Genomic DNA, 99,928 nt, shown 5'->3' on the forward strand with positions numbered 1-99,928 from the left:
CGAACTGATCGGCCGCGAACTGATCGGCCGCGCTCATCCCTTCACCGCCCCGCTGACGAGGCCGCTCGTCATGCGGCCCTGCACGAACATGAAGAAGATGATCACCGGCACGGCGACGAGCGTCGAGGCGGCCATGACCTGGCCCCAGTCGATCGCGGTGCTCGCCGACTGCTGAATGAAACCGCGCAGCCAGAGCGGCAGCGTCTTGTTGTCGGCGTCGAGCAGCACGAGCGCAACGGTGAACTCGTTCCACGCCTGCAAGAAGGCGTAGATGCCGCTGGCGACGAGGCCGGGGGCAAGCAGCGGGAAGGTGATGCGCAGAAACGCCTGGGTGCGGCTCAGGCCGTCGACCATCGCCGCCTCTTCGAGGTCGGCGGGGATGCCGGCGACGAAGCCGCGCAGCATCCAGATAGTAAACGGCACGACGGCGGCAATGTAGATGATGCTCACGCCGATAATCGAGTTCAGCATGCCCAGCCCAGACATGAGCTTGTACTGCGCGATAAACATGCCCTCGGCTGGCAGCATCTGAATGAACAGCACCGCGAGCACGAAGCTGCGCCGGCCCTTGAAACGGAAGCGGCTGATCGCGAGCGCGGCGAGAAAGGCGAAGAGCAGGCACACGACGACGACGATGGCCGCGATCGAGAGGCTAATGCCGAGCGCCTTGAAGAACGAACCGTCGGCGATGACGGCCTGGAAGTTCTTGAACGACCCACCAAACGGCAGGAGCGTCGGGGTTGTCTTCTCGAGAATAACGTTCGGCAAAAGCGCCGAGTTCAGCATCCAGTAGACGGGAAAGGCCCAGATCAGGGCGAGCACGATCGCGACGACGTTCAGCGCGATCCGCCACGGCTTGCCGGTGCGGATCCGCCCGCGTGCGTTCACAATCTCGACGGGCGCGGTCATCGTGTCGGTGCGTGGCGGAGCCTTCGTGAAAGCGGTTTGGCTCATGACTCGTCGTCCTCCTTGATGAGATTGCGCACGTACGCCCAGCTGAGCGCGATGGTGAGCAGCAGCACGAAGATCGACATGGCGCTCGCCATCGCGAAGTCTGAGGATCCGACGCCGAGCTGGTAGATGTAGGTGCCGAGCACGTCGGTCTTTGACGCGATCGAGCCGCGGTCTTGCAGCAGCTTGATCTGCGTGAACACGCGCAGATCCCAAATGATCTGCAGCAGCATGACGATGCCGAGCACGGGCTTGATGATCGGCACGATGATGAGGCGCAGGCGCTGCCACGGGCTCGCGCCGTCCATCTGTGCGGCCTCGAGCACCTCGCCTGGCACCTGCGTGAGGCCGGCGTAGACGGAGAACGCCACGAACGGCACGCTCATCCACACGACGATGATGAGGGCGACGAGGAAGAAGCTCAGGGGCTCCTGCAGCCAGTTGTGGCCGTTGAAGGGGAGCCCGAGGTTGGTGAGCAGCCAGTTCACGAGGCCGCGGCGCCAGTCGAAGATCCAGTTCCAGATCGTCATCGCGGCGACGACGGGTGTTGCCCAGGCGAGCAGCATCGAGATCTGCAGGGTGAGGCGCACGGGCTTGCTCGTCGCCTGCATGAGCAGGGCGAAGCCGATGCCAATGGCCATGGTGACGGCCGCGGCCGCGAGGCAGAACAGCACGGAGCGCAGCACCACGAACCACGTCGTCGGGTTGCTGAACAGCGTCACGTAGTTGTCGAACCACACCCACTCGGGCGGGGCGCCGAACTGCTGGGCGAGGCCGAACTGCTGCATCGAGGTGATGAGCTGCCAAATCACCGGGTATGCCATCGCGAGCAGCACGATGACGGTCGCGGGAATCAACAGCATGTAGGGCGCGAGCCGCCGCGGTCGCCTGCGCGGGGCGGATCCGGTGCCGCGTGCGCCCCCGGCGCTGCCCGTGCCACCTGGTGCGGCGGGGCCGGCCGATGGCTCGGCGCCTCGGGGTGGTGCGGCTCCCACCGATGGAGCAGTGTTGACGCTCATCGCGGCTCTCCTTGAAGCGATTGCGGGTGTGGGTGGGGGCCCGCAGCTTTCGCGCGGGCCCCCGGTGACGACGCTACTTCTGGTTGAGCAGCGCGTCGAGCTCTGCGTTGGTGTCTTTCGCGAGCTGCGTCAGATCCTTCGCGTCGCGAATCTTGGAGAAGAACTCCTCCATGATGTTCTTCGACTCGATCGCTGCCCAGCCCGGGGCGGCGGGGGTGAGCTTCGAGTTCGAGGCAGACTCGATGAGCGCCTCGGCGAACTGGTCGTCGCCGAGCGAGCCCGCGTACTTCTCGTTCGCCGGGCCGAGGCCCTTCTCGCCGAGCATCGTCTGGTACTCCTCGGAGAAGATGATGCGCATGAGCTCCTTGGCGAGCTCGGGGTTCTCGGTCTTCGCCGAGATACCGATGTTCGAGCCGCCGGCGAAGACCGGGGCGGGCTTGCCGTCGTTGCCAGGGAGAACCAGGGTGCCGAAGGTCGCGTCGTTCCACTCGCGCACGGGGTCGCCGTCGTCGTTCGTGGTGAGGTCGCCGATCGACCAGTGCGCCCAGCCCGGGGCCATGATCGTGGCGGCTGCGAGCGAGAGATCTTCGGTGACGTTGCCGTCTTCGTCCTTGACCTGATCGGAGTCGTTGAGGTACTGGTACTGATTCGCATCCTTCATATCGTTCGGCGCGAACGACGCGTTCTGGTAGAGATCCTGCAACTGCTCGAGGCCCTTGAGCGACTCGGGCGAGTCGAGGGTCGCAACCCACTTGCCGTCCTTGAACTCGGCGATCTCGCCGCCGTTGGCGAAGATCCACGAGATGCCGTCGCGCCAGTCTTGGCCCCCGAGGAAGAAGCCCGAGAAGTTGTCGATGCCCTTCGGGTTCGCCTCGGCGATCGCCTTCACCGACGCGTTGAACTCGTCGAGCGAGGCGGGGTTCATGTTCTGGCCTGCTGCCTCCCACACGTCTTTGCGCAGGAAGGTGTAGCGCGAGCCGAAGTAGTAGGGAAGCGTGTAGTTCTTGCCCTCGACCGCACCGACCTCGACGAACGAGGCGAGCAGGTCGTCGCCGCCGAGCTCCTCGTACATGTCGCTGATGTCGAGGAACGCGCCGGCGTTGGTGAAGGCAGGCGACTGGGTGTTGCCGATCTCGGTGACGTCGGGGGTGTTCTTCGCGTCGGGGAGCTTCGTGGTGAGGTTCGTGATGATGTCGCCCCAGCCCTGCTCCTGAATCTTGAGCTCGGCACCGGTCTTCTCATTGAATTCGGTCGCGAGGTACTCGCGCAGCTCGGGCGGGGTGTCGCCGCCGATGACCCACATCGTGAGGGTCTTGTCGCTGTTGTCGCCGCCGCTGTCGCCGCCCGACGAAGCCGGGCTGCACCCGGCAAGGACGAGAGTCGAAGCCATCGCCGCTGCGGCGAGGCCTACGAGCTTTCTCTTCATGGTGGTGTTCCTTTCGGTGTGCGGCTCGGCGGTAGCCGAGTCGCGGGTTCGTGTCTTCTTCGATACGGGTTGGTGGTCGCGTGGGGTCTGGGTGGCGCGCCGCCGGTCTAGCTGACGCCGAGCCGCTCGCGCAGCACAACGGCGGCGGCGCCGCGGAGAATGAGGTCTTCGCCCTGGCCCGTCGTGCGAATCACGAGGGTGTCGTGCGAGTTGGGCATTGTGCGGCGGGTGAGAATCTCGTACGCGGCATCGGCGAGCGTGCCGTCGACGAGCTCGGGCGGGCCAGACAGCACGATCTCGGCGAGGTTGAGCATGCCGATGACGGGCGCGAGGGCGACGCCGAGCCGGTTGCCGGCCTCGCGGAGCACCTGCTCCCGCCCGGCGGGGCCCGCGGCCTCGAGCGCGCGTGTGAGTGTCGGAACCGAGAGCCAGTGCTCGAGCACCTGCTCGCGGTTGTAGGGCGCGTCGATGCCGAGATCGGTGCCGACCATGACCTGCCCGATCTCGCCAGAGGCGAACTGGCTGCCGGGAATGCTGCGGCCGCCGAGAATGATGCCGGCGCCGACGCCAAAGCCGATGCGCACGAGCGCGAAGTCTTCGCTCGTGTCGCCGAAGCTGTACTCCGCGAGCGCCGCGACGTTCGCGTCGTTCTCGATGGTGGTCGCGAGCCCGGTGCGCTCGGTGAGGATCTGGCGGAGGGGCAGAGCCTCCCAGCCGAGGTTCGGGGCGACGCGCACGACGCCGTCGGCGTCGACGACGCCGGGGGTGCCAACGCCGAGGCCGAGCACCGGGAGCTCGCTTGCGTCGCGCAGCGTGAGCGCGAGCTCGATCACGAGCTCGCATGCCGCATCGCCCGTAACCGCGATGCCCTGGGCATCGAGCCGCGCGGCCTCGGCGCGAGCGTGCGTGCGCCCGGCGAGGTCGATGACCGCGCCGCGCAGCAGCTTGTCGTCAGACAGGTCAAGCGCGACGATCGCGTGTGCGGATCGCGCGAGGTCGACGAGGGTTGCGGGCTTGCCCGGCCCCTGCGACTCGCGCTGGCCGAGCTCTTCGACGAGGCCCTCGGAGATGAGCTCGGCGACGAGACCCGAAACGGTGACCTTCGTGAGCTGGGTGGCCCTGGCAATGTCGGCGCGGCTGAGCGGCCCCGACACATACAGCGTCTGAAGCACGAGGGTGCGGTTGTGCTGCTTGGTGTCGCCGGGGGTGGCCTTCGCGGCGACGCGCAGGTCGCGCGCGCGACGCGGATTGATGGCCCAGGCGGTGTCGCCCGCTGAACGCGTCGTTACGTGCTTCATAATGGTTAGTAAAGCTAATGAACTAAATAAACGCAAGTCCGTGGCGGTATTTTTTCTCGTTCCCCGGTATCGGTTGCGTAACGGTGGGGCTGCCCAGGCAATGTGGCGGTTGGGTGGCGGTTGAGTGAACTGCCTAGAGCCGACCCCCGTCGCCTGCCTAAGCTGCGGGAGGGGTGTGCTGGGGCCGTGTGCGTCGCTCGCTCACCCCGGCCAACGAACGCAGTCACAACCGAGGAGCTCAGCACCATGAAGCCAGGCATAGGCAGCCACACCGGCGAGGCCTTCTTCCGCGGAAAACAACGCACGCCGGCAATTGCCATCACCGCACTCATTGCCCTGGGCATGTGCGCCGCGGGCACGGCGCCCGCGCTCGCCGCGCCAGACGGCAGCGGCGTCGTCATCAACGAGGCCTACCTCTCGGGCGGCAGCGCGGGGGCGAAATACACGAACAAGTTCGTCGAGCTGTTCAACCCGACCGCGGCACCCATCGTGCTCGACGGCACCTCGCTGCAGTACCGCTCCGCTACGGGCACCGGCACCTTCACCGGCGTCACGCCCCTTACCGGCACGATCCCTGCGGGCGGCCACTTCCTCGTGCAGGGCGGCTCGAACGGCGCGGCCGGCGGCGAGCTGCCGGCCCCCGACCAGGTTTCACGCCTGAACCCGAGCGGCAAGACTGGCACGCTCGCCCTCGTCGAGGGCACGGGCACCGTCACGCTCCCGACCGGGTCGATTGCCGGCGCCCCCGGCGTCATCGACGCCCTCGGCTACGGCGACTCGAACACCTTCGAGGGCGCGGTCGCGCAGGCTCCCGCGAACAACAACGACGTGCGTTCGTTTAACCGCGCGGCAGCCGCCGACAGCGACAACAACGCTGCAGACTTCACCCTCTCGGCCGAGATCACCCCGACGAACGCGGCGGGCCAGACCGCCCCAGACGGCGGCACCGACCCTGGCACCGATCCCGGCACCGACCCCGGGACTGACCCGGGCACCGATCCGGGCACCGACCCCGGCGCGGGCGGCACGCGCACGATCGCCGAGGTGCAGGGCACGACCGACGTCTCGCCGATGGTCGGCCAGACCGTCACCGTCGAGGGCGTCATCACCGCAGACCACCGCGTCGGCGGCTACGACGGCGTCGTCATCCAGAGCGCCGGTTCAGGCGGCGAGCAGGCCGAACCCCGCACCGCATCTGACGGCATCTTCGTCTATCTCAAGGGCAAAGAGGTGCCGGGCGAGATCGGCGACCTCATCAAGGTCACCGGTGCCGTGAGCGAATACTACGGCCAGACGCAGATCGCGCCGGCCCAGGTCGCAGACGTCGCCCTCGTGAAGCAGGAGGCCGGGCTCCCCGTGCCGACCCCGCTGCCCGCAACCGTCACGGGCAGCGACCGCGAGGCCTACGAGAACATGCTCGTCGCCCCCGCCGGCGACTACTTCGTCGCCTCGAGCCACGAGCTCTTCAACTACGGCGCGCTCTGGCTGAACCCAGGCCAGATGCAGGTCAAGAGCACCGAGACCGCGCGCCCCGGCGCCGAGGCCGACGCGATCGCCAAGGCGAACCGCGACAGCCGCATCCTGCTCGACGACGGCTACTCCATCAAGACCGATAACAACGCCCACCCTGGCGAGCAGCCCTACTTCACCGCAGATCGTGTTGTGCGAAACGGCGACACCGTCGATTTCTCGGGTCACAGCTTCGTGCTGCAGTACGGCTTCGACCAGTGGCGGCTGCAGCCGGTCACCCCGCTCGACAGCGGTTCGCCAGAGTCGCTTAAGGTGAAGTTCACCGCCAAGAACGAGCGCCCCGCGGTTCCGAGCGTCGGCGGCGACGCGAAGGTCGCGGCCTTCAACGTCTACAACTACTTCACGACGCTCAAGAGCGACAACAAAGACGCGCGCGGCGCGACGACGAAGCAGCAGTTCGACACGCAGAAGTCGAAGATCGTGTCTGCGATCAACAGCCTCGACGCCGACATCGTCGGCCTCATGGAGATCGAAAACTCGGTGAAGTTCGGCAAGCCCGTCGACACGGCGCTGAAAGATCTCGTCGACGGCCTGAACACCGCGGCCGGCAGCAAGGTCTGGGACTTCGTGCCCACGCCGAAGTCGCTGCACAACGCGAAGACCACCGACTTCATCACGAACGCGATCATCTTCAAGAAGGGCGCGGTCACCCCGAAGGGTGAGGCGAAGACCATCACCGACGAAAGCGTCTGGGGCAACGCACGCGAGCCGATCGCGCAGGCGTTCGACGTCGACGGCCGCACCGTCACCGTCGTCTCGAACCACTTCAAGTCGAAGTCGGGCAAGGGCGCAGAGCCCGCAGACGGCCAGGGCTTCTTCAACGCCGACCGCGTCGCGCAGGCGAAGTCGCTGCTCGCATTCACCACCGAGCTCGAAAAGTCGACTGGCAGCCCCGACATGTTCCTCGTCGGCGATTTCAACGCCTACGGCCAGGAAGACCCGATGTTCGAGTTCACCTCGAAGGGGTGGATCGACACGGTGCCTACGCTCGCCGCAGGCCAGCACAGCTACACCTTCAACGGTGAGCTCGGCTCCCTCGACCACGTGCTGGCGTCGCCGTCGCTCGCTGACTCGCTGAGCGGGGCCGCGATCTGGGCGACGAACTCGGCCGAGTGGGGCGACCGCGGCTACGCCTATGGCGCGGCCGAGCCCGGCACGCCGTTCCGAGCGAGCGATCACGACCCGATCCTCGTCGGGTTCACGACGACCCCCGCTCCCGTGAGCATCGACATCGCGACGATTAACGACTTCCACGGCCGCATCGAGGCCGACGGCAAGGCGGCAGGCGCCGCGGTCATCGCCGGGGCAGTCGCCGAGTTCGAACGCCAGAACCCGAACTTCATCTTCGCGGGAGCTGGCGACCTCATCGGTGCGTCGACGTTCACCTCGTTCATTCAAGATGACGAGCCGACGATCGACGCGCTCAACCTCGCGGGCCTCGACGTCAGCGCCGCAGGTAATCACGAGTTCGACGAGGGGTGGGAAGACCTCGAGGGCCGCGTGCAGGATCGCGCAGACTGGGAGTACATCTCGGCGAACGTGTTCGTCACCGAGACCGGTGAGCCCGCGCTCGCGCCGTCGTGGGTGAAGGAGATCGATGGCGTGAACGTCGGCTTCGTCGGCGCCGTCACCGAAGATCTCGACACCCTCGTGTCGCCCGAGGGCATCAAAGACCTCGAGGTGCGAAGCGTCGCCGACTCCGTGAACCAGGCCGCGAAGGCGCTGCGCGATGGCGACGAGAAGAACGGCGAAGCCGACGTCGTGATCCTCCTCGTGCACGAGGGCGCAGCGACCGCAGACGTCGCGAGCATCACCCCGGAGTCGCAGCTCGGCAAGATCGTGAACGGGGTCGGTGACGAGGTCGACGCGATCGTCTCGGCACACACTCACCTCGCCTACAACCACGTCATCGACGGCCGCCCGGTCGTTTCGGCCGGCCAGTACGGCGAGAACCTCGGCCTCATGAACCTCAAGGTCGACCGCCAGACGAAGGAGCTCATCTCGATCACCAACGAGATCAAACCCCTCGTCGTCGACGGCAAGCCGCAGTACGAGGCGAACCCCGAGGTGCAGGCGATCGTCGACGCCGCCAAGAAGAAGGCCGACGAGCTCGGCGGCCTCTCGGTCGGCAGCATCACCGCCGACTTCAACCGCGCCCGCCAGAGCGATGGCAAGACCGAGAACCGCGGCGGCGAGTCGACGATCGGCAACTTCGTCGCCGACGTGCACCAGTGGTCGACGGGAGCCGATATCGCGCTCATGAACCCCGGCGGCATTCGTGCGAACCTCGGCTACGCCTCAAGCGGTGAGGGCGACCCCGACGGCAACGTCACCTACCGCGAGGCCGCAACCGTGCAGCCCTTCGCGAACTCGCTCGTCACCCTGAAGCTCACGGGCGCGCAGGTGAAGAGCGTACTCGAGGAGCAGTGGCAGCCCGAGGGGGCCGCCCGACCGTTCCTCAAACTCGGGGTCTCCGAGGGCCTGAGCTACGAGTACGACCCGACGGCCGCGCGTGGGTCGCACATCACGCGGGTGACCCTCAACGGGAAGCCGCTCGATGAGGGCGCAACCTACACGGTCGCGGCGAACGCCTTCCTCGCCGGTGGCGGCGACAACTTCGTGTCGTTCCGCAAGGGAACCGACGTGAAAGACACCGGCCGCGCAGACCTGCAGTCGATGGTGGAGTGGTTCGCGATCAACAAGCAGGCGACACCCGACCTCGGCAAGCGCGCGGTTGGCGTGCAGCTCAGCGCGCCGCCGCGGGCTGCGGCAGTCGCTGAGGCTTCTGAGGGCGCGGTCGACACCGTCGCGCTCCGGGCGGCCGCCCCGGCAACCCGCGCCGACGCAAGCGAGTACCGGCCGGGCGACGCCGTCACCATCACGCTGAGCTCGCTCGCGTTCTCGGCGGGCGAGGCGGTGCCCGAGTCGGTGACTGCCACGCTCGGCGGCGCCCAGCTCGCAACCGCGAAGGTCGACCCGACCGTCACCGACGCCTGGGACGAGGCGGGGCGCGCGACGCTGAGCTTCAATGTTCCCAAGGGCATCACGGGCGCCCAGACCATCGAGATCGCCACGAGCGACGGGGCGACACAGCTGCAGCTGCCGATTCGCGTAGCGGGCGCCGACACAGGCAACCCAGACGGCAACGGCAACGGCAACGGCAGCGGCAGCGGCAATGGCAGCGGCAACGGAAACACGGCGGGCTCCGGCTCGGGTACGGGCGGGCGCCCCGGCGGCATCGCCCACACCGGTTCCGAGCTCGGCTGGGTCGCGGGCGCGACCGTGCTGCTGCTCGCGCTCGGTGGCGGGCTGCTGTTCGCGGCTAGGCGGCGCTCCGACGCACCCTCCGAGTAGCGCGTGGCAAGGAGCGCTCCCGTAGCGAACGTTTCTGCAGCGCGCGTTCCTTAGGCGCAGGGTGAGTCGCCCGCCCCTTCCGGTGTGGAGGGGGCGGGCGATTCGGCGTGCGCCATGCGCAGCGGATGCGCCACGGCCCCGTCATTCGCCACCGCCCGCGGATCCGCCATCGCCTCTCGGCCCTGCCAGTCGACCCACCCCGTCGCTGTGCTAGCCTGACGATGCCCAGCGACGGGCAGCGGCGGAGCATTTCGTCGTCATTCCACAACGGATCGTCCGGCACGTACCTGCCGGTGGAGGAACATCATGGCATCAGTCACGTTTGAAGGCATTACTCGTGTCTACCCTGGCACCGACCGACCGTCGGTAGACAAGCTCAGCCTCGACATCGAAGACGGCGAATTTCTCGTGCTCGTCGGCCCCTCGGGCTGCGGCAAGTCGACAACGCTGCGCATGCTCGCCGGCCTCGAAGAGGTGAACGAGGGCCGCATTCTCATCGGCGACTCCGACGTCACCGACGTCGCGCCGAAAGATCGCGATATCGCCATGGTCTTCCAGAACTACGCGCTCTACCCGCACATGACCGTCGCCGAGAACATGGGCTTCGCCCTGAAGATCGCCGGTGTTTCGAAGGAGGAGCGTGCCGCGCGCGTGCTCGAGGCCGCGAAGCTGCTCGACCTCGAAGACTACCTCGACCGCAAGCCTAAGGCGCTCTCGGGCGGGCAGCGCCAGCGCGTTGCGATGGGCCGCGCGATTGTGCGCCAGCCCCGCGTCTTCTTGATGGACGAGCCGCTTTCGAACCTCGACGCGAAGCTCCGCGTGCAGACACGCACCCAGATCGCTTCGCTCCAGCGCCGCCTCGGCGTCACGACCGTCTACGTCACCCACGACCAGACCGAGGCGCTCACCATGGGCGACCGCATCGCCGTGCTGAAAGACGGCCTGCTGCAGCAGGTCGGCACCCCGAGCGAGCTCTACGAAACCCCGGTGAACGTCTTTGTCGCCGGCTTCATCGGCTCGCCGGCGATGAACCTGTTCCCGACGACGCTCACCGACGCCGGCGTGATGTTCGGTTCGCTCGCGGTGCCCGTGAACGTTGGCCCGGGTGCAGGCAGCTCGGTGACCGTCGGAATTCGCCCCGAAGACCTGACGATCGCGGCGCCAGGCGAGCCTGGCATGTCGGTGCAGATCGACCTGGTCGAGGAGCTCGGTGCCGACGGCTACCTCTACGGCCACATGACCGAGGGCGAGGGGTCGCAGATTGTGGCGCGCGTCGACGGCCGCAACCACCCGCAGGCGGGCGAAACCGTCACGCTGGTGCCGAACCCGGAGCACCTGCACGTGTTCGACGCGGCGAGCGGCGGTCGCCTGTAGGTCGTCGGCCCGGCCGGCGCCGCGCGGTTGCGCGCGCGGTGCCGGGCCCGCAACCGCGCGGCCGCAACCGCCCGCCCGCCACCGCGGGCCCGCAACCGCCCGCCCGCCACCGCGGGCCCGCAACCGCGCGGCCGCCGCCATCTGCAGAAGGCAGGGTGATCTGCACAACATAGGCCAGAACCGCGGCTCGCGCTGCTGTGTTGGGCTGATCGCCCGCGGTTTCGCAGCGATCTGCCCCGGGAGAGCCCCCGGCGAAGCCGATATCTCGACGTCGAGATAAATTTGAGCGGGATCGGGTAGACTTACTCCCGGAAATTTGATCGTTGAAACAGGGAGTTACGTTGGCGAAGATCAAGGTTGAAGGCACCGTCGTTGAGCTCGACGGCGACGAGATGACTCGCATTATCTGGCAGTTCATCAAGGATCGGCTGATCCACCCGTATCTCGACGTGACGCTCGAGTACTACGACCTCGGCATGGAGCACCGCGACGCCACCGACGACCAGGTGACGATCGACGCAGCCCACGCTATTCAGAAGCACGGTGTTGGCGTCAAGTGCGCGACCATCACCCCCGACGAAGCACGCGTCGAAGAGTTCGGCCTGAAGAAGATGTGGAAGAGCCCCAACGGCACGATCCGCAACATTCTCGGCGGCGTCATCTTCCGCGAGCCCATCATCATCTCGAACATTCCGCGCCTCGTTCCGGGGTGGAACAAGCCGATCATCATCGGCCGCCACGCATTCGGCGACCAGTACCGCGCAACCGACTTCCGCTTCGCCGGCGAGGGCACCCTCACCGTCGAGTTCGCGCCGAAGGACGGCGGCGAACCCCAGAAGTTCGAGGTCTACCAGGCCCCGGGCGACGGCATCGCGCAGGTGCAGTACAACCTCGACGCGTCGATCGTCGACTTCGCGCGCGCCTCGCTGAACTACGGCCTCTCGCGCAACTACCCCGTCTACCTCTCGACGAAGAACACCATTCTTAAGGCGTACGACGGCCGCTTCAAGGACATCTTCCAGGAGATCTTCGACACCGAGTTCAAGGAGCAGTTCGAGGCTGCGGGCCTCACCTACGAGCACCGCCTCATCGACGACATGGTCGCATCGGCCATGAAGTGGGAGGGCGGCTACGTCTGGGCCTGCAAGAACTACGACGGCGACGTGCAGTCTGACACGGTTGCGCAGGGCTTCGGCTCGCTCGGCCTCATGACCTCCGTGCTCGCGACGCCAGACGGAAAGGTTGTCGAGGCTGAGGCAGCGCACGGCACCGTGACCCGCCACTACCGCCAGCACCAGCAGGGCAAGCCCACCTCGACGAACCCGATCGCGTCGATCTTCGCCTGGACGCGCGGCCTCGCGCACCGCGGCAAGCTCGACAACAACCAGGAGCTCATCGAGTTCTCGCACACCCTCGAAGACGTCGTCATCAAGACCGTCGAGTCGGGCAAGATGACGAAGGATCTCGCGCTCCTCGTCGGCCCCGAGCAGGGCTACCAGACGACCGAGGAGTTCCTCGCGTCGATCGACGAGAACCTGCAGGCCCGCCTGGGCTAGGCGGCAGCGCCGCGCGGCCTCACCCGTGAGGTGAGGCCAGGTGAAGCGGGGCTGGGGCGTAACGCGCCGCAGCCCCGCTTTTGCGTGCAAACGCCCGAGGCGATCGGGCCGTGCTGGTGGCCCGTGACTGACCGGGCGCCCTTCCTGATCAGCCCCCCAGCAGCTGCGGCGCACACGCACGATAGCTTTGGGAGGGCGCTGCGCGCCGGGAACGGCCCGGAGCACCGGCAGCAGCCGCACTCACGAAGGGGTCTCAGTTGGTTCTGTTCATCGGTAAAGATCAGGCGCACTCGGGGTTTTCGGCCGAAGACGAACCGGCGCTGCGCATCGATCCCGGCACCGGCGAGCACATTCAGTTCGAAACCTCAGACTGCTCCTACGCCGAAACCGCCGAGAAGGGCAGCAGCGACGACCTCACGTCGCTGCTCAACCCGATCACTGGGCCCGTGTACGTCAACGGTGCCGAGCCCGGCGACACCCTCATCGTCGATATCGTCGACATCGCGCTCGGCGACTACGGGTGGTCGGGCTATTTTCACGGTGCCGGTGCCCTCGCGGGGGTGATGGGCGACGAACCCTACATGCGCCGCGTGCCGATCGCTGGCGGCATGGTGCACCTCACCGACACGATCGCTGTGCCGGCGCGCCCGATGGTCGGCTGCTTCGGCACCGCGCCGGCGACGGGCCGCAACTCCTCGATGGCCCCCGTGTACTCCGAGGGCGGCAACCTCGACCTGACCTACGCGACAATTGGTGCGCGCCTGTACCTGCCGGTGAGGGTCGCGGGCGCCTACCTCGGCCTGGGCGACATTCACGCCGTCATGGCCGAGGGTGAGGCCTCGGACGTGGCGATCGAGGCCGCCGGTACGATCACGGCGACGGTGTCACTCACGAAGGAGTTCGCGGTCTCGGCGCCGGCGCTCGAGACCGAAACAGAGGTGATCTTCGTCGGCCTCGGCGACACGATTCAGCAGTCGCTGGCGCACGGCTACCAGCGCGCCTTCCGCTTCCTCACCACACAGCACGGGTTCAGCCGCGGCGACGCGTTCACGGTGATGAGCGCGGTGGTGAACTCGGCGCTCGGCGGCCCCGCGGGGTCGGCTGAGGTGCCTGCCGGTTCGCCGCTCGCGGCCGGTTCGATCACGACGCACCACGTGCCGAAGTGGATCCTCGAGCGCTGACACGATCGCGGGTCTGCCCGGCTGCGCGTAGGGTGGAGACATGCGCGCGATCATTGCAGAGCGGCCGGGTGGGCCCGAAGTCCTGTCTTTCACCGATGCGGGAGCGCTGACGCCCGCCCCGCGGGAGCTTGTGGTCGAGACGACCGCGGTCGGGGTGAACTTCATCGAGACCTACCAGCGATCGGGGCTCTACCCCGTGCAGTTCCCGTTTACCCCGGGGGCCGAGGCGACGGGTCGGGTGCTCGCCGTCGGCGGCGAGGTCGAGGGGTTTGCCGTCGGCGACCGCGTGGTTACCGCCGAGGCGCGGGCCAGCTACGCTGAGCAGTTCGTTGTGGCAGCCGAGGCCGCCGTGCGCGTGCCAGCTGCGCTCGCCGAGGTGCTCACCGACGAGCGGGCCGCAGCGCTCCCGCTGCAGGGGCTCACCGCGCACTACCTGTGCACCTCGGTGACGCGACCAGAGGCCGGCGAAACGGTGCTGCTGCACGCCGGGGCCGGCGGTGTCGGTCTGCTGCTCACGCAGCTGCTCGCGGCGCGCGGGGTGCGCGTGATCACGACAGCATCGAGCGAGGAAAAGCGCGACCTCAGTCGCGCCGCTGGGGCCACCGAGTCGATCGGCTACTCGGGGTTTGCCGAGGCTGTGCGCGAGCTCACGGGCGGCGAGGGCGTCGCCGCTGTGTACGACGGCGTCGGCAGAGACACGTTCGACGGCTCGCTCGACGCACTGCGCGTGCGCGGCGAGCTCGTGCTGTTCGGCGGCGCGAGCGGCCCGGTGCCGCCCTTCGACCTGCAGCGGCTGAACTCGGGCGGCTCGCTGTCGGTGACCAGGCCATCGCTCGGCTACTTTCTGCGCACAGCAGAGGAGCGCGCGTGGCGCTACGGCGAGCTGTTTGGTGCGATCGAGGCCGGCACGCTCGACCTCAGAGTTGGCGCGACGTTCCCGCTCGCCGAGGCGGCAGCTGCTCACCGCGCCCTCGAGGGGCGCGAGACGACTGGCAAGGTCGTGCTGCTGCCCTAGCTGCGGCTGAGGCTGCGGCTAGTGCGGGTCGCCGATGCAGAACTCGTTGCCAGCCGGGTCGGCGAAGGTATCCCAGTTGAACTCGGAGTCGCCGCGCTGGCCGAGGTGAATGGCACCAGCCGCGACCCACTCGGCGACCAGCGCGTCGCGGTCGACATCGGCGGTGCGATCGAAGTCGAGGTGCACCCGGTTCTTGCCGGGGGTCGGGTCGTCGACCCGCTGGAAGCCGAGTGCCACGGGCAGCTCGGGCGCGCGCACGACGCAGAACCAGCCGTCGAAGTCTTGTGCGATCTCGCCGCCGAGGCGATCCGCCCACCACCTGGCAAGCGGCCGCGGATCCGCAACATCAATCGTCACCATGCCGAGTCGAATCACTGTGAGCTCCCTTGCGTGTGTTGAAACGGGCGAACGCGCGGCTACGGCACGCGCCGCAGCCACTCCTCGCTGGTGAATTTCTGCTCGACGAGCCGCTCCGCCGCGTCCCACTCGCCCTCGGTGACCTCGCCCATCACGCCGCCGTGGCGGCGCTGAAACACCTCGATCATGCGCTCGACGATCTCCTCGCGCGTCTTGCCGGTCTGGCTCTTCAGCGGGTCGACCCGCTTCTGCGCGCTCGCCGTGCCCTTGTCAGACAGCTTCTCGCGGCCGATGCGCAGCACCGACGTCATCGCTGTCGGATCCATGTCGTACGCCATCGTGACGTGGTGCAGAATCGCGCCCGAGCCGAGCCGCTTCTGCGCGGCCCCGCCGATCTTGCCCTGCGGGCTCGTGATGTCGTTGAGCGGCTTGTAGACCGCGTCGATGCCGAGCGACTTCAGTGCCTCGAGCACCCAGTCGTCGAGGTACGCGTACGAGTCGGCGAACGACATGCCGCGCACGAGCTCGCCCGGAATGTACAGCGCGTAGGTGATGCTCGCCTCTGGCTCCATGTACATCGCGCCGCCGCCCGAGATGCGGCGTACGAGCGTCGCGCCGTGCTCGGCGGCCGCAGCCTCGTCGACCTCGTTCTTCACCGATTGGAACGAGCCGATGATCACGGCCGGCTCGTTCCACTCCCAGATGCGCAGCGTCGGGCCGCGCAGGCCCTCGCCGACCGCGGTCGTGAGCACCTCGTCGAGCGCGGCGTTGAGCATCGGGGTGATCGCGGGCTCGCGCACGATCTGCCAGTCGTAGTCGCGCCAGTGTGCGGCCCCCGTGACGCCGCGGCGGATCGCGATGCCGACGGAATCTGGCGTGAACCCGAGCAGGTGCACCTCGCTCGGCAGCGCCTTGCGGATCGCGTCAGCGAACTCCTCGATCGTCGAGTTCGGGCGCATGCCCTCGATGGCCCGGTTGATGTCGAGGAGCGCCTCGTCTGGTTCGAGGAAGAAGTCGCCCGAGAGCCGGAAGTCGGTGATCGCGTCGCCCTCGACCTCGAAGTCGACGACGACGAGCTTGCCGCCGGGAACCTTGTACTCGCCGTGCATGTCAGCCTCCTCTTGCCTTATACACAGGGTACTCCTCGGCGCGGCCCTCGGCTATGCGCTGAGGCAGACGTCGGCCACGCATATGGCGGCTCTTGTCGCATCGCGAGCCCGCAAGCGACAACTACTGCCATATGCGGAGGGTGCGGGGCGGGGCGGGTGCGGAGGGTGCGGGTGCGGGTGCGGGGCGGCGGGTCCCGGGGCACGGCGCGGCGCGGCGCCCGCGAGAGTAAGGTGAACAGAATGAACAGGAACGCTCGTGGCTGAACCGATCGCGAGATTCCTGTGGCGCCTCGCCCCGATGATTTATGGCCCGACGCTCTTGTTTGCGCTTGGGCAGGGCGCCATCATCCCGCTGATTCCGACGATGGCGACGGGGCTCGGGGCCGATCTCGCGACCTCCGGGCTCGTCGCCTCCGCCCTCGTCGTCGGTCAGCTCGGCGGAAACATTCCCGCTGGCTGGCTCGTCGCGCGGGTTGGCGAGCGCCTGGCGATGGTGATTTCGGGGGTGCTCGCCCTCATCGGCGCCGTCATGCTGCCGTTCGCCACGAGCATCACGGTGCTGACCCTCGCGGTCTTCATCAACGGGTTCTGCGCGGCGGCATTCGGGCTCGCGAGGCACTCGTTCATGGCGACGCACGTGCCGTTCCACTTCCGAGCAAGGGCGCTCGCGCTGCTCGGGGGCAGCTACCGCTTCGGCATGTTCCTCGGGCCGTTTGTCGGGGCGCTGCTGCTCGTCTCGAGCCTGCAGGCCGCCGCGGTGATCTGGTTTCTCATCGCCTGCCTGGCAGCGACGGTGCTGCTCGTGTGGCTCGGGCCCGACCCCGAGCGCGAGTTCGTTGCCGGCGAGCGCACCCCCGCGCCAAGGCAAGCAGCGGGGCCCGAGAACACCGCAGTAAACGGCCCCGCGACCGCCGGGATGAGCCTGCCAGACGGGGCCGGTGCACGCGAGGGGGTGTTTCGCACGATGGTGCGCTTCCGCGGTGTGCTCGCGAGGCTCGGGCTCGCGGCATCTACGCTGTCTGCGCTGCGGGCGGCCCGGCAGGTCGTGCTGCCGCTCTGGGGCGTCGCGATCGGGCTCGACGCGCAGACCATCTCGCTGGTTGTCGGCATCTCCGGGGCGCTCGATTTCGCGCTCTTCTACGCGAGCGGGCAGGTGATGGATCGCTTCGGCAGGCTGTGGGCGGTCGTGCCGTCGATGCTGATGATGAGCTCCGCCTTTCTGATGCTCGCGCTGACGCTCGACTGGCACAGCGCGACCGGCTGGTTCGTTGCGCTGTCGGCGGTGATCGGCGTCGCGAACGGGCTGTCGAGCGGCCTGCTGCTCACGCTCGGGGCGGATCTCGCGCCCAAGCAGAACCCGGCGCCGTTTCTCGGCTCGTGGCGCACGCTCACGAGCGCGGGCGCGGCGGCCGCGCCCCTGATCTTCTCGGCGATGGCCGCGGTCGCCCCGATCGGGGTGGCGACCGCGGCCATGGGGGTCATCGGGCTCTTCGGCACCTGGGGGTTTCTGCGGTGGATGCCGCGGCGGGGCGGCCGCGGCTAGTCCAGCCGAAACAACTACTTGCGCAGCGGCTGCGGTGCCCACCAGGTGACGGTGCGCCACACCCACTCGAGCGGGCCGTACCTGAAGTGCTTGAGCCACAGCACCGACCACGCCCACTGCACGGGAATGATCGCCAGCGCGACCAGGTAGCCGTACTCGGGCAGCCAGGTCATTTCGGGCGCGTTGATCGCCAGCGCGAGCGCCACGACGAGCAGGGTCGCGGTGAGGTAATTTGTGAAGGCCATGCGGCCGAGCGGCGCGAACACGGCGGTGAGCGCGCGCGCCAGCGGCCGCGAGCGCATGAGCAGCAGCACGCCGAGCGCGAGGGCGAACATGGTGAGCACGCCCGCGATGCGACCCGGTTTCGAGAAGGATCCGAGGGCGATTTCATCGAGCTGCAGCATCGTCACCCCTGCCGCGGCAACGGCCGCGATGGTGAAGGCGGTAACGTGCACCATCGGCCTGCGCTCGAGCGTGCCAAGCGCGTCGTACCGCACGATGGCGGCGCCGAGCAGAAACAGGCCGGGCAGCAGCATCGGCCCACCGAACGGCGCACCGGCGGCCGTGAGCGCAACGCCCGCGACGAGCGGAACCCAGCGCGGCAGAAAGCTCGCGGGGAGGAGGATCACGAGCCCGGCGACAGCGTAGAAGGCGAGCACCTCGCCCGGGTAGATGAGGTGGTGCAGCACACCGACGACGGCGAGGAAACCGAGCCTGCGTGCAAGTACGACGCGCGGTCGCGCCGTGCGGCTGCCGGCGGATGCGAGAAACAGCGCGAAGCCAATGCCGAAGAGGATCGCAAACAGCGGCATCATTCGCCCCTCGAAGACGAGGCCGGTCACGAAATCGATCGGCGCCGCCTCGCCCGTGAACGGGCGCACGGGGGCGTCGTAACCCCAGCTGGCGATGGCCTGCACGTTCACCGGGAGAATGCCTGCCAGTGCGATGCCGCGCAGCACGTCGAGCGACGCGATGCGCGGCGCTGAGCCGCTGGGAGTGCCAGCGGGCGGGTGGCCGGCAGACGAGACAGTAGCGTGGCGGCGATTCTGGTGATCGGTGACGGGGGTACTCGGGTGTTGCATGAGATCCAGTCTGCGCTGTGTCGGGCGCTGCCGGATCCTCCCGCGGTGCAGGGTCTTCGGTACCTGGGTGCCGTCGCCCGCCGGGAAGCCCGTAGGGGTACGACCCTAGGGGGGCGACGCGCTGGCGCGCGGGCCCCTCAGACGAGGTAGTTCGCGTCGGGCACGTCGGTCACGAACATGTAGCCGGGCGCGTGGGTGAGGGCGAAGGGCGGCTTCGACGCCATGATCGCGGCCTGCGGGGTCACGCCGCACGCCCAGAACACGGGCACGTCGCCCGCGCGGATCTCGGGGGCATCGCCGAACTCCGGCGCCTGGATGTCTTCGATGCCGAGCCCGGCGGGGTCGCCGATGTGCACCGGGGCGCCGTGCACCGCCGGGTAGCGACCCGAAATCTGCACTGCCTCGGCCACCCGATCGCCGGGGATGGGGCGCATCGAGACGACGAGCTCGCCGCTGAGCCTGCCCGCCGGCGCACACGCGCGGTTGGTGCGGTACATCGGCACGTTGCGACCGAGCGTCTGGTGGCGGATCTCAATGCCGGCGTCGACGAGCCCGGCCTCGAACGTGAAACTGCAGCCGATGAGAAACGAGACGAGGTCGGGGTGCTCCTGCCATGCGGCGGAGGCGTCTGTCGGCTCGCCCACGAGCACGCCGTCGCGCCACACGCGGTACTGCGGAATGTCGAAGCGCAGGTCTGACCCCGGCGCGAGCAGCGACTCGGTCGCGCCCGCGTCGAGCACCTCGAGCACCGGGCACGCCTGGGGGTTGCGCTGCGCATAGAGCAGCACGTCGTAGGCCCAGTCGGCAGGCACCGCGATGAGGTTGGCCTGCACGAGGCCGTGGGCGACGCCGCTCGTCGGCGTGACGAGGCCTGCCCGGTACACGGAGCGCGCCTCGCGCGCCTCGCGGAGCTGCACTGGGGTTGCCTGAATGCGTGTCACGGTTGTGCTCCTTCTTCGTTGAACGGTGCTGGGTGTGGGTGCTGGGTGCGCCGGCTGCCCCCGCTACGGCTCGATCGAGCCGAGCGTGGCGCCTGCGGCCAGTGCCGTGCCCGCTGCGGCGCCGTGCCGCAGCGTGCCCGAGGCGGCGGCCTTGACCGGCACCTCCATCTTCATCGCCTCGAGCAGCGCGATGGTGTCGCCAGCCGCGACGAGCGCGCCGTCGTCTGCCTTCCAAGAGGCGAGGGTGCCTGCGAACGGGGCGACGAGCGCGCCTGCGCCCGATCCGCTGCCACCCGCACCGCTGCTGCCCAAGCCAAAACCGCTGCCGCCGAGGTCGCCGGTTCCGCCGGCACCGGCACCGTCAGCACCGCCGGCACCAGCACCGCCCCCGACTCGCCCGCCGAGCGCGGCCGCGCCGGCCTCGAGCCGCGCGAGAAAGCTCTCGGGCAGCCCGAGCTCGAGAATCCGCCCATCGACCTCGATTGGCATGCGTGCGAACCTCGGTGCCCCAGGGGGCGCGACGGCAGCCGCGGGTTCGAACTCGGCGGTGCACTCCTCCTCGATCCACCTGGTGTGCACGCCGAATGCGCCGTCAGCGGCGACGAACGCCGGGTCGGTCACGACGTGGCGGTCGAACGAAAGCACTGTCGCGACGCCGTCGATATGAAACTCCGCCAGGGCTCGCCGCGAGCGCCTGAGCGCCTCGTCACGATCCTTGCCCCACACGATGAGCTTCGCGAGCATCGAATCGAAGCTGCCGGGCACGGTGTAGCCGGCGTACACCCCGGTGTCGACGCGCACGCCGGGGCCGCCGGGCGCGTCGAAGCGCTCGACGGTGCCGGGGGTCGGCAGGTACCCGAGCCCGGGGTCTTCGGCGTTGATGCGAAACTCGATCGCGTGCCCGAACGTCGGAATCTCCTCGGGCACCGTCATGGGCAGCCCTGCGGCGATGACGAACTGCTGCTGCACGAGGTCGACCCCCGTCACCATCTCGGTGACGGGGTGCTCGACCTGCAGCCGCGTGTTCACCTCGAGGAACGTGAGGGTGCCGTCTTCGCCGAGCAGAAACTCGACGGTGCCGGCGCCGACGTAGCCCGCGGCGCGGCACACCGCGGCGGCCGCGTCGTGGATGCGCTCGCGAAGCTCGTCTGAGATGAAGGGAGCGGGCGCCTCCTCGACGAGCTTCTGGTTGCGGCGCTGCAGCGAGCAATCGCGGGTGCCGAGCACGGCGATGCGGCCATGCCGGTCGCCGAGCACCTGCGCCTCGATGTGGCGCGGGCGGTCGAGAAAGCGCTCGACGAGGCAGTCGCCCTGGCCGAACGCGGCGGTCGCCTCGCGCACGGCAGACTCGAACGCCTCGGCGATCTCGGCGCGCTCGCGCACGACGCGCATGCCGCGCCCGCCGCCGCCAAACACGGCCTTGATCGCGATCGGCAGGCCGTGCTCGTCTGCGAACGCGACGACCTCGGCCGCGTCGCCCACGACGCCAGCGCTGCCGGGAACGAGCGGCGCGCCGACCTCGGCCGCCAGCGCGCGGGCCCGTGCCTTGTCGCCGAGCACCTCGATGGTCTCGGGGTCTGGCCCGACCCAGGTGAGCCCGGCGGCGATCACCGCGGCCGCGAAGTCGGCGCGCTCAGAGAGAAACCCGTAGCCGGGGTGAATAGCGTCGGCCCCTGAGCGCTCCGCCGCGGCGAGCAGCTTCGCGATGTCGAGGTAGGTGTCTGCCGGGCTCGCGCCACCGAGCGCGTAGGCCTCGTCTGCGAGGCGCACGTGCAGCGCGTCGGCGTCGTCGTCGGCGTAGACGGCGACGCTCGCGATGCCTGCTTCGCGGGCGGCGCGGATGATGCGGACGGCGATCTCGCCGCGATTGGCGATCAGAATCTTGGTGAGGGTCACGGGTGGGTCTCCACATCTTCGGGGTGGGCTGCTGGGTGGGCTGCTGGGTGGGCTGCTGGGTGGGCGGCTGGGTGGGCGGCGGCCGGTGCGGCCGCTTGCGAGGCCGGCTTTGCGGCCGCCCCCACGAGTGCGAAGCGCACGCGGGCGCCGGGCGCGAGCTGCGCGGCCAGGTCGATGTCGTCGTGGTGGATCACCGCGATGACCGGATACCCGCCCGTGAGCGGGCGATCCGCAAGAAACAGCACCGGCTGCCCGTCTGGGGGCACCTGCAGGGAGCCGAGCGCGACGCCCTCGCTCGGCAATTCGCGCGAGGCGTGCTCGTCGTTCCGCGCAAGCGGCTCGCCGGCAAGGCGCACGCCGACGCGGTTGCTCTGCGGGCTCACCGCCCACTCCTGGCCGGTGAGCTTGGCGCTCGCCGCGGCATCGAACCAGTCGTCGCGCGGGCCCTTCACGATGCGGAGCGTTGCTACCTCGCCCGGCGCAGGCAGGGGCGGCGCTGGCAGGGCCGGCGCTGGCAGGGCCGGTGCCGGCGCCGCGACAGCCGATACCGCGGCATTGCCGGCGCGAATCTCGTCGCCCTCGGCAAGCGCGGCCGGGCCGAGACCCGCGAGTGTGTCACGCGACAGACTGCCGAGAAACTGCTGCCCGGCGACGCCGCCCCGCAGTGCGAGCACGGTGCGCAGGCCGCGAACGGGGTGGTCAACTGTCAGGCATTCGCCCGCGCTCAGGCGGAACGGGGCGCCGTGCGGGGTGGGCCGCTCGCCAAAGGGCCCGGAGATGTGCGCGGAGCGCGGCGCGCCGGTGAGTGCGAGCACCGCCGTGTCGATCGCCACAACCGCAAACCCGCCGTGGCTGAGTTCGAGGGCAGCAGCGTCGGGGCGGTTACCCACGAGCGCATTCGCGGAGCGGAGCGCGCCGCGGTCTGCCGCGCCGGATTCGCCGACGCCCATGCCCGCCGCGTGCTTGCGGCCGGCGTCTTGCACGAGCGTCTGTAGGCCGGCGTCGAGCACGCGGAGCGCGGGGGTGCCTGCGCCTCGGGTGCTGGGGTGCTGGTCGGCTGGAACGGTACCGGCTGGCGGTTCGGTGCCGGGCGAAGGTGCGGTGTCGGGTGAAGCCGCGGTGTCGGGTGAAGCCGCGGTGCGAGCTGCGGTGCGCCCCGCGGATGTGGCTGCGGTCGCTGCCGCGGGGGCGGTTTCTCGCAGCACCTGCTCCGCACCAGTGCCCAGCGTGCCGAGCGCAGACCCGGTCTGCGGCGAGAGCGTGGCAGCAGCTCGCTCGACGACGAAGCGCACGCGGCCGCCTGCGAGCAGCACGGCGGGCTGCTCGCGCGACTCGTCCCACATGCGGTGGCTCGTCGCGCCGATGATCTGCCACCCCCCGGGGCTCTCCCGCGGGTAGACGCCGGAGAACGGGCCGGCGAGGCCGACTGAACCGGGGAGGATCCGCGGCCGCGGAGTTGCCCTGCGTGGCACGGAGAGCGCCGTGTCTCCGCCAGAAAGATACGCGAAGCCGGGGGCAAACCCCGTGAACGCGACCGTGTAGTTCGCGGCCGTGTGGCGTGCAACGACGGCTGCGACGCTCAGCCCGGTGAGCCGCGCGACCTCGGCGAGATCTTCGCCGTCGTAGCGCACCGGGATGGTGACCTCGGGGGAGGTGGCCGCCGCGACCGCTCCGGCGCTCGCCGCCGAGATGAGCCGGCGGAGCTTCTGCGCCGTCGTGCCCGCGCTGCTTTCCGTGCTGCTTGCCGCCGAACCCGCCGCGCCGCGCGCCGTCCAGCCCGCATCGCTGCTTGCCGCCGAACCCGCCGCGCCGCGCGCCGCCCAGCCCGCATCGCTGCTTGCCGCCCAGGCGACCTCGCCGCCCGTGACGAGCACGGTCTCGGCCGCCGGCACGAGCTCGTCGACCTCGAGCTCGCCGCGCTCGCGGGCGGCGCTGAGCGCGCCGAACACGGCGAGCGCGCTGCTCAGCGAACCGCAGTCGATGAGCAGCGCCCGCGACCCGGCTGGCCGGAAGCGCAGCTCGCCGCCCGGCGCGAGGTCGCCTGTCGCGGGCTCGCCGCCTGCCGCCTGGTCGCCTGTCACGGCCTGGCCGCCCCGCTGAAGTTCGCGAGCTCGACGCCGGCCGCGAGCAGCCGCTCCCGCACGGCCTGCGCCATGCGCACCGCGTCGGGGCTGTCGCCGTGCACGCAGATCGACTCTGCCGCGACGCTCACGGTGCTGCCGTCGCGCGCGGTGACGGTGCCGTGCTCCACGAGCTGCAGCATGCGCTCGGAGACGAGCTCTGGGTCGTGCAGCACCGCGCCGGGCTCGCTGCGCGAGACGAGCGCGCCCGTTGGCTCGTATGCGCGATCCGCAAACGCCTCGGGCACCGCCCGCAACCCGGCGGCGCGAGCCTGCTCGACGAGCGGCGACCCGGCGAGGCACACGAGCGCGAGACCCGGGTTCACTCGCTTGATCGCCTGGATCACGACCGCAGCCTCGGCCTCGTTGAACGCGATGGAGTTGTAGAGCGCGCCGTGCGGTTTCACGTATCGCACCTCGGTTCCGGCCGCGAGGGCGAGCGCCTGAAGCGCGCCGATCTGGTAGATCACGTCGGCCTCGAGCTCGTCGGCCGGCAGCACCATGGGGCGCCTGCCGAAGCCCGCGAGGTCGGGGTAGGCGACGTGGGCGCCGACGGCGACGCCGCGGGCCTGGGCCCCGAGCAGCGTCGCGAACGCGGTCTTCGGGTCGCCGGCGTGAAACCCGCAGGCGATATTCGCGCTCGTGACGGTCGCGAGCATGCTCTCGTCGTCACCCATGCGCCACGAACCGTAGTGCTCGCCAAGGTCGCTGTTGAGATCGATCTGCATTATCGATTTCCCTTCTCAGAGTGGGCGCGGTGGTGCTGGTGCTGGTGCTGGTGCGGTCTATGCGCCGAGGAACTTGAAGATCGTGCCGAACGAGACGGCTCCCATGTACCAGGTGAGTATGGTCATGAGCGTACCGAGCCACAACAGCCACGGCTGGATCCGATGGCCGTTGAGCAGGTCGCGCCTGAACCATGCGATGTACATGAACACCGTGAAACCGATTGGCAAGATGAGACCGTTGAACCCGCCGGCAAAGACGAGCAGCGCGACGGGGGTTGTGCCCATGAGCAGGTAGGCGATCAGGCCGACCGCGATGAAGGCAACCGTCGCCCAGCCGCGCCTGCGCAGGTCGAGCTTTGCGCTGAACACCGTCATGAACGAGACGGAGGTGAAGGCGGCGCCGATGACGCTCGAGAGCGCCGCCGCCCACAGCACGAGGCCGAAGGCACGCATGCCCCACTCGCCGGCTGCGGCCTCGAAGGCCTGCGCCGCCGGGTTCTTCGAGAGGTCGAGCAGCACGCCGCTCGCGGTCACGCCGAGGAAGGCAAGAAACAACACGTAGCGCATGATGCCGGTGACGGCGATGCCGAAGAACGCTGAGCGGGTGACCTGCTTGATGTTCTCGGGGCCGCTCGTGCCCGAGTCGAGCAGCTTGTGTGCGCCGGCGTAGGTGATGTAGCCGCCGACCGTGCCGCCGACGATGGTGGTAATCGCTGCGAAGTCGATCGTGTCGGGGAGTACCGTCTGGCGCAACGCGTCTCCGATTGGCGGGTTCGCGACAATCGCGACTGTGATCGTCAGGGCGATCATCACGATGCCGAGCACGATGATCGCCCGATCCATGATCAGGCCGGCCCGGTGCGACAGGAAGATGCCGATTGCGAGAATCGCGCTGATCGCGCCCCCGAGCTTCGGGTCGAGCCCGAAGAGCGCGTTGAGGCCGAGGCCGGCACCCGCGATGTTGCCGATGTTGAAGACGAGGCCGCCGGCGATCACGAGCACCGAGAGCACAAAGCCCGAGAATGGGATCGCGGCGTTGGCGAGCTCGGCAGCCCGCTTGCCCGAGAGCGTGATGATCTGCCAGATGTTCGCCTGCACGATGAAGTCGATGACGATTGACACGAGGATGCCAAAGGCGAAGGCGGCGCCAAGCGTCGCGGTGAAGGTGGCCGTCTGGGTGATGAAGCCGGGGCCGATCGCCGAGGTCGCCATCAAGAAGATCGCTCCGAGCAGTGATGCGCGCCTGCTCTTGGCGAAGCCGACTGCGCTGCTGGCTACCGTGCCGCTGGCGACCGTTGCCGGGCCGGGAACGGAGACCTCGCTGGCGGGGCCCTGCTCGTCGTGTTCCGGGGAGTGTTTGGTGCTCATCGGTGAGGTGCCTTTCGCGTCATTGCGCTGCTGATGGTGAGGTGAGCCCGTGGGGGAGGACCGTTCCATCAGAATACTCGCTTGTTTGAACAAAGCAAGTTTAATTGCTCAACAATCTTGGGTTGATGGTGGGTGCTTGCTACACTTCACGCATGTCGTCACCCCGTCGTGCAGCGCCCGCCGAGGCTGAGAGTGCGGTGCTTTCGCGGGCGATGGAGGCCGCCGCCGAGATTCGCGGGCGCATCTCGCAGGGAGAGCTCAGGCCGGGAGACCGGGTGCCCGAGGCGAAGCTCGCCGAGTCGCTCGGGGTCTCTCGCAACACCCTGCGTGAGGCGTTTCGCACCCTCAGCCAAGAGGGCCTCATTACCCAGGTGCCGAACCGCGGGGCGATCGTCGCCATACCGAATATCAACACGATCATCGATGTGTATCGGGTGCGGCAGTTGATCGAGTGCCAGGCTGTCACCGAGGCGCTGCCGAAGCACCCGGCCATCGCGAAGATGCGCGCGGCGGTCGAGGCAGCGCTCGAGCACCGCGAGCGAGGCGACTGGTCGGCGATCGCCGGTGCGAACATCGCCTTCCACCGGGCCGTGTTTGAGCTTGCCGACAGCCCCAGGCTCAACCGGCTCTACGAGCAGCTCGCCACCGAGCTGAGGCTGGCGTTCGGGCTGATCGACGACCCCGAGTACCTGCACGCGCCGTTCTTGGAGCGCAACCTCGCGATTATCGAGCTGCTCGAATCTGGCGAGACCGAGCGTGCGGCCGCGCAGCTCAAGGGCTACCTGTCGCTCGCCGAGCGCATCTTGCTGGCTGGCTACGAGCGCCTCGAGCTGGGTTAGAGGGCTGGGCCCAGGGGTCTTGGGCTCGGGCCCTGGGCCGGCCCCAATTCCCTCCGTCACCATGTTTTGCGCCCGTCACCACGCAAATACCCGTCATTTGCATGGTGACGGGGCGAAAAGATGGTGACGGAGCGGGCGCACGGGGCCCAAAGCCCAGGGCCTAGGGCCCAGGCCCCAGGCCCCTACCCCTCGAGGCGCTCGAGCAGCCAGGTGGCCACGTCGGTGAACACCGCGTCGCGGTTCGTCTCGTTCAAGATCTCGTGCCTGGCCCCGGGGTAGATCTTCAGCGCAACATCGCGCACACCCCGGGCCCGGTACGCATCGGCGAGGCGCCGCAGCCCGTCGCCCCGGCTCAGCGGGTCGTCGCCGCCAGCGACAATCAGCAGCGGCACATCGGCCGCGAGCCCGGGCCCCGGTGTGCCAAACAGCCGCAGCCCGTCGGCCACGCCGAAGAGCTTGAGAATGTTGGCTTCGAAGCACAGAGGGTCGGCAAGAAATGCCCTGGCGGTCTCGGGGTCGCGGCTCAGCCATTCGAATCCGGTGGCGTCGTCGGCCCCGGCCCAGGCGGCGTTGAGCTTGCCGCTCTCCATGAACTTCGGGGTGCGGTACGCGCTACCCGAGAGCACAACGGCGTCCCATTGCCGCGGTGATTCGTTGAGGATCCGCTGGGTCATGAGCGACCCCCACGAGTGGCCGAACTGCGCAACTCGCAGACCGGGGTGCGCCTCGCGAATTACGCCGGTGAGCTGCTCGATCGCGGCCTCGGCCGCCCGCAACCCGCCCGGCCCGAGCTTGCCGAGCAGCGAGAGCTCGCCCCCGTGCTGACGCCTGCCCGTTTCGCCGTGCCCGCGGTGATCGTTCGCGTACACGACGAGGCCTGCGCCGGTGAGAAAGCGCGCGAAGGCGTCGTAGCGCAGCGCGTGTTCGCCGATGCCGTGCGAGATCTGCACCGCGCCGATCGGCTCCGCCACCCGCGCCGGGTCGGGCGCCCACGCGTACGCGCTTATCTCGATACCGTGGGCGTCGGTATACGTGAAATCGCGGCGCGCGCCCTGATGCTGGTCGGTCATGCCTCCATTGTTGCGCACAACCGCGCAAATATACTGGGGCAATGCGGCGTTCTGTTGCGTGGCTCGCGCCCCTCGCCGTGGGGGCGTTGCTCGCCGTGTCGGCGTGCGTGCCGAGTGAGGCCGAGGGAGATGAACTGGTGTCGAACGAACTGCAGATCACCGAGCTGCGTGTGCCAGGGCCGGCCGCCGAGCGGCCGGTGGTGGGGGAGATCAACCGCGTCGGCTCCGCGAGCGTTCCCGTGCGCGCCTATGAGCCGGCGCGCGGCGTCGAACCCTGGGCGACGCTTGTGTGGTCGCACGGCGGCTCCTTTGTGCGCGGCACGCTCGATTGGCCCGAGGCCGACTGGGTCTCGCGCGGCTTCGCGGCCGCGGGTCTGCGAGTGCTCTCGGTCGATTACGTGCTCGCGAGCGAGACGGTGAAGGCGCCGGCGCTGTCGAACGACGTCGCCGCCGTGCTCGCGTGGGCCGGGGCCGAGTACCCGGGGCCGCTCGTGGCCGGCGGCGCGAGCGCTGGCGCTCAGCTCACGGTGCTCGCCGCGGTGGATCAGCGCCGCCGCACCCCCGCCCGGCCAGCGGAGGCGCTGCTGCTCGAATACCCGACGCTGCATCGCGTGCAGCGGGCGGATCCGCAGCTCGCTGACGCGGTCGCGGCTTTGCCCGAGGCGCGCCGGTTTCGGGCCGACCGCATCGCCGAGATGTACGACTTCTACCTCGGCGCAGGTTCGGCTGGCGCAGGCTCGGCCGGTTCTGGCGCAGGCTCGGCCGGTTCCGGCGCCGGCTCGGCTGGCGCAGACTCGGCCGGCGCTGGCTCGGCTGGTTCCGGCGCCGACTCGAGCGAGCCGCCCCCGGCCGTGGCGGGCGAGCTGCCGCCCGAGACGCTCGCGCTGCTCCCGCCAACGATCATCGTGAACGCCGACGCCGATGAGCTGCGCGCCTCTGGCGAGGAGTTCGCCGAGCAACTCGCGGCCGCCGGCGTGCGCGTGACGGCAACGACCGAGCCCGGCACCGTGCACGGCTACCTCAACCGCCCGGAGGAGTCGGCTGCCGCCAGGGCGCAGGCCGCGGCAACGATCGAGCACTTCGTGCGCGAGCTGCGAGGGCTGCTCGGCGCGTGAGGCGGGCACCTAGACTGGCAGCATGAGCGAAATTGTTGTGTCACTGCCGACCGATGCGGGGCTTCGAGCGGCCGTCGGGGAGATCGACGGCGTCGACATCGTTGAGTGGGATGTCGAGGGCCCCGCGCCCCGCCAGCGCATCGATATCGTCGTGCCACCGTACTGGGGCGGCATTCGCCGCCTGGCGAATCTCGCCGAGGTCGAGACGCGGCTCGTGCAGTGGCAGTCGATCGGCTTCAACGGGGTCGACCGCTACCTGCCCGCCGGGCTAGCGCTCGCGAACGCGACGAGCGTGCACGAGGCGTCGACGGCAGAACTCGCCCTCGGTCTGATCATTGCGGCGCAGCGCGGGATCCCGGAGTTTGTGCGCGACGGAATCGACGGCAAGTGGGATCTGCGCACTTTCCCGAGCGTTGCCGACCGGCGCGTGCTCATCGTCGGCTACGGCGGCGTCGGCAAGGCGATCGAGGCGCGCCTCGCGGGGTTCGAGACCCACATCACCAGGCTCGCAAGCACCGCCCGCGAGGAGCAGAACCTCGCGGGAGAAACCGTGCGCGTGCACGGGCTCGACGAGCTCGACGCGCTGCTGCCCGACGCCGAAATTCTCGTGCTCGGGCTGCCGCTGAACGATGACACCCGCGGCATGTTTGGCGCGGCGAAGCTAGCGAAGCTGCCAGACGGCGCGCTCGTCGTGAACGTTGGCCGGGGGCCGCTCGTCGACACCGACGCGCTCGTCGCCGAGCTCGCGAGCGGGCGCGTCCGCGCCGCGCTCGACGTCACCGACCCCGAACCGCTCCCCGCAGACCACCCGCTGTGGTCGCTGCCGAACGCGCTGATTACGCCGCACGTTGGGGGCGACTCGACGGCGATGCTGCCGCGCATGGTCTCGCTCATCAAGCGCCAGGTCGCGCACCTGCGCGCGGGCGAGGCCCCCGAGAACATCGTGCTCGGGAGCTGGGCAGGCTAGCCCGAGCGCGCGCAGGGGTGTGGCTCGCGCGAGCTGGCGAGCCACACCCCTGCGCACAGCCTCGGCAGGCTAAACTAGGGCGGTGTGCGCGCGGCCGAGGCAGCACGCACGTGCCAAGATCCCCGTCTGCCCCTTGGAGTGAATAACACTATGGCTGAACAGTCCCGCCTTGATAAGGTCATCTCTCTCGCCCGCCACCGCGGCTTTGTCTTCCAAGCGGGTGAGATCTACGGTGGGTCGCGCTCCGCGTGGGACTACGGCCCCCTTGGCACGGCGCTGAAGGAGAACATCAAGCGCCAGTGGTGGAAGGCGATGGTGCAGCGTCGTGAAGACGTCGTCGGCATCGACTCGAGCGTTATTCTGCCCAAGCGGGTGTGGGAGGCCTCCGGCCACGTCGAGGTCTTCAGCGACCCGCTCGTTGAGTGCCTGCAGTGCCACAAGCGCTACCGCGAAGACCACCTCATCGAGCAGTTCGAAGAGAAGAAGGGGCGCGCGCCGAAAGACGGCCTCTCCGAGATCGTCTGCGTCGCCTGCGGCACCCGCGGCCAGTTCACCGAGCCCCGCGCCTTCTCGGGCCTGCTGAAGACCTACCTCGGCCCCGTCGACGACGAGGCCGGCCTGCACTACCTGCGCCCCGAGACCGCTCAGGGCATCTTCGTGAACTTCGCGAACGTGCTGCAGGCAGCCCGCATGAAGCCGCCGTTTGGCATCGGCCAGATCGGCAAGAGCTTCCGCAACGAGATCACCCCGGGCAACTTCATCTTCCGCACCCGCGAGTTCGAGCAGATGGAGATGGAGTTCTTCGTCGAGCCAGGAACCGACGAGGAGTGGCAGGAGTACTGGATGAAGGAGCGGATGGACTGGTACGTCGGCCTCGGCATCGACCCAGAGAACCTGCGCTTCTACGATCACCCGCAAGAGAAGCTGTCGCACTACTCGAAGCGCACCGCCGACATCGAGTACCGCTTCGGGTTCCAGGGCAGTGAGTGGGGCGAGCTCGAGGGCATCGCGAACCGCACAAACTTCGACCTCTCAACGCACTCCGAGCACTCCGGCAAAGACCTGAGCTTCTTTGACCAGACGAAGAACGAACGCTACACCCCGTACGTGATCGAGCCGGCCGCGGGCCTGACTCGCTCGCTCATGGCGTTCCTCGTCGATGCGTACCGCGAGGAGGAGGTGCCGAACTCGAAGGGTGGCACCGACACCCGCACGATGCTCGCGCTCGACCCGCGCCTCGCGCCCGTCAAGGCGGCGGTTTTGCCACTCAGCCGCAACGAGAACCTGTCGCCGCTCGCCCGCGAGATCGCCCAGGAGCTGCGCGAAGACTGGAACATCGACTTCGATGACTCGGGGGCCATTGGCCGTCGCTACCGTCGCCAGGACGAGATCGGCACCCCGTTCTGCGTCACCGTCGATTTCGACTCGCTCGACGATAACGCGGTCACCGTGCGCGAGCGCGACACGATGCAGCAGGAGCGCGTGCCGCGCGCAGAGCTGCATGCCTACCTCGCAGAGCGCCTCCGCGGCGCGTAATCAGGGAACACGATGACGCAACCCCCGATCGACGGTTACACACCCGGCACCGGGGGTTCGCGGCCCCCGGGCGATTCCCAGCTGCCGCCCGGCGCACCCGGGGGCGCCCCACCTCAGTGGGCATGGGTGCAGCCGCAGCCCCAGTTTCAGCAGGTTGAGACCGAGCCGCTCGAATACCACCGGCTGTACCGCGGCGCGCCGAAGTATGCCTGGTGGAAGCCGCTCGTCGTGCTCGTGCTCGCCGCGAGCATCTACTTCGCGATGAATATTGCGTTCTCGCTCGCACTCATGCCGCTGCTCGTTGCGTTCGACCCCGACTACGTCAACGACGCACTGTTCGCGCAGATCTCACCGATGCTCGATACCCAGCACCCGTGGTCCCTCGTGCTGAACCTCGGCACCATCGCCCTGATGATCCCTGCGGTGCTGCTCGCGATGCTTGCGCTCGGAGTCAGGCCAACCGGGCGCGTGTGGTCGGTCGCCGGTCGCATCAGGTGGGGACTGCTGTGGCGCACCACGGGAGCCGCTGTGCTCTCGGTGATCGTGATGAACGGCGTCGGAATTATTGTTGGCATGACGATGACCGCCGCGGCTGGCGCGACGACGGGCGAAGCGATTGCGGCCGACAGCCCAGATTTCAACGTCACGGCGGCAGTCGCCTCGGGTGTGATCGTGCTGCTGCTCGTGCCGTTCCAGGCAACCGCCGAGGAGGTCGTGTTCCGTGGTTTGGCGCTGCAGGTGCTTGGCTCGTGGATGCGCTCGCCGTGGCTCGCCGTCGGCCTCTCATCACTGGCATTCGCACTGATGCATATCTATGACATTTGGGGCATGCTCGCGGTCGGAATTATGGGGCTCACCGCCGCGTGGCTCACCTGGAAGACCGGCGGGCTCGAAGCCGCGATCGCGATTCACGTGATCAACAACTTCGCCGCCTTCGGCTTCATGGCCGCGGGGCTGAGCTCCGACACTGGGCAGGTTGAAAGCTCTGGCGGGCCGGAATCACTCATCGGCGAGGTCGTCGGGCTCGCGCTCTTTGTCTGGCTGACAGTGCGGATCTTCCGCAAGCACGGCTACGGCAGGGAGCGCATCGACACCGTGTGGCGCCAGGTGGCGGCGTGAAACGCGCGCTGCTGATCGGCGGCGGCGTCGCAGCATTCGCCGCGGCGCTGGAGCTCGCCGAGGTCGGCGTGCGCGTGGCGATTGCCGACCGCGCAATTCGAGTGCCCGATCGCGAGGTGCGCGACTCTGCTGGCGATATCGCCGGCTACCTCCGCGAGCTCGCCGAGCCGCTCGCGCCCGGGGCGAAACCGAACCCCGAGGCCGAACCGGTGGTCACGGGCGCGCGCGGCGCGCTGCTGCGGGCCCGTGACAGCTCTTGGCAGGCGGCACCGGAGCCCTCGGTCTGGGGCATTCCGACATTTCCACTCGCGCGCGACGTAATTGCGCTCTGCGGCATGCGCGGCGCCTTCCGCGCCTACCTCGACAGGCTGAAGCCCGTGCTCACCATAGGCAAGGCAGACAACTTCGGCAGGCTCGTCGACACGCGGCTTGGGCAGACAGCTCGCGACCTCGCCGTCGACCCGCTGGTGTTCGAGCGCTGGGGAGCACGCGCGCACGAACTGGAGGTCGCGGCCGTCGAGCCCGGCCTCAACGAGGCGCTCACCCGGGCAGGCTCGCTCACCGGCGCCGCCGCGCAGCAGGTGGAGGAGCACGCTGCCCGCGAAAGCCTCGTCGCCCCCGCTGCCGGGTGGCCGGCCCTCGGCGACCTGCTCGTAGACAGGCTCGGGCTCTACGGCGGTGTTGCGTTCGAACACGGGGTCGAGCGCATCGAGTGGGTCGCAGAGCCTGCGACCGCTGATGGCGACGCCGCCGATGGCCTCGCGACCGACAGCCCGGCCGGGGCTTGGATCGTGACCGATAGTGCTGGCGAGCAGCACGTGTTCGACGCGGTCATTGGCGACGCCGCGCACGTGCAGCGGGTGCTGCCGGTAGCGCTCGGCGAGCCACAGCATCTCGCCGAGCAACAACGCCCGGCGCGGCGTGAATATGCTGAAATTGGCATTCATGGAGCTCTCGGTGCCGCCGCCGGAGGCGGGCCGGGCGGTTCGGAGACGGGCGAATTCGACCCCGCGCAGATCGGCGACCCCCTCGTGCTCATCGATGCGGGCCAGCACGGAACGTGGGCCGCGCGCCTGATGCGGGGCGGAGCGGGGGCGTCGAGCCTCAGGCTTGCGGGCCCCACCGTGCCTGGCGCGGCTGGCGCGGCTGACGCGGCTGACGCGGCCAGCAGCGCGAGCGCCGGGGCTACTTCTGCCGGCACGCTCCCGCGCGAGGTAACCACCGCGGCGCTGGCTGCGCTCGAGCTGCCCCCTGACGCGGCGGGAACCGGGCCGCACGGCTTGACCACGAGGGCCGCTGCGTTCTCGACGACGGCCGAGCGCGGGGCGCGCGAGGCCGCTGACGAGGCTCGGTTCGACGCGAATCCGGCGTTGATTGTCGCCGATGAGTGGAATCACGGCGACGACCTCGGTGCGGCGCTCGTCGCCGGGCGCCGGCGGGCAGTGGTGCTGCGGCGAAAGCTGACCGGCATCTCTGAATAGCACAGGCTCGCGTTGGTAGCCTCACAGTGCACCCTGTATATTTCGAAATAGGAATGTATCGGAGCTGGCTGCGAAGAGTAGGCTGGAATGACGATCGTCGGGAGGCAGTACATGAGGGGCAAGGTAGGTTTCGTTCTCGGAGCCGCACTCGGATACGTGTTGGGCACCCGGGCAGGGCGCGCCCGATACGAGCAGATCAAGCGCGGCGCCATCGCTGTGTGGGAGACCCCGCTCGTGCAGCAGGGAGTGAGCACCGTCAAGGGCGCGGTTGACGACCGGGTGCAAGACGTGAAGGCCGCAGCGTCGCGGGCGGCGAAGTCGGCCTTCGCGGCCGCGACGCAGCCCAACCGCGATACGCAGCCCAAGCGTGACAATCCGAGCATCGCGCAGCAGATGCCCGCCGAGCGCGGCGACTCGGAGGAGACCTCGGCATGAGTCGCAAACGCGATGAGGCTGGCACCTTCGAGCTCCTTGCCAGGCTTCCGCAGCAGATCGTGTCGCTCGCGAAGATCGAGTACGACAACGCCAAGCGGGAGGCCGTGGGCGCCGCGAAGAAGGCCGGGATCGGCGCCGCAGGCGTCGTCGTCGCGCTCTTTTTCGTGTTCTTCATGCTTCAGGCCCTCGTGATCGCCGCAATCGCGGCGCTTGCCCTCGTGTGGCCGTGGTGGCTTGCAGCGCTCACCGTCGCTGCGGCGCTCATGCTGCTCGCCGCGGGAGCACTGTTCGCTGGTTACAAGCTCATTAAGCGAGGCAACCCCGTGCCGGAGCAGACTCTCGACCGGGTCGGAGCTGACGTCGCCGCACTTTCAGAGGTGCGTTTCAACGCCGACACGACGAGCAAGGCGAACACCGCGGCCCAGCAGCCCACGCAGCCCCCAGCGGGCGGATACGGAGACCGGAGATGACCCAGCAGCAACAGCGGGAGCTCGGGCTCGCCGAGGCCGAGCTCGCACGCGCAGAACTGTACGACACGCTCGGGCAGCTGCGAGACCGCCTGAACTATGCAAAGCGCATCGACGACGCGACCGAGCGGGTCGGCATTCGCATTCGCGAGGAACGCCAGCAGCGCCCGCTCGTGTTCGTCGCGGGCGTGGTCGCTGTGGCTGCCACCGCCGGTGTTGTTGTCTGGGCGATCGCGAAGCGGGCGAGTAAAAACCTGCGTTCGTAGCTGCAGTCGTAGTGTAGTCGGGTCTCAATACGTCAACGTAACAGCTCGGTTGCAATTGATGGGCTACGGCGTCGGTTTTGCGTCTTGCCCGGCGCGGGGCGAGAATAGGTGAACGCGCGACTCGGTAAGAGTGCGTATTCTTTGAGAAGTCGCCCTTGAGCGGTTCATGTTCGTTTTCGAGTGATGTGGGGTGTATGTCGGATCAGGCTAAGCTGCTCGGCGGCCTCCGTGTGCTTGTTCCACGCGGCGGAATCTGGGGAGACCTCGTCTCGCAGGCGCTGCGTGACCGTGGCGCGCAGACGGTGATCGCCCCGCTCGTCGACTTTTCGCACACGAGCGAGGAAGACAAGCTTGTCGAGGCCCTGAAAGATCTCAAGGCCGGCGAGTTCGACTGGATGACAGCTACGAGCGCGACGGTTGCCGACGTGCTCAAGCACCACAACGCCGAGTTCCACGAGCGCACCAAAGTGGCGATCGTTGGCGAGGCGACCGCGGTCGCGTTCCGCGAGGCGGGCTACCCAGTTACCGTTACTCCCGACGAAGACAACAACACGACCTTTCAGCTGCTGAAGGAGTGGAAAGACATCGACGCCGGCGAGGTGCTGCGCGTGCTGACGCTCCGCTCTGACGTGGCGAAGCCGGTGCTCACGGAGGGCCTCATCGAGCGCGGCCACGACGTCACCCAGGTGCTTGCGTTCCGCACTATCGGGGTGCCCGCCTCCGTGCACATTCGTGAGGATATTGATTCGGGGCGCATCAACGCGATTCTCGTCGCCTCGGCGAAGATCGCCGAAGAAGTGCGCAAGCAGTTCCCGCAGTTGCCCCCCGACACGCTTGTCGTGTGTGTCGGCGAGAGCACGGTTGCGGCCGCCGAAGAGCTCGAGCTTGCCGGCGCGAGCGGCCGCCAGGCCGACATCGATGCCATCATCGACGCCGTTGAGTCGGCGATTGATCACAGCGACATGCTGGACTGAGACCATGGCAAGAATCGAAGTGCACGCCGACAGGGTGATCATCCGCCTTACCGCGGCGGAGAAGACGGTCGCGCTTCGCCGGCGCGATGTGGTGCTCGATCGCTCGGCGATCCGCTCCGCGATGATTACAGAAGACCCGTGGGTGTGGATCCGCGGGATCCGATCGCCGGGCGCCGGCCTCCCGCGTGGGCTCGCCTACGGCACCTGGCGCACCCGCGGCGGGCGCGATTTTGTGCTCGCCAGGCGTGGCCGCGAGGCCGTGGTGATTGATTTGGACGTGCCAGAGAGCGCCGACGAGAACCGCGGCTGGGTCGGGGAGTTCGACACCTTCTCGAGGGTGATCGTATCGACCGTGCACGCGGCAGATCTCGTGCGCGCGCTGCGGCTCGATGGCGCTGGCTACGAGGCCGACACTACCGAGTAGCGCCGGCCCCGCGGCGAAAGCGAGGCTAGTCGTTGACGACGATGAGCTCGTCGACCGACAGCCGAGCGCGTGGCGCGAGCTCGCGCTCCTTCAGCGGCTCGGCCAGCTGCTCGGGCACGCCGAGCTTGCCGATTGTCATGACCGAGACGGGGCGAAGCTCCGAACCGAGTTCGAACACCTCGCTGATCTTTGCGGCATCGAAGCCGCCCATCTGGTGCACGTACAGGCCCTCGCTGTGGGCCTGAATGGAGAGGTGGGCGACGGCCTGACCCAGGTCGTACTCCGCCCAGCGCTGCGGTTCGCCGGCCGAGTTCTCGACGACGGCCAGGTTCACCACGAGTGCCGACGCGGCGCCGGCCCACGCCGAGTTGAAACCGGCGAGCGTTGCCTCGATCTGCTTGAACGACTCGCTGCCGCGGCGGGCGACGATAAAGCGCCACGGCTGCGTGTTGCTTGCGCTCGGCGACCAGCGGGCGGCCTCAAACGCACTGAGCAGGGCGTTTTCGGGCAGTGCGTGGTCGGTGTCGAACGCCCGTGGGCTCCAGCGCTCGGTGAGAGTGCTGAGAATGGGGGCGCTTGTCGTAGCGTGCTTTGCAGACATGAATCTCCTGGGTGAAACGAAACAGGGCGCGTGTGCGCCCCGGCAGAGACACAAACATCACAGCCGGGCGGCGTATTCCACCGAGGTCGGCGAAAGCGCGCGCTCTGCCTCCTGCGCAACGATCTCAGACAGCGCGTCGAGCACGGGAGAGCGCAGATCCCAGCGCTGCCAGTACAGGGGCAGTGGCAGCGAGCGGCCCGGAATGAGCTCCACGAGCGTGCCTCGGCGCAGCGCCTCGGCGCACTGCAGGCGCGGCAGCATGCCCCACCCCATGCCCAGCTCGACAGCGAGCGCAAACTCGGCCGACGACGGTACGAAGTTTCGCGGTGGGCCAGTGCTGCCCTGGGGTGCTGTGGTGGGGGCGGTTGCGGTGGCCGCGCCCGACTCGGCCCGCACGCACTCCGAGATGAACCGTTGCTGAAACATGTCGAAGCGGTCGAACTCGACCATCGGCGCACTCATCAGTGCCGCCGCCGTGACTCCCCGACCGAAGTGTGCGCGGTGAAACTCCGGGGCGGCGACCGCGTGGTACTGATCTACCCCGAGCAGTGTCGAGACGCACCCGGGCACGGGCTCCGACGTCGCCGTGAGCGCCGCCATCACCTCGCCGCTGCGCAGCTTCTCGGTCGAGATGGTCTCGTCGGCGCGCAGCACCTCGAACCGCGCCCCCGTCTCGGAGGCCGCTCGCGCGAGCGCCGGCACAAACCAGGTCGCCAGCGAGTCTGCGTTGATCACGAGGCGCACGAGCGAGCCGCGCTCCGTGCGCTGGTCGAACTCCGCGGCAACGTCTTCGACGATCTGGGCGAGTTGCCGTGCCGCCCGCAGCACCGTCGCGCCAGCCTCGGTGACCGCGACGGGCCGGGTGCGGCGCAGCAGCACGGCTCCGATGCGCTCCTCCATGCTCCGCAGGCGCTGGCTCACCGCCGAGGGTGAGATGTGCAGGAGCTTCGCGGCCGCTTCGAGCGAGCCGGAGTCGACGACCGCGGCGAAGGTGCGCAGGTGTTCGAGCGGCAGGTCCATGCGCCTATCTTAAGCACAGCTAATGTTCCTTCAGAATAATTCGCCGGGCTGAAGTGGCGCGGAGCGTGCCGCAGGCCATAGCGTCGATGGGTGATCATTCCTCTTCTCGTCGGCATCGGTAGCGGCCTCTCGTTGATCGTCGCGATCGGTGCGCAGAACGCCTTCGTGCTGCGCCAGGGCATTCGCCGCGAACACGTGCTCCCCGTCGTGCTCATCTGCGGGCTGACCGACGCGCTGCTTGAGACGCTCGGGGTCGCTGGCATCGGGCTCGTCATTGAGCGCGCCCCCGTTGTGCTTGAGGTGGTGCGATGGGGCGGCGTAGCGTTCTTGCTCTGGTATGCCTGGTCGGCCGCGCGCCGGGCGCTCCGCCCCGAGGTGCTCGTCGCGGGCGAGACGGGGGAGCCGCGGTCGCTGAAGAGCGTGGTGCTCGCGTGCCTCGCGATCACCTACCTCAACCCGCACGTGTATCTCGACACGATGGTGCTCATGGGGTCGATCGGCAACGCCCAGGGCGACCCCGCAAGGTGGTGGTTCGCCGCCGGGGGAGCGATCGCGAGCATCGGGTGGTTCTTTGTGCTCGGGTATGGAGCTCGCGCGCTCACCCGGTTCTTTGCCACACCGCGGTCGTGGCAAATTCTCGACGGCGTGGTCGCGTGCGTGATGCTCGTGATCGCGGCCAGGCTCGCGTTCGGCGGCATCTAGGCGGCATCTAGGCGGGGCCTGGGTCGGGCCTGGACCGGGGCCGGCGGCGGCCGGCGGCGCTGGGGCATGCTGCGGTCGGGGATCCGCCCGCTGCGATCTGCCCCGCGTCGCGCGCTAGCTCCGCTCGTCACCAATCAGTGCGAGCAGCGCGTCGACGTCGCGCTCGGTCGTGTCGAACGCGCACATCAGCCGGTACAGGCCGGCCTTCGCTGGCCACGCACCAAACATGAACTGGCGCTGGGCGCGCAGGGCGACCTCGTCGGGCAGCTCCGCAAACACGGCGTTGGATTGTACGGGGTAGGCGACCCGCACGCCAGGCGCCGCGGCCCGCTCGATTCCCGCGGCGAGCCGTGCGGCCATGGCGTTCGCGTGCGCCGCGTTGCGCAGCCACAGGTCGCCGCCGTAGAGCGCGGTGAGCTGGGCCGACACGAAGCGCATCTTCGAAGCGAGCTGCAGGTTGATCTTGCGGAGAAACTCGACCCCCTCGACCGCGCCGGGGCGCAGCACAACGACCGCCTCGGCCGCGAGCGCGCCATTCTTGGTTGCGCCAAGGCTTAGCAGGTCTGCCCCGGCATCGCTCGAGATCGCGGCGAGGCTGGTGCCGAGGTGTTCGGCCGCCGCCCCGAGCCGCGAGCCGTCGATGTGCAGCAGCATGCCGCGCTCGTGCGCGTGCTCGGCGAGCGCCCGAATCTCGTCGGGCGTGTAGCAGGTGCCGAGCTCGGTGGTCTGCGAGATCGTGACCGCAAGGGGCTGCGCGCGGTGCTTACTGCCCCAGCCCCAGGCCTCGCGGTCGACGAGCTCGGGGGTGAGCTTGCCATCTGCCGTGGCGACCGGGAGCAGCTTGAGCCCGCCGGTCTTCTCGGGCGCGCCCGTCTCGTCGGTGTTGACGTGGGCCGTCGCCGCGCAGATCACCGCGCCCCAGCGCGGCAGCGCCGCCTGCAGTGCGAGCACGTTTGCGCCAGACCCGTTGAACACCGGGAAGGCCTCGGCCTGCTCGCCGAAGAGGCGCCGTGCAACCGACTCGAACTCCAGCGTCCACGGGTCGCCGCCGTATGCCACGGTGTGGCCGGTATTCGCCGCCGCGATCGCGGCAAGCACCTCGGGGTGGATCCCCGCCCAGTTGTCGGAGGCGAAGGCGTGCGGGTGGGCTGTGCTGGTGTCGGTCACCATTTCAGCCTACTGGCTCGGGTGGTGGCGGTGGCTGGGGTGGTGGCGGTGGCTTGGGTGGTGGCTTGGGTGGTGGTGGCTGGGGTGGTGGTGGGCCCGGACCAGCTGCGGTCGATCGGCAATCTGCACAGGGTCTGGGTGGTTCTGCGGTTTGGGGCCTGGGTTGGGCTGATTGCCTATGTACCGCAGGCCCGGGCTGGCAGCGGGCCTGCAGCGGGGCGGCGCGGGGCGGGGCGGGGCCGGCAGCGAGGCCAGCAGCAGGGCGAGGCTAGCAGCAGGGCGGGGCCGCGGGGCGGGGCCAGCAGCAGAGCGGGGCCGCCGAGCATGCGTGCCGCATGTCGGAGGTGCGCAGTAGGGTGTGGGCAGCGCCCGAATCAGTGAACCGGGCGGCCCACGGCGAAGCTCGCGCCGCGCGAATGCGAGCGCAGAAAGCGAGGTCTCGGTGCGAATACCCTCGTTGCCGGTGCGGTGGATCGAAGAGCGCGAAGACCACCCCGCCGACCGGCGGTCGTGGTTCGCTGAGGTGCCTGCGGTTCGACAGCTGCTCGATCGACGCTTCGAGCTGGGTGCAATGACCGTGTTCGTTGGTGAGAACGGCGCGGGCAAATCGACGATCGTCGAGGCGATCGCAACAGCCTACGGCCTGAACGCCGAGGGCGGCACCCACAACGCCAGGCACTCAACGCTCGCGACAGAGTCGCCCCTCGAGGCCCACCTGCAGATTGCTCGAGGCCTGGGCGGCTCGCGCAAGGGTGTCTTCTTGCGGGCAGAAACGATGCACGGTCATTTCGGGTACCTCCAGGCGATCGAAGAAGCAGACGCGGGAGTGCTTGGCCGTCACAATTTTCAGAGTCACGGCGAGTCTTTTCTTGAGTTTGTGCAGTCGCGGTCGCGCATTCGGGGGTTGTGGGTGTTTGACGAGCCCGAGTCTGCGCTCTCGTTCTCGAACTGCCTGGTGCTCCTGGGGTGTATGAAGGAGCTCGCAGAGAGCGGCTCGCAGGTCATTCTGTCGACCCATTCGCCGGTGCTCGCGGCGCTGCCCGGGGCGACTATCTACGAGCTTGGTGAGTGGGGCATGCGAATGCGCGCCTACGACGATCTCGAGATTGTCGATAGCTGGCGCCGGTTTATGGCTGCGCCTGAACGCTATCTTCGGCACCTCAGTTAGCGCGAGTGGTGCCGTTGCACGGCAGAGTCACAGGTAACTGACTAGCAAGAAATCGGCTTTCGTCATAAACTTGAGTCATATCGACTCAGGTTTGCGCCTCGTGGGGTTCGCGAGGCGCACCGCCCACGCACCACGAAAGGACATCATGCAGGCAAATTGGCAACCAGCCGACGGCGAGAACACGCAGAGTGCGCTCGAGCAGTTCGGCGTGAACCTCACTGAGGTGGCCCGTTCGGGCAAGCTCGACCCCGTCATTGGGCGCGACAGCGAAATTCGCCGCGTAAGCCAGGTGCTGACCCGGCGCACAAAGAACAACCCCGTGCTCATCGGCGAGCCGGGCGTCGGCAAGACGGCCGTCGTCGAGGGCCTCGCCCAGCGCATCGTCGCCGGTGACGTCGCCGAATCTCTGAAAGACAAAGAGCTCATCTCGCTCGACATCTCTGCCCTCATCGCTGGCGCAAAGTACCGGGGCCAGTTCGAGGAGCGCATGAAGGCGGTGCTCGCCGAGATCAAAGAATCAGACGGCCAGATCATCACGTTTATCGATGAGCTCCACACGCTCATGGGTGCCGGCGGCGGCGAATCGTCTGTGGCAGCCTCGCAGATGCTTAAGCCTATGCTCGCCCGAGGCGAGCTGCGCCTGATCGGCGCCACGACCCTCGACGAGTACCGCGAGTACATTGAAAAAGACGCGGCCCTTGAGCGGCGCTTCCAGCAGGTGTACGTCGGTGAGCCCTCCGTCGAAGACACCGTGGCCATTTTGCGCGGGCTGAAGGAGCGCTACGAGGCGCACCACAAGGTGACGATCGCCGACTCTGCGCTCGTGGCGGCGGCGGCGCTCTCGAACCGCTACATCACCGCGCGACAGCTCCCCGACAAGGCGATCGACCTCATTGACGAGGCTGCGTCGCGGCTGCGCATGGAGATCGACTCGGCCCCGCTCGAGATTGATGAACTGCGCCGTGCGGTCGACCGGCTGAAGCTCGAAGAGCTCGCGCTGAAGAAAGAGAAAGACGACGCTTCGAAGGAGCGGTTGGCGAAGCTGCGCGACGACCTCTCAGGCAAGCAGACGGAGCTCGCGGGCCTCGAGGAGCGGTGGGAGCGCGAGCGCGCGAGCCTGAACCGCGTTGGCGCGCTGCGCGAGCAGCTCGACCAGCGGCGCATGGACGCCGAGCGAGCGCAGCGCGAGGGCAACCTCGAGCGCGCGTCGAAGCTGCTCTACGGTGAGATTCCAGTGATCGAGAAGGAGCTTGCCGAGGCCGAGCGCGCCGAGCTGCAGGGTGCACAAGGCCCAGACGGCGAGCCTCGCATGGTCAACGAGCAGGTCACCGACGAAGACATCGCGGGTGTGGTCGCCGCCTGGACGGGCATTCCGGTCGGCCGCCTCATGCAGGGCGAGACCGAGAAACTGCTCGCGCTCGAACACGAGCTCTCCAAGCGGGTCGTCGGGCAGCAGGAGGCCGCGAACGCCGTCGCCGACGCGGTGCGGCGCACGCGCGCGGGTATCGCCGACCCGAATCGCCCGACCGGTTCATTCCTGTTCCTCGGGCCCACCGGTGTCGGTAAGACCGAGCTCGCGAAGGCGCTCGCCGAGTTCCTGTTCGACGACGAGCACGCGATGGTGCGCATCGACATGAGCGAGTACGGCGAGAAGCACTCGGTCTCGCGCCTCGTCGGTGCCCCTCCGGGGTACGTTGGCTACGAACAGGGCGGCCAGCTCACCGAGGCCGTGCGGCGCAGGCCGTACTCGGTCGTGCTGCTCGACGAGGTCGAGAAGGCCCACCCCGAGGTCTTCGACGTGCTGCTGCAGGTGCTCGACGATGGCCGACTCACCGATGGCCAGGGCCGAACCGTCGACTTCCGCAACACGATCCTCATTCTCACCTCGAACCTCGGCAGCCAGTACCTCGTCGACCCAGACATGGCCTGGGGCGCCAAGGTTGAGGCTGTGCAAGAGACGGTGCGCCGCGCGTTCAAGCCCGAGTTCGTCAACCGCCTCGATGAGATGGTGATCTTCCACCCGCTGTCGGTCGATGCGCTCGCGCAAATCGTCGAGATCTCGATCGATCGGCTGCAGGATCGCCTGGCCGAGCGCCGGCTCACCCTCGCGGTGACGCCCGATGCCCGGGCCTGGCTCGCCCAGCGCGGCTACGACCCCGTGTACGGCGCCCGGCCGCTGCGCAGGCTCATGCAGCGCGAAATCGATGATCGCCTGGCGCGCGGCATTCTCGGCGGCGAGATTCGCGACGGCGACGTCGCTCGCATCGACGTCGCCCCCGGCGGCGAAGCTCTCGCGCTGCTGCCCGCGGCTGCGGAGTAGCCTGCGACGACGGGGCGCCCGGAGTGCCCGGGTGCCCCGGGCGGGCGGTGCCCCCGAGCGGTCGGGTGCCCCCGAGCCAGCGGGTACCCCGGGCGGGCAGGCGCCCCGGAGCGCAGCTCCAGAAAAGATCACAAATCGGTAACGGAGTCCGGTAGGGTGGGTGCACCGCGCGACGATGCGCGGGGGAGGAGCCACCGTGACCCAGCCTCGGTACCGCATCAGCGCGAAGCCAACCCAAGACTTCGGAGCACGCACAGCTCTGCTCGCTGCGTTCTTCGTGATAGCGCTCATCACCGCCCTCGGATCCAACCCCTACGCCGCCCCAGCGAGCGCCCTGCAGCTCCACGGCGCGCTCAGCAGGGGAGAGGGTTTCGGCATCATCTCGCACCGCGGCGCGGCCGCCCTCGCCCCCGAGAACACCCTCGCGGCGATGCGGCTCGCGTTCGACCAGGGCGTCGACTTTGTCGAGGCCGACCTGCACCTCACCGCCGACCGTGTGCCGGTGCTCATGCACGACGAGACGCTCGACCGCACGACGACCGGCACCGGCCAGGTCGCGGAAGCCACGCTCGAGCAGCTGCGCACCCTCGACGCAGGCTCGTGGTTCGGTGCAGAGTTCGCGGGCGAGCCTATCCCGACCCTCGAAGAGTTTCTCGACGAGCTCGCTCCGACCAATAGCCGCGCGCTCATCGAGCTCAAGGGGCTGTGGGGCGACGACGATGTCGCGGGCGCCGTTGACCTGCTTCGGGCGCGTTACCTCGTCGACCGCGTGGCCTTTGAATCGTTCGAGGTGGAGAACCTCGAGCGCCTCGCTGTGCTCGCCCCTGAGTTCGCGCGCGTGATGCTCACGCGCGACTGGGGCAGGCCGACGCTCGAACTCGCGGCAATGCTGAACGTGTCGGCGATTGGGGCTCGCACGGAGGTATTTGACCGTGAACTCGGGCTCATCGACGAGGCGCGGCTGCTCGGCATCGGCACGATGGTCTACACGCTGAACACGGCGAAGCAGTGGCGGCAGGCGCGCGCTACTGGCATCGACCTCATTATCACCGACGACCCTGTCGCCCTCGACGACTGGCGTGCGGCCCTCAGCCCGGCCCTGTAGCGTCGCAGGTGGTGCGCCAAGGCACCGCTGACGAATGGAGACACATGCCCGAGCGCATTCGAATTGGCCACTCCGAGCTTGCGGTCGCACCGCTCGCGCTCGGCGCAAACGTGTTTGGGTGGACGGCCGACCGCGACGACTCGTTCGCCGTGCTCGACGGCTTTCTCGCGGGCGGCGGCGATTTCGTCGACACTGCCGACGGGTACTCTCACTGGGTGCCAGGGAACACTGGCGGCGAATCGGAGACGATCATTGGAGAGTGGCTGAGCGCTCGCGGCGCGCGAGACCGGGTGACGCTCGCGACAAAGGTGTCGACGCACCCCGACTTCTCCGGGCTCTCCGCGGCGAATGTGCGGGCCGCGGCAGACGCCTCGCTCGCGCGGCTGCAGACCGACCGCATTGACCTCTACTACGCGCACTTCGACGACGAGGAGACCCCGCTCGCCGAGACCGTCGAGGCGTTCTCGGGGCTCGTCGATGCGGGCAAGATTCGTGCGATCGGGGTGTCGAACTACACGGCCGAGCGGGTTGCGGAGTGGTTCGAGATCGCCCGGGCCGGCGGCTACCATCTTCCCGTCGCGCTGCAGCCGCACTACAACCTCGTCGAGCGCGATTTTGAGGCGAACGGGCTGAATTCGGTGGCGGATCGCGAGGGGCTCTCAGTCTTCCCCTACTTCGGGCTCGCCAAGGGCTTTCTCGCTGGGAAGTACCGGGAAGCGGGCGCGGCGGAGGCTGCGGGGGCAAGCCCGAGAGCGGCGGCCGCGGCTGCCTACCTCGACGATCGCGGCCGCCGGGTGCTCGCGGCGCTCGATGAGATCGCCGCGGCGCACGGAGCCGAGCTCGCCTCGGTGTCGCTCGCGTGGCTGCGTCTGCGGCTCGCGAACGGCGCGCCGATCGCGAGTGCGCGTACGACCGCGCAGCTCCCGGCGCTGCTCGCGTCGATGACGCTGGCGCTCACCGCTGATGAGGTCGACGCGCTGAGCAGCGCGGCCGCGTAGCGAACGAGCGCGGTTGGCGGCCGAGGTGGCTACCAACCGCGCTCGACGTTGATATTGCGCTGTGGGAGGCGCCGTGATGCCGGAGCCCGGCCCGGTTACGCGGTGCCGTACAGGCGGTCGCCAGCGTCTCCGAGGCCGGGCACGATGTAGGCGTTCTCGTCGAGCCCCTCGTCGAGGGCTCCCAGCACGAGCGTGACATTGCGGTCGCCAGCTGCCTGCCGCATGAGCTCGACGCCCTCGGGGGTGCCGAGAATGCAGATCGCGGTGATGTCGTCGGCGCCGCGCGCGAACAGGAAGTCGATTGCCGCGGCGAGCGAGCCTCCGGTCGCGAGCATCGGGTCGAGTACGAAGCACTGGCGCCCGGCGAGCGACTCGGGGAGGCGCTCCGCGTACGTGGTCGGCTGCAGCGTCTCTTCGTCGCGCACCATGCCGAGGAAGCCGACCTCGGCGGTCGGCACGAGCTTGACCATGCCCTCGAGCATGCCGAGCCCGGCGCGCAGGATCGGCACGATGAGCGGCAGTGGCTCGCTCAGTCGCACGCCCGTGGTCTTGGCGACCGGGGTCTGGATCTCGATCGGGGAGACGCGCACCTCGCGCGTGGCCTCGTAGGCCAGCAGCGTCATGATCTCCTCGACGAGGAGGCGGAATGTCGGCTGCGGCGTTTTCGCGTCGCGCAGCACCGTCAGTTTGTGTGTGATCAGTGGATGATCTGCAACGAAGACTCGCATGCCCCTATTCTATTGCCGTGACCACCATCCCTCCATCACCAGCCGAGCTTCGCGCAATGGGCCGCGCAATCGACGAGGCGCGCGCCGCCGCGGCCGAGGGCGAGATACCCGTCGGGGCGGTGCTGCTCGGCCCGGCAGGCGAGGTGCTCGCGACCGGGCGAAACGCGCGCGAGGCGGGTGTGGATCCCACGGCGCACGCCGAGGTCGTTGCGATCAGGGCGGCAGCGGCCGCTGCGGGCGATCGGTACCTGAACGGTTGCACGCTCGTCGTCACGCTCGAGCCGTGCACCATGTGCGCCGGGGTGATCTTGGCAGCGCGTGTTTCGCGAGTAGTGTTCGGCGCCTGGGATGAGAAGGCCGGCGCGGTCGGCAGCGTCTACGATCTGCTCCGCGACGGCCGGCTGCCACACCCGGTGCCCGAGGTGGTCGCGGGCGTGCGGGCCGAGGAGTGCGCGGCGCTTCTCGAGGACTTCTTTCGGGAGCGTCGCTAACCGCCGGGTGTGCCAAGCGAGCGGAGCCGGGCACCAGGCCCGGCTATCCGAGCGGCGCGACGGCGACTGGCTCCGCTGCGAACGAGACGTCGACGGCGTCACCGGGCTGGAAGGCAACATCCGCGCCGTGTTGTGAGGCCAGCGTCGTGCCATCGCTGAGCTCGACAACGGTGCGGCGAATGGAGCCGAGGAAGCCGCTGGAGACGACCGTCGCGGCGATGCCCGCAGCCCCAATCCCTGTGCTTGTCGTCGGCCCGGGCTGCGCTCGCACCGGCGTTCCTGGTGCGAGCCGAACGTGCTCGGGTCGCACGTACGCGGTCACGGCGGACCCGGAGGCCCCCGATCCCGCCCCCAGAGCTGACCCGAGGCCGGCACCAGGCTTTCCGCCGATCACGGGGATGGCTGCCCCCTGCACGCGCACGACCGCGCCGTCGGGGTGCGTGTCGAGCACCCCCGAGACCCGGTTCGACAGGCCAACGAAGTCGGCGACGAACGGCGACACTGGCCGCCGGTAGAGCTCCTCGGGGGTGCCGAGCTGGGCGATCCTGCCGGCCTCCATGACCGCGACCCTGTCTGAGATCGCGAGCGCCTCCTCCTGGTCGTGCGTGACGAACACGGTGCTGATGCCGAGCTCCGTCTGGATCGCCCGGATCTGCTCCCGAAGCCGCACCCGAACCTTGGCGTCGAGGGCCGAGAGCGGCTCGTCGAGGAGCAGGGCGCGAGGCCGCGTGACGAGGGCCCGCGCGAGCGCGACGCGCTGCTGTTGACCGCCCGACAGCTCGTGCGGGAAACGCTCGGCGAGGTGGTCGAGCCCGACAATCTCGAGGAGCTCCCCAACCCGCCGCGTGCGCTCGGCACGATCCACGCGGCGCATTCGCAGCCCGAACTCGACGTTTCGCGCTACCGAGAGGTGCGGGAACAGTGAGTACTGCTGGAAGACCATTCCGATGTCGCGGCGGCTCACGGGTACACCGGTCACGTCTTCGTCGCCGAGCAAGATCCGCCCGCCCGAGACCCGCTCAAGCCCCGCAATGCAGCGCAGCGCCGTCGTCTTCCCGCAGCCCGATGGGCCGAGCAGGCAGACGAGCTCGCCGGGGTCGAGCGCGAGGTCGACGCCGTGCAGCACGGTCGTTGACCCGTAAGACTTCGTGACGCCTTCGAGCCTGACAGGCGATGAGGCGGGGGCGGGGTTAGCGGCCACGGCCGGGCTCCTTCTGACTGGGCGCGGGTGCTGCGGCGCGCGGAGTAGTGGGTGGGGCGACGCGAACTTCGGCCGCGCCGCCGGGCGAGCGCCGCCGCGGCGGGCCGCCGGTTGCGCTCACGAGCAGCAGCAGCACGAACGCCGCGACGAGCGAGATGAGCGACACGGCAACCGCGACGAACGGGTCTGATTTCGAGATCTGCAGGAGCGCGGTCTGCAGGGTGACTCGGTTGAGTAGCGACGACACGGTGAACTCACCGAGCACGATCGCGATGGTGACGAGCGAGGCGGCGAGCAGGCCCCGCCGCACACCGGGCGCGATGACGCGAACGAGCACGGTCACCCAGCCGGCGCCGAGCGAGCGGGCGGCCTCGGCGCGCACGCGCGCGTCCATGCCGGTGAGGTCTGCGGCGATCGCTCGGTACGCGAACGGGAGCACGAGTACCCCGTAGGCGAGCGCGAGCGTCCACACGCCCGACCCGAAGGTCTGGCCGATCACCCGGTAGATCGGCGCGAAGCCGACGACGAGCACAATCGCGGGCACAGCGATCGGCAACACGGTCAACAGGTCAAGCGCGCGCTGCAGCCGCGGAAACCTCAGGTGCACGAGCACGATCGTCGGGAAGAACAGCACGAGCACGATGCCGAGCGAGATCACGGCGAGCAAGAGCGAATTCTGAACGCCCTGCGCGAGCACGCGGTAGCCACGCGCCTTGTCGGGGTCGAACAGGGCCGCCCAGTGCGAGAGATCGTGGCCGCCGGCGGTGTTGCGCAGCGTGAACTCGAGCATCGCGACGAGCGGAATGAGAAACACGATCCCGATCACGGCGACGACCGCCCTGGCGGCGGCGGGCGAGGGGCGCCCGGGGATCCCGGCGCTCACCCCTGCCACCTCGCGGTGCGGGCCATGAGGCGCCCGTACCCGAACATCACGATGGTCATGACGACGATCATGCCGAGCGCGAGCACGCCCGCGTTCGAGGCGAGCGAGGCGCCGGTCTCGCCGATGAGCGCGGCCCTGATCTTCAGCGGCACAATCTGCGAACCCTGGCTGATGAGCGCCGCCGCCGTCGCGTACGAGGAGAACGCGTTCGCGAACAGCAGCAGCAGCGAGCCGAGGAACGCGGGGGTGAGGATCGGGATCCCGACCCGCAGCCAGTAGCTGCCGCCGCGGCCGCCGAGCGTTGCGACGGCCTCGGCCCACCCCGGCCTGAGCGCGAGGACGGCAGGGAGGAACGTGATCACCATGAGCGGAACCTGGAAATACAGGTACGGCAGCACGAGACCCGGCAGCTCGTAGAGCCACACCCCGTCAGCGTAGATGTCGGTGCCGAGCCGTTCCCTGAGGAGCACGGTGATGAGGCCCTGACTGCCGATCGTGGCGATAAAGGCGAAGGCGAGCATGACGCCGCCGAACTGCGCAAGCACCGAGCTCGCGGCGTCGACGACGCGGCGGAGCGGGCCCTGTTCTGGCAGGGCAGCGAGCGCCCAGCAGAGGGTCGCTCCGACGACCGCGCCGACCACCGCAGTGACGGCGCTCAGCCAGATGCTCGCCCAGAACGCCGACAGCGTCTCGGGGGCGAACAGCACGGGGAGATTTTCGAGCGTGAGGCCACCGTCTGCGGTGAAACCGGACCCGACGGCGATGAGTGTCGGAACGATCAGAAACAACACAACGTAGGCGGTGAACGGGACGAGGCCGAGCGCCGCAAGGAATTTGCGCATGAGGAGTGGAAGAAAAGCGAGGGCCTGTGTGCCGCTGCGACCGCAGCGGCACACAGGCCGAGGCGCTTACTTGACGACCGCAGCCCAGCGCTCGGAGAGCAGCGCGTTCGCGGCGTCGGTCTGTGCCTGATCGGGCGAGATCCAGTCCTCTGAGCTCGTGCCGAAGCTCACCTGCTCGATGAGCTGCTCGTCGACCGATCCTGCCTCCTTGAGCGCATCGATCCTGACGGGCACGGCGTTACCCTCGAGGAACAGGGCCTGCGCCTCGTCCGAGAAGATCCACTCCTGCCAGAGGCGGGCGGCAGCGGGGTTCGGTGCGTCGGCGTTGATGGCCTCGTTGTAGAACGAGACGTAGACGGGGCCGTCGAGCACGGTGGTCTTCCAGCTCGGCTTGTCGGCGGCCGCCGCGATGTTGTTGAACGACCAGTCGAAGACCGCGGGCGTCTCGCCCGACGCGATCGTCGCAGGGGTCGGGTCGACGGTGAGGAAGTTGCCGGCGTCGCGCAGCTTCTGAGCGAAGTCGATGCCGGGGCCGAAATCGTCGATGCCGCCGCCGTTCAGCGCCGAGATCGAGCCGACCGCGGCGAAGGCCGCGCCGGCCTGCGTGGGGTCACCGTTGAGCGCGACCGCGCCCTTGAACTCCGACCCGAGCAGGTCGTCGACCTGCTTCGGCTCCGAGAGCTTGTCTGCGTCGTAGCCGAGCGACATGATGCCCGAGTAGTTGTTTACCCAGAGGCCCGTCGACTCCTTGTTTTCGGCGGGGATCTCGTCCCACTTCTCGACCTTGTACGGCGCGAACTTGTCGGTGTTCGTCAGCGCGACGGCGGCGCCGAGGTCGAAGACGTCGGGCGCGGTGTCCTGGCCCTTGAGGTTCTCGGCAGCCTGGATCTCCTCGGCGCTCGAGGCGTCGGGCGACGCCGAATTCACGGTGATGCCGTACTTCTCTTCGAACCCGGCGATGATCTCGCCGTAGTTCGCCCAATCCTCGGGGAGGGCGATGACGTTGAGCTGGCCCTCTGCCTTCGCCGCCTCAACGAGCGCGTCCATGCCGCCGAAGTCGGCGGCGCTGGTGGCAGTCGCTGCGTCGACGGAGCCGTCGGAGCCACCACCCTCCGAGGCCGGTGCGCCCGGCGAGCACGCCGCGAGGGCGCCGGTGAGCGCGAGAACCCCGGCCGTGAGGGCGGCGCGGCGGTAGAAGACACGTGAAGTCACAGTGAGCCTTTCGTTGGTGTCTCGGGGCTCACCCGGGTCGGCACTGGCGCCGCCCGAAACCTGAGTTTCCCGACCTGACGCGTCAACGATAGAAAGGCCTGGCGAACGCCAGTTCGCGCGATGGTGACCGGGTGGTAAACGGCCGGCGATCGTTCTCGAAACTTGCCCTCGCGCGAATAGGAGATCCGCCGTTCCCCGCCAGTGGGTGCGGCTGGCTAGCGGCCGCGGCGCTCCCGCATCGTCACGCGCAGACCTGAGGCGATTAACCGTCGAACGAGCTCGCGCCCTCCAACGTGGGTCGCACCAGCAGCAATGAGCGCCGAGTGCATCTCAGCGGGCACGTCGTAGTGGTCGACGTCGAACCCGCGCCTGGGAATGCCGTTCGCAGCCGCGAACTCGTGGAGCTCGTCGAGGTTGTCGTCGCTCACGAGGTGCGCCCACAGCTTGCCGTGGGCGGGCCAGCTGGGGTCGTCGATGAGCACCATCGGTCAGTCGCTCGACAGCATGACGATCGAGCTGGTCGTCGGCGTCGGCAGGTTCGGGTCGAGCCACACGTCGGGCTCGATGTAGATCACCCGGGCCGCAGGCACGGCCTCGCGCACGCGACGCTCGGCCATGTTGATGATCACCGAGACCTCAGACATCGTGGTGGTCGCCGGCAGCGACACCTTCGCGGCGACCATGATCTCGTCGGGCCCGAGATACAGGGTCTTCATGTGAATGATGCGGTCGATCTCTTTCGCGTCTGCGAGCGCGAACTGAATCTTCTGCACATCTTCGGCGGTGGCGCCCTCTCCGATGAGCAGGCTCTTCGTTTCGATGCCGATGATGACGGCGACGGCGATGAGCAGCGCGCCGATGAGAATCGTTGCAGCGGCATCGAAGAACGTGTTGCCGGTGAGAACAGTCAGCCCAACGCCGACGAACGCGAATGACAGGCCGACGAGGGCGGCAAAGTCTTCGAGGAGGATCACTGGGAGCTCCGGTGACTTCGCGCGGCGAATGAAGCTCAGCCAGGTCGAGGGGCCCTTGTGGGGGCGGCTCTCCTTGATCGCGGTGCGCAGCGACAGGCTCTCGAGCACGATCGCGACGGCGAGAACGGCGAGCGGAAGCCACCACATCTCGATCGTGTGCGGGTCGCGAATCTTCGAGATGCCCTCCCAGATCGAGAACAGGCCGCCGACCGTAAACAAGACGATCGCGACGATGAAGGCGTAGATGTAGCGCTCGCGGCCGTAGCCGAACGGGTGCTCGCGGTCGGGGGCCCGCTTGGACTTGCGTCGCCCGACGAGCAGCAGCAACTGGTTGCCAGAGTCTGCGAGCGAGTGGACGCCCTCGGCCAGCATCGCCGAGGACCCTGACAGCGCCCACGCAACGAACTTCGTAATCGCGATGCCAACGTTCGCGAGGAGCGCCGCAATGATCGCGCGCTTGCCGCCTTCACTACTCATGATGCCTCCTGGAATGATGCCCTCGGGCTCAAGTGTATGCGGCAGCCTATGCTTTACCGGGGGTACGGCGCGGCAGACGCACAAAGTCAGTCGTCGACGCGGGGCGAAGACCCAACTTTGTCGGGCAGACTGGTGGCATGACAACGCAGCCCGAGACCCAGGCCCTTCCGCGCACCGCAATGATCGGCGTCGGCTCGATGGGCGGCGCTATCCTTGCCGGGCTGCGAAGCCCCGCCGTGCGGATCGCGCTGCCGATCACCGTCACCACGAACTCGCAGGCAAGCGCCGACGAATTCGCCGGAGCCGCCGATGTGGTGGCGCTCGCCGCAGAGACCGAGCCCGGGGCAAACCGCATGGCCGTGCGCGATGCCGAGGTCGTGATGCTCGCGGTGAAGCCGTGGATGATCGCTGATGTCGCGCGCGAGATCGCGCCAGACATCGCCCCCGGCACCATCGTCGTGAGCGTCGCGGCAGGTGTCTCGTGCGCGCAGATTGAGGCGGAGCTGCCCGGGGCGCAGGTGGTGCGGGCGATGCCGAATACGCCGTCGCACCTCGGGCGCGGGGTCGCGGGCGTCGCGGGCGGATCCTCGGCCTCTGCCGAAGCGGTCGAGACCGTGCGGCGGGTGTTTGAGACCGTCGGCGACGTGATCGTCGTGCGCGAGGAACAGATTAACGACGTGGCCGCGGTGTCGGGCTCGGGCCCCGCGTATCTCTTTCTCTACGTTGAAGAAATGACGGCCGCGGCCATTCGCCGAGGCTTCACCCCGGAACAGGCCCGCACGCTGGTGAACGGCACCGTCTCTGGCGCGGCCGAGCTGCTCGTGCAGAGCGGCGAGAACCCCGCGCAGCTGCGCCGCAACGTCACGAGCCCGAAGGGCACAACCGAGCAGGCCGTGTTCGTGCTGCAGGATGCGGGCTGGGGCGAGCTGTTCGACCGTGCGCTGGCCGCGAATGTGCGGCGCTCGGAGGAGCTCGAGCGCGGGGAGTAGGGCGCGCGGGGCTGCGGTTGGGGGTGGGCTTGCTGGGCAAGCTGCGGTAGATAGGGTTTCTGCCGTCGTACGGGCCGGGGCCTTGGTTTTGGGTCTATCTTGTGCTGATTGCCTATCTTGCGCCGCAGCCCGGCAGCCCGGCAGCCCGGCAGCCCGGCTAGCCGATGGTGGCGAAGCGCTCCACATCGGCGGCGGTGCCCGACACGATGATGAGGTCGTGCGTCGAGATCACCGTCTCTTGCGTCGCGTGCGTGAACGGCTGCCCCGGGGTTTTCACCCCGACGACGGTCACCCGGTAGCGGGTGCGCACCCCGCTCTCGCGCAGCGTGCGGCCGCGCACCGAGCGCGGCGGGTACATCTTCGCGATGACGTAGTTATCGTCGAACTGAATGAAATCGAGCATCGCACCCGAGAGCAGGTGGGCGACGCGCTCCCCGGCCTCGCGCTCGGGGTAGATGACGTGGTTCACGCCAATGCGCTCGAGAATCTTGCCGTGCGAGTGCGAGATGGCCTTCGCCCAGATCTGGGGAATGCCGAGATCGACGAGGTTTGCTGCGATGAGCACGCTCGACTCAATCGATGCGCCCGTCGCTACGACAGCGATCTGAAACTCGTCTGCGCCGATCTGTTGCAGCGCCTCCATCGAGCGCGCGTCGGCCTGCACCGCGTGCGTCACGCGGTCAGACCACTTCTGCACGAGCTCGGCGTTGCTATCAACGACGAGCACCTCGCGGTCTTGCCGATCGAGCTGGCCAGCGGTAGACGCGCCAAACCGGCCGAGCCCGATCACGATGACGGGGGCATCACTTCGAATATCAACCAACGATCGGCCTTTCCTCTGGGAACCTGAACAGCTGCGACCGGCTGGTGGCCGCAACCGCGGCGGCGAGGGTGACGGTGCCGACACGGCCCGCCCACATCGTCGCCGCAAGAATGTATTTGCCCGCGTCGGGGAGCTCCTCAGACAGGCCGGTGCTCAGGCCGCACGTGCCAAACGCAGAGATCACCTCGAACAGCGTCTCGTCGAGTGTGGTACCGGCGATGTGCATGATCGCGGTCGTCGAGATGAGCACGATCGTCGCGCCCCAGATGAGCACCGAGACCGCGACCCTGAGCACCTCGGTCGGAATTCGCCTGCCGAACGCCTGCATGTCTTGGTAGCCGCGGGCCTCGGCGTAGGCCGCGAGGAAGAGCACCGCGATCGTCGTCACCTTGATGCCGCCAGCTGTCGAGGCCGATCCGCCACCCACGAACATCAGCATGTCGAGCACGAGGCGCGTCGACCCGTTCATCTCCATCGGGTCGATGATGCCGAGCCCGCCCGAGCGAGTCATGATCGACATGTACCACGCGTCGTAGAGCGTGCGCCCGACGGGCTCCGCGCCAAGCGTTTGCGGGTTGTTCCACTCGAGCGAGGTGATGAGCAGCCAGCCGAGCACCACGAAGATCAGCGTGGTCGCGAGCGTGAGCTTTGCGTGCAGGCCAATGTGGCGGCGCTTCTCAGACCCCTTGATGACGTAGCGGTAGAGGGCAAAAATCACCGGGAACCCGATACTGCCGAGAAACACGCCAATCGCGAGCACCGTGAGCAGGTAGTAATCGCCGAGGTATGGTTCAAGCCCGCCCGCGAGCGGCACGAAGCCGGTGTTCGTGAACGCCGAGGCGGCGAGGTAGAACCCGTTCCACAGGGCGTGCCAAAAATCCATGCCGTCTGCCATGAGGCGCGGGGTGATGAGCAGGGTCAGCCCCGCCTCGATGACCAGCAGGCTGATGGCGACCGCGCCGAGCAGCCCGCCGATATCGCCGAGGCCGACGGCCTGGCTCTCGGAGGCGCCGCGCGCGGTGCGATTGGGGTTCGTGTCGCTCGCGACGAGCAGGCGCTGCCTGAGGCCGAGCCTGCGTGTGACCGTCAGGCCGAGCAGGCTCGCGATCGTGAGCACTCCGACGCCGCCGATCTGAATGCCGAGCAAGATGACAATCTCGCCAAACAACGACCACTGCGTCGCCATATCGACCGTCGACAGCCCGGTGACGCAGATTGCCGAAACGGCAGTGAAGAGCGCATCGGCGAGTGGGGTGATCGTGCCGGCCGCGCTCGAGATGGGGAGCGCGAGCAGGGCAGTCCAGATCGCAACCAGGCTCGTGAAGACGAGAATCGCGAATCGGGCTGGGGTGGTGTGGACGAGCGCTTGAAACCACGACGACCGGTTTCCCTGAAAGGGAGCCCTATTGGCGAGTGCGCTTGAGCTCACATCTCCTTCTTTCAGCGAACGGTGGGGTTCAATGTTGTCATGCTACACACTGGTCGGGATACCCTGGTGTCTATGCCAGACATTTTCGGAGTGATCGCAGACGCGACCAGGCGTGACATCTTGCAGGTGCTGCTCGATCGTCATGCCGACGACGCCGAGATGAGCGTCTCCGAAATTGTGAACCAGCTTGAGATCAGCCAGCCTACAGTTTCGAAGCACCTGAAGGTGCTGCGCGACGCCGAACTAGTGACGGTGCGCGAAGAAGGGCAGCACCGGTTTTACTCGCTGAACGCCGAACCGCTCGAAATGGTCGAAGACTTCGTCATCCCGTTTCTCTCAGCGGGCTTCGACACCGAGGTTACCGTTGAGTACCTTGACGGCAACGGTTCGACGGTGACCGGCCCCGAGGGGCTGCACGACGGCGAGCACGTTTTGCCCGAAGAGGCCGCGAGCGCGGCCGAGCGCATCGGGCGCGCTGCTGCCGTCGCCGAGCACCGCGTGAAGGAGCTTGTCGCCCGATTTAAGCTGCGAGAGTAGTGGCTTCAGCCGCGAGAGTGGCCGCTCAGTTCGCGCGAGCCAGCGCGGCGTTGTAGACTGTTGTGATTGTGGGCCACGTTACGGGTAGGCCCCGTACGGCCCCGAGAGACGTGAGGTAACTGATGGGTTCAGTAATCAAGAAGCGCCGCAAGCGTATGTCCAAGAAGAAGCACCGCAAACTGCTTCGGAAGACGCGCCACCAGCGCCGCAACAAGAAGTAGTCACTTCCGCCGCATCAGCGGCTGTGTGACTTGGGCGTCGAGCTTCGGCTCGGCGCCCTTTCTTGTGTGTGTTGGTGCGCGCTCGGCGCCGTGCGCCCCTGTGCGCCCGTCAGGCCCGACGCCCGCGCACCCTAGACTGGCAGGGTGGAACCTGTGCGCATCACCCTGATCGGCAAACCCGGCTGTCACCTCTGCGACGACGCGCGCGAGGTTGTCGAGGGCGTGCGCGCGAAGCTCGCCGCCGAGAGCGTCGCGACCGAGCTTGTCGAGCTCAATATTCTCGAGGACGAGGCGCTCGCGCGACTACACTCCGAAGACATTCCGGTGGTGCGCATCGGTGAGAAGCGCCACGCCATTTGGCGAGTCGACCCCGACAAGTTCGAGGCTGCCGTGCGGCGGGCTGCCGGCTGTGCGAGAAAGACGTTCTGGCGCCGCTAGGCCCGCGATCCACACCCAAGAACACCGAAACACCAAAGGAGCCCCCATGGCCGTGCGCCACATTGTGAGCTGGAAGATGAACGGCGAGACCGCCGCGGAGCGCGCCGCTCAGGCGCGAGAGGTCGTCGAAGCGCTCACGCCGCTGCGCGATATCGTGCCCGGAGTTCTTGCGCTCAACGTTTACCCCAACGGCTTTGACACCGACGGTAACTGGGACGTCGTGCTTGTGAGCGACCACGAAGACAAGGCCGCGCTCGACGCCTACGCGATCAACCCCGATCACGTCGCGGCTGCCGGCGTGGTCAAGGCGCGCGCTGCGGCCCGTTCGGCGGTCGACTTCCAACTGTAGCGGGGAACCGGGCGCCGGGCCCGAGCCGGGCGCACCGAGCCGGGCCCGAGCCGGGCGCCCCGAGCCGGGCGCCCACCTCACTCCGCGGCAGCGCCGCGACCGTGCGCGGCGAGCCTGAACGCGGCGGGCGGAGGCGCTGAACCCGTCGCCGAGTCGGCGAGAATTCGCCCGATGGCGGGCGCAAACTTGTAGCCGTGGCCCGAAAACCCTGCGGCGACCGTGATGGGGCCGAAGCGCTCGAGCACGAAGCGCCCCGACGCGGTGGAGGTGTAGGTGCAGCTGATTTCGACGCCCGTGTCTGGGTCGAGCCCCGGGAACCACTCCGCGACGTGCTCGCGCACTGCCGCGCGCACCTCGTCGGTCGCGCGGAACGTGCGCTTATCGGGGTCGACCTCGTGGCCGACCGCGTGCAGCCCGACTTTCACGCCCTCGCCTGGGCTCGGCATGCCGTAGACGTTGCCGCCGCGCTCGTCGAGCTGGGCGGGCGCGAACATGTGGTTGAACGACGGCCAGGGCAGGCCAGGGTCGCGCGGGGTGAAGTGCGCCGGGTGTTCCTCGGTGACGGTGAGCTGTGGCAGCTCGATGGGGCCGCCCGGCCCGCTGAGGTCGCGGAGCAGGGGCGCTGTCCAGGCCCCAGCTGCCACGATCACGCGATCCGCCTCGATGGTGCGCCGCTCGCCGCCCGGCGCCGCGAGCTCGACCCGCACGGGCCCGTCTGCGCCGCCGGCCCCCGCGTAGGGCTCGATCGAGAGCACCCGCTGGCCCCGCTCGATTACCGCGCCATCGCGCTCGGCAGCGGCCTCCATGGCGCTGAGCGCGCGGGCCGCATACCCCACCCCGGCCTGGCGGCCGAGCAACACCGGCCCCCGAAAGCGCATGCCCGGCCAGCGGGCGGCCGCGGCCGCGGGGTCGAGCAGCTGCGCATCGGCGCCGCGCTCGGCGAGTGCCGCGTGCGCCGCGAGCACCACGACTTCGTCACCCTGCGTGACGAGCCCGTGCAGCCCGAGTAGCGGCTCGGGCGCCCCGCGCTCGAGCTCGCGCCACAGCCCGAGCGCCTCGTCGAACAGGTCGAGGTAGTGCGCCTCGTGGTAGGCGTTATTGATGTTGCGGGTGGAGCCGTGCGAGGCGCCGCGCGTGTGGTGCTGGCCGAACCGCTCGACGAGGCGCACGTGCTCGCCTCTTCGGGCGAGCTGCCAGGCCGCGGCGAGCCCCATGACGCCGCCGCCGATGACGAGGTGGGCGACGCGCTCAGCCATGATCGGGCGCGATCTCGCTCGCGTCGGCTTCGCCCACGGGGGTGTGCACGTGCACCCGTTCGCCGGCGGCATTGAAGATGCTGATGACCTCGGCGGGTTTCGTTCCAGCGGCGCGCATGCGGTGGGGAACGACGGTGTCGAACTCGGCGGCCTCGCCCGGCTCCAGCACGAGCACCTGGTCGCCGAGGGTGAGTTCGAGTTCGCCCGTCAGCACGTAGATCCACTCGTGCCCGTCGTGTACTTGGGGTTCGCGCACGGGAGCGCCAGGGCGGTAGGTGATTTTGAACGCGCGCACGTCAGATTCTTGGCGTGTCAGCGGGGCGATTGTCATGCCGCCGCGGGTCACCGGGGTGCGGTGCACCCGCGGGTCGCGCGCACGCTGCTCGAGCAGGTCATCGATGCGGATCCCGAGCTGGCCAGTGAGCGGCAACAGTAGCTCGAGGCTCGCCTGGCGCTTCCCAGACTCGAGCCGAGACAGCGTCGACGTCGACATGCCGGCGCGCCCGGCGAGGTCTTCGAGTGTCCAGCCGCGCTGCTGCCTGGCTGTTCTCAGCCGCGGGCCGAGCTGGTCGAGTGCGTCCATGGGCATGCCTTCTTTCGCTAGTCGCGCTGAGAGAAACCTAAGCCACCCTTGCCAATTGTGCAAGTTCGGTTGCCGCAATGGCATTCTTTCGCGACGATGGTCGCATGCAGACCACACCACACGAACCCTCGCAACCTGCCGCCAACGGCTTCGACGCGGTCATCATCGGCGGCGGGGCGGCAGGCCTGAGCGCGGCCCAGGCGCTCGGCAGGTCACTTCGGCGCACGCTCGTGATCGATTCGGGCGAGCCCCGAAACCGCTTCGCCGGTCACATGCACAACGTGCTCGGGCTCGACGGCACCCCGCCCGGCGAGCTCATTGCGCGCGGGCGCGCCGAGGCCGAGGCCTACGGCGTCGAGTTCGCTGTGGGGCTTGTTTCAGCCGTTCGCGAGGGTAAAAACGGGCTGGTGCTCGACGTCGAGGGCCGGGCGGGCGGCGCGCCCACGACGATCCGCACCCGCGCGCTTGTCGTCGCGACCGGGGTCGTCGACGTGCTCCCCGATATCCCCGGCCTCGCCGCGCACTGGGGCAGTTCCGTGCTGCACTGCCCGTACTGCCACGGCTGGGAGGTGCGCGGGCAGCGCCTCGCGGTGATCGCGACGTCGCCGGCTTCGCTGCACCAGGCGAAGCTGCTGCGGCAGTGGACCGACAGCCTCACGGTGTTCAGCGCGGGGCTCGGTGAGCTTGACGCCGCGGTCGAACGGGAGCTCAGCGCCCGCGGGGTGGCGCTCGTGCCGGCGGCGGTGACAGAGGTTGTCGGGGGTGCCGCAGGGCTCGCGGGTGTGCGCACGAGCGACGGGGCGCTCCACAACATCGACGCGGTGTTCACGGCTGCCACGATGACGCCGCGCGACGAGTTTCTCGCTGGGCTTGGGCTCGAGCGCACCGACGCGCCGTTCGGTAGTTTTCTCGCGGTGGATCCGATGGGCAACACCAGCCACCCGCGCGTCTGGGCGATCGGCAACATCGTCAACCCGATGGCAACCGTGCCGATCGCGATGGGCGCGGGAGCGCAGGCGGGCGCGGCGGTAAACTACGCGCTAGTTGAAGAAGATTTCGGGCTCGCGGCGGAGGGAACACGATGACCGAGGCAGCACTCGACCCGAAGGCGTTCTGGGAGGCCCGCTATGGCGAGGCCGACCGAATGTGGTCGGGGCGCGTGAACGAGACGCTCGCGCTTGTCGTGGCGTCGCTCACTCCAGGCCGCTCGCTCGACCTCGGCTGCGGCGAGGGCGGCGACGTGCTGTGGCTCGCCGAGCGCGGCTGGGAGGCAACCGGTATCGACCTGTCTCAGACCGCGATCGAGCGCGCAAGGGCTGAGGCTGAGGCGCGCGGCGTGTCGGCGACGTTCATCGACGCCGACCTCGCGCGGTGGGCTGATCAGCCCGCTGGCGTCGACGGCTCAGAGCGGCCCTTTGAGCTCGTGACCGCCAGCTTTCTGCAATCGCCGGCGCAGCTCCCGCGCGGGCCAGTGCTGCGCGCTGCCGCTGGTCGCGTCGCCCCAGGTGGCACGCTCGCCATCATCGCCCACGCGGCAGCGCCGTCGTGGGCAGCAGGCCACGAGCACCGCGGCCCGACGCACTTCCCGCGCCCCGAAGATGAGCTCGCAGAGCTCGCGCTCGAGGGCGCCGAGTGGAGCATCGAGGTCGCGGAGGTTCGTGAGCGTGCCGCGACCGGGCCCGAGGGCGAGCCCGGCACCCACTTCGACACGGTCGTTGTCGCGAGGCGTCGCTAGAGTTTCTCGACCTCGGTGCGCTCGCGGCCAAGCGGCCGCTCGGGCACCTAGCAACTCGCAGGGCTAGGTCTGGGTGGCAGGCCGGGGCAGCGACGTCTGAGGCCTCTCCTATGGTGAGGGCATGACCGATCAGCACACGGCGGGCGAGTTGCCGCCCGCACGCTCATGGAAATGGCCCACGTTCGAGATTCTCCTCTACGGTCTCGCGTCGTCGGCGCTCGTCGTCATAGTGCTCGGAGCCCCTGTGCGGGGCGAGTTGTTTGGTGATTTTTGGGCACTCGTACCGATAGCAGGAACGCGAGCGCTCGAGCACATTGGGTGGGGGCTCGGGGCGTACATTCCCGTGCTGCTGAGCTTCTACGCGATCGTGATTGGTGGGCAGATCGCGCAGTTGCGCAATGCGGGGGCGACGCAGAGGCTGCTGGGAACGGTCGCGCAGCTGACGATGGGCGCGCTGATGCCAGCAATACTCCTGATCTTCGCCGCCTGTATTGCCGACCCGCAGCTCGCTGGCGGGCTCGTGGTGCTGCTGCCCGTATCGGGGCTCGCATTCTTCCTCGCCGTTCAGCTCGGCGGGTTCGTTGTGGTTGAGAACTCGATGAAACTCGCGCACGCCAGAGAGAACGCCGCGTGGGTCACAGGTCGACTGAAGAAACTCGAGCCGCGCGGCGAACACACCACCGGGGCCGGGATGGCGAGCGCCGCGATCGCGACAGCGGTAGGGGTGGCATTCTCTGTAGCCGCAGGGCTGACGAGTCTGCAGGAGATGTTTTTCGCACTCCTCGTATTCTGCGCGATCTCCGCGATTATCACAGCGTACAACCTGATGAATCTGCGGTTCCTTTACGGTGCCAGAGACCGGGTCACTCGCGTAGCGCTGCTGCTGCCAATGATCGGGGTGCATGCCGCCGTGGCCGCGAACGCGCTTCCCCTGTGGGCGGTGGGCAAAGAATCATTGGCGGTGGGCCTTCTTGGCGTGGTGAGCACCTGTGCTCTGTTGGTGAGCGCGCCCGGGCCGCGTGCCGGCAAGAGCTGGAGTCAGTGGACCACCCGAGCTGGCGCGGCGGCGCTGGCGGTGCGCGACCTCAATAACATGCGCGCGCGTCTGCAGCGCGAGATAGCGGCATTGGAGGCTCGGCTTCCTGCGGTGAACGCGCCGACGCTGCAGCAGCGCGTGCGAGCCGCTGTGGGAGCGCTGCGCGGGCGCTAGAGTTTCTCCACCTCGACGAAGACAATCGGCTCGGTCGAGGCCGTGTTGCTGATCTCGTGCTCCGAGCCCGCCGGCCGCGAGTAGCTCACTCCGGTTTCGAGCGCGGCCTCGAAGCTGGTGCCGTCGGCGTTTTTCACGTGCATCGATGCGGTCACGAGCGGAACGACGACGTATTCGTGCTCGTGCACGTGCATGGGAATCGTGCCGCCCGGCATGATCGTCCACTGAGTCACCCGAAAGTGCTCGTTGTCGAGCTGAACTTGGCTGTGCGATCCGGTAGTCATTGCACCATTGTCCCACCACAAACGAAGCGGCCCTTCCCGCGTGGCGGTAGGCCGCCGCCAAAAGCCGAGGCGCCAGGTGGCCGTTACCGCCCTCACGGCCAGCCCGGGTGCGGTTGTGGGTGCGGGTGCAACCCGGTCTGACGAGTGATTGCTGGGTAGATGTTCTGTTGAATCCCTATGTCAATTGAATATGTTGTCGTAGCATGTGGCCAGAGCATCGTCGAGGTGTTCTCGACGAGACGATACAAAGGGGTATTGCTGATGTCACTCAATGAAGCCGAAAAGGCAGAAAACCCACGACGCGGATGGACGAAGGCGCGGGCAATTCTTGCCGGTGGCCTCGTGCTTGGTGTTGGAGCTGCGATTACGCTCGCCGCCTGGACGGATACGGAATGGGCCCGCGGCATCTTCAGCAGCGGCAACTTTGGGATCGAGGGCTCGACCGACGGTTCGACCTTTGATGATCACCCAACGAGTGCTGCCCCGGCGACGCTGAGCTTTGAGGTGGGAGCAAACAAACTCTCTCCCGAAAGTGCCGTTTACGCAGGGTTCGCCGTGCGGCTCGAAGCCAACTCTGACTACGCAGGCATGGTTACGGTAGAACAAGACATGACTGCTGCGCTCGCCGGGACGACTGCGAGCTACGTCTACACCACCAGTGCGGGTTGCGACGCGACCACCTTCCAGACCGGCACAGATGCGAACGTGCCGACGTTCGAACTTGCGGCACTGGACGACCCGACATATCTCTGCTTCCAGGTGTCCGCAGATGACACTCTGGCCCAGGGTCAGAGTGGGTCGATTACTTGGACATTCACCGCTGAATCCGGCGCGACCCTGTAGCTCAGCCATGAACGGCCGCACTCGCAAGGGGCGGGCTCGGGGGAGGTACTCTGCCGCGCCACCGAGCTGGTTCACCCGAGCCCGCGCGCTGCTCGCCGGTGCGTTGGTGCTCGGGGTCGGTGGCACTCTGACGCTCGCAGCATGGACTGACACCGAGATAGCTCGCGGTGCCTTCACCGCGAGTCAATTCGCGATCGAAGGGTCGACTGACGGTTCCACGTTTTCTGAACATCCCTCCAGCGGGCCCGCGGCGCTCAGCTTCTCGGTGAACTCCTCGACGATGTCGCCCGGAGCGACCAGCTACGCGCGTTTTGTTGTGCGCACGACCTCTGCAACGAATGTAGCTGGGGCGGTCGCACTCGGTGGAGCAACGGTCACGGGAACCGGGCTCGGAGCATTCCTGAAATACGGGGTGCGAACGATTCCCGCGGGCGCTGCCTGCGATGCAACGTCATTTGCCTCAGGCGCGGTTGTCGTGCCGAATGACAGCGCCCTGAGCGTCGGTGCGACTGGCGCTCAGCCGCTCGTCGCGGCGGCAGGGGCGGTGGTGGCCTACTGCTTCGCAGTTTCGCTCCCACCCGGCACGAGTAACGCGGCCCAGGGGTTGAACGCGTCGGCCACGTGGACCCTGACGGCGACTTCAGCGTCATAGCTTGCTCAGCATCTGCATCGACGAGATTTGAGAGGTGGTACATCGGTGGCGAGACAGCGAGATGGTGGGCTGCCGGCGGTAGGGAACATGCTCCTGAACCTTGCCGCCATCGGTGGTCTTGCGTGCATCGTGCTTGTCGTGCTGTCGCTCGCGTTCCACATCTCGCTCATCATGTTCAAGACCGGTTCGATGTCGCCGACAATTCCGGCGGGCTCCCTCGCGGTTGTCCGCACGATTCCAGCGAGCGAGATTCGGGTGGGTGACGTGCTCACGGTCGATCGGCCAGGCATGCTGCCAGTTACACACCGAGTGACCTCGGTCGAAGGCTCAGGTGAATCTCGAACAATTACCATGCGCGGTGATGCGAACGACGCTGAAGACCCAGCACCCTACGAGGTGACAGATGCGCGTCGCGTACTGGGGTCGGTGCCGCATCTCGCTCGGGTAGTCGTGTGGTTCTCGAACCCCTGGGTGCTCGGCGCGATGACGTTGGGCGCCGCAACCCTGGTGACCTGGGCATTCTGGCCGCGTGAGCCCCGAGACAGGGAGCCCAGTCAGCCCCGGAGGCCGAAACATGAGCGGGTCGCTGCCGATGCGGCACTGACACTTGGAGCCTCGGTTCTGCTGTGGGGCGCCCTGACGCTTGCGCCGCTCTCGACGCCACCCGCGTCGGCGGCCGAGCCCGTGCCAATAGTGGGCGCCCTGCTCGAGGCCGAAAACGTCGATTCGTCCGAGCCGGTGCCTGTTGTTACCACTGGGCGCTTCATCACCATAACGTCGATTGGCGACACCAAAGAGATGCGCGCGATGCGCCCCGGTGTGCCGGTGCCGTGGCAAATTGGTGTGCGCACGACGGCGGGCGGAGCGAACGAAGTGACGGTGAGCCTCGAAGCCAACGGGGCGCGCGATCTCGGTCTCAGCCTCAACGTACGCGAGTGCGATGTGCGGTGGGTCGGAGGAGGTTGCAGCGGCAACGAGACAACCGTCGGTGGGCAGGGGGTCGTTGACATCGACGGGGAAGCACAACTGGTGACGGTGCTCAGAGACGGGGCAGAACGCTGGTTCCTGGTGAACGCGACGATTGCCGCCCCGGCCGACGGCACAGTCGAGGTGCTGATGAGGGCAACTGGAGAGGGCGAAACAGTCACGGCGGCCCCCGGGAGAGTCGGGGCGCTGAGTGAGACCGGGGCTACGTCGAACCTTGCCTGGCTGCTCGGCCTCGCAAGCGTGGCCCTTGGGCTTGGGGCCGCCGGTGCAGCCGGGCTGACCGCGCATCGCCGAAGGGCGGTGGGCACATGAGGTATGCGGCGTTCACGCATTCGACCCGGAGCCCGCGCTTGGTGCATGGCGAGCGGGCTGCGGAGCCTGCGCGGGCGACGGGGCTTCGGACTCGGATCGCCGCGTGCATGCTAGCGCTCGCCCTCGGTGCTGTTGCGCTCATGCCCTCCGAGGAGTCAGCTGCTGCCTGGGTGGATGCTGAAGCGGGGCGTGCCTCATTCGCGGCAACCACAGTTCCGACCCCAGAGCCACGTACCGCGAAATGTGGGTTTGACCCCGGCCTACTCGGGGCAACACCGAAGCTCACACTCGAGTGGCGGGTTCCAGCCGGAGCAACCGGGTACACCATGGCAAGCGCTGAGTATGGGCACTTGGCGAATGGCGGTCTCACTCCGTTGACATCGGCGCTGCTGGGGAGCGTGACGGTGACAGGTACGCCGAGCGCAGCAAAGGTTGAGTTCAACCTCGGGCTGCTCGGCGGGTTGTTGGGCGGAGGAGCAACAGTGGCGGTGAGGCTCACCGGTGCGGGGGGCTGGAAATCAGCTTGGCTGGTTGCCACCGGTACGAGCGGAATTGCAGGGTTAAATGCTGACTGCAAGTGGAGCACGTTGCCACCGACATAGTCGGGCCATGAAACAGAAATCGGCACCCTCCGGCTGAGCGGAGGGCGCCGATTCGCGCGTGTGCTGCGCCTAGGGGAGCAGGCGATTCGGGCCGCGGAACAGGTAGGTCGTCTCGCGGATCGAGGGCTGCTCGAGCATGAGCATGAGCACGCGGTTCAGGCCCATGCCGAAGCCGCCGTGCGACGGCATGCCGTAGCGGAAGAAGTCGAGGTAGAAGCCGAGCTCCGCCGGGTCCATCCCCTTGTCGCGGGCCTGGGCCTCGAGTACGTCGATGCGGTGCTCGCGCTGCGCGCCAGTCGAGATCTCGGTGCCGCGGTAGATGAGGTCGTAGCTCTTGGTGAGCTGCGGGTTCTCCTCGTTGCGCATGTGGTAGAACGGGCGGATCGACGAATCGTAGTCCGTGAGGAACACGAAGTCGGTGCCGAACGCTTCCTTCACGTGAGCGGCGATCTGGCGCTCGCCCTCCGGGTCCATGTCGGCGTCTGCGCGGGGTACCTCGTAGCCGCGTGCCTTCACGATCTCCTTCGCCTCGGCGAGCGGGATGCGCGGGAACGGGCGTGCTGGCACCTGGAGGTCGACATTAAAGAGCTTCTGGATCTCTTCCCCGTGCTTCTCCTTCACCGCGGTGAGGCCGGCGACGATGAGCTCCTCGTGAAGCTCCATGACGTCTTCGTGTGAGTCGATCCAGCTGAGCTCGGTGTCGATCGAGGTGAACTCGGTCGCGTGGCGCGAGGTGAACGAGTGGTCGGCGCGGAAGGCTGGGCCGACCTCGAAGATGCCGCCGAAGCCGGCAGCCTGCGCCATCTGCTTGAAGAACTGCGGGCTCTGCGCGAGAAACGCCTTGCCCTCGAAGTACTCGACCTCGAAGAGCTCCGCGCGCGACTCCGACGCCGACGCCATGAGCTTCGGGGTCTGAATCTCGATGAAGCCGCGCTCAACCCAGAGGTTGCGCAGCGCGTGGAGGAAGGTGGTCTGCACGCGGAACACGAGGTTCTGCTCGGGGCGGCGCAGGTCGAGGAAGCGCCAGTCGAGGCGCACGTCGATGTTCGAGTCGTCTGCGACGGGGTTGTCTGGCAGCGCCTTCGTGACGACCTCAATCGTCTCGATCTGAATCTCGACGCCACCGAGCTTCACGCGCTCGTTGTGCTGCAGCTCACCTTCAACGGTCACGAAGGTGCCGTGGGTGAGCTCGGAGATGGTGGTCGTACGGGGCACGAGGATGTCGGAGCGCGGGTTCTCTGGGTCGGGCTCGCGCAGCACGCCGCCGTTGACGAGCTGCACTGCGCCCGACTCGTCGCGGAGCACGACAAACTGCACGTACCGCTGGTCGCGTACCTTCTCAACCCAGCCGGATACGCGTACGGGGCCGTCTTCGCGGGCGGCCAGGTCCTTAATCAATACACGCTCAGTCACCCCCACAGTCTACTTGCCCTTCGCGTGGGCTTCTTGCGGTCGCGCGCGAACCCGCTCGAAGCGCAAAATCCCACCCATGACATAATTTGTAACAATGGGAGACATTGCTTGTGGTTATGTTTGATTGCTTCCTAATCTGGGCGAGGCGCAGTCGCGACGACCCCGTCGCTCGCCACCCGAAAGGAACCACCATGAACCGCTTCGCTCGCACCACCCTTGTCCTCGGCACGCTCGCGGCCGTCGCAATGGGCGCGACGGGTTGCGCGGCGGCGGAGAAACCGGCGGCGGCCACCGGCCCAGAAACCCAGCAGCTGCTCGTCGCGACGGGCGCATCGCCCAAGCCATTCACGTTCCTCGACGAGAACGACGAGCTCACCGGCTACGACATCGAGATCTTGAAGCTCGTCGACGAGAAGCTCGACGACATCGAATTCGAGTTCCAGGTTGCTGAGTTCCCGGCGCTCTTCGCTGGCCTCGACTCCGGCCGATTCAATATCGTCGCGAACAACCTCTCGGCAACCGACGAGCGCCGCGAGAAGTACGCCTTCAGCGACCCCTACATCGAGGCACAGTTCGGCGTCGCGGTCGCGGAGGGCTCCGAGCTCGAAGGGGCCACAACGCTCGACGAACTCGCTGGCAAGCGAACCTATGGCGAGCCCGGCCTGAACTTCACCAAGATCCTCGAAGCGTTCAACGAGGCGAACCCCGACAAGCAGATCGACATTCAGTACTCCGAGCTCGACCTGCAGTCGCAGTACAAGCAGCTCGCAACGGGCGGCGTCGACTTCATCTTCAGCGACAAGGTCGTCTACACCGGGTACGCGGCGGGGCTCCCCACCACCTTCTCGCAGCTCGACGGCGAGAAGCTCGTCGAAGACTTCGGCACGAACCTGTTCTCGGCCTACGCCGTCTCGAAGCAGACGCCAAACGTCGACGCGGTCGTCGAGAAGATCAACGGTGCGCTCACCGAGCTGCGCGAAGACGGCACGCTCACGAAGCTCAGCGAGCAGTTCTTCGACGGCCTCGATGTGTCACCGAAGACGCTGCCCCAGAACGAAAAGTAGGGGCGGGGCCAAGCGCCAATGGACACAATCATCGACTTTCCCGCGATCGGGAAGTACGCGATCGACCTGCTCCCGTACATCCCGGTCACGATCGCGCTCGCCGTCGTCGCGACCGTGCTCGGCACCGCGCTCGGGCTGCTGCTCGCGCTCATCAAGATCGCGAAGGTCCCGGTACTCAGCCAGATCTCCGCGGTGCTCGTCTCGTACCTGCGCGGCACCCCGCCGCTCGTGCAGCTGCTGCTCAACGTGAACGCTGTGCCGATCGCGATCCTGTACATCAACCACGCGTTCGGCACGAGCTTCGACGCGCTGGGGCTGTCGCCCTTCCTCGTCGCGGCGTTCACGTTCGCGCTGACGGAGGCTGCGTACAGCTCGGAGACGATCCGCGCCGCCCTCATCTCGGTGGATCGCCGCGAGATCGAAGCCGCACACTCCCTCGGCATGACACCGTGGCAGACGCTGCGCCGCATCACGATCCCGAACGCGACCGTGGTCGCCTTCCCAACGCTCGTGAACCACTTCATCGGCATGCTCAAGCAGTCATCGCTCGCGTTTGTGGTCTCCATCGTTGAGATCACGGCCTACGCGAAGATCCTCGGCGGCCGCGACTACCGCTTCTTCGAGGCCTACCTCGCGACAGCGATCATCTACTGGGTCCTCACCGTGATCGTTGAGCAGGCCGCCAGGGCGATCGAGGCGCGCATGGAGAGGCCAAGGCCCGCGGGGAAGGCCCGGAGGCCGCGCCCCGATGCAACACCGGGATCCGCCGTAACCCCGGGATCCGCTCCAACCCCGCGATCCGCCGTAACATCGCAACGAACAGAGGTGCCAGCATGATCGCCCTCGAACACATCAGCAAGTCGTTTGGTGATCGCGTGATCCTCGACGACCTCTCGCTCGAATTCGCGCAGGGCGAGGTCACCGCGATCGTCGGGCCATCGGGGGCTGGCAAATCAACCCTGCTGCGCTGCATCGACTTCCTCGAACGCCCAGACAGCGGGCGGGTGATTGTGGGGGATCTCGCGGTCGATGCCCAGACCGCGACGCGCGCCGAGATCCTTGAGCTGCGCAGGCACACCGCAATGGTGTTTCAGCAGTTCCAGCTTTTCAGCCGCAAGACCGCGCTCGAGAACGTCGCCGAGGGGCTCCTCGTGATCCGCGGGCTCGACCGGCGCGAAGCGGAGCGCGAGGCGCTCGTGCAGCTTGACAGAGTCGGCCTCGCCAGTCACGCCAAGCACTACCCGTCGCAGCTCTCGGGCGGGCAGCAGCAGCGCGTCGGCATCGCGCGGGCGCTCGCCATGAAACCGCGGGTGCTGCTGCTCGACGAGCCGACGAGCGCGCTCGACCCTGAGCTCGTCGGCGAGGTGCTCCAGACGATCCGCGGCATCGCGGCAGAGGGGCAGACGATGGCGATCGTCTCGCACGAGATGCACTTCGTGCGTCAGCTCGCAGACCGCGTCCTGTTTCTCGAGGGCGGGCGGATCGTGCAAGATTCGCCACCCGAAGCATTCTTCGGCCCCGCCGCGCACCCGCGCACGCTCGCGTTCCTCAACGACTACCACCTCGCCCACGGCGGGCTTGAGTACCAAATCTGATTGACCTACCCAGGAGATATTCCAATGACTTCCACCACCCCGGCCACCGCGCGCCGCCCACTGCGGCACCTCGGCTTCATTCACCTCGTTCCCTTCGACCGCGACAACCCGGCCCGTGGCCTTGAAGAGGGCATCGAGCTCTTCGAGTACGCCGAAGAGCTCGGGCTCGACAGCGGCTGGGTGCGCACCCGCCACCTGCAGTACGGGCTGTCATCGCCCGCGACCTTCTTCTCTGCGGTCTCCCAGCGCACGAAGCGCATCGGGCTCGGCAGCGCCGTGATTCCGGTCGGGCATGAGAACCCGTTCAGGCTCGCGGAAGACCTCGGCGTCGCCGACGCGCTCTCCGGCGGGCGCGTGCTCCCCGGCCTCAGCGTCCACCCGCCCGGGTACAGCGACGAGGCGAACGATCTCGTCTTCGACACCGGCTGGCGCGGTGAAGACTACGGCTACGGGCGCATCGAACGACTGCGCTCGCTGCTCGCCGGGGAGCCGGTGCGCGAGGTGCCGCCCTACAACGGCATCGGCGGCGACTTCGATTCCGAGCGAGTCGAGCCACACAGCGCCGGGCTCTCTGAACGGCTCTGGTACGGCGGCGGCTCGCTCCGCTCGGCCAAGTGGGCAGGGCAGGCCGGGCTCAACTGGCTCGTCAGCAACATCAGCTCGGCAGAGGAGGGCCGCACCGATTTCGCAGAGGTGCAGCGCGCACAGATCGACGCGTTCAGGTCGCTCCACCCAGAGGGAGACGCCGCCCGCGCCTCGGTCGCCCGCGTGATCGTGCCAACCGACGGGGCGAGCCCCGAACAGCTCGCAAAGTACCGCGCCTACGCAGACGCGCGCACCCCGCGCACGAAGAAGGTGCACGGCAAGAACACGATCATCGCCCCCGACGTGCTCGGGTCGCTCGACGAGATCGTCGCATTCATCGAACACGACCTCGCGTTCAACGCGGCAGACGACTACCTGTTCGAGCTGCCGTTCGAGTTCGATCTCGCCGACTGGAAGCACATTCTGCACCAGCTCGCCACCCGCATTGGCCCAGCGCTCGGGTGGCAACCGGCCGGTGCGTCGCAGTCCGCGCGGCAGGCCCCGGACCATACGGAGCAGGCAGCATGAGCGGGCAGCACGGCGCCCAGCTAGCCGCCGCGACGGGTGCGGCCGCCACGCAAGGCGAGGCGCTCACGATCCGCCGCGCACGCGCAGACGAATACGCGGCGATCGATCAGCTCGTCACCGAGGCCTACGCGCACGATTACGGCGCGCGCGAGAGCGGTGGCGACCCGCTCCACGAGTCGGCCGTGCGCGACCGCGATTTCGAGGTGTGGGTCGCAGCATCTCAGACCAACGAACTCGTCGGCAGCGTGACACTGAGAAAGGCAGGCGGCCCATCGCTGCACGAGGACGTCGCCGAGCACGAACTCGACCTGCGCCTGCTCGGTGTCTCGCCGGGCGCTCGCCGCAGGGGAGTGGGAGCCGCGCTCATGCGGCACGCCGCGACCGTGGCGGCCGAGCGGGGGTTCGCCGCGGTCGTCTTGAAGACGGCGCCGAACATGACGGGGGCCCACCGGCTCTACGAATCGCTCGGCTTCGACCGCACCCCGGCACGAGACGGGCTGTGGATCGGCGGCAACCGCATCATCGACCTCTACAGCTACGTGCTGCCTGTTGCCCCTCCGGCGGTCGCCGGTGCGGCTGTGCACGAAAGCTTCGGTGCGGCTGCCGCTGCGCTCGTGAGCGCCGACACGAGCGACCCCGGTGTCGCGCGCGGGGTGCTCGGGCGCTTCCCGACGGGCGTCGTCGTCGTGACTGGTGGGGCACCGGGTGCCGCGCGGGGGGCCGAGGTGGGGGCCGAGGCGGGGCGAGAAGGTGCTGCAGCGTCAGATGCCGGGGGCGGGGTCGAGCCCGCGGCCCTCGTGCTGCAGTCGTTCGTGTCGCTGTCGATCGATCCACCCCGCGTGCTGCTCTCTGTCGGCAGGGCGTCGACAAGCTGGCCGCGGATTGCCGCCGGCGGCACGTTCAGCGCGACGGTACTCGCAGACGACCAGGGTGCACTCGCCAGGCGGATAGCGCATCCGGGCACGGCGTCGAGGCGCGCCAACAAGCTGCTGGGCGTGCCCGTTGTGCCCGCGCCGCGGCTGGGGCACCCGGTGCTCGTTGACGGCGCGGCCTGGTTCGAATGCTCGATTACCGAGGAGTTCGACGGAGGCGACCACCGCATCGTCGTCGCCGATGTGCTTGGCTTCGGGCACCTCCCGGCCGCGGAGCGCCCGCTCGTGTTCGCGGGCTCCCGCTTCGCCGGGCTCCGCTAGGGCGCCAGACCCCGAGCCCTGCACTTCCCTCCGAGGCCACCCCGTCGCCTGTCGTCGTTCGGGGTGGTTCTCGGAGAGAACTGTAGGGGTCGCCGGCCCGGGCCGGGTGAGGCCGGGCCGGGCGGGCCGGAGCCGGGCGGGCCGGCCGGGCCGGAGCCGGGTGGCCCGGGCCCGACCCGGCCGGGCGCGGGCCCGGCGGCCTAAAGGAGGTGGCCCCCGCCCGACACCTTCATGCGCTCGACCAGGCGCTTGACGTCTTGCGCGCGCTCCTTGGTGGTCACGAGCAGCACGTCTGCGGTGTCGACAACGACGACGTCTTCCATGCCGACGAGCGCGACGAGCCGGTCGCTCTCAGACACCACGATGCCGCTCGACGCGTCTGAGAGCACCTGTGCGCCGTCGCCGAGCACGGCGAGGTCTGATGGCCGGCCGCGGGTGAGCAGGTTCGCGACCGAGGCAAAGTCGCCGACGTCGTCCCACTCGAAGTGCGCGGCGACGCACACCATCTTGCCCGCGGCGGCCGCCGGCTCGGCAACCGTGTAGTCGATCGCGATCTTGGGCAGCGTCGGCCAGAGCCGCTCGCGCACCTCGGCGCCGCGCTTCTTGCCCCACGAAGCCGCCATCTCGCGCAGCGCGTCAACCATCTCGGGCTCGGCGAGGGCCATCTGGTCGAGCAAGACGCTCGCCTTCGCGATGAACATGCCTGCGTTCCAGAGGTAGCCGCCCGCCTTGAGATAGGCCTCTGCGGTCTCGGCGTCAGGCTTCTCGACGAACTCGGTGACGTCGTAGAGATCGAAGGGCGCAAGGTCGGTGCGGGCCTCGCCGCACGAGATATAGCCGAAGCCGGTCGACGGCTGCGAAGGATGTATCCCAATCGTTGCAATGTAGCCCTGATCGGCAGCGCGCACGGCTGTCGCGACCGCGCGACGGAACAGCACATCGCCGCGAATGACGTGGTCTGCGGCGAACGATCCGAGAATGGCATCGGGGTCACGCAGCTCCAAAATCGCCGCGGCGAGGCCGATCGCGGCGGAGGAGTCTTTCGGTTCGCTCTCGGTGACGAGATTCTCAGGGAGGATCTCGGGGAGCTGCTCGAGCACTGACTCTCGGTGCGCGTTTCCGGTGACCACCATGATGCGCTCGGCTGGCACGATCGGGCTGAGTCGCGACCACGTGGCCGACAGGAGCGAGTCGCCGGCGCCGGTCAGGTCGAGGAGAAACTTCGGCGCGTTGGCGCGGGAAAGCGGCCACAGTCGCGAGCCGACCCCGCCTGCAGGGATGACGCAGGTGAGGCGGTCGAGCGCGGGGTTTGGAGAGGTCATACCGCCATACTAATGACTGCCGATGAGCCTCTGGTGGTCGGCGACGCGCGCCGAGGTGTTCGAGAGAGTCCCAGAGAGTGCCATAATGGAAGTCGCAGAGAATTCTCAGCAATGTGGCGTGCCCGCATATCGGGTGCCTCCTCAAATAGATGTTGACTCTGTTGCGTGACGACCAAGGAGGAAGCTCGTGTCAGCCCTACCCGCTGAAGCCGCTCCGGCGGCGAAGAAGAAAGCCCAACGCGGCGGTACCCTCTACCGTGGCAACGAGGGCATGTGGTCCTGGGTGCTGCACCGCATCACGGGTGTAGCCATCTTCTTCTTCTTGCTTGTGCATGTGCTCGACACCGCGTTGATTCGTGTGAGCCCCGAGGCGTACAACGCCGTCATGAGCGCCTACAAGACCCCGATCATGGGCCTGGGCGAATCGGCGCTCGTCGCGGCGATCGTGTTCCACGCCTTCAACGGCCTGCGCATCATTCTTGTTGATTACTGGAGCAAGGGCGCGAAGTACCACAAGGTGATGTTCTGGGTCGTGATCGCGATGTGGGCTGTGACGATGGCTGGCTTCCTGCCGCGTCACCTGATGAACGTGTTCAGTCACTAAGCGAGGGCGGAGTAACAATCATGGCTATGACAATTGACGCGCCCCGCGCGAAGACCCCGGCGAAGAAGAATACCAACTGGGAGAAGTGGGGCTGGATCTACATGCGAGTGTCGGGCGTGCTGCTCGTCGTGCTCGTGTTCGGTCACCTCTTCTCGAACCTGATGATCGGCGACGGCATCAGCGCGATCGACTTCGGCTTCGTTGGCGGCAAGCTCGCGAACCCGTTCTGGATGGTGTGGGACCTGCTGCTGCTCTGGCTCGCGCTGATTCACGGCGCGAACGGCATGCGCACGATCGTGAACGACTACGTCACGCGCCCCCGCCTGAACAAGGTGCTGCGCACCCTCGTGTGGCTCTCTGCCGCGCTCCTGATCCTCCTCGGCACCCTCGTGATCTTCACGTTCGAGCCGTGCCCGCCCGGGGCTGACCCGGCGCTGGTCGCATCATTCTGCGCCACCCGCTAAGCGGTCTGGCACCAGAGACGTTAAGAATTCAGAAGTAAGGAATCCAGTGACCACGAACACTCATGAGGGCGAAGACGTCACCGTGAAGGACGGCGTGACCTATCACCAGTTCGACGTTGTGATCGTCGGTGCTGGCGGTGCGGGCATGCGCGCGGCAATCGAGGCTGGCCCCAAGGCCAAGACCGCGGTTATCTCGAAGCTCTACCCGACTCGCTCGCACACCGGCGCCGCCCAGGGCGGCATGGCGGCTGCGCTCGCCAACGTCGAGGAAGATAACTGGGAGTGGCACACCTTTGACACGGTCAAGGGTGGCGACTACCTCGTTGACCAGGATGCGGCCGAGATTCTCGCGAAGGAAGCGATCGACGCGGTCATCGACCTCGAGAATATGGGCCTACCGTTCAACCGTACGGCTGACGGCAAGATCGACCAGCGTCGCTTCGGTGGCCACACTCGTGACCACGGCAAGGCTGCGGTTCGCCGCGCCTGCTACGCCGCCGACCGAACCGGCCACATGATTCTGCAGACGCTGTTTCAGAACTGCGTGAAGCTCGGCATCAACTTCTACAACGAGTTCTACGTGCTCGACCTCGTGATGACGGGTGAGGGCAAGGATCGCAAGCCCGCGGGCGTCGTCGCCTACGAGCTCTCGACCGGTCAGCTGCACGTCTTCCAGGCAAAGTCGATCGTGTTTGCCACCGGCGGCTTCGGCAAGATCTTCAAGACGACGTCGAACGCGCACACCCTCACCGGTGACGGGGTCGGCATCATCTGGCGCAAGGGCCTGCCGCTCGAGGACATGGAGTTCTACCAGTTCCACCCGACGGGCCTGGCCGGCCTAGGCATCCTCCTCACCGAGGGTGCGCGCGGTGAGGGCGCGATCCTGCGTAACGCGAGCGGCGAGCGCTTCATGGAGCGCTACGCGCCGACGATTAAGGATCTCGCGCCGCGCGACATCGTCGCCCGCTCGATGGTGCAAGAAGTGCTTGACGGCCGCGGTGCCGGCCCGAATAAGGATTACGTCTACCTCGACTGCACCCACCTGGGCGCCGAGGTGCTCGAGACGAAGCTGCCAGACATTACCGAGTTCGCGCGCACCTACCTGGGCGTCGATCCCGTCGTTGAGCCGGTCCCCGTGTTCCCGACGGCGCACTACGCGATGGGCGGCATCCCGACCAACGTCGACGCTGAGGTGCTCATGGACAACGACACCGTTGTTCCCGGCCTCTACGCCGCCGGTGAGTGCGCCTGCGTTTCCGTGCACGGCTCGAACCGTCTCGGCACGAACTCGCTGCTCGACATCAACGTGTTCGGCAAGCGCTCGGGCAACGCGGCTGCCGACTACGCACAGACCGCTTCGTTCGTCGATCTTCCCGCCGATCCCGCCAAGGAGATCCGAGAGCTCGTCGAGGGCTTCCGCACAGGCACCGGCACCGAGCGCGTCTCTGACATTCGTCGCGAGCTGCAGGAGGCCATGGACCGCGGCGCACAGGTGTTCCGCACCGAAGACTCGCTCACCGAGGTGCTCGGCGTGATTCACGATCTGCGCCTGCGCTACAAGAACGTCGGCGTGCAAGACCGCGGAATGCGCTACAACACCGACCTGCTTGAGGCGATTGAGCTCGGGTTCCTGCTCGACCTCGCGGAGGTGCTCACCTACACGGCGCGCAACCGCAAGGAGAGCCGCGGCGGCCACATGCGCGACGACTACCCGGATCGCGATGACGTGAACTACATGCAGCACACGATGGCGTACCTCACGGGCGACCCGCACTCGGCGAACCCAGAGGATCACATCCGGCTTGATTGGAAGCCGGTGACCGTTGTGAAAGATGAGCAGGGCGAGTTGCGTTACCCGCCGCTGGAGAGGAAGTACTAGAACATGAGTGCTGTCACTACTGAGGCGCCAGGTCAGAACGTCGTGGAAGAGATTAAGCCGTTCAATGTCACCCTGCTGATTCGCCGTTTCGACCCCGAGTCGGGCCGCGACGCGTACTGGGAAGACTTTGACGTCGAGATGTACCCGACCGACCGCATTCTCGATGCGCTGCACAAGATCAAGTGGGACATGGACGGCACGCTGTCGTTCCGCCGCTCGTGCGCGCACGGCATCTGCGGCTCGGACGCGATGCGCATCAACGGCCGCAACCGCCTGGCCTGCAAGACGCTCGTGAAAGATCTTGACGTCACGAAGCCGATCTACGTTGAGGCGATCAAGGGCCTGCCCCTTGAGAAGGACCTCATCGTCGATATGGAGCCGTTCTTCGCGTCGTTCCGCGAGGTGCAGCCGTTCCTCGTCGCGAGCACTCCCGCCGAGCCCGGCAAGGAGCGCATCCAGGACATCGCTTCGCGCGAGCGCTTCGACGACACCACGAAGTGCATTCTGTGCGCCGCGTGCACCACGTCGTGCCCCGTCTTCTGGACAGACGGCCAGTACTTCGGCCCGGCGGCGATCGTGAACGCGCACCGCTTCATCTTCGATTCGCGAGACGACAACGCGCAGGTTCGCCTCGACATTCTCAACGACAAGGAAGGCGTGTGGCGCTGCCGCACCACCTTCAACTGCTCGGAGGCATGCCCGCGTGGTATTCAGGTCACCAAGGCTATCGCCGAGGTCAAGGCCGCGATCCGCACCGGTGTGACGGTGTAGCACGCACGTCGCCGCTGCGCAGCAGCAACGAAGAACCGCCCGGGCGCTTAGCGCCCGGGCGGTTTTCGTCTTACTGCGCCTCGCCTGGGCGAACGCAGCTAATCGAGGTGTCGATCGGCTGCCAGGTCGACATGCCTCGCGAGGGGGTGATGAGGCGCATCTCGAGCGCCACGTCGCCGAGCGCCTTGCCCGGGAAATGCTCGCCCCAGGCCGGCAGCAGTGTCGGGTCTGGCGCGTACCAGCCGGTGTGCGGCTCGGGGTCGGTGCCCGTGAGAAAACCGACGTCGAACGTGTTGCCGTGGGTATCGTCGAACTTACCGTCGACGAAGAGGTTGCCCGGTTGGCCCTCGAACGCCGGGTCGTACATCGGCTGCATGAGCGACACGGGTGCCTCGCCAGGCAGGCTGCCCCGCAGTTGGAGAATGCCGTAGCGAGTCGCGGTGCCGATAAATGCGTCGCCCGGGTTCAGGCACTCGAACCCGACGCGGAGCCAGCGGTTGCCGGTCTCGGGTGGAGTGACAGGCGGCAGCACGGGTGGGCGCACCGACGGGCCGGGCGGGGTGGGTTCGGGCGCGACCGGCACGACGTCGGGCACGGCGGGCGGGCGGATCGCGGTGAGGTCGGCTGGCTGCTCCTCGTGCTCCGGCTCCGCTGCTTCTGAGCCGCGCTTGGCAGCATCCGGCGAGTGCCCGCCGCCAGAGCGCTGCGGTTCGTCGACCGACTGCTCGATGCCGCCTGGCCCGACGTCTGTCGAAGGGGGAGCCGCCCCCGTGAGCGAGAGCGAGACGACGGTCACCCCGACGATTGCCGCGGTGACGAGCCCTGCACCGGTCGCGATCACTGCCGGCAATCCGATGCCACCGATGACGCCGGTACTCACCGACGCCGCAGTGCTCGCGCCCGCGGCGCCGGCGGCCGATGAGCTGCCCGCCCCCGCGGTTCCCGCGGCCCCGGCGGCTCCCGCGGCCCCGGCGGCACCCGCCGCCCCGGCGAGGCCAATCTGGTCGGCGAGGCCGAGCTGCTCGGCGAGCATGCCCGTTCCGGCGCTGCCGAGCGTGCCCCACATGAGCACGAGGCCGAGCCGCCGGTTGAGCGTCGCCGACTCTGCCGCTGCCTTGGCGCACGATTCGCACTCGGCGAGGTGGGCCGTGATCTCGCGGGAGCGCTTGGCGGTGAGCTTGCCGCGCTGGTAGCGCTGCAGCTGTTGGAGCGTCGAGCGGCAGGCCTCTTCCGTTGCGTCACGGTTTACGTGCTCGTCAACCCAGGCGGAGCGCAGGGCGTCGCGGGCGCGGGCGGCAAGCGCCGAGGCGCTGTTCGGGGAGAGACCGAGTAGTGGTGCGGCCTCTCGCGGCGGCATGCCCTCGACCTCGGTGTACCAGAGGGCGGCCCGCCAACGCGGGGAGAGCGTCGCAAATGCCTGAGCGGCCGCCTTGAGGTCGAACGCGGAGTCGTCCCACGGAGCTGTTTCGCTGAGGTCGGGCACGTCGGGAAGCTCGCCCGCGGCCTGCTCACCGGCCCGAAAGCGGTTCGCCGCGGCCGAGCGAATCACCTGGTACAGGTACGGGCGAAACGCGCCCTCTGGCCCGCGCCCGTCTCGCACGAGCTCGAACACCCTCAGGTAGGCCTCTGAGACCAGGTCGTCGGGGTCGAGCGATGGCGCCAGGTTCTTCGCGGCGACAATGCCGGCGAGGCGATGGCGCTCCCACAGCTCGCCAAAGGCGGCGCGGTCGCCGTCGCGGGCAGCTTCGAGGAGTTGCCCGTCGGATAGCGACGCAAAACGATGCTCGCCTGTTCTTCGCACGAAACCCCCCAAAAGACGCGACAGATCGCGTGTGTTGAAGCTCGTGCGACGCGCCACTCGGGGTGACACGCCCGAGCCCCCAATTAAATCCCCACTAGCCAGTATCCGTGATTTTGCTGAAAAGTGCAGAAACGAGCCGCCTCGAAAGAAATCTTTTTCGAACGCGCGTCACGATTTGCCCGGTTCGCCGTATTAGGGGGTGCCGGGCTCATGCGCTGTCGCGAGGGGCCCGATCTTGTCGTGCTGGGGGGTACGACACAACACAGGGGGAAACACTAGTGGTATTTGACGTGCTTCGTGCAGGTAAGCCGGGGAAACGGGCTAGGCGGGCGTTTGCGAAAACGCTCGCGGGGGGAGTCGCGGCGCTGCTCGCCGCGACCGCGATGGTGGCAAGCGGGGGAAGCCTTGCCGCCGTCGCGAGCGAGGGCGCCTCGCTCATGCTCGTAAAGCAGGTGAAGCAGCTCGACGGTGAGTACACCGACGCGGTGCGCGACCTGCGCCCCGGCGACTCAGTGTCGTACTGGGTCGAGTTTCGGGTCAACGACGCCGACGCCGACGCGCCGGTGCGCGTGGTCGACGTGCTCCCCGCGGAGTTCGCCGGCTGGGAGATCACCGGGCTTACCGCCGTTGTCGGCGGCAGCGTGACCGGTGTGACCCTCGACCTGCCGGGGGTCACCTCCGGCGCCTCCCCGGAAGCACCACTTGCCGGCACCGTCGGCCAGTCGGAGTCGGAGCGCACGATTACGGTCGGCGTCGCGCAGCCGGTGCAGCCAGGTGCAGGCAACTCCTCGGGGCTCGGCATGTCGACCCGTGACACGGGTGTGCTCGAGTACACGCTGAAGGTGCCAGAGCACCTCTCAGCCGACGACCCGATGCTGCGGCGAGACCTGACGAACACCGCCACGTTCTCGGCGAAGGCCGGCGAGCAGCCGCTCCAGACCTCCGACACCGCGATTATCGCGATCGACAACCCGGTGCGGGTCGACGTCACCCCTGCAAAGACCTGGGAGCCAGCCGAGCAACACTTCGAGCCCGGCCTCGCCTCGACCCTCACGATCGGCGCAACGCAGGCCTCCAACGTCGAGGCAAGCACGCTCACCCTGCAAGACCCGGCTGACGAGGCACTCGCCCCGAACGGGGCCACCGAGCTGCCAGCAGCGAACCCGTTTAACTACGTCGACTTCGCCGGCTTCACCGCGCCGAATGACCCGACAACAAACCTGCCGGCCGGCGCAACAAGCGCCACCGTAGAGGTCTACCGGCTGGTAGCTGGTAGCTGGAACTGGGTGGAGTGGGACGCCGCGACACCGAACGAAGACATCGCGGGCGTTCGCCTGAGCTACGCGGGCGAGATTCCGCCGGGCGCAAGCGTCTCTCAGCCGTTCTCCGTGACCCAGCGGGCCACGCACCGCGCGACGGGGGAGAGCATCGCCGAGGGGTTCAAGACCTCCAACGAGGTGCGCGCCACCGTGACCGTGCCCGGCGAGGAGCCCGTATCGAAGCAGGCTGAGGCGCCGTTTACCGTCGCACCAGAGACCATCGCGGTGAACGCGCAGAAGCGCTTCATGGCCCTCCCAGACGGGGCAGAAACGACCCAGCTCACTGGCGTCACCGCGGGCGACAGCGTCGGCGTCGTGCTCCGCGCATCGAACCAAGACGCGCCGGCGAGCGCGCCGCTCGACAGCCTGACCATTGCAGAACCGGGGGAGGGGTCGAGCGACCACTTCTTCGGCGAAAACCTGATCTTCGCGGGGTTCGACTCCTCAGCTCCCGAGCAGGTGTGGCCCGCGGGAGCCGAGCGCGCAAAGCTCACCTGGACATACGCCGACGGCTCAACTGAGGTCGTCGACCTCGACGCCCGGGCGGCACTGCCATCGCCGGCCGCGGGTAAGACTGTGGCGGGCTTCGCGCTCACGTTCACCGGGGCGATCGCGACCGGGGCGACGAGTGAGCTGCGCTACAAGCTCGACTCGAACCCCGCAGAGTCGTTCGTTGCGGCCGGCGGCAAGACCGGTCACCTGCTGAACAGCATCGACGTCACCGGCACGCGCGGCAAGAACCCGCCCGCGACGACCGACGCCGAGGCCACCGTCGCCTACGTTGCACCTGGCATCGATGCGAAGATCACCAAGCGCGTCGGCCCGCGGGTCGTGACCCCCGGCCAAGACGTTGTCGCTCAGCTCGACACCGAGGTGAAGACGAATGGCGGGCGCACGCAGCCGACCGAGATCGTCGTTGAAGACGTGCTCGGCGAACCGGGTACCTTCTGGGATGCGTTCGACGCGAAGCAGGTGCTTCCCCCGATCGCCCGCCCGGCAAACAGCGGCACGCCCGTCACGCAGGCCGACCTCGAGATTCGCTACCAGAACGCCGCGGGCGAGTGGAAGACGCTCGCGAAGAACCCCGCAGACGATGCACCAATCGACATCCCTGCCGGAGCCACGGGCATTCGCTTCGTGTACACGAACGAGGCGGGTTTCTCGCAGACCACGCTCGTGAAGCCGAATATCTCGTTCACGGCGCGCGCCACGCTGCGCAGCGACGACTCGACGCCAACGGCTACCGAGTTTGAGAAGGTGGAGCAGTACGCGAACACCGCGACAGTTGAGGCGACGGGTAAGCTCGGTGACCGCGTTGTCACCGACACTGATTCGAGTACCGTGAACGCGGGCATTCGCCCGAACCCGAACGGCCCCGGCCCCGGCGTCGACGGCTCGATCTGGGCGTCGAAGCAGTGGAGCCACGCAGGGCTCATCTCGCAGTCAGGTGCGAAGACGACAACGACGCAGTCGTGGGCGCTGACACAGGGCAACTACCCTACGGTGGAGCTGCAAGACCCGGCGAAGCCGACCGCAAGCGGTCAGGGCACCGTGTTTGAGGCGTTCGACCTCACGCGGGTGCGCCCGATTCACTTCGAGAAGGGCGACGCGAAGGCCGCCTACGACCCGATGCTGCGGTGGGATGAAGTCACCGCTGTCGAGCTGTGGGATGGCGCTGAGTGGCAGCTCGTCGCGGCGCCCGAGACCGGCTGGATGGATGCGAAGGGCTTCGTCGGGTACACCCTGACCAAGGAGCAGCGAGCCGAGACCCTCGGCGTGCGCCTCGTGCTCGGCGAGAACACGGCGGCACGCGAGGCCGCGCACAGCATGGCAGACCCCGACCTCACCGTGCCGGCCCCCGGCACGGGCGTGAGCGCCTCGGGTGAGATTCGCAGCTACCAGCTCGATTGGCAGTTGCGTGACCGGGCTCGCACCAGCGACGGCTCAGTGAAGTGGGTGAAGGAGCACGGCACGCAGTTCAACTGCGAGCCCGACGGTTGCATCGACAACACGTTCACCGTCACGGCGAAGCCTGAAACTGGCGGCCCGATCACTGCCGGCGCGAACGACGCGATCCAGCTGCTCGACGGCGTTCCCAACGTCACGCTGACAAAGAGCGTCGAGGCGCTGCCCGGCGGCACCGCGGGCGACAGTGTGCGCATGGTCGCACCCAACGCCGGCGAGGTCGCGGCGAGCGACTACCCGCGCGCCAGGTTCTCGCTCACTGCGCGCAACGCCTCCGACGCCGGCGAGGCGGCCGAGGGCACGGCCGGCCGCATGAAGCTCGGCAAGATTCGCGTTACTGATACCGCGAACCCGGCGAGCGAAGATACGCTCGGCATCGATGACAGCCCGTTCGCTGGGCGTGATTTCGTAGCAGAAGCTGGCTCGCCCGAGGGCAACCACTTCAACGTCTTCTCCCTCACTGGGGTGAGTTACGGGCAGCTGCCGGCCTCGATCGACACCGCGGAGAGCGTCGTTGAGCTGTGGCTCGACAACGGCACCGCGGCCGGCACGACCCAGACGTGGTCGCTGCAGCAGGTGCTCGACGGTAACGCCGACTTCATTGCAGCGCTGCCGAACGCAATCGGCATCGCCACGACCTACTCGGGCACGAACCCGAAGGAGCTCGGCAACCGCATCGCAACCGGCGACGATCTCGTGATGCACCTCGACGTGCAGCTGCGCGAGACCGAGCGAGTTTCGGGCGGCCCGGTGCGCGGCGGCGCCAAGGGTAGCGTGCTCGAGCAGCCCAACGTGGCAATCGCGCGCGGCTGGGACGCGGTCGTGAACCCCGAGGCGCAACCGACGCGCCGCGACGACGCGACGGTCGAACTCGTGCAGGCCGCGGTAAACGTTGGGCTCGCGAAAAATGTTTCGGTGATTCACCCAGACGGATCGAACGACACCGTCTACGAGAGCGACCCCGAGGCGATCGTTCGCGTCGACCTTGTCGCCAACCCGAACGGCTCGACGGCGCCGCTGAACAACCTGCGCATTCAGGACACGACGAAGGCATTCTGGGAGCGATTCCAGCTTGTCGGGTTCGATGCGCCAGCCCTGCCGCAGGGAGCCGACCGCGCCCGCGTCGAGGTGCTCGTTGATGGCGCGTGGGTGAGCTACGCGAACTTCTCGGGCAAGGTGAGCGACATCAGCGGTGCCGCGGTTGTCTTTGATCGCGCTGACGGCGCGGTCTTCCCGCAGGGCGCCGCGTCGTGGAACGCGTCGTGGGGCAGCGCCAAGCTGTCGCTCCAGGTGAAGCTCCGCGAGGGCAGCACGGTGAACTGGAAGTCTGACACGGTGAAGAACCGCGCGACCGTTGTTGCTGAGAACACGCAGTTCGGCAGCGCTGACGACGACGCCGACGACGACGTGCGCTTCTCGCCAGGTGAGCACAAGCTGAAGGTCGAGAAGCGTGCCCCGAACGATACGTCGACACACCAGGTCGAGGCGCTCTCGAGCGCACCGTGGAAGCTCGTATTCACGAACACCGGCACGAGCCTCTTGCCCATCACTCAGGTCACCGACGCACTGCCGGCCGAGCTGAGCTGGGACGGGGTCGCGCCGACTGTGACGAGCCAGTCGACGACGGGTGGCACCACGAGCCTCGGCACAGCGCCCAAGGTCACGCTGTCTGACGACGGCCGCAACCTCGTCTTCGACTGGGGCACGAACGCCAAGATGCAGCCTGGCGAGCAGGTGACGATCTCGCTGGGGCTCATCATGGAACCGATGGCGGCCGGCAAGCGCGCCGTCAACGAGGTACGTGTCGAGACCGGCGTTGAGCTCACCAGCTGCGAGCAGCCGAGCGAGTTCGGTCAAAACCCGACCGCGTCTGACAGCCCGAATATCTGCTCGAACACGAACTACGTGCAGCCGCGCGTTGGTACCGTCGTCGGCGCCAGAAAAACCGTTAGCGGCGAGTCTGTGCCGACGCTCGGTGAGCAGCTCGTCTCGGGCGCGCTCGACACAACCACGGGCGAGGAGTGCGGGCCGGGCAACTACCTGCCGACCGGCTCCGACTACACGCGCAGCCCGTGTGCCTCGTACACCGCGGTGGGTGCGACCGACACGTGGAAGCTCGAGAACATCAACTCGGGCACGAACCCGCTGTCGCGCATGACGATCGTCGACATGCTGCCCACTCCCGGCGACCGCATGCTCGCGGGCGGTGCTACGCGCGGCTCGACGTTCGCGCCAGTGCTCGCCGACCTCGAGAACATTCGCGTCACGGGGCTGCCGAAGGGTGCGACCTACACGGTCGAGCTCACGAGTAACGCCCAGGCCTGTGTTGGATCGAGCGGCGAAGGCTCGCTGTGGGCGAGCGACCCCGAGTGCGCTGACACAACGGCGAACCCCGCGAACCAGTGGGTTGAGCTCGCGAAGTTCACGGGGGCCGCTCACGAGGTCGCAGGCCTGCGCGTGCAGGTCGACATGACCGCGACCCCGCTTGAGCCGGGCGGCACCATCTTGCTCGAGTTCGAGACCGTGAACCGTGTGGTCGACGCCTCTGCGAGTGCGCTGCAGCCAACCCTCGCGCAGTTCACCGAACAGCAGTTCGCTTGGAACCAGAACGGCGTCGTCGGCTGGGACGAGAGCGGAAACCGGGTTCGACTGCCAGCCGCGCCCCAGCGCGCGGGCGTCACGGTGAAGACCGGATCGCTCGTCGTCTCGAAGCAGACGACGGGGCTCGCTCAAGATCGCGCCCCCGAGAGCTTCACGATCGAGCTCTCGTGCACCGTGCCGAGCGGCGCGGCATCGGGGCCCGAGCGGGTTGCCCTCGACCTGGGCGACCGGGCGCTACTCACCGTTCCCAAGAATGGCGAGGTCACCGTTGATGGTGTGCCAATCGGGGCCGACTGCTCGGCTCGAGAGACCGGCGCGCTCGGTAACTTCGGCGAAAACACCAGGGCGATCGATCTCGCCCCCGGCGTCACGCCGTCGGCTGACGGCATGAGCGCCGAGGTAAAGATTCGCGAGCAGCACGACGCGGGCCCGGTCGCGGTCTCGTTCGTGAACGGCTACGCCCCGGTTCCGCCGGTGCCGCCGACGAACCCGAAGGTGCCAGGCACCCCGGGGCTGCTCCCCGAGACCGGTGGCAACGGTCTGAGCCTGTTCGTGCTCGCCGCGGTGCTGGTGGCGCTCGCAGGCGGTGCCTTCGCCGTCGCGGGCGGGGCGCGTAACAGGCGCGGATCGCACGGCGCTCGCTGACCCGAGGCCTTCGTGCACACGCGGGCGGTCACCCCTACCTGGGGTGGCCGCCCGCGCTACACTCGCTGACATGAGGGAAACCGCGCAGCCAGGAGTCATCGCCCGCGGAATGACCCTGTGGCAGCGCCTGCAGCGCACGCGCCCGTACCGCACCTTCTCGCACTTCACCGACGTCGGCGGCAGTGTGCTTTCTGGCGGCATGAGCTATCAGGCGCTGTTCGCCGTGTTCGCCGGTCTGCTCGTCGGCTTCAGCATCTTCGGCATCGTGCTGCGAGGCCAGCCAGAGTTGCTCGCCGCGATGATCGAACAGATTAACGTGTTCGTGCCCGGCCTGCTCGGTGATGACGACGCGGCCGTGCCGGTGAAGTCGCTCTTCACGACGCGCACGCTCGACTGGACGACCCTCATCGCGGGCCTCTCGCTCGTGTGGATCGCGATCAACTGGTTCACGGGCACCAGGCGCTCCATTCGCATCATCTTCGGGCTCGAGGTCAAGGAGTACCGCAACGCGGTGCTGCTGAAGATTCGCGACCTCGCCCTCGCCGTGGGGTTCTTTCTCGCGATCATCATCTCTGCAGTGCTCGTGCTTGTCAGCTCCAATCTCACGGACATGCTGCTGTCGTGGCTCGGGGTCAGCTCCGAGAACTGGTTCTTTGGTGGGCTCGGTACCGTGGTGCGCTACGGTGCGATGTATCTCTTCGATGTGCTCGTGCTCGTCGCGATCCACCGCTACCTCGCCGAGGTGCGCATCGGCTGGTGGAATCTCGTCACCGGCTGCATGCTTGGCGCCGCGGCACTGTTCGGCCTGAAACTGCTCGGCACCGCGCTGCTCGGCGGCGCGACAAGCAACCCGCTCCTCGCGCCGTTCGCGATCTTCGTCGGCCTCCTGCTCTGGTTCAATTTCATCTGCCGGGCGCTGCTGCTCACCTCAGCGTGGATAGCGACGGGGCTCGACTCAGAGCTCGGCCTCCCTGAGAACGCGGAGGCTGGCAGCGCGATCCGCCTGCTCGAATAGCGCTGCGGGTGCGCTCGCTCGACATCGCCCGCAGGCCCCGCCCTCGCGTAGGCCGCGAATGCGGCAGAATAGAGGGGTGAGCGAAAATCGGGATGTTGCTGCTGCGAAAACCTCTGTGCGCGTCGGCGTGATTGGCGGTGGCCAGCTGGCGAGAATGATGGTGCCGCCCGCGATTCACCTCGGCCTCGAGATCTCGGTGCTCGCAGAGACCGAGGGCATGAGCGCGGCCCGCGCAGCCGACATGGTTGGCGACTACCGCGACCCCGAGACCGTCTACGCCTTCGCTGAGACGGTCGACGTCGTCACGTTCGACCACGAGCACGTGCCGCACGAGATCTTGCTCGAGCTTGAGCGTCGCGGCAAGGCAGTGCACCCCAGGCCGCACGCGCTGCAGTACGCGCAAGACAAGATCTTGATGCGCGAGAAGCTCGCCGCGCTCGGCGTGCCCATCCCGGCGTGGGCGGCCGTCGCAGACGAGGCCGCGCTGCAGGAGTTCATTGACGAAAACGGCGGCCGCGCCGTCGTGAAGACCGCCCGCGGCGGCTACGACGGCAAGGGTGTGCGCGTTGTGTCGCAGGCCGAGGAGGTGCGCGACTGGTTCACCGCGCTCGCTGAAGACGCGCGCGGGGGCTTCTTGCTCGTCGAGGAGCTCGTCGACTTCACTCGCGAGCTCGCGCAGCTCGTCGCGCGCCGGCCGTCGGGGGAGACCCGGGCCTGGCCGCTCGTCGAGACAATTCAGCAAGATGGGGTCTGCGCAGAGGTGCTCGCCCCCGCCCCCGTCTCAGACCGGGCTACCGCCGACGAGGCTGCGCGTATCGGCGCGATCGTCGCCGAGGGCGTCGACGCGACCGGCGTGCTCGCAGTCGAGATGTTCGAGACGCGCGACGGTCGCGTGCTCGTCAACGAGCTCGCGATGCGCCCACACAACTCGGGCCACTTCTCGATCGAGGGCTCGATCACGAGCCAGTTCGAGCAGCACCTTCGCGCCGTCACCGACCTGCCGCTCGGCGACCCTGCGATGGCCGCGCCGTTCGCCGTGATGGTGAACGTGCTCGGCGGCCCCGAGGAGGGGCCGATGCCCGTGCGCTACGCAAGCGTGTTGGCCGCGCACCCGTCGGCGAAGATTCACAGCTACGGCAAGCTCCCGCGGCCCGGCCGCAAGGTCGGCCACGTCACCGTGGTTGGCGCGTCGCTCGACGAAGCGCGCGCTGAGGCGCGGGCGGCGGCCGACGGCTTCGCCTAGACGCGCCCGCTACGATGGAGGCATGAGCGAAGCAACCCCCCTCGTCGGCGTGATCATGGGCTCCGACTCCGACTACTCGGTGATGCAAGACGCGGTGGCAATGCTCCGCGAGTTCGGCATTGCGCACGAGGTCGAGGTCGTGAGCGCGCACCGCACGCCAGACAAGATGGTGAGCTACGCGCGTGACGCTGCCGATCGCGGCCTGCGCGTGATCATCGCGGGTGCCGGCGGTGCCGCCCACCTGCCAGGCATGGTCGCGTCGATGACCTCGCTGCCCGTGATCGGCGTGCCGGTGCCGCTCGCGAAGCTCGACGGGATGGACTCGCTGCTGTCGATCGTGCAGATGCCCGGGGGCATTCCCGTCGCGACAGTCTCCATTGGTGGCGCAAAGAACGCCGGCATTCTCGCCGCGCGCATCCTCGCGACGAGCGACGACGCGCTGCGCGCGACGCTCGACGAGTATGCCAGGGGCCTCACCGACATGGTCGAGGGCAAGAACGCGGCGCTCAAGGCGCGCGTCGCGGCCGAATAGGGGCAGCGGCGCAGGCTCCGCGCGTTGGAGCCCGCTGATAGAGGACGAAGCTCGACGGGCGTGGGCATCTGGCCTGGCTGCCGCACTGAAAGCTGCTTGAATAAGTCGCGCGCCATTCGCCGGGCGAGCACCCGCACTTCCGTGAGAAAAGATCCACAGATAGACACATTTCGGTTACAGTCGTTAGTTAAAACTGACTCAGCTGATCGGGAGTGATTATGTCGGAAGACAGTGAGATTCTTGTCGACGAGGCGGCAGATGCGGTGGTTGGTTCCCTTGCGAAGAAGGCCCCGGCCGCGCCGAGCGAGGCCAGCATGGAGTCTGTCTCCGGGCCGTCCAAGAGCGCTGGGGCCCAACGCTACCGAGAGCAGATGTCTAAATTTGCCAAAGAAGCGCGATATGAGTTCGTCAAGCTCTTGGAGCTCGTGCGCTTGGACTCAGAGAACGGTCTCGCTGCGATCGCGGACTTTCGGCGGCAGGATGAGGAGATCATGCTGCTGCTGAGGAGATTTGATGATGAGGTCGTAGCCCAGGGTCTCGGCCACGAACAGGGCAGCACGCAGCCGCGTGGCACGGATACAGATGCCGGTGCTGGTGCGGATGAGGAAGCCTGGTGAGCAGGCGCGGGCTCGCGGCCATCGGGGCCGTCGCGGTGGGAGCGCTCATAGCCGTGACGACGGCGCTTCCCGCTGTCGCGGTCTCTGGAGTTGGGGTTGGGATGTCTCCCGAGGAGCGTGCCGCGGGGCTGTGGTACGTGGAGAGGTTGAAGCTTGATGAGTTGCATGCGCAGGGCGCGACCGGTGCGGGGGTCAAGATTGCGGTGGTTGATGCCGGGTTGAACCCTGATGCTGCGGAGCTTGCCGGGGCGAATATTACGGTGAAGGGGGCGTATTGTGCGTACCCGGAGACCGGGGAGCCGGTGCCTGCGGTGAGTGATGACCCGGAGCGTGCGGCGCATGGAACCGATGTGGTGGCGATGCTGGTGGGTAACGGTGTTGCCGCTGATGGTGGGCCTGGCACGCGGGGGATCGTGCCGGAGGCCGAGGTGTGGTTCTATGCGACCGGGGTGGCTGATGAGCAGGGCGCGTCTGATCGGGCGGGGTGTGAGAAGTACAACGCATCGGCTGGCGAGTTCTATGACGAGTCAACGTTGACGGGCGCGCCGGGCTATTTCCTTGGTGGTGTGGGCGGGTATGCAGCTCAGCGCGCGGTTGAGGATGGGGCGGATATCGTTGTGCATTCGGGCATCAGCGCGGATATCGCGGGGTGGAGTATTGCGATGATCTCGGCGCTGCGTGCCGGGGTGCCACTGGTGGCCGGGACACCGAACCCAGACGGCAGCTTGGACAGCGTTTTAGCCTTGAACTACCCGTACAGTCTCAACGGTGCTGTTGCGGTGTCGGCAATCGACAGCGATGCGAAGATTCTGAACGGTGGCGGGGGGCTGAGAGACCCGTACTGGGGCAACGCCAGGGGCTCTCGAAACCTTGCGTTTGTGTCTGCGGGGTCTGCGATATTAACGCCGTCGGGCGGCGGCGCCTGGGGGCCTGCGATCAGTTACGGTACGTCGCTTGCGACGCCGTTGGTCGCCGGGGTGATTGCGATGGGGCTGCAGAAGTACCCGAGTGCGACGGCGAACCAGGTCTTACAGGCAATGATTCGCACGACCGGCTCTGCGGGCCTGCACGAACCCAAGTGGCTAAGGGAGGAGTTTGGGTATGGGGTCGCGAACCCGAGCTCGCTGCTTGCGGTCGACCCGGCGGTGTACCCCGATGAGAATCCGTTTGTCATCATGGATGTGTCAGACCCGCGATGCTTCACCAGGGAGGACCAAGCGGAGCCTCGCCCAACAACGATGCTGGGGTGTGACTGGGCCATCGGGCCCGACGCTTCGGAGGTCTGGCCTGACGAATCGCTTGAGGGCGAGAGCGAGGCAGCCGTGCCGGCCCTCGCGATTGTGCTTGGCATAGGTCTGGCAGCGGCAGTAGTAGTTGTTGTTGCAGTTTGGGTGCCACTGCTGATTGCCCGGTCACGCAAGCGAAGAATACCGATACACCAACTTGAACCCCAACACTGGAGGTAACTGATGGTAACGGAGATGGCTCTGGCGGCGGCACTGACGGCAACGATGGGAGTGGCACGCGGCCGGTGTACCCGGGTGGCGACGGCACGATGACGAAGGGCACGTGCCGCACCCCTCGGCGCGTGCGGGCAAGCGTACGCCGGAGTAGGGCCGGGCCGGGCCTTAGATGAGGGCGTGCATCTCCCACAGCTGCCAGGCGACGGCGCGCCACGAGAACGAGCGGCCGCGGTCTGCCGCGTGCACGGTGAGGCGCTCGAGTTCGCTCGTGCCGTCGCCGCTGCTCGCGATGAACAGCCGCGACAGCGCGGTGATGAAGCCCGCCGACTCTGTCTCTGAGACCCCGGCGTCGACGATGTGCTCCTCGAGCTCGGGAGTGCCCGCGTGCAGCACTGGCACACCAGACATCAGCGCGGCGACAACGGTGTAGCCCGTCGTCGCGAACGACTGTGGTTGCAGCAGCATGGTCGCGCCCGAGATGATTGCGCCAGCGTCTGCGAGATCCTCCGCGGGCACGACGGTGACCCGGTCGCGCGCCGAGCTTGGCAACTGCCCGACGATGTCGGTCTGGAGCGGCGACCCCTTGACGTGCTGCACGGGGTCGAAACCCGTGAGAATCACGAGGTGGGGGAGCGACGGGTCGGCGTTGTAGGCGTCGAGCACCCACTGCAGCCGGCCGTAGTCGTCGAGGTTCGCCGTTGTCACGACGTAGCGCGCTGGCAGGCCGAGGCGGGCGCGGCGCTCCGCCGAATCATCGGAGGCGAGCAGCGCGGCCGGCGCCACCGGCGCGATCACCTGCACCGGCAAATCGTGGCCGTAGTGCTCCTGCATGAGCGAGGCGGTTGCGTGCGAGCTCGCGACGATGACGTCTGCGTAGCGCGCAGCACGCTTCATGAACGCGCGGGTCAGGCGCCCCTGCGCGGGCGTGAGTAGATCGGGGGCCGTCCACGCGAGGGCGTGCTGAATCGACACGGTCGACTGCGTGCCGTCGTCTTCGGGCCTGGCGCGCAACGGAATCATCGGGGAGATCGCGTGCGTCATCTCGCCGTCGAGCGGCCGGGCAGTCGTGCTCGATTGCCACAGAATCGGCAGCGCGTTGCGCCCCATTGGCAGCTGCTCTACAGCGATGCGGGGGGAGCGAAACTCAGGCGGCACGGTGCCGCGGGCAGCGAGAAACCTGGCCGAGCAGCTCTTCGGTGCCGACTCCGCGAGCGCGTTTGTGAGATCTTCCGCTGCGGCGAAGTGCAGTGGTGCCTCCCAGTCGGGAAAGGGCTCCGCGATTAAGCTCAGAGTCGCCATTCCCACCTCCGCCGGCCGTACACCTCAAAACTATTGACTCAAGTCATTCTATGGTGCACGAATTGTAGTTCGCCGCACGGCGCGCCCTGTGAATTCTCGGAGTGCCGCATGGTTCTCACTGGAAGGGTGAAGTAGCCTCGTTCTATGCGTGTTCTGCTCACCGGAGGCGCCGGTTACATCGGCTCCCACACTGCCCTTGTGCTCCTCGAACGCGGCCACGAGGTCGTCGTGCTCGATGACTTCTCGAACAGCAGCCGTGAGGCCGTGCGGCGCGTTGAGGAGCTCACGGGTCGCTCGATTCCCGTTATCGAGGCGGATCTGGCCGACCGCGCCGCGGCCGGCGAAGCTTTTGCCGGCCTCGACGTCGACGCCGTCGTGCACTTCGCCGGGCTCAAGGCCGTCGGCGAGTCTGTTGCGCAGCCCACCCGCTACTACCGGGTGAACATCGATTCGACGTTGAATCTGCTCGACATCATGCGCGAGCGCGGCATCACGAGGCTCGTATTCAGCTCAAGCGCCACTGTCTACGGCGACCCGCAGTACGTGCCGCAAGACGAAGCGCACCCGACCGGGGTGGGGCTCACGAACCCGTACGGGTGGTCGAAGGCGATGATCGAGCAGATTATTCGCGACGCGCAGGTGTCGTGGCCCGAGCTCGAGGCGGTGCTGCTGCGCTACTTCAACCCCGTGGGCGCGCACCCGTCTGGTCGCATTGGGGAGGATCCGACGGGCATTCCGAACAACCTCATGCCGTTCATCGCGCAGGTCGCTGTCGGCAAGCGGGAGAAGCTCGCGGTGTTTGGTGACAGCTACCTGACGCCCGACGGCACCGGCGTGCGCGACTACATTCACGTGATGGATCTCGCCGAGGGCCACGCCGCGGCGCTCGAGCGCATGACGAGCGGCGTGACGACCTACAACCTCGGCTCGGGTACGGGCTCAAGCGTGCTCGAGGTCGTGCGGGCCTTCGGCGAGGCCGCCGGGCGCGAGATTCCGTACGAGGTCGTACCGGCGCGCGGCGGCGACGTCGCCGAGACCGTCGCGAACCCCGAGAAGGCGAACCGCGAGCTCGCGTGGCAGACGACCCGTTCGCTCGCCGACGCGTGCCGCGACTCCTGGGCATGGCAATCTGCCAACCCTGATGGGTACGGTGCATGAGCGTAAGCCTCGGCTACGACCTCGAACGGCCGATCCGCACCCCTGATCTCTCCTCTCCGCCGCTGATGACCAAGCGGGCGAGGTGGCTCGTGGTGCTCGGCTTTCTGCTCCCCGGGAGCGCCCAGGTGCTCGCGGGCAACAAGCGGCTCGGGCGCTTTGGTATCGGTGTGACGCTCACCGCGGTGCTCGTCGCGCTCGTCGCGCTCGCTGGTCTCGTGTTTGCGCGCTCGACGACGCTGTCGATTCTCACGAACAGCATCGTCTTGTTCGTGCTGCAGTGGCTCGTGCTCGGCCTTGCGCTGATGTGGCTCGCGTTCGGCATCGACACGCTCAGACTCACAAAGCTTGTGCGGGTGAAGCCCTCGTGGCGGGTGCCCGTCGCGATGCTGTCTGTCGTGCTCACCCTCGTGCCCGTGGCCGGTGCGGCCTGGGCCTCCTCGCTCATCGGCACCGGCCGCGGTGCGATTGGCAGCATCTTCGTCGGCGCTCCGGCCGTGGCTCCGATCGACGGTCGCTATAACATCTTGCTGCTCGGCACCGACGCGGGCTCTGACCGCGAGGGGATCCGCCCCGATTCGATTTCGCTCGTGAGCATCGACGCGAAGACCGGCCAGTCGGTGATTATCGGCCTGCCGCGCGAGCTTATCGAGATGCCATTCCCCGCAGAGTCGCCGATGAGCACGGTTCACCCGAACGGCTTCGGCGTCGCCCCGAACGCATTTGGTGACTGGGGCGGCTGCTACACGACGTGCTACCTCAATGCCGTGTACACCGAGGTTGAGGATTTCCCCGACATGTACGCCGGGCTCTACCCAGACGCCGAAGCGCAGGGCTCCTCGCCCGGCATCGAGGCCACGAAAGACGCGGTGCAGGGCGCGACGGGCATCGACCCGCAGTTCTATGTGCTGCTGAACATGGACGCGTTCTCGAACATTATCGACGCGCTCGGCGGCGTCACCGTCACGGTGCCCGAGCCGCTGCCCATCGGCGGGTCGATCGACGAGTACACGGGCGAACTCGTGAACGTCGACGAGTGGATCGACCCGGGCGAGCAGCACCTCGACGGCTGGCACGCGCAGTGGTTCGCCCGCTCGCGCTACGGCTCGATGAACGGTGACTACGATCGCATGCAGCGCCAGCGCGACCTTCAGGCTGCGATTCTCGCGCAGATGAACCCCGCCAACGTGCTGCTGCGCTTCCAGGAGATCGCGGCAGCCGGCTCGCAGCTCGTGAAGACCGACATCCCTGATTCGATGCTCGGCCGCTTCGTCGACCTTGCCGGGAAGGCGCGCGGCTACACCCCGGTGAACGTTGAGCTCGTGCCCCCGGCGATCGACCCCGAGGCTCCGATCTACGACGACATCTACGCGCTCGTGGCCGAGGGCGTTGCGGCCGCGAGCCCCCAGCCCGAGGCAGATTCACAGTAGCCGCGCCCGTTAGACTAGGGCGGGTTTCACGTGCAACGAAAGGGTGGTCATGCGGGTCACGGCAGTTCTGGTCGCCTATAACAGGCGCGAGTTGGTGGGTGAGGCGCTCGACGCACTCGCCGCCCAATCGCGCTCGGTCGACCGGCTTGTTGTCGTCGACAACGCCTCGACTGACGGGTCGATCGAGGTCGCCGAGGAGCGGCTCGCCGCGTGGGGCGACCGCGCCAGGCTCATCAAACTCGAGAAGAACACCGGGGGAGCGGGCGGCTTCGCCGTTGGCATCGCCGCGGCCGTCGTCGACGAAGACACCGACTGGGTGTGGGTGATGGACGACGACACCGTGCCAGGCGCCGACGCGCTCGCCGGTGCCCTCGCGACGCACGAACGATACCGGGCCAGCGGCCGAGACGACCTCGCCGTGATGGGCTCGCGCGTCGTTTGGACTGACGGCGAAGACCACCCCATGAACACCCCCAAGGCGAAGATTCGTGCGGGCCGCGCCGAGCGCGAGCGCGCAGCTGCAGTCGGCGCGATGGAGATTCGCTCGATCTCATTCGTGTCGGCCTTCTTGCGTGCCTCGCGCGTGCGCGAGCTCGGGCTGCCGCTCGCCGACTACTTCCTGTGGAACGATGACTTCGAGTACTCCGCCCGCCTGTTGCGCGGCGCGCGTGGGCTGTTCACCCCGGCGTCGGTGGTGACGCACAAGACCGCGAAGCGGGGTTCGAGCGACGCCGACCCCGGCCCGCGCTTCTTCTTTGAGGTGCGCAACAAGCTGTGGGTGTTTCGGCGCTCCGACGCGCTCTACGGCTGGGAGAAGTTTCTCTACTTCGGTGCGAGCCTCAGGCGCTGGCTGCGCACCTTTAGGGCGTCGAGCGACCGTGCGCAGCTGCGCGACTGCCTGAAGCGCGGCTGGCGCGATGGCACGCGCACGAACCCGCGCTCGACCCGCGACGTGCTGCGCGACACCGGCGTGCCCGTCGACGTGATGATCGAGATCGAGCGGCTCGAGAAGGCGGAGCGGCGGGCGTAGGCGCGAGCGTCGTTCCGCTCACGGCTCTCGGGCCGCAGTTCGCTGCGCCCGCGCGCGGTGGTGACCCGTGCGTGGCACCCGGCTAAGCTGATGGAGTTATGGTGAATGCCCCCGAATTCTCGCTGCTGCTGCCCGTCTACGCCGGCGACGACCCGTCGTTTCTGCGGCTCGCCTTCTCGAGCTCGGTCGACGACCAGACGCTACGGCCGAGCGAGGCCATCATCGTGCAAGACGGGCCGGTGCCGGCTCAGCTCGCCGCCGAGCTCGATCGCATCGTGCGCGACAGCCCGATCCCGGTGCGCGTCGTGCAGCTGGCAGAGAACCGCGGGCTCACGCACGCCCTCAACGCGGGCCTCGACGCCTGCGCCTACCCCATCGTCGCCCGCATGGACGCAGACGACGTGTCGGTGCCCGAGCGCTTCGCCCAGCAGCTCGAGCTCATCGAAGCGGGGTACGACCTCGTCGGCGCCGGCATGGTCGAATTCGAGACAGACCCGGCGGTCGCGGTGTCGGAGCGGGTGCCGCCGACGGGAGCGGCGCGGATCCGCAACCACGCGCGCACCCATAACCCCTTCAACCACCCGACAATGGTGTACCGGGTCGCCGCGCTCGACGCCGTCGGGCGGTACGAACCGTTCGGCAAGATGGAAGACTACTGGCTCGGCGTGCGCCTCATCGCCTCTGGCGCGCGCGTCGAGAACATCGCGGCGCCGCTCGTGAAATACCGCGTCGGTGCTGGCGCCTTCGCCCGCCGCGGCGGCTGGCAAGAGGCCAAAACCGAGTGGGCGCTGCAGCGCGAGATGCTGCGCATCGGCTTCGTCACCCGGGGCGAGTACCTGCGCAACGTCGTTGTAAAGGGCGTGTACAGACTGTTGCCGGCCTCTGTGAAGCGCGTGCTCTTTCGGAGGTTTGTGGGGTCGGGGCTGCCTGGGGAGAAGGGGTAGGGGTGTTGACTGGTCTGCCCGCTATGTCACTGCTTCGGCTTGAAATGAAGCCCCTCGTCTAGAGTAAACACTGCTGTCCCGTTGGTGAATTCCATCGTACGAGCCTCGTAGTTCTCCAGCATCCCTTGGGGTGTAGAACGCATGAGTCCCCACTCGCCATTTGGTCCGCCGTGTTTGAGGTAGACCGGTAAAAAGTGCCCACGGCCGAGTCCCACTGTCAACGGCCCGCCACCATCTCCGGGAACGTAGCTCGTAATCAGGCCCTTTTCAAATTCTTGGTAGACTCCGGGCGTCACGCCGCGAGCTTCTTGTTGCGGCCCGGTGGGCGCACCGAAGATTGCAGGGTTATTGGCATAGTAATCGTATATGTGGCCTACAACGGGGAATGCCGTCGTCACAGTCTCGGTGTTCGCTTGTAGATGGACAATGGCTTCGTCGATTGGTCCATCGAAAACTACTCGTCCATGGTCAAGTACTATGCCACGCTCGCAGAGCTTCCGAACCTGGGCGGCATTGTGGCTGACGATAAACATAGTCTTTCCCTGAGCTTGTAGTTCGAGCATGCGCTGCTCGCACTTTTTTCGGAACTCAGCGTCACCTACAGAAAGCACTTCATCGACTAATAAGGTATCGAGCTCTGTGTGCACAGCTACCGAGAAACCAAGGCGCGAGTACATGCCTGAGGAGTATCTCTTGACTTCAGTGTCGATGAACTCGCCGATCTCAGAGAAATTGAGTATCTCTTCAAACCGTGCATCGGTTTCTGCCCTGCTCATGCCCAAAATCGCTGCATTCAAGTAGACATTCTCACGGCCCGTAAGATCTGGGTGGAACCCAGCACCCACTTCAAGTAGCCCGGCAATTCTGCCACGAGTGCGGATCCATCCGGCGTCAGGGTCCATCACGCCTGACAACAATTTGAGGGTTGTTGACTTTCCCGAGCCGTTCCTTCCCATGAGGGCAACGGATTGGCCTTGTGGGACTTCGAAACTCACTCTTTCTACGGCGTTGAAGTGAGTCGTTGACTCCTGGCGTTTGACCGCAGAGATAAAAGCTTGCTTGAACGACTGAGCGTGCTTGATGTCGAAAGTCTTGCTGACGTCGTTGAAGACAATGACTGGCTTCACAGACTCGCTAGAGGTGCTGAGCAAAGGAGCCCTCCAATTTTCTGAAGGTGATCTGGCCGATAAGGAGCGTTAGTAGGGCGATTGCGGCCGCAATGAGTGTCTGAATCAGGAGATGGCTTGGACGTGCATCAGCTGGTGCGATCGGTACCCAGAACGCTGTGTGGAACAACTCTACGGCGGCTGTCATCGGGTTGACCATATAGATGTGATAGAGCCACGCAGGGGCGTGGGTTTGCACCAACTCCCAAGTGTAAAGAACAGGCGAAGCCCATGTGGCAAACATGAGAATGAGATCTACGAAGTTGCGTGCGTCTCGATAGGCGACGTTGATAGAACCGAAGAAAAGGCCGAGGCCGAGCGAAAATATAAGAATCAGGAGCACGCCTGCGATGAAGGCCAGAAGCGGTACCCAGCCAAACGACCACCCAAAAATCAAAGCGACAACGAATAGGAGTACCGCTTGGGGGAGGAAGTGGATCAGTCCGACTCCGAGTGCTGCCAGCGGAAACAGAGCTCGTGGCAGGTAGATCTTCTTTACGAGGGCCTTGTTATCCGTGATTGCGCTGGTTGTGTTTCGGAGGGTCTCACTGAAAAGGTTGACGGCAACAATTCCAGAGAATAGGTAAATAGGAAAGAGGGTGATGTCGCCCCGCCCGCCCATGAGGATGCCCACCACAATGTAGTACATCAAGAATTGCGCTGCGGGCCTGATGTAGGACCATACCCACCCGAGAGCAGAACCGTGATACCGAGTCGTGATGCCCTTCTTAAGGAGCAACGTCAGCAAGTGGTAGTGCCGAAAGATGCCGAGCAGCCCTCTGTCTGAGCCAGGTTTTCTGAAATCTGGATCGTCCAGAATCGCATGTGCGTCCACGGGAACAAGTCTATCCTTTCGTCCTCTAGCTGTGGATCGAGTGGCAATGAACTTCCTGCAAACTCTCTTAGTTCCCCTGCTGGTGAAGCGTCATGGCAATCGAACTGTGGCAAAACCGCGTGATCACGTAGACTCTCTGAAGGTTCAACTAATGAATGAAAGTTGATGCAAACGTCCAGCCGCAAAGTGCTGGTGAGCGGTCGACGTGACAGCGAAGTGTTTTCAGCGATGGATGGAGTCTACATGCGCCGGGTCGTAGCAGTGCTATTGGGTACTATCGCACTCGTGTTGGGCTTCATTGCACCCCCACCGCCAGTTTACGCAGCCGGGCCCTCTGACGGCTTCCAAGCGGGAAACATTATTTCTGACGCAAACTTTTACGATGGTTCGTCAATGACAGTAAGTGAAGTTCAGCAGTTTCTGAACGCGCGAGTCCCCACCTGTTGGCTTGGTCGGCCAGGCTATGAAGTGGGGAAGCCGGTGATGTGGGGAGGGCCCACGAAATTGGCATCCAAATGTCTGAAGGACTACACAATCAGCACAACGGCCCAACCAGCCAACGCGTATTGCGCGGGAATAAGCGCGGTGCAAAATGAGTCTGCGGCGTCGGTGATCTCAAGAGTAGGAAAGGCCTGTGGGATCAGCCCTAAGGTTCTTCTAGTCCTGTTGGACAAAGAGCAAAGCTTGGTCTCTGATCCCTGGCCCAACGAAAACCAGTATTTCATGGCGATGGGATATGCCTGCCCCGACACAGGTCCTGGAGGCTCTGCGGCATGCGACCCAGCGCAAGGGGGATTTGCGAAGCAGGTCTATCGAGCTGCCTGGCAGTACAAAGTCTACCGCGCATTCCCCGATAGCTACCGCTATAAGCCGTTTCAGACGAACACGATCCAGTGGCATCCCAACGCGGGGTGCGGAACTTCACAGGTTCGAATTGAGAATTGGGCAACCGCCGCGCTGTACATCTATACGCCCTACCGTCCTAACCAAGCCGCGCTAAATGCGGGTTGGGGAACCGGCGATGCCTGCTCCAGCTACGGGAATCGGAACTTCTACAACTATTACACTCAGTGGTTCGGCAATTCCGCGATTGTTCTGGACGCACGTTTTGCTACGCTCTATAACTCGCTGAACGGATCCCTGGGCGTACCCACCCAGAACTCGGTCGCGATAGGTGGAGGAATCTATCAGAAGCTAGAAAAAGCGGTGCTGTATTGGCATCCTCAGGCGGGCGCATTTCCAGTCTTCGGAGGGGTGCTCAGCGGCTATCGTGCGCGCGGAGAAGCCACAGGGAGACTCGGGTTCCCAACTGCTCCCGAAAGTGCAGTGAGCGGGGTTCCATACCAAGATTTTCAGAACGGACGGATCTATTGGAACGGTAGCTCTATTGCTGTGGTTGCGGGGATGTGGTCTCACTATCGAAAGGGCGGCGGGATCGATGCCTTTGGGCTTCCGAAGGCCGACGAAATAGCGGTGGGGAATAGCTCTGCTCAGGAATTCGGCAAAGGCACGGTTACGTGGGGCCCCGGTGTCGGAACGAGAGACGTTCGTGGCGGAATCCGCAGCGCATACCTTCGGTTTGGGGGACTCTCGCAAGTTGGCTATGCCACGACAGAAGAGTTCTATTACGCTCAGGGCGCGATTCAGCAGTTCAGCAAACTTGACATCTATTGGACACCTGCTGGTGGCGCGTTGCCCGTCGCTGGTGGGATTCGGTCTGCGTTGAATCGCAACGGCGGGGTGCAGGTACTTGGCTTCCCGTTGGCAGCG

Annotated in this window: 89 protein-coding genes (1 of these 89 cut by a window edge); 54 read left to right on the forward strand and 35 right to left on the reverse strand. The window is 67.4% G+C overall.

From position 1 onward, the window contains the following. The 5 genes from ABD115_RS01175 to ABD115_RS01195 all read right to left on the reverse strand — a co-directional run. Window positions 1–37 carry the 5' portion of a glycoside hydrolase family 3 protein gene (locus ABD115_RS01175; protein WP_343957336.1) on the reverse strand. The gene continues 1,604 nt to the left of window position 1, outside the view, so 37 of the gene's 1,641 nt are visible here — the first part of the coding sequence; its start codon is at window positions 35–37; its stop codon lies off the left edge, out of view. Beyond that, window positions 34–954 carry a carbohydrate ABC transporter permease gene (locus ABD115_RS01180; protein WP_382389542.1) on the reverse strand — a complete coding sequence of 307 codons (921 nt, stop codon included), beginning with the start codon at window positions 952–954 and terminating at the stop codon, window positions 34–36. Before ABD115_RS01180 ends, ABD115_RS01175 begins: the two co-directional genes overlap by 4 nt. Next, entirely contained in the window at window positions 951–1,814 is an 864-nt protein-coding gene (locus ABD115_RS01185) for a carbohydrate ABC transporter permease (protein WP_382389544.1), read from the reverse strand. The genes ABD115_RS01180 and ABD115_RS01185 overlap by 4 nt, the downstream gene beginning before the upstream one ends. A gap of 229 nt (window positions 1,815–2,043) precedes the next feature. Next, window positions 2,044–3,396, reverse strand: a complete 1,353-nt coding sequence (locus ABD115_RS01190; protein WP_343957339.1) for an extracellular solute-binding protein — start codon at window positions 3,394–3,396, stop codon at window positions 2,044–2,046. 107 nt (window positions 3,397–3,503) lie between these two features. Continuing rightward, complete coding sequence (locus ABD115_RS01195) at window positions 3,504–4,694, reverse strand: ROK family transcriptional regulator (protein ID WP_343957341.1); 1,191 nt, start codon at window positions 4,692–4,694, stop codon at window positions 3,504–3,506. 246 nt (window positions 4,695–4,940) lie between these two features. Between ABD115_RS01195 and ABD115_RS01200 the strand changes: the two genes are divergently transcribed. The 5 genes from ABD115_RS01200 to ABD115_RS01220 all read left to right on the forward strand — a co-directional run bounded on the left by ABD115_RS01200 (window position 4,941) and on the right by ABD115_RS01220 (window position 14,704). Next, the gene (locus tag ABD115_RS01200; RefSeq protein ID WP_343957343.1) at window positions 4,941–9,578 is read left to right on the forward strand and encodes an ExeM/NucH family extracellular endonuclease; all 4,638 of its coding nucleotides are present in this window, start codon (window positions 4,941–4,943) and stop codon (window positions 9,576–9,578) included. 306 nt (window positions 9,579–9,884) lie between these two features. After that, window positions 9,885–10,952 (forward strand): ABC transporter ATP-binding protein, encoded by a 1,068-nt coding sequence (locus ABD115_RS01205; protein WP_343957345.1) that lies wholly within the window; start codon window positions 9,885–9,887, stop codon window positions 10,950–10,952. Window positions 10,953–11,293: 341 nt separating this feature from the next. Next, window positions 11,294–12,508: an NADP-dependent isocitrate dehydrogenase gene (locus tag ABD115_RS01210; protein ID WP_343957347.1), complete on the forward strand. Its 1,215-nt coding sequence runs from the start codon at window positions 11,294–11,296 to the stop codon at window positions 12,506–12,508. A gap of 257 nt (window positions 12,509–12,765) precedes the next feature. Beyond that, entirely contained in the window at window positions 12,766–13,689 is a 924-nt protein-coding gene (locus ABD115_RS01215) for an acetamidase/formamidase family protein (RefSeq protein WP_343957349.1), read from the forward strand. Between the two features lie 40 nt (window positions 13,690–13,729). Next, the gene (locus tag ABD115_RS01220; RefSeq protein ID WP_343957351.1) at window positions 13,730–14,704 is read left to right on the forward strand and encodes a quinone oxidoreductase family protein; all 975 of its coding nucleotides are present in this window, start codon (window positions 13,730–13,732) and stop codon (window positions 14,702–14,704) included. Window positions 14,705–14,722: 18 nt separating this feature from the next. On the opposite strand, the gene ABD115_RS01225 is transcribed toward ABD115_RS01220, so the two are convergent. Together ABD115_RS01225 and lplAB are read right to left on the reverse strand one after the other, a co-directional pair. Further along, window positions 14,723–15,079, reverse strand: a complete 357-nt coding sequence (locus tag ABD115_RS01225; protein ID WP_343957353.1) for a VOC family protein — start codon at window positions 15,077–15,079, stop codon at window positions 14,723–14,725. A gap of 41 nt (window positions 15,080–15,120) precedes the next feature. Beyond that, the gene (gene lplAB / locus ABD115_RS01230; protein WP_343957355.1) at window positions 15,121–16,170 is read right to left on the reverse strand and encodes a lipoate-protein ligase LplAB; all 1,050 of its coding nucleotides are present in this window, start codon (window positions 16,168–16,170) and stop codon (window positions 15,121–15,123) included. Between the two features lie 256 nt (window positions 16,171–16,426). On the opposite strand from lplAB, the gene ABD115_RS01235 reads away from it, so the two are divergent. Then, a complete protein-coding gene (locus ABD115_RS01235; protein ID WP_425560049.1) occupies window positions 16,427–17,713 on the forward strand; it encodes an MFS transporter in 1,287 nt (428 codons plus the stop codon). A 14-nt stretch (window positions 17,714–17,727) separates the two neighbouring features. Here ABD115_RS01235 and ABD115_RS01240 read toward each other — a convergent pair whose 3' ends face one another. The 6 genes from ABD115_RS01240 to ABD115_RS01265 form a co-directional block, all read right to left on the reverse strand. Beyond that, window positions 17,728–18,795, reverse strand: a complete 1,068-nt coding sequence (locus ABD115_RS01240) for a DUF418 domain-containing protein (protein ID WP_343957357.1) — start codon at window positions 18,793–18,795, stop codon at window positions 17,728–17,730. Between the two features lie 137 nt (window positions 18,796–18,932). Beyond that, window positions 18,933–19,736 carry a putative hydro-lyase gene (locus ABD115_RS01245; protein ID WP_343957359.1) on the reverse strand — a complete coding sequence of 268 codons (804 nt, stop codon included), beginning with the start codon at window positions 19,734–19,736 and terminating at the stop codon, window positions 18,933–18,935. Window positions 19,737–19,799: 63 nt separating this feature from the next. Beyond that, a complete protein-coding gene (locus ABD115_RS01250) occupies window positions 19,800–21,632 on the reverse strand; it encodes an acetyl/propionyl/methylcrotonyl-CoA carboxylase subunit alpha (RefSeq protein ID WP_343957361.1) in 1,833 nt (610 codons plus the stop codon). Then, entirely contained in the window at window positions 21,629–23,713 is a 2,085-nt protein-coding gene (locus ABD115_RS01255) for a 5-oxoprolinase subunit B/C family protein (protein ID WP_343957363.1), read from the reverse strand. The genes ABD115_RS01250 and ABD115_RS01255 overlap by 4 nt, the downstream gene beginning before the upstream one ends. Next, window positions 23,710–24,483, reverse strand: coding sequence for a LamB/YcsF family protein (locus ABD115_RS01260; protein WP_343957528.1), 774 nt, complete (start codon window positions 24,481–24,483; stop codon window positions 23,710–23,712). The genes ABD115_RS01255 and ABD115_RS01260 overlap by 4 nt, the downstream gene beginning before the upstream one ends. Window positions 24,484–24,537: 54 nt before the next feature. Beyond that, the gene (locus ABD115_RS01265) at window positions 24,538–25,848 is read right to left on the reverse strand and encodes an NRAMP family divalent metal transporter (protein WP_382389519.1); all 1,311 of its coding nucleotides are present in this window, start codon (window positions 25,846–25,848) and stop codon (window positions 24,538–24,540) included. A 152-nt stretch (window positions 25,849–26,000) separates the two neighbouring features. Between ABD115_RS01265 and ABD115_RS01270 the strand changes: the two genes are divergently transcribed. Beyond that, complete coding sequence (locus ABD115_RS01270) at window positions 26,001–26,687, forward strand: GntR family transcriptional regulator (protein WP_343957365.1); 687 nt, start codon at window positions 26,001–26,003, stop codon at window positions 26,685–26,687. A gap of 182 nt (window positions 26,688–26,869) precedes the next feature. On the opposite strand, the gene ABD115_RS01275 is transcribed toward ABD115_RS01270, so the two are convergent. After that, window positions 26,870–27,757 carry an alpha/beta fold hydrolase gene (locus ABD115_RS01275; RefSeq protein WP_343957367.1) on the reverse strand — a complete coding sequence of 296 codons (888 nt, stop codon included), beginning with the start codon at window positions 27,755–27,757 and terminating at the stop codon, window positions 26,870–26,872. A gap of 41 nt (window positions 27,758–27,798) precedes the next feature. On the opposite strand from ABD115_RS01275, the gene ABD115_RS01280 reads away from it, so the two are divergent. The 10 genes from ABD115_RS01280 (at window position 27,799) to ABD115_RS01325 (ending at window position 36,541) form a co-directional block, all read left to right on the forward strand. Continuing rightward, window positions 27,799–28,872 carry an alpha/beta hydrolase gene (locus ABD115_RS01280; RefSeq protein WP_343957369.1) on the forward strand — a complete coding sequence of 358 codons (1,074 nt, stop codon included), beginning with the start codon at window positions 27,799–27,801 and terminating at the stop codon, window positions 28,870–28,872. 22 nt (window positions 28,873–28,894) lie between these two features. After that, on the forward strand, window positions 28,895–29,839 hold the full coding sequence (locus tag ABD115_RS01285) for a 2-hydroxyacid dehydrogenase (protein WP_343957372.1): 945 nt from the start codon (window positions 28,895–28,897) through the stop codon (window positions 29,837–29,839). A 150-nt stretch (window positions 29,840–29,989) separates the two neighbouring features. Further along, a complete protein-coding gene (locus ABD115_RS01290) occupies window positions 29,990–31,375 on the forward strand; it encodes a glycine--tRNA ligase (RefSeq protein ID WP_343957374.1) in 1,386 nt (461 codons plus the stop codon). A 12-nt stretch (window positions 31,376–31,387) separates the two neighbouring features. Next, window positions 31,388–32,494, forward strand: coding sequence for a CPBP family intramembrane glutamic endopeptidase (locus ABD115_RS01295; RefSeq protein ID WP_343957376.1), 1,107 nt, complete (start codon window positions 31,388–31,390; stop codon window positions 32,492–32,494). Further along, window positions 32,491–33,975 carry a hypothetical protein gene (locus tag ABD115_RS01300; protein ID WP_343957378.1) on the forward strand — a complete coding sequence of 495 codons (1,485 nt, stop codon included), beginning with the start codon at window positions 32,491–32,493 and terminating at the stop codon, window positions 33,973–33,975. The genes ABD115_RS01295 and ABD115_RS01300 overlap by 4 nt, the downstream gene beginning before the upstream one ends. Before the next feature lie 87 nt (window positions 33,976–34,062). After that, complete coding sequence (locus ABD115_RS01305; RefSeq protein ID WP_343957381.1) at window positions 34,063–34,410, forward strand: YtxH domain-containing protein; 348 nt, start codon at window positions 34,063–34,065, stop codon at window positions 34,408–34,410. Beyond that, window positions 34,407–34,880: a phage holin family protein gene (locus ABD115_RS01310; protein ID WP_343957384.1), complete on the forward strand. Its 474-nt coding sequence runs from the start codon at window positions 34,407–34,409 to the stop codon at window positions 34,878–34,880. The genes ABD115_RS01305 and ABD115_RS01310 overlap by 4 nt, the downstream gene beginning before the upstream one ends. Beyond that, window positions 34,877–35,143: a hypothetical protein gene (locus ABD115_RS01315; RefSeq protein WP_343957386.1), complete on the forward strand. Its 267-nt coding sequence runs from the start codon at window positions 34,877–34,879 to the stop codon at window positions 35,141–35,143. The genes ABD115_RS01310 and ABD115_RS01315 overlap by 4 nt, the downstream gene beginning before the upstream one ends. 194 nt (window positions 35,144–35,337) lie before the next feature. Beyond that, on the forward strand, window positions 35,338–36,117 hold the full coding sequence (locus ABD115_RS01320) for a uroporphyrinogen-III synthase (protein WP_343957388.1): 780 nt from the start codon (window positions 35,338–35,340) through the stop codon (window positions 36,115–36,117). 4 nt (window positions 36,118–36,121) lie between these two features. After that, entirely contained in the window at window positions 36,122–36,541 is a 420-nt protein-coding gene (locus tag ABD115_RS01325) for a hypothetical protein (protein ID WP_343957390.1), read from the forward strand. Window positions 36,542–36,566: 25 nt separating this feature from the next. Here ABD115_RS01325 and ABD115_RS01330 read toward each other — a convergent pair whose 3' ends face one another. Beyond that, complete coding sequence (locus ABD115_RS01330) at window positions 36,567–37,142, reverse strand: nitroreductase family protein (protein WP_343957392.1); 576 nt, start codon at window positions 37,140–37,142, stop codon at window positions 36,567–36,569. Window positions 37,143–37,199: 57 nt separating this feature from the next. Beyond that, window positions 37,200–38,162, reverse strand: a complete 963-nt coding sequence (locus tag ABD115_RS01335) for a LysR family transcriptional regulator ArgP (RefSeq protein ID WP_343957394.1) — start codon at window positions 38,160–38,162, stop codon at window positions 37,200–37,202. A 90-nt stretch (window positions 38,163–38,252) separates the two neighbouring features. Between ABD115_RS01335 and lysE the strand changes: the two genes are divergently transcribed. Continuing rightward, a complete protein-coding gene (gene lysE / locus ABD115_RS01340; RefSeq protein ID WP_343957396.1) occupies window positions 38,253–38,864 on the forward strand; it encodes an L-lysine exporter in 612 nt (203 codons plus the stop codon). Between the two features lie 114 nt (window positions 38,865–38,978). On the opposite strand, the gene ABD115_RS01345 is transcribed toward lysE, so the two are convergent. Further along, a complete protein-coding gene (locus ABD115_RS01345; RefSeq protein ID WP_343957398.1) occupies window positions 38,979–40,031 on the reverse strand; it encodes a threonine aldolase family protein in 1,053 nt (350 codons plus the stop codon). A gap of 463 nt (window positions 40,032–40,494) precedes the next feature. Between ABD115_RS01345 and ABD115_RS01350 the strand changes: the two genes are divergently transcribed. The 4 genes from ABD115_RS01350 to ABD115_RS01365 all read left to right on the forward strand — a co-directional run bounded on the left by ABD115_RS01350 (window position 40,495) and on the right by ABD115_RS01365 (window position 45,622). Continuing rightward, entirely contained in the window at window positions 40,495–41,199 is a 705-nt protein-coding gene (locus ABD115_RS01350) for an AAA family ATPase (protein ID WP_343957400.1), read from the forward strand. Between the two features lie 145 nt (window positions 41,200–41,344). Further along, window positions 41,345–43,519, forward strand: a complete 2,175-nt coding sequence (locus ABD115_RS01355) for an ATP-dependent Clp protease ATP-binding subunit (RefSeq protein WP_343957402.1) — start codon at window positions 41,345–41,347, stop codon at window positions 43,517–43,519. A gap of 196 nt (window positions 43,520–43,715) precedes the next feature. Beyond that, window positions 43,716–44,624, forward strand: coding sequence for a glycerophosphodiester phosphodiesterase (locus ABD115_RS01360; protein WP_343957404.1), 909 nt, complete (start codon window positions 43,716–43,718; stop codon window positions 44,622–44,624). A 44-nt stretch (window positions 44,625–44,668) separates the two neighbouring features. Beyond that, complete coding sequence (locus ABD115_RS01365) at window positions 44,669–45,622, forward strand: aldo/keto reductase (protein WP_343957406.1); 954 nt, start codon at window positions 44,669–44,671, stop codon at window positions 45,620–45,622. Between the two features lie 95 nt (window positions 45,623–45,717). On the opposite strand, the gene upp is transcribed toward ABD115_RS01365, so the two are convergent. Beyond that, window positions 45,718–46,350: a uracil phosphoribosyltransferase gene (gene upp / locus ABD115_RS01370; RefSeq protein ID WP_343957408.1), complete on the reverse strand. Its 633-nt coding sequence runs from the start codon at window positions 46,348–46,350 to the stop codon at window positions 45,718–45,720. A 56-nt stretch (window positions 46,351–46,406) separates the two neighbouring features. Between upp and ABD115_RS01375 the strand changes: the two genes are divergently transcribed. Then, on the forward strand, window positions 46,407–46,841 hold the full coding sequence (locus ABD115_RS01375; protein WP_343957532.1) for a nucleoside deaminase: 435 nt from the start codon (window positions 46,407–46,409) through the stop codon (window positions 46,839–46,841). 43 nt (window positions 46,842–46,884) lie between these two features. Here ABD115_RS01375 and ABD115_RS01380 read toward each other — a convergent pair whose 3' ends face one another. From ABD115_RS01380 to ABD115_RS01405, 6 genes are all read right to left on the reverse strand, one after another. Beyond that, entirely contained in the window at window positions 46,885–48,042 is a 1,158-nt protein-coding gene (locus tag ABD115_RS01380) for an ABC transporter ATP-binding protein (RefSeq protein WP_343957410.1), read from the reverse strand. Continuing rightward, the gene (locus tag ABD115_RS01385) at window positions 48,032–48,925 is read right to left on the reverse strand and encodes an ABC transporter permease (RefSeq protein WP_343957412.1); all 894 of its coding nucleotides are present in this window, start codon (window positions 48,923–48,925) and stop codon (window positions 48,032–48,034) included. Before ABD115_RS01385 ends, ABD115_RS01380 begins: the two co-directional genes overlap by 11 nt. Beyond that, on the reverse strand, window positions 48,922–49,767 hold the full coding sequence (locus tag ABD115_RS01390; RefSeq protein WP_343957414.1) for an ABC transporter permease: 846 nt from the start codon (window positions 49,765–49,767) through the stop codon (window positions 48,922–48,924). The genes ABD115_RS01385 and ABD115_RS01390 overlap by 4 nt, the downstream gene beginning before the upstream one ends. Window positions 49,768–49,833: 66 nt before the next feature. Next, window positions 49,834–50,979, reverse strand: a complete 1,146-nt coding sequence (locus tag ABD115_RS01395) for an ABC transporter substrate-binding protein (RefSeq protein ID WP_343957416.1) — start codon at window positions 50,977–50,979, stop codon at window positions 49,834–49,836. Between the two features lie 215 nt (window positions 50,980–51,194). Beyond that, on the reverse strand, window positions 51,195–51,464 hold the full coding sequence (locus ABD115_RS01400; RefSeq protein WP_343957418.1) for a DUF4031 domain-containing protein: 270 nt from the start codon (window positions 51,462–51,464) through the stop codon (window positions 51,195–51,197). 3 nt (window positions 51,465–51,467) lie between these two features. Beyond that, a complete protein-coding gene (locus ABD115_RS01405; RefSeq protein WP_343957421.1) occupies window positions 51,468–52,430 on the reverse strand; it encodes a cation diffusion facilitator family transporter in 963 nt (320 codons plus the stop codon). 137 nt (window positions 52,431–52,567) lie between these two features. Between ABD115_RS01405 and proC the strand changes: the two genes are divergently transcribed. Beyond that, entirely contained in the window at window positions 52,568–53,419 is an 852-nt protein-coding gene (proC, locus tag ABD115_RS01410) for a pyrroline-5-carboxylate reductase (RefSeq protein WP_343957423.1), read from the forward strand. A 157-nt stretch (window positions 53,420–53,576) separates the two neighbouring features. On the opposite strand, the gene ABD115_RS01415 is transcribed toward proC, so the two are convergent. Together ABD115_RS01415 and ABD115_RS01420 are read right to left on the reverse strand one after the other, a co-directional pair. Further along, a complete protein-coding gene (locus ABD115_RS01415; protein WP_343957425.1) occupies window positions 53,577–54,242 on the reverse strand; it encodes a potassium channel family protein in 666 nt (221 codons plus the stop codon). Then, window positions 54,235–55,575: a TrkH family potassium uptake protein gene (locus ABD115_RS01420; RefSeq protein ID WP_382389521.1), complete on the reverse strand. Its 1,341-nt coding sequence runs from the start codon at window positions 55,573–55,575 to the stop codon at window positions 54,235–54,237. The genes ABD115_RS01415 and ABD115_RS01420 overlap by 8 nt, the downstream gene beginning before the upstream one ends. A 168-nt stretch (window positions 55,576–55,743) precedes the next feature. Here ABD115_RS01420 and ABD115_RS01425 point away from each other — a divergent pair, with 168 nt between their 5' ends. The 4 genes from ABD115_RS01425 (at window position 55,744) to ABD115_RS01440 (ending at window position 57,216) form a co-directional block, all read left to right on the forward strand. After that, window positions 55,744–56,208 carry an ArsR/SmtB family transcription factor gene (locus tag ABD115_RS01425; protein ID WP_343957429.1) on the forward strand — a complete coding sequence of 155 codons (465 nt, stop codon included), beginning with the start codon at window positions 55,744–55,746 and terminating at the stop codon, window positions 56,206–56,208. A 122-nt stretch (window positions 56,209–56,330) separates the two neighbouring features. Next, the gene (locus ABD115_RS01430; protein ID WP_005504750.1) at window positions 56,331–56,429 is read left to right on the forward strand and encodes a 30S ribosomal protein bS22; all 99 of its coding nucleotides are present in this window, start codon (window positions 56,331–56,333) and stop codon (window positions 56,427–56,429) included. Window positions 56,430–56,573: 144 nt separating this feature from the next. After that, window positions 56,574–56,867, forward strand: a complete 294-nt coding sequence (locus ABD115_RS01435) for a glutaredoxin family protein (RefSeq protein WP_343957431.1) — start codon at window positions 56,574–56,576, stop codon at window positions 56,865–56,867. A gap of 46 nt (window positions 56,868–56,913) precedes the next feature. Next, window positions 56,914–57,216, forward strand: coding sequence for a Dabb family protein (locus ABD115_RS01440; protein WP_343957433.1), 303 nt, complete (start codon window positions 56,914–56,916; stop codon window positions 57,214–57,216). Between the two features lie 77 nt (window positions 57,217–57,293). Here the strand turns inward: ABD115_RS01440 and ABD115_RS01445 are convergent, their stop codons facing one another. Beyond that, on the reverse strand, window positions 57,294–58,472 hold the full coding sequence (locus ABD115_RS01445) for an FAD-dependent oxidoreductase (RefSeq protein WP_343957435.1): 1,179 nt from the start codon (window positions 58,470–58,472) through the stop codon (window positions 57,294–57,296). Next, window positions 58,465–59,055, reverse strand: a complete 591-nt coding sequence (locus tag ABD115_RS01450; protein WP_343957437.1) for a helix-turn-helix domain-containing protein — start codon at window positions 59,053–59,055, stop codon at window positions 58,465–58,467. Before ABD115_RS01450 ends, ABD115_RS01445 begins: the two co-directional genes overlap by 8 nt. A gap of 104 nt (window positions 59,056–59,159) precedes the next feature. On the opposite strand from ABD115_RS01450, the gene ABD115_RS01455 reads away from it, so the two are divergent. The 3 genes from ABD115_RS01455 to ABD115_RS01465 all read left to right on the forward strand — a co-directional run bounded on the left by ABD115_RS01455 (window position 59,160) and on the right by ABD115_RS01465 (window position 62,000). Then, the gene (locus tag ABD115_RS01455; RefSeq protein WP_343957438.1) at window positions 59,160–60,140 is read left to right on the forward strand and encodes an NAD(P)/FAD-dependent oxidoreductase; all 981 of its coding nucleotides are present in this window, start codon (window positions 59,160–59,162) and stop codon (window positions 60,138–60,140) included. Continuing rightward, the gene (locus ABD115_RS01460) at window positions 60,137–60,790 is read left to right on the forward strand and encodes a class I SAM-dependent methyltransferase (RefSeq protein WP_343957440.1); all 654 of its coding nucleotides are present in this window, start codon (window positions 60,137–60,139) and stop codon (window positions 60,788–60,790) included. The genes ABD115_RS01455 and ABD115_RS01460 overlap by 4 nt, the downstream gene beginning before the upstream one ends. 121 nt (window positions 60,791–60,911) lie before the next feature. Then, window positions 60,912–62,000 carry a hypothetical protein gene (locus ABD115_RS01465; protein WP_343957442.1) on the forward strand — a complete coding sequence of 363 codons (1,089 nt, stop codon included), beginning with the start codon at window positions 60,912–60,914 and terminating at the stop codon, window positions 61,998–62,000. On the opposite strand, the gene ABD115_RS01470 is transcribed toward ABD115_RS01465, so the two are convergent. Next, window positions 61,997–62,284: a cupin domain-containing protein gene (locus ABD115_RS01470; RefSeq protein WP_343957444.1), complete on the reverse strand. Its 288-nt coding sequence runs from the start codon at window positions 62,282–62,284 to the stop codon at window positions 61,997–61,999. The two genes, ABD115_RS01465 and ABD115_RS01470, sit on opposite strands and share 4 nt — an antisense overlap. Window positions 62,285–62,461: 177 nt before the next feature. Between ABD115_RS01470 and ABD115_RS01475 the strand changes: the two genes are divergently transcribed. The 3 genes from ABD115_RS01475 to ABD115_RS01485 are packed head-to-tail and all read left to right on the forward strand — an operon-like array spanning window position 62,462 to window position 65,078. Then, complete coding sequence (locus ABD115_RS01475; protein ID WP_343957447.1) at window positions 62,462–63,127, forward strand: SipW-dependent-type signal peptide-containing protein; 666 nt, start codon at window positions 62,462–62,464, stop codon at window positions 63,125–63,127. A 7-nt stretch (window positions 63,128–63,134) separates the two neighbouring features. Beyond that, complete coding sequence (locus ABD115_RS01480; RefSeq protein ID WP_343957450.1) at window positions 63,135–63,779, forward strand: SipW-dependent-type signal peptide-containing protein; 645 nt, start codon at window positions 63,135–63,137, stop codon at window positions 63,777–63,779. A gap of 45 nt (window positions 63,780–63,824) precedes the next feature. Next, entirely contained in the window at window positions 63,825–65,078 is a 1,254-nt protein-coding gene (locus tag ABD115_RS01485; protein WP_343957452.1) for a signal peptidase I, read from the forward strand. A gap of 671 nt (window positions 65,079–65,749) precedes the next feature. Here ABD115_RS01485 and aspS read toward each other — a convergent pair. Next, window positions 65,750–67,093 (reverse strand): aspartate--tRNA(Asn) ligase, encoded by a 1,344-nt coding sequence (gene aspS / locus ABD115_RS01490; RefSeq protein ID WP_343957453.1) that lies wholly within the window; start codon window positions 67,091–67,093, stop codon window positions 65,750–65,752. A gap of 191 nt (window positions 67,094–67,284) precedes the next feature. On the opposite strand from aspS, the gene ABD115_RS01495 reads away from it, so the two are divergent. Genes ABD115_RS01495 through ABD115_RS01515 form a run of 5 tightly spaced genes read left to right on the forward strand, consistent with a single transcriptional unit; the run spans window position 67,285 to window position 72,058 of the window. Next, a complete protein-coding gene (locus tag ABD115_RS01495; protein WP_343957455.1) occupies window positions 67,285–68,157 on the forward strand; it encodes a transporter substrate-binding domain-containing protein in 873 nt (290 codons plus the stop codon). Window positions 68,158–68,175: 18 nt separating this feature from the next. Then, window positions 68,176–68,994: an amino acid ABC transporter permease gene (locus ABD115_RS01500; protein ID WP_343957457.1), complete on the forward strand. Its 819-nt coding sequence runs from the start codon at window positions 68,176–68,178 to the stop codon at window positions 68,992–68,994. Next, window positions 68,991–69,752 carry an amino acid ABC transporter ATP-binding protein gene (locus tag ABD115_RS01505; protein WP_343957459.1) on the forward strand — a complete coding sequence of 254 codons (762 nt, stop codon included), beginning with the start codon at window positions 68,991–68,993 and terminating at the stop codon, window positions 69,750–69,752. The genes ABD115_RS01500 and ABD115_RS01505 overlap by 4 nt, the downstream gene beginning before the upstream one ends. 24 nt (window positions 69,753–69,776) lie before the next feature. Beyond that, a complete protein-coding gene (locus ABD115_RS01510; protein WP_343957461.1) occupies window positions 69,777–70,865 on the forward strand; it encodes an LLM class flavin-dependent oxidoreductase in 1,089 nt (362 codons plus the stop codon). After that, window positions 70,862–72,058 (forward strand): GNAT family N-acetyltransferase, encoded by a 1,197-nt coding sequence (locus tag ABD115_RS01515; protein WP_343957463.1) that lies wholly within the window; start codon window positions 70,862–70,864, stop codon window positions 72,056–72,058. The genes ABD115_RS01510 and ABD115_RS01515 overlap by 4 nt, the downstream gene beginning before the upstream one ends. Before the next feature lie 200 nt (window positions 72,059–72,258). Here the strand turns inward: ABD115_RS01515 and ABD115_RS01520 are convergent, their stop codons facing one another. Then, window positions 72,259–73,380: a mannose-1-phosphate guanylyltransferase gene (locus ABD115_RS01520; protein ID WP_343957465.1), complete on the reverse strand. Its 1,122-nt coding sequence runs from the start codon at window positions 73,378–73,380 to the stop codon at window positions 72,259–72,261. Window positions 73,381–73,567: 187 nt separating this feature from the next. Between ABD115_RS01520 and sdhC the strand changes: the two genes are divergently transcribed. From sdhC to ABD115_RS01540, 4 genes are read left to right on the forward strand one after another with little or no spacing between them, the layout of a single operon-like run. Next, window positions 73,568–73,984, forward strand: a complete 417-nt coding sequence (sdhC, locus tag ABD115_RS01525) for a succinate dehydrogenase, cytochrome b556 subunit (RefSeq protein WP_343957467.1) — start codon at window positions 73,568–73,570, stop codon at window positions 73,982–73,984. 20 nt (window positions 73,985–74,004) lie between these two features. After that, a complete protein-coding gene (locus tag ABD115_RS01530; protein ID WP_343957469.1) occupies window positions 74,005–74,448 on the forward strand; it encodes a succinate dehydrogenase hydrophobic membrane anchor subunit in 444 nt (147 codons plus the stop codon). A gap of 46 nt (window positions 74,449–74,494) precedes the next feature. Beyond that, complete coding sequence (gene sdhA / locus ABD115_RS01535) at window positions 74,495–76,327, forward strand: succinate dehydrogenase flavoprotein subunit (RefSeq protein WP_343957471.1); 1,833 nt, start codon at window positions 74,495–74,497, stop codon at window positions 76,325–76,327. Window positions 76,328–76,330: 3 nt separating this feature from the next. After that, window positions 76,331–77,098, forward strand: coding sequence for a succinate dehydrogenase iron-sulfur subunit (locus tag ABD115_RS01540; protein ID WP_343957473.1), 768 nt, complete (start codon window positions 76,331–76,333; stop codon window positions 77,096–77,098). 70 nt (window positions 77,099–77,168) lie between these two features. On the opposite strand, the gene ABD115_RS01545 is transcribed toward ABD115_RS01540, so the two are convergent. After that, entirely contained in the window at window positions 77,169–78,899 is a 1,731-nt protein-coding gene (locus ABD115_RS01545) for a sigma-70 family RNA polymerase sigma factor (protein ID WP_343957475.1), read from the reverse strand. Between the two features lie 290 nt (window positions 78,900–79,189). Between ABD115_RS01545 and ABD115_RS01550 the strand changes: the two genes are divergently transcribed. The 6 genes from ABD115_RS01550 to ABD115_RS01575 all read left to right on the forward strand — a co-directional run bounded on the left by ABD115_RS01550 (window position 79,190) and on the right by ABD115_RS01575 (window position 90,302). Further along, window positions 79,190–85,429, forward strand: a complete 6,240-nt coding sequence (locus ABD115_RS01550; protein WP_343957477.1) for a DUF5979 domain-containing protein — start codon at window positions 79,190–79,192, stop codon at window positions 85,427–85,429. A gap of 70 nt (window positions 85,430–85,499) precedes the next feature. Then, window positions 85,500–86,444 carry a YihY/virulence factor BrkB family protein gene (locus tag ABD115_RS01555; RefSeq protein WP_343957479.1) on the forward strand — a complete coding sequence of 315 codons (945 nt, stop codon included), beginning with the start codon at window positions 85,500–85,502 and terminating at the stop codon, window positions 86,442–86,444. A 58-nt stretch (window positions 86,445–86,502) separates the two neighbouring features. Continuing rightward, window positions 86,503–87,687: a 5-(carboxyamino)imidazole ribonucleotide synthase gene (locus ABD115_RS01560; protein WP_382389516.1), complete on the forward strand. Its 1,185-nt coding sequence runs from the start codon at window positions 86,503–86,505 to the stop codon at window positions 87,685–87,687. A gap of 22 nt (window positions 87,688–87,709) precedes the next feature. Further along, complete coding sequence (purE, locus tag ABD115_RS01565; RefSeq protein WP_343957483.1) at window positions 87,710–88,219, forward strand: 5-(carboxyamino)imidazole ribonucleotide mutase; 510 nt, start codon at window positions 87,710–87,712, stop codon at window positions 88,217–88,219. Window positions 88,220–88,437: 218 nt separating this feature from the next. Next, window positions 88,438–88,836, forward strand: coding sequence for a hypothetical protein (locus ABD115_RS01570; RefSeq protein WP_343957484.1), 399 nt, complete (start codon window positions 88,438–88,440; stop codon window positions 88,834–88,836). Window positions 88,837–88,889: 53 nt separating this feature from the next. After that, window positions 88,890–90,302, forward strand: a complete 1,413-nt coding sequence (locus ABD115_RS01575; protein WP_343957486.1) for a S8 family serine peptidase — start codon at window positions 88,890–88,892, stop codon at window positions 90,300–90,302. A 162-nt stretch (window positions 90,303–90,464) separates the two neighbouring features. Here ABD115_RS01575 and ABD115_RS01580 read toward each other — a convergent pair whose 3' ends face one another. Beyond that, a complete protein-coding gene (locus ABD115_RS01580; protein ID WP_343957488.1) occupies window positions 90,465–91,598 on the reverse strand; it encodes a glycosyltransferase family protein in 1,134 nt (377 codons plus the stop codon). A 144-nt stretch (window positions 91,599–91,742) separates the two neighbouring features. Here ABD115_RS01580 and galE point away from each other — a divergent pair, with 144 nt between their 5' ends. The 4 genes from galE (at window position 91,743) to ABD115_RS01600 (ending at window position 96,157) form a co-directional block, all read left to right on the forward strand. After that, complete coding sequence (gene galE, locus ABD115_RS01585; RefSeq protein WP_343957490.1) at window positions 91,743–92,756, forward strand: UDP-glucose 4-epimerase GalE; 1,014 nt, start codon at window positions 91,743–91,745, stop codon at window positions 92,754–92,756. After that, window positions 92,753–94,183: an LCP family protein gene (locus ABD115_RS01590; protein ID WP_343957492.1), complete on the forward strand. Its 1,431-nt coding sequence runs from the start codon at window positions 92,753–92,755 to the stop codon at window positions 94,181–94,183. Before galE ends, ABD115_RS01590 begins: the two co-directional genes overlap by 4 nt. A gap of 49 nt (window positions 94,184–94,232) precedes the next feature. Next, the gene (locus ABD115_RS01595; protein WP_343957494.1) at window positions 94,233–95,213 is read left to right on the forward strand and encodes a glycosyltransferase; all 981 of its coding nucleotides are present in this window, start codon (window positions 94,233–94,235) and stop codon (window positions 95,211–95,213) included. A 101-nt stretch (window positions 95,214–95,314) separates the two neighbouring features. Continuing rightward, window positions 95,315–96,157, forward strand: a complete 843-nt coding sequence (locus tag ABD115_RS01600; protein WP_343957496.1) for a glycosyltransferase — start codon at window positions 95,315–95,317, stop codon at window positions 96,155–96,157. Window positions 96,158–96,183: 26 nt separating this feature from the next. On the opposite strand, the gene ABD115_RS01605 is transcribed toward ABD115_RS01600, so the two are convergent. Next, window positions 96,184–97,284 (reverse strand): ATP-binding cassette domain-containing protein, encoded by a 1,101-nt coding sequence (locus ABD115_RS01605; RefSeq protein WP_343957498.1) that lies wholly within the window; start codon window positions 97,282–97,284, stop codon window positions 96,184–96,186. 7 nt (window positions 97,285–97,291) lie between these two features. Further along, window positions 97,292–98,158 (reverse strand): ABC transporter permease, encoded by an 867-nt coding sequence (locus tag ABD115_RS01610; RefSeq protein ID WP_343957500.1) that lies wholly within the window; start codon window positions 98,156–98,158, stop codon window positions 97,292–97,294. A gap of 684 nt (window positions 98,159–98,842) precedes the next feature. On the opposite strand from ABD115_RS01610, the gene ABD115_RS01615 reads away from it, so the two are divergent. Then, window positions 98,843–99,928, forward strand: a 1,086-nt coding sequence (locus ABD115_RS01615; protein WP_425560052.1) for an LGFP repeat-containing protein, incomplete at its 3' end; no start/stop codon positions are given.

It is taken from the genome of Leucobacter albus (assembly GCF_039528015.1).
Taxonomy (GTDB): Bacteria; Actinomycetota; Actinomycetes; order Actinomycetales; family Microbacteriaceae; genus Leucobacter; species Leucobacter albus.

Coding starts and splice junctions, on each gene's coding strand:
- ABD115_RS01530 (WP_343957469.1), top strand. CDS start 74,005: ATGGCTATGACAATTGACGCGCCCCGCGCGAAGACCCCGGCGAAGAAG.
- ABD115_RS01430 (WP_005504750.1), top strand. CDS start 56,331: ATGGGTTCAGTAATCAAGAAGCGCCGCAAGCGTATGTCCAAGAAGAAG.
- ABD115_RS01570 (WP_343957484.1), top strand. CDS start 88,438: ATGTCGGAAGACAGTGAGATTCTTGTCGACGAGGCGGCAGATGCGGTG.
- ABD115_RS01455 (WP_343957438.1), top strand. CDS start 59,160: ATGCAGACCACACCACACGAACCCTCGCAACCTGCCGCCAACGGCTTC.
- ABD115_RS01495 (WP_343957455.1), top strand. CDS start 67,285: ATGAACCGCTTCGCTCGCACCACCCTTGTCCTCGGCACGCTCGCGGCC.
- purE (WP_343957483.1), top strand. CDS start 87,710: ATGAGCGAAGCAACCCCCCTCGTCGGCGTGATCATGGGCTCCGACTCC.
- ABD115_RS01475 (WP_343957447.1), top strand. CDS start 62,462: ATGTCAATTGAATATGTTGTCGTAGCATGTGGCCAGAGCATCGTCGAG.
- ABD115_RS01185 (WP_382389544.1), bottom strand. CDS start 1,814: ATGCTGTTGATTCCCGCGACCGTCATCGTGCTGCTCGCGATGGCATAC.
- ABD115_RS01180 (WP_382389542.1), bottom strand. CDS start 954: ATGAGCCAAACCGCTTTCACGAAGGCTCCGCCACGCACCGACACGATG.
- ABD115_RS01320 (WP_343957388.1), top strand. CDS start 35,338: ATGTCGGATCAGGCTAAGCTGCTCGGCGGCCTCCGTGTGCTTGTTCCA.
- ABD115_RS01310 (WP_343957384.1), top strand. CDS start 34,407: ATGAGTCGCAAACGCGATGAGGCTGGCACCTTCGAGCTCCTTGCCAGG.
- ABD115_RS01405 (WP_343957421.1), bottom strand. CDS start 52,430: ATGAGTAGTGAAGGCGGCAAGCGCGCGATCATTGCGGCGCTCCTCGCG.
- ABD115_RS01375 (WP_343957532.1), top strand. CDS start 46,407: ATGGGCCGCGCAATCGACGAGGCGCGCGCCGCCGCGGCCGAGGGCGAG.
- ABD115_RS01515 (WP_343957463.1), top strand. CDS start 70,862: ATGAGCGGGCAGCACGGCGCCCAGCTAGCCGCCGCGACGGGTGCGGCC.
- ABD115_RS01560 (WP_382389516.1), top strand. CDS start 86,503: ATGCGGCAGAATAGAGGGGTGAGCGAAAATCGGGATGTTGCTGCTGCG.
- ABD115_RS01590 (WP_343957492.1), top strand. CDS start 92,753: ATGAGCGTAAGCCTCGGCTACGACCTCGAACGGCCGATCCGCACCCCT.
- ABD115_RS01195 (WP_343957341.1), bottom strand. CDS start 4,694: ATGAAGCACGTAACGACGCGTTCAGCGGGCGACACCGCCTGGGCCATC.
- galE (WP_343957490.1), top strand. CDS start 91,743: ATGCGTGTTCTGCTCACCGGAGGCGCCGGTTACATCGGCTCCCACACT.
- ABD115_RS01580 (WP_343957488.1), bottom strand. CDS start 91,598: ATGGCGACTCTGAGCTTAATCGCGGAGCCCTTTCCCGACTGGGAGGCA.
- ABD115_RS01315 (WP_343957386.1), top strand. CDS start 34,877: ATGACCCAGCAGCAACAGCGGGAGCTCGGGCTCGCCGAGGCCGAGCTC.
- ABD115_RS01500 (WP_343957457.1), top strand. CDS start 68,176: ATGGACACAATCATCGACTTTCCCGCGATCGGGAAGTACGCGATCGAC.
- ABD115_RS01330 (WP_343957392.1), bottom strand. CDS start 37,142: ATGTCTGCAAAGCACGCTACGACAAGCGCCCCCATTCTCAGCACTCTC.
- ABD115_RS01465 (WP_343957442.1), top strand. CDS start 60,912: ATGACCGATCAGCACACGGCGGGCGAGTTGCCGCCCGCACGCTCATGG.
- ABD115_RS01400 (WP_343957418.1), bottom strand. CDS start 51,464: ATGGTGCTCATCGACGACCCCAGCTGGCCCGCCCACGGCAAGCTGTGG.
- ABD115_RS01520 (WP_343957465.1), bottom strand. CDS start 73,380: ATGACCTCTCCAAACCCCGCGCTCGACCGCCTCACCTGCGTCATCCCT.
- ABD115_RS01220 (WP_343957351.1), top strand. CDS start 13,730: ATGCGCGCGATCATTGCAGAGCGGCCGGGTGGGCCCGAAGTCCTGTCT.
- ABD115_RS01540 (WP_343957473.1), top strand. CDS start 76,331: ATGAGTGCTGTCACTACTGAGGCGCCAGGTCAGAACGTCGTGGAAGAG.
- ABD115_RS01555 (WP_343957479.1), top strand. CDS start 85,500: ATGAGGGAAACCGCGCAGCCAGGAGTCATCGCCCGCGGAATGACCCTG.
- ABD115_RS01595 (WP_343957494.1), top strand. CDS start 94,233: ATGCGGGTCACGGCAGTTCTGGTCGCCTATAACAGGCGCGAGTTGGTG.
- ABD115_RS01285 (WP_343957372.1), top strand. CDS start 28,895: ATGAGCGAAATTGTTGTGTCACTGCCGACCGATGCGGGGCTTCGAGCG.
- ABD115_RS01270 (WP_343957365.1), top strand. CDS start 26,001: ATGTCGTCACCCCGTCGTGCAGCGCCCGCCGAGGCTGAGAGTGCGGTG.
- ABD115_RS01355 (WP_343957402.1), top strand. CDS start 41,345: ATGCAGGCAAATTGGCAACCAGCCGACGGCGAGAACACGCAGAGTGCG.
- ABD115_RS01445 (WP_343957435.1), bottom strand. CDS start 58,472: ATGGCTGAGCGCGTCGCCCACCTCGTCATCGGCGGCGGCGTCATGGGG.
- ABD115_RS01450 (WP_343957437.1), bottom strand. CDS start 59,055: ATGGACGCACTCGACCAGCTCGGCCCGCGGCTGAGAACAGCCAGGCAG.
- ABD115_RS01470 (WP_343957444.1), bottom strand. CDS start 62,284: ATGACTACCGGATCGCACAGCCAAGTTCAGCTCGACAACGAGCACTTT.
- upp (WP_343957408.1), bottom strand. CDS start 46,350: ATGCGAGTCTTCGTTGCAGATCATCCACTGATCACACACAAACTGACG.
- ABD115_RS01240 (WP_343957357.1), bottom strand. CDS start 18,795: ATGCAACACCCGAGTACCCCCGTCACCGATCACCAGAATCGCCGCCAC.
- ABD115_RS01365 (WP_343957406.1), top strand. CDS start 44,669: ATGCCCGAGCGCATTCGAATTGGCCACTCCGAGCTTGCGGTCGCACCG.
- ABD115_RS01325 (WP_343957390.1), top strand. CDS start 36,122: ATGGCAAGAATCGAAGTGCACGCCGACAGGGTGATCATCCGCCTTACC.
- ABD115_RS01480 (WP_343957450.1), top strand. CDS start 63,135: ATGAACGGCCGCACTCGCAAGGGGCGGGCTCGGGGGAGGTACTCTGCC.
- lplAB (WP_343957355.1), bottom strand. CDS start 16,170: ATGCACGGCGAGTACAAGGTTCCCGGCGGCAAGCTCGTCGTCGTCGAC.
- ABD115_RS01505 (WP_343957459.1), top strand. CDS start 68,991: ATGATCGCCCTCGAACACATCAGCAAGTCGTTTGGTGATCGCGTGATC.
- ABD115_RS01425 (WP_343957429.1), top strand. CDS start 55,744: ATGCCAGACATTTTCGGAGTGATCGCAGACGCGACCAGGCGTGACATC.
- ABD115_RS01200 (WP_343957343.1), top strand. CDS start 4,941: ATGAAGCCAGGCATAGGCAGCCACACCGGCGAGGCCTTCTTCCGCGGA.
- ABD115_RS01295 (WP_343957376.1), top strand. CDS start 31,388: ATGACGCAACCCCCGATCGACGGTTACACACCCGGCACCGGGGGTTCG.
- ABD115_RS01290 (WP_343957374.1), top strand. CDS start 29,990: ATGGCTGAACAGTCCCGCCTTGATAAGGTCATCTCTCTCGCCCGCCAC.
- ABD115_RS01280 (WP_343957369.1), top strand. CDS start 27,799: ATGCGGCGTTCTGTTGCGTGGCTCGCGCCCCTCGCCGTGGGGGCGTTG.
- ABD115_RS01190 (WP_343957339.1), bottom strand. CDS start 3,396: ATGAAGAGAAAGCTCGTAGGCCTCGCCGCAGCGGCGATGGCTTCGACT.
- ABD115_RS01440 (WP_343957433.1), top strand. CDS start 56,914: ATGGCCGTGCGCCACATTGTGAGCTGGAAGATGAACGGCGAGACCGCC.
- ABD115_RS01510 (WP_343957461.1), top strand. CDS start 69,777: ATGACTTCCACCACCCCGGCCACCGCGCGCCGCCCACTGCGGCACCTC.
- ABD115_RS01265 (WP_382389519.1), bottom strand. CDS start 25,848: ATGAGCACCAAACACTCCCCGGAACACGACGAGCAGGGCCCCGCCAGC.
- ABD115_RS01390 (WP_343957414.1), bottom strand. CDS start 49,767: ATGCGCAAATTCCTTGCGGCGCTCGGCCTCGTCCCGTTCACCGCCTAC.
- ABD115_RS01305 (WP_343957381.1), top strand. CDS start 34,063: ATGACGATCGTCGGGAGGCAGTACATGAGGGGCAAGGTAGGTTTCGTT.
- ABD115_RS01205 (WP_343957345.1), top strand. CDS start 9,885: ATGGCATCAGTCACGTTTGAAGGCATTACTCGTGTCTACCCTGGCACC.
- ABD115_RS01460 (WP_343957440.1), top strand. CDS start 60,137: ATGACCGAGGCAGCACTCGACCCGAAGGCGTTCTGGGAGGCCCGCTAT.
- ABD115_RS01335 (WP_343957394.1), bottom strand. CDS start 38,162: ATGGACCTGCCGCTCGAACACCTGCGCACCTTCGCCGCGGTCGTCGAC.
- ABD115_RS01275 (WP_343957367.1), bottom strand. CDS start 27,757: ATGACCGACCAGCATCAGGGCGCGCGCCGCGATTTCACGTATACCGAC.
- proC (WP_343957423.1), top strand. CDS start 52,568: ATGACAACGCAGCCCGAGACCCAGGCCCTTCCGCGCACCGCAATGATC.